This is a genomic window from Roseateles albus, assembly GCF_028595345.1.
GTDB lineage: Bacteria > Pseudomonadota > Gammaproteobacteria > Burkholderiales > Burkholderiaceae_C > Paucibacter_A > Paucibacter_A albus.
This window is the reverse complement of record NZ_JAQQXT010000001.1, coordinates 230,687-345,778: the sequence shown is the minus strand read 5'-3', so window position 1 is coordinate 345,778 and position 115,092 is coordinate 230,687. Positions and strand designations below refer to the sequence as shown.

Genomic DNA, 115,092 nt, shown 5'->3' with positions numbered 1-115,092 from the left:
CCGACCGGCACGCGGTGCGCGTTGAACATCAAAATATCGGCCGCCATCAGGATGGGATAGCTGTACAAGCCCATGGTGATGCCGGCATCCGGGTCCTCGCCGGCGGCCACATTGGCGTCCACCGCGCCTTTGTAAGCATGGGCGCGATTCATCTGACCCTTGGACGTGACGCAGGTCAGCAGCCAGGTCAACTCGGGGATCTCGGGGATGTCGCTCTGGCGATAGAAGGTCACGCGCGAAGTGTCCAGTCCGGCGGCCAGCCAGACGGCGGCAATTTCCAGGCGCGAGCGGTTGATGCGCTCGGGGTCATCGCATTTGATCAACGCGTGATAGTCGGCCATGAAGAAAAAACTCTCCACACCGGCCTCCTGGCTGGCGGCGATCGCGGGGCGCACTGCGCCGACATAGTTGCCCAAATGCAGGGTGCCGGTGGTGGTGATACCGGTCAGTACGCGTTGAAGGGCGGGAGAATTTGTGCTTTGAGTCATGGTCGGATCAACTGGCAAATCAATGAGCAGCCCGGCCTGCGGGTGACGCAGCGCGAGGGCGAAACAGGTCCGACATTGTCACAGCATGACGTTGCGCCGCTCACTCACGCAATTATTGGCGTGCCAAGCCTGCCATGAACGGCTAGCATCAAGCCTCATCAGCAATTGAGCGAAGGCCGGACAAACCGCTAGCCGTCATGACCTTGCTACTCCTGATCAGCGCCGGCCTCAACGTGATGTTCGGCATCGCCCTGCTGCTGCTATGGCAGCAAGATCGGCGCTTCGCCTATGTGCGCTGGTGGGGCTTCAGCTGGATTCTCTTAGGCTGCGGCCTTAGCTTGGGCCCGGTCTTGCATGGCGTCATTGCAGCCGGCCCGGCCCAGGACATTCAGTCCCTGCTCGCCTCGATGGCTTTGATGGCCTCGCAACTGCTCCAGGTCGCGGGCGCCTTCGACTACCGGGGCCGAACGCTGCGCTGGGGTCGGGCGCTGCCGCTGTTTGCAACGACCATGCTGGTTTTGGCCGTCCTGGGCTCGCGTGACTTTCGCAGTGCGCTGCTCTTCGGCGCCACCGTGATGGCCTTGGGTTGCATGACCAGTGCTTTTTTGCTGTGGCGGCGCGGTCGACGCTCCGAGCGCTGGGTGAGCCTGGGCTTTTTGGCATTGGCGCTGGTTCATTTCAGCGCACCTTGGCTAGAGCCGCAAGCCAGGTCCATGATCACCTATGTCAGCGGCCTGCTGGTGCAAACCACGCTCTCCCTCGGCCTGATCCTGCTCTCCGTCGCCCGTGCGCACGCCGAAACCCGGCGCCAAACCGAGCGCTTCAGCAAGCTCGCCGAGCATTCGCTGCAAGGCCTGGTGGTGCTGCAAAACCACCAGGTGGTCTACGCCAACCCGGCCGCGAGAGATATTTTTGGCTTTGCCCCCGGCAGCAGCGAGCAGCCCGAAGACTTGGTCAACGCCTTGGTGCCGCAGGAACTGCGTAACGCCGCACGGGAGCGGCACCAGCGCGCCCTGAGCAACCCCGAAGCGCGCATCGAATGGGAGGCGACCCGCCTCGATATGCAAGGCCGCCCTTTGCTCATCCGTGGGCTTTCAAGCCATTTGGAGTGGGACGGTGCACCCGCCGAATTGATGGTCATGGTGGACGACAGCTCACGCCAACGCGCTGTGGATGCCTTGCGCCGCCAGGCCTTGCACGATGAATTGACCGACCTGCCGAATCGAAATTTCGCGCTCGAACGCCTGCGCGAAATGACCTATCTGGGCGCACCGCCGTTCGCGCTGATCTCCGCCGATCTGGACCGCTTTCAGCTGGTCAATGAGAGCCTGGGGCACGCGGTGGGCGATGCCTTGCTGAAAGCAGTCGCGCGGCGCCTGTGCAACCGTCTGCCGCCGCAGGCACAGCTGACCCGACTCGGCGAGGATCAGTTTCTGGTCTTGCTTGAAGGCGAGGCCGACAGCGCCAGCGTGCAGGTGCTGGCCAAGCAAATGCTCGCCTTGCTGGACACACCCTTTGCCGTCGAAGGGGCCGAGCTGTTTGTGCATATGTCGCTGGGCGCGGCGCTGTTCCCGCAAGACGGCGGCGATGGTGCCAGCTTGTTGCGCGCGGCCGACTCGGCCATGCACCGGGCCAAGGGCAGCGCCGGCGCATCGTTTATGTTCTTTGACATCGCGATGAACGGCGCCTCGCGTGCCCGACTTGATGCCGAGCAGTCCTTGGGCAAAGCGATCACCGAGCGCGAGTTCTTGCTCGAGTACCAACCCAAGTTCCGCGCCGGCAGCCGCCAGCTCTGCGGCTTCGAAGCGCTGGTGCGCTGGGAGCGGCCTGGCAAGGGCCGGGTCAGCCCGGCCGATTTTGTGCCGGCGGCCGAGCGCACCGGTCAGATCAAGGCGCTGGGCGAGCTGATCCTGGACATCGCCACCGCCCAGCTGCGCGCATGGCTGGACGCCGAGGGTCAGGTCTTGCCGGTGGCCGTCAATGTGTCACCGCTGCAGTTCGACGACGCCGGCTTCACCAGCCGGCTGCTCGCATTGCTAGACGAGCGCCACCTGCCGCATGACGCGCTGGAGGTGGAAATCACCGAAACCGCCGCGATCGGCCATGTGGACCGAGTGCTACCGCAGCTGCACCGGCTGCGCAAGGCCGGCGTGCTGTGCTCGCTGGACGACTTCGGCACCGGTCAATCGTCGCTGACGATGCTGCGCAATCTGCCTATCAGCACGATGAAGCTGGACCGCAGCATGATTGACCCGCTGCCCGAGGCGCAAGCCAGCGCCGTGGTCAGGGCGACCTGCGTGCTCGGCCACTCCTTGCAGCTGGAGATCGTGGCCGAGGGCGTCGAGACCGAGGTGCAGGCGCAGGCTGCCGAGGCGCTGGGGTGCACGCAGTTGCAGGGTTATCACCTTGGTCGGCCCTTGTCTGCAGCAGCTGCAGGCGTCTTGCTGGCCGCCGCCCTCGGCGTTCAGCTGCGTACCGACTCGATGCCCACCCAGCCGCCCTCGGTATAGCGCTCACCGGCCACCGCGCCGGCCGCGAACAAGGCATCCAAAGCGGCCACTTGCACGGCGTTCAAGGCGATTTGTCCGGCCGACCAGTTGCTGCCCAGATGGGTCTGCCGACGCGTACCCGGAATCACCAACACATGCGGATGCTTGTTCAAGATCCAGGCCAAGGCCAATTGCGAGGGCGGCATGCCCCAAGCGGCGGCCAGCTCAGCAAGACGCGCCACCAAAGCCCGGTTGTGCGCACCGGCTGCGCCGTTAAAGCGCGGCAGCATGCGGCGAAAATCATCCGGGGCCAGGTCTTGCGTGGCCGGCATCGTCGCGCTCAGCAGCGCCCGACCGAGCGGGCTGTAAGCCACAAAAGCCACGCCCAGCGCGGCACATGTCGGCAGCATCTCTTGCTCGGCTGCGCGCTCCCAGAGCGAATACTCGCTCTGCAAGGCCGCCACCGGATGCACCGCATGGGCACGCCGCAAAGTCTGGGCACTGACCTCGGACAGGCCGATCGCCGCAATCTTGCCCTCAGCCTTCAGCGCCACCAAGCTGTCCATCACCGCCTCGATAGGCCTGGCCGGGTCGCGCCGGTGGACGTAATAAAGGCCAAGCTGTTCCACCCCGAGCCGCTTGAGCGAGTCCTCGCAGGCGGCGCGGATGTAGGCGGGCGAGTTGTCGATATGGCGCTCGTAAGGAAGCGCCGGGCCGTCCCAAGCTTCCTTGCTCCCCCTTGGGGGGCTGGACGCCGCGATGCGGCGGCCCTGGGGGCCGGCATGACTACCGGGCGGGCGATTGATGCCGAACTTGGTCGCAATCAGCAACTCTGCACGCTGCGCGGGCTTGAGCTCGGCCACAAAACGCCCCAGCAATTGCTCGTTATGACCGGCGCCGTAGGTGTCGGCGGTGTCGAGATGGCGCACCCCGAGCTCGAAGGCAGCATGCAAGGTAGCCAGCGACTCGCCGTCATCATGCGCGCCGTAAAACTCGCTCATGCCCATCAAGCCCAGGCCTATGGCGGGAACATCCTGTCCGGCAAGGCGGCGGATGGACTGCGTCATGGCAACACTCTCGCCGTCCCGGAGACCCGGATGGAGCTGCCAGCCGCCGCGGGTATCTCGGCGCGCAACAAGGAGCGCAAGCCCATGTCTTCGCCTTGCACGAGGTCGATCACGCCGCCATGCGGCCATCCCAAGTCGCGCAAATAGCCAGCCAGCGCAGCGGTAGCCGCGCCGGTGGCCGGGTCCTCCAGCACACCGCCGCAGGCAAAGGCATTGCGGGTGTGAAACAGCTGCGGCCCCTCAATATAGGCCAGCAGGATGGTAGTCAGGCCTGCAGCCAACATCAGCTTGCGACCCTCGTCCAACTCGTAGTTCATGGCGGCCAGCGTGGCACGCGACTTCAAGGCCAGCACCAGATGGTCAGCCCCGCCATGGGCCAGCCCCGGCGGCAAACGGGGGTCGAGATCGTCCGCCTGCAGGCCGAAGAGCGCCAGCGCCGCCGTCAGCAAGGCCGGCTCGGCAGGCGCACTGCGCGTTGGTGGTGACTGCAGCGCGGCAGCAAACAGCGCGCCCGCGCGCCGCCCTTCCACGCTGATCTTGGCATTGTTCAGGATCAGTTCGAACTTGCCTTCACCTTGCTGCTGAGCCAGCGCAGCACCCAAAGCGATGGTGGCATGGCCGCAAAACGGCACTTCGTTTTCGGGCGAGAAGTAGCGCACACGCCAGGCCTCGCCCTGAGGCTGAGCAAACACCGTCTCAGAAAATCCCAGGTCGGCAGCAATGCGCTGCATCTCGGCGTCAGCAGGCAGCTGCGGCGCGATGAGAACGCCAGCCGGGTTGCCGCCGGCTTGACCGTCGGAGAAGGCAGAAATCTTTAGAAGAACATTTGGGTGCATATCAAGAGCCGCTTGGGATGGAATAGCTGCGTATCTTGCGCGCTTGGGGCCGGGTCCGCCAGCCTCGCCGGCATGCACGGCCCGTGCAGCCGCACTGAACAATGCAATGCCGCCGACAATATCGCCACCATGGCCGAGCCCGACTTCCAGCATCTTCGTATCTTCCTCGCCGTTGCCGAGGCCCGTAGCTTTCGCGCCGCTGCGCTGAATCTGGGGCTTAGCCCCTCGGCTGTCAGCCAAGCGATGCGGCGACTGGAGCAAGAGATCGGCGTCACGCTTTTGGCACGCAGCACCCGCAGTGTGGCGCTGACTGCGGCCGGCCAACAATTGCTGACGCAGGCCGAGCCGGCACTGCGGAGCCTGAGGCTGTCCTATGCAGATCTGAGCCAGCTAGGCGGCGAGATCAAGGGCTGCTTGCGCTTGTCGGTGCCGCGCAGCGCGGCGCGGCTTGTGTTGGCACCACTCGTGGCGCGCTTTTTGGCCGAGCATCCGGCAGTGGAGGTGGAACTGCACACACAGGACGTGATGGTCGACATCGTCGCCCTGGGCTTCGACGCTGGTGTGCGCTTTGCCGAGCGCCTGCCGCTGGACATGGTGGCGATTCCGCTGGGTGGTGCGCAGCGCTTCATCGTCGTCGGCGCGCCGGCCTTGCTAGCGCGTACGCTGGCGCCGGCTCATCCCCGCGACCTACTGCAAGCGCCTTGCGTGCGCCAACGCTTCGCCAGTGGTGCGATGTTTCGCTGGGAGTTTGAATGTGGGGCCGAACAGCTAACCCTGGATGTCAGCGGCCCCTTGCTGGTGGACGACCAAAGCGTGGCCTTGGCGGCGGCGCTGGAGGGAGCAGGTTTTGCCTATGTCTACGAGTGCGCGGCACGCGAGCACCTGCTGGCCGGCCGCTTGGTTCAGGTCTTGAGTGACTGGTGCCCAGCGGGTACCGGCTTTTCGCTCTACTACCCCGGCCGCAGCCAAGCCAGCCCAGCGCTGCGGGCGTTTATTGCAATGCTAAAGGCGCAGGCGACGGTCTGATTCCGATGGCATTCAAGGGCTCCAGTGTGACCAGCACCGACATTCGATTCCCAAACCCTCGGCGCCCAAGTCCGCAACCTCCACTTGCGATGCCTACGAATGATGGCGTCATGCAATCAATCGGCAATGCCGTGACCGGCGTCACGGATCGCCGGCCACCCCCCTCGATTCGCGGGGATGTGGGCAAGCCAGTGGGTCGGAATAATTCATTCCATCGAATCGCAATCCAGCGACTCACCAAGAGACTCCAGGACCCACCCATGAAAAAGCTTCTCATCGCCGCACTGATCGCCGCACCTGCACTGGCCTTCGCGGATACGAACCTGATCAAAAACGGCAGCTTCGAAGCCAACGTACTGGCTACGGGCTCCTGGAATATCTATCAGAACCTGGACAACTGGACCGGTGCCCCCTACAGTGGTTCGCCGCGAAGCGGAATTGAACTGCGTAACCAAGTGGCAGGAAACACAATCTTCGGTTCACAGTACGTTGAACTCGATACCGATAAGAACAGCTGGATGACCCAGACGTTCGACACCACGGCCAACAAGACCTATGAGCTGAGTTTCTGGGTCGCTCAGCGTGATGGCCAAAAGGGTCTGGCCAGCAATGGTTTGAGCTGGAGCGTCAACGGCTTGAACTTCACTGAAGTGGCCAAGGACGAGAACAAGGAATGGCAGAAGGTCACCGGCAGCTTCGTCGCAACCGCAGGCACCACCACACTGACGATCAAGGCCATCGGTAATAGTGACAGCTACGGCACATCCCTCGACCTGGTGTCAGTCACCGCCGCCGTGCCGGAACCAGAAACCTATGCCCTGATGCTAGCCGGTCTGGGTGCGATTGGCTTTGTGGCCCGTCGCCGCAGCAAGCAGCAGTAAGCAAAAGGCTTCGGCCTTCACAAGAGAACCGGCTGATGTGGCCGGTTTTTTCGCTTGTAGAGTGTTTCTTGCATGTCGTCTTCGTGGTGCCAATTCCGTGCGACTGCTTCGGGCACTGAAAGGTTTTTACACAAGGTTTTACCCTCATATCGACCATCAAGTTTTCAGCGCTCCTTCAGCACTCTCAGCGATTCGCCATCGCCTCACCCAGCTGCACCGCACTACCCGGCCGCCCCAGGTCTTCGCCAAGCCAAGCCGGGTTAAAGCTCCACGGCCCCTTGGGGAACAACATCACGACAGTGGAGCCAAGCAGGAAGCGGCCCATTTCTTCGCCCTTTTTCAGCTGAATTTGCTGGTCGCGATAATCCCACTCGACCACTTTGCCGGGGCGCGGCGGGTTGACGACACCATGCCAAGTCGTGGCCATGCTGCCGACGATGGTGGCGCCCACCAGCACCAGCACCCAAGGGCCATGGATGCCCTCGAACACGCAGACCACGCGCTCGTTACGTGCAAACAGACCGGGCACGCCGCGCGCGGTGACAGGGTTGACCGAAAACAGATCGCCCGGCACATAAATCATGCGAACCAAACGCCCGGCCGCCGGCATGTGGATGCGGTGATAGTCACGCGGGCTCAGGTAGATATTGGCGAAGATGCCATCGTCGAATTGAGCGGCCAGCGTCGCATCGCCGCCGACCAAAGCCGTGCTTGAGAACTCATGACCCTTGGCTTGAAAGATCTGCTTGCCCTTGATGGTGCCAACCTGGCTGATGCGCCCATCCACCGGGCACAGCAGCGTCGCGTCGGCCAGCGGCCTAGCACCGGCTTTCAGCGCACGGGTGAAAAACTCATTGAAGCTCGGATAGGCGGCAATATCCGGCTCGGCCGCCTCCGCCATATTGACGTCGTAGCGTGCGACAAAGCGCCGAATGATGGCTGTCGTGATCGCGCCCATGCGCGCTCCGGCGACCAGGCCGCCAAAGCGGGTGATGGCCTGTTTAGGCAACAGGTATTGCAGCAGCACGGCGGAGCGATCGGACACGGATTTATTCCCTTGGAACCAAGGCTGCGGATTGTAACGAGGGGGCAGAGCCGGCCTTGATTCTGCTGATGTCACGCAGTCCGGCAGGCACCTAAGCGAGCAAGCTTGGCTGGCCAATGTTCGCCATCGCACAGACCGAGAACCAAAGTCAATAGATGCTTGCGCCACGCTCATCCGCCGCTAACCTCAAGACTGGACCAAGGCTATTTATGAACAGCAAGCACCATGGATTTATCCCTTTTCTCTTCACCACCGCCTTCACCGTCTCAACGATGCTGGTGGGCGGCTGCAGCAAGCCGGCCGAAGTAGCGCCAACAGCGCCGCCTACGCCAGCTGCTGTTGCACAAGCAGCTTCAGCGGCGCCGGGCAATGTGGCGGATGCCGATGTGAGCGAGCATGTCGCGACGGTGCTGAATCAGAGCGACTCGCTCAAGACCTTTGACATCAAGGTTGTCACCCTCAAAGGCGATGTGCGTCTGATCGGGATACTCGACACCCAAGCCCAGATTGACACGGCACTCAAGCTCGCGCGCGAAGCGGAAGGTACCCACACCATTCACAACGAGCTCACTCTCAAGCAATAGCTGGCCCGCTAGGCAGGCTGCAGGCCGCGCGAGCGCAACTCCCGCAGCAGCGGCAGCAAGTCATCCGCCGGGCGCGCCGCCAGCTTGCGGTACTCGCGCCCGCCGTCGCTGCGCGCCAGCAACTTCATATTGACCAACTCGCGCCGCAAGGTGCAATGGTCGCCAAAGCCATGCTGCGCTTTCAGCACCTCATTGACTTCTGCCTCGGTGTAAACACGCCGGCTGTCAAAGTGCAACCACAAGCCCCAGATGGCATAACGCTGAACCTGATGGCGGCTGGGCCAACGCATCAAGCGGCCCTGTGCATCGAATTGGCGCAGGGCTCGGTCAGCCAATTCGCTCAATTCCGGATGACGCGGCCCGCGCGCCGGCGGGGCGTTATGCATTGTGAGCTTGCTGGGCAGCGCGCTTGCTGCCGCTGTTGACACAACACCGGCCCGCAAGGCCTGCAGATTGCGATGCCCGGCCGCGCGGGCCAGCATATTCAACAAGCTCAAATGACTGGGTGGCTCACGCGGATCCTCGCTTTGCGAGAGATGCTCGGCGAGTTGCTGGAGCAAGGACTTGGCGAAGGCCGAGATATCGTCGGCGTGCAGGGCAATAGATTCACGAGGCATGATTGAGAGATCTCCACATCACGCGTGTTGCTCATAGCCGCCACAGGAGGCGGTGCTGGTGCTTGCCGGCTTCCAGCTGGGCACACGCGAAACGGGGCTCAGCCTGGTGAAAACGAAAATCTCTTCTCTTTACCTGGCAGGTTTAGCTCATGGTCAAACGCTTCAACGGTCTGCCATGCGGCAAGGCCTGGGTGTTCTGCCGACCCTCGCAGCAGTATAGATGATGGGTGCAGCGGGTACGATCGACACTTCGGCCAAACAAGCCCGACCCCGCATCTACACATATCAGCCAGCCACGAGCGGCCACCGCCATGGAAATCTATCTCGACGCCAATGCCACCACGCCGGTGCTGCCGCAGGCCAAGGCCGCGGCCATCCAGGCGATGGTGGAGGACTACGGCAACCCCAGCAGCGTGCACAGCACCGGCCTGAAGGCCAAGGCGCTGATCGACGGCGTTAGGGCGCGCGCCCAGCGCCTGCTCGACACCGGCGACGGCGCCTCGCTGCTCTTCACCAGCGGCGCCACCGAGGGGATTCAAACCGCCGTCTTGTCGGCGCTGAACTCATTGCGCGGCAATTTGAAGATTGACTTGCTGCTCTATGGCGCGACCGAGCACAAGGCAGTGCCCGAGGCGCTCAAGCATTGGAATGAGGTGCTGGGGCTGAGGCTGCAGATCCTGGCGATCCCGGTTGACACCCAAGGCCGGCATGACCTCGCCTTTTTGCGTCAACACAGCGCCCGCGCGGGCCTGGTCTGCACCATGGCAGCCAATAACGAGACCGGCGTCATCAGCGATCTGGACGGCATCGAGGCGGCGCTGGCCGGCAGCCCGGCGCTGTGGCTGGTGGACGGCGTGCAGGCGCTGGGCAAGCTGCCGCTGCGCTTGCAGGCCCGCCGCATCGACTACGCTCCGTTTTCTGGTCACAAGCTCTATGCGCCCAAGGGCATAGGCCTGCTTTATGTGCGAGCAGGTGCGCCGTTCACGCCGCTGATGGCGGGCGGCGGGCAAGAAGGCTCGCTGCGTTCTGGCACCGAGAATATGTCGGGCATCGCTGCCTTGGGCGCCGTGTTGGCGGCGCTGGACGATGGCCAGACGCTGCGAGACGCGGCCACCATGCAGGGCTTTCGAGCGCGCCTGGGTGAAGCCCTGGTCGAAGCCTTCCCCGGACTGGTCTTCAATGCACCGCTGGACCTGAGCTTGCCGACGACCTTGAACTTTGCCGTGCCGGGTTTGAGCTCGCGCTTGTTGCAAGACCTGTTCGACGCGGCCGATGTGCGCGTCAGCGGTGGCTCTGCCTGCAGCGCCGCCAAGGCAGCACCGAGCTTTGTCTTGCAGGCGATGGGTTTGCCGGACTGGCAGGCGGCCGGCGCGGTGCGGCTGTCGATAGGCCCGGCCGTGGACGAGGCCTTTATCGATGAAGCCTGCGCGCGTATCCGCGCCTGCGGCGAGTCGCTGCGCCGGCATTGTTTGAGTCCCGCCAACAATTTCCCGACCATCGGCGACGGCATCACCCGCTTCATGCAAGACGGCGCTTGCTGCTATTTGCTGGCCGACTCGGTCAGCAAATCCTGTGTCTTGATCGACGCCCGCCCGGAGCAAGTTTGCCGGCTTGCACAGGCGCTGACTTGCCAGGCTTACCCGCTGCTGGCGGTCTTGAGCACGACCGGCGAAGCCGAGCATGCCCAAGCACGCGAGTTGCTTGCTGAGACCATTCCCGAGCTGATGCCCAACAAGCCCGCTGACGCCCTGGGATGGCCTTTAGGCCAGGCGGCTATTGCGCTCGGCGCGCAAGAGCTAACAAGAAAAATAGACGGTCAGGGTCAGGTTTTACTAATCGGAAAGCTTGAATCGGCCACGCCAGAGTTGGCTTTCATCGGCCTGAACGACGCTGAAAGCCTGAGCGCTTGGGTAGGCTCCGAGACCTTGCTGGCGCCGGCCCGGGACGAGGCGCAGCAACTGGCTCTTTTCCTGAAAAATGAACGGCAAGCAGAAGAAGAAGCTGCGGTCCAGCAGGTGCAAGGTGCGCAGCTGAAGGCGTTCATGAGCTACCACCCCGACGCGCTGCTGATCGATGTGCGCGAGCCCTACGAGCAGTTCCTCAGCCACACGCCCGAACTGCCGACGGCGCAGATGGAGGCGCTGCCCCTGTCGCGGATGCTCAACGCGATGCAAGCCTGGTTGTCCGAGCAGCCGCAGCGCCCTTTGCTATTCTTCTGCCGCACCGGCAACCGCAGCCGCCAAGCCGCAATGGCATTGACACGCCTCGGCCACGCCCAAGCCTGGACGCTGGCCGGCGGCTTGGCACTCTTGCCTTCAACGGCCCGCCCCACGCATCAACCCGACCCCGCTCTGTATGTCTGACCTCGACCCCACCCAAGCTCATATTCACTCGTCTTTCTACCGCTTTGTCGCTTTGGCCGAACCGGAAAGCGTGGCCGCGCGGCTGCGCGAACTGAGCCAACCGACGACCGGCATCGGCGGAAATATCCTGGTGGCGCCCGAAGGCATCAGCGCGGCGATCGCCGGCCCGGCCGGCGCACTCGCCGCCTTCGAGCAAGCCTTGCAGGACGACCCCTTGTTCGGCGGCGCCTTTGTCGGCATGGTGTTCAAGCACAGCGCTTGCACGACCAAGCCCTTCACGCTGATCAAGGTGCACACCAAGCCGGAGATCGTTGCCTTTGGCGTGCCGGGTGTTTCCGGCTTGCCGGATGCGAGCAAGCCCGACACGCATGTCTCGCCGGCGCGCTGGCGCGAGCTGATCAAGGAACCCGACGTGCTGGTGCTGGACAACCGCAACAGCTTCGAGTTCAAGCTCGGGCATTTCGAGGGCGCGGTGGACCCCAAGGTCGCGCATTTCCGCGACTTCCCCGCCTATGTGGCCGAGCATGCCGATGAGTGGAAGGCCAAGGGCCAACGCATCGCCATGTATTGCACCGGCGGCATACGCTGCGAGAAAACCAGCGCCTGGATGCAGGACCAGGGCCTGGATGTCTACCAGCTCGACGGCGGCATCGTCAGCTATTTCGAGGCCTTGCCCGATGCTGCGGCCGACTGGAAGGGCGAATGCTTTGTGTTCGACAAGCGCATCGCCATCGACACGCATCTGCAAGAAACAACCACAACTGCAGAGGACGTCTATGCGGGCGAGCCGGACGAAGCCTGGCGGCTGGCTAGAGCGCGCCGGCTTGATCCGAGCGGAAAGTAAGTTACCAAATCTTGCAGCGCTTCGCGTCGGGCTTGACCATCGCCTGACCCGGCTTGCAAGCAAAGGCCTTTTCGAACTCCGGCATATTCACGGCCACACCGTTGATGCGGTAGCGGCCCGGTGAATGCGGGTTGGTCAAGGCCTGCACGCGCAGCGCCTCGGGGCGCGCGTTATTGCAGTCCCATTGCGCAAAGCCGACGAAGAAGCGCTGCTCCGGCGTCAAGCCGTCGATGGGCTGCAGGTTCTGCCCGGCCACATGTTGCTTCCACGCGGTCAGCGCCAGCACCAGGCCGCCGAGGTCGGCCAGGTCTTCACCCAGAGTCAGCTGGCTGTTGATCTTGATGTTGTCGACGATGGTGTAGCCGGCATATTGCTGCGACACACAGGCGGCGCGCTGCTCAAAAGCCTTGCCGTCTTTCTTCGTCCACCAGTCTTTCAAATTGCCTTTGGCGTCGAACTTGCGGCCTTCGTCATCAAAGCCATGCACCAGCTCGTGGCCAATGGTGCCGCCGGTGTTGCCGTAGTTAGGCGCGGCATCCATCTTGGGGTCATAGAGCGGCGGCTGAAGCACGGCAGCGGGGAAGTTGATGTCGTTCATCTGCGCGTCGTAATAGGCGTTGACGGTTTGCGGCGTCATGCCCCATTCACCCCGGTCCAGAGGCTGGCCAATCTTGGCCAGTTGACGCTTGAACTCGAAGCTATGGCCGCGCTGCACATTGGCAATAAAGTTGCCCCGCTCAAGCGCCATGGCGCTGTAATCGCGCCAGCGTTCCGGGTAGCCGACCTTGTTGACGATGCTGCCAAGCTTGGCCAGCGCCTGCGTCTTGGTGGCCTCGCTCATCCAAGGCAAGGACTTGATGGAATCGGCCATCGCGACTTCGATCTCGGCCGTCATCTGCTGCGCTTGCTGCTTCAGCTCGGGGCTGAAGCTGCGCTGCACAAACTCCTCGCCGAGCGCCTCGCCGAGTTGTGCGTCGACCAGCTCGACACAGCGCTTCCAGCGCGGCTTGATCTGCGGCGTGCCCTGCAAGGTCTGGCCGAAGAAATCAAAATTGGCCTGCACCATCTCGGGCGCCAGATAGGCGGCGTGGCTGCTCAGCGCAGCCCAGCGCAGATAGGTCTTCAGCTCGGCCAGGCTGAGCGCTTGCAAGCGTTTGTCCATGGCCTTGAAGAAGCCCGGCTCGGTGACGTTATAGCTGGCCAGCGACTCCGGCAGACCCAGGCCGGCACGGTAAGCCGACCAGTCGAAATGCGGCGTTAGCGCTTGCAGCGCCTTGGCGTCAACCTTGTTGTAAGTCTTGTAGGGGTCGCGGCGCTGCACCTGCGTCAGCGTGGCTTGGGCCAGCGCGGTCTCGGTCGCCACAACGCTGCGAGCGGCCTTGGCTGCGGCTTGGGGCGTGTCGCCGGCCAGCTCGAAGATGCGCGCCACATGGGCCTCGAACTTCTTCAGCATGGCGCGCGATTTGGCGTCCTTGTTGACGTAGAAATCGCGGTCCGGCAGGCTCAGGCCCGCAGCCATCGCGAAGGCGATCACCTGGGTCGCGTCGCCGAAGTCTTGGCCCGAGCCGAAACGGAACAAAAAGCGCTCGTTATTGGTGGCCAGATGCAAAGCGGCCAGCAGCGCGGGCAACTGGCGCTTGTCGCTCAAGGCATCGATCTGCGCCAACAGCGGCTGCAGCGCTGCCAGGCCTTGGCTGCGGGCGGCGTCTTCGTTCATGCAGGCGGCGAAGTAGTCACCCATCTGCGCCTGCTTGGCGTTCAAAGCGGAGCGGTCCGGCGCGGTAGCCAGCTTGTCCAGAATGCCCCAGAGAAAGCGCTGATTCTCGTTCGCCATCTTGGCGTAAACCGACCAGCGCGACTGATCGGCGGGAATCGGGTTGTTCTTGATCCAGCCGCCGCAAGCGTATTGGTAAAAGTCCTCGCAAGGGTCGACGGCGGGGTCCATCGACGGCCGGTCCAGACTCGGCGTGTAGGGCAGCGCGCTGAGGGGCTGCTCGGTCGACTGCCCAGCCAATTGATCAACAGGGCTGGCTTGTGCCAGCGCGGCGGCAGCGCTGAGCAGCATCACAGCCGGGGCCAGGGCCAGGCCTTGGCCAAGATTCAAAAGGGTCGCTGAAGGCTTGCGCATGGGATGTCTCTCTCTCGTGAAGAGTCGGCATTCTCGCCCATGGGCAGCTTGGCAAATCAAATCAAGCTGCCCCCATTAAAAAGGGCTTCAGCTGGGCAGTTTCTGCATCGACAGCTTGAGCGCTTCGAAGCAGCGCGGGTCAATCGCACTGCCGACCGTCTTGGCCATCATGGCCAGCGTCTGGTCTATGGGTACCGCGCCGCGATAGGGGCGTTCGGCGGTGATGGCGTCGAAGATGTCGGCGGTCGTGATGATGCGGGTTTCCATCGCGATATCGGCTGCCTTCAAGCCGCGCGGATAACCGCCGCCGTCCAGCCGCTCGTGATGCGCGCCGGCGACCTTGGCCAACTCGGTGAAGGCACCGATACGCCCCAGGATCTGCTCGGTCAGCATCGCATGCTGCTGCACCGCCTGCCACTCAAGGGCATCCAGCTTGCCCGCCTTGTCGAGCACCGCATTGCTCACGCCGAGCTTGCCCACATCGTGCAGCAAGGCGCCGCGCTTGAGCCAACGCCGCCGTGCCGCGTCCAGCCCCATGGACTCGGCAATCAGGTCGGTGTAGAGCGCCACGCGGGAGCTATGGCCGCTGGTGTAGGGGCTTTTCGAGTCGACCACCTGGCCAAAAGCAGCGGCGATCGCGTCGAGGTAGTCTTCATCCAGCGGGACCTCAAAACTGCCCGGCTCCAGCGCCATCACATCGCGCTCGATGCTGGGCGAATTCAGCGTCGCCCAAAACTGCGGCCGCAGCGCCAGCGCCTCCAACGCCGCCACATGAGTGGGATCAAACCATTGTCCGGAGCGGCCACGCACCTCGGCCAGCGCAGCTTGCATGCCTTCGGCGGTATGAAACACATCGACCACCTGAGCCAGCAGCGCAATGCGCGCAAACACCGGGATGGCCTCGCCGCTCAAGCCAGCCGGCTTGCCCTGCCCGTTCCAATGTTCATCGAGGCTGTAGATGCCTTCCGCCACGGTCTCTGAAAAACGCAAAAGACGGGCAATTTCGGCACCGCGCTGGCAGCGCGTTTGGATCAACTCCTGGGCGATCTCGCTGCCGTCGCGAAAAATGTGCAGGACGCTGCGAAAGCGCTCGGCCAAGCCGGCTTTCAAGCCGGTGTGCTGCAAGACAAAGCGCACCACCTGGGGCAGGCTGTCACCTACGCGCTTGAAATCGCGCTTGAACTGCAGGTCATCGGTCAGGTAGAGCTCGCAGATGCGCGCCGCATTGCTGCTGCAGCCCAGATCCTTCAGCAGCAAACAGTAATAAAGCTCCCACAGCTGCGCGTCCGGCAGGCCAAGCTCGCGCCCGATGTGCATGCCAATCCAGCAGCAGCGCACGCAATGGCCTTCGGGCTGGCCTTCGGTGATGTCCAGCGCATGGCTGAGTGCGCCCATCAGCTCAGACAATTTCAAGCCTGCGCTCAGAGGTTTGGGATCTAGTTTCATGAAACGTCCAGGCGGGCAGAGCCAGAGGGAAAATACCCCGCTCCGCCCGAGTATCTCCGCTACAAGGGCAAACCCGCAGTCAGCCTTGTCGGCCTAGGCCCTAAAGCAACCATCGGCCACAACTAATTCACGAAACCAGCGCCGCCTCACCGGGCATGGCGCTCAGGGCTAACTCAAGCCAGCTCAGGCGCTGACAGCCAGCTCCGGCTCGGGCAAGCTGACCTGGTTGTCGGTGCTGAACTGATAGTCCTTGAATACATGTTCGGCGCTGAGCAACTGGTAGCTGCCGTCGGGGTTGCGGTGCGTGGTGTCTTTCAGGCGCCAGGTCAGCTGGCCGCAGGTCCAGATGTCGAAGTTGCGCATATGCGTGCACAAACAAGTCTTGTCTGCGACCGAGACGCGGCGCTCGCCCGGATGCGCGGCCACCTCGCGGTTGTAAGAGGTGATGTACGCGCATTTGCCATTGGCGTCGAGCAGATAACCATAGGCCTCACAGTTAGGCCGAATGCCGTCGCCGATGCCGGGGCTGGCCTTGATCATGCGCATCGGGTAGCCGGTCGGTGAGATCTCGTTGACCTCGATATCGGCCTCGCTAGCCTTGAAATATTCCTGCTTGATGTCGTCCGGCAGGCCGCATTCGCGCGTGACGGTGAAGCGCGTCGCCACCTGCACGCCCGAGGCGCCCAGCTCCAGAAAACGCACCGCATCGCTGCCGGTGAAGATGCCGCCGGCGGCGATCAGCGGGATGTCCAGCTTCTCGGTCAGCAGATATTGGTGAATCTCGGTGACGATCTTTTCCAGGTCGTACTCGGCCCAGTCCATGCCGAAGCCCAGGTGGCCGCCGGCCAGCGGGCCTTCGATCACCACATAGTCGGGCAGACGGTTCAGGCGGCTGTTCTTCTTCAGGAACAGCTGCAGTGCACGCAACGAGGACACGATGATGCCCAGCTTGGCTTCGCGAAAACGCGGGTGCTCGGCGATCAATGCGAAGGAGCCGAGGTGCAAACCCGCTGCCAGCGTGATGCCGTCGATACCGGCATCCAGCGCCGCGTTCATGCGTACGCTGAGCGTTTCCTTGGGGCCGTTCATCGTCAACTTTTCCATGCAGTTGATGAAGATCAGGCCATTGCCCTGCTTGCGCGCCATGGTCGTTTCGACGTGCAGTTTTGTCGCCTCGGCCAGGTGCTCAAGGTTGAACTTGACCTCGCTCTTGTCCTCGGAGGCCACGTTGTACTGGAACTGCGCTTGCTTGGCCTTGGTGTATTTGGTCTTGTAGCGGCGATCGGTCAGGGTGTTGACCATCGCGTCCGAGATATGGCCGACGCCGCCTAAGCGCGCAGCTTCCAGCGCCAGATCGGAGGAGGAAATATCAACTCCCATGCCGCCGATCACGATAGGCACCAACTCATGCCGCCCTAGGCGCAGTCGGAAATCATCCAGACGTTTCATTTTTCTATCTACTTTCGAAGTTTGGACTCGGCCACCAACGCCGAGGCTGGCAGCCCTGCCGCCAGATCAATTGCCGCGTGCGAGTGTGCCAAAAAATGACGCCCATTGTCTTGTCTTGTGACAAGACTTGGACACGCGCTTGTCTCTGGACGCAAGTATCGCCGCCAATGCGTCAGCGGGTGGCGTCGCCCGCATGGATCTCCCTAAAACCGAGTGGCCTGTCTTGCCCAACTTGTTGACATGATCAAGCGCCTCTTTGAATGGGGTCAGGTTCATTTGTTTTCTGAAGCGGCGAGCCCAAAACCACCGCCGCCCGGTGTGCGGATCAAAAACATATCGCCCGCCTGCATCTCGGCTTGGCCGATATGGGGCAGCGGCTCGACGCGGCCATCCGCCCGCTCGACCCAGTTGCTGCCCGGCATGCCGGCGCTGCCACCGGCCATGCCGAAAGCCCCTTGGGTGCGGCCGTTGCTCAGAATTGATGCCGTCATAGGCTCCAGAAAACGCAGGCGCCGCTCGCCGCCATTGCCGCCCTGCCATTGCCCTTGACCACCGGTTTCAGGAGCGATCTCGTAGGACTCTAGCCGCACCGGGAAGCGGAACTCCAAGACCTCGGGGTCGGTCATGCGCGAGTTGGTCATATGGGTTTGCACGACGCTGGTGCCATCAAATCCAGGCCCAGCACCGGAGCCGCCGGAGATGGTTTCGTAATACTGATGACTGGCATTGCCAAAAGTGAAATTGTTCATCGTGCATTGACTGGCGGCCATCACACCCAAAGCACCGTAGAGCGCATTGGTGACGCAGCTCGACGTCTCCACATTGCCTGCCACCACGGCCGCGGGATAGCGCGGATTGAGCATGCAGCCCTCGGGCGCGATCACCTGCAGCGGCTTCAGGCAACCCGCATTGAGCGGGATCGCGTCGTCGACCAGCGTTCGAAACACATACAGAACTGCCGCCATCGTGATGGAGCGCGGTGCGTTGAAGTTATTACTTAGCTGAGCGCTGCTGCCGCTGAAGTCGATCACGGCGCTGCGCTCGGCCGCGTTGACGCGCACAGCCACTTGGATCTGTGCGCCGTTGTCCAGCGGCAAGGTGAAGGCGCCGTCTTTCAAGCGCGTGATGACGCGGCGCACCGACTCTTCGGCGTTGTCTTGCACATGCTGCATATGGGCGGCGACGGTTGCGCCGCCATACTGCGCCACCATCGCCCGCAACTCTTGTGCGCCCTTTTCATTCGCCGCGATCTGAGCACGCAGATCGGCCAGGTTCTGGGTCGGGTTGCGCGAGGGGTAGGGGCCGCTGTTCAGCAGCGCCAACATTTCCGCTTCGCGCAGCTGGCCGCCCTGGACCAGCAAGAAGTTGTCGATCAACACGCCCTCTTGCTCGATCGAACTGGAGAAGGGCGGCATCGAGCCCGGCGTGATGCCGCCGATATCGGCATGGTGGCCGCGGGACGCGACAAAGAAGCTGGGCTTGCTGGTGATCAAGTCATCCAAAAACACGGGCGTAACGACGGTGATATCGGGCAGATGCGTACCGCCGTGATAGGGGTCATTCAGCACATAGACATCACCCGGTGCCATCTGTGGGTTGCGTGCGATCACCGTGTGAATCGACTCGCTCATCGAGCCCAGATGCACGGGGATATGCGGCGCATTGGCGATCAAATCACCGGCGGCGCTGAACAGCGCGCAAGAGAAGTCCAACCGCTCCTTGATATTGACCGAGTGCGCGGTGTTCTGCAGGCGCAGGCCCATCTGCTCGGCGATGTTCATAAAGAGATTGTTGAAGATCTCCAACATCACCGGATCGGCCTGCGTGCCGATGGCAAAGGCCTGCGCACGCGGCAGCACACGGCAAATTTCAAGCCGGCCATCGGCCATCAGGCGCGCCTGCCAGCCGGGGTCGATGACGGTGGTGGCATTGCGTTCGGCCAGAATGGCCGGGCCATCCAGCTGAGCGCCGGCTTGCAAACGCTCGCGCACAAACAGCGGCGCGGCGCGCCAGCCGGCTGACTTGTCGTCAGCGGGGCAATACATGCTCAACTCGGCAGCGGGCTGAGGCAGGTGCAGCTCGGGCTCGACCGGGCTCTCGGCCTGCGCCAGCGCCTCACCGGCCGCAATGCACTCGACGGTGACGGCTTCGATGACAAGCTCGCGGCCCGGCATCAAATAAGCAAAACGCTGGCGGTAGGCTGCCTCAAATGCCGCGCGCAGCTCGCTCGTGCTGCTGCGTTCAAGCAAGTCGCAACTCAGCGCGGTGTCGGTGCCTTGATAGCGCAGATGCAAGCGCGTGGCGCTGCGCAGCGAAGCCAGGGCCGCGCCCTGCGCCAGCAGCTCGGCCCTGCCTGACTCGGCCAATACACTTGCCTGTGCCCGCGCTGCAGCGAGGCCGGCCGCATCAAGGCTCAGCTCGACCGAGGCTTCGCGCATCGCCATGCGATCGGCCAAGCCCATACCGTAGGCGCTCAAGACGCCGGCGAAGGGATGAACGAGTACGCGGCTCATGCCCAGCGCATCGGCGACCAGGCAAGCGGCCTGACCGCCGGCGCCGCCAAAGCATTGCAAGGTGTACGCCGTAACGTCAAGCCCGCGCGCCACCGAGATGCGCTTGACCGCATTGGCCATGCTGCCCACCGAGATCTGCAAGGCGCCGCTGGCGACCTCTTCGGGCGAGACGGCTCGGCCATAGGCGCGCGACATGTCGGCCGCCATGGCTGCGAAGCGCTGCGCAACGGCACTACGGTCCAGCGGCTGGTCCGCCTGCGGTCCGAACAACTTGGGAAAAAAGTCCGGCTGTATGCGACCCAACATGACGTTGGCATCGGTCGTCGCCAAGGGGCCGCCACGTCGATAACTGGCCGGCCCGGGATTGGCGCCGGCCGACTCAGGCCCAACGCGCAAGCGCGCACCGTCGAAGCTGATCACGCTGCCGCCGCCTGCTGCCACCGTGTGAATACTCAGCATCGGTGCGCGCATGCGCACACCGGCGACTTCGGTGTCCAAGGTCTGCTCGAACTCGCCATTGAAATGGCTGACGTCGGTTGACGTGCCGCCCATATCAAAGCCGATCAGCTTGCTGTGGCCGGCCGCCAAGCCGGTGCGCACCATGCCCACGATGCCGCCAGCCGGCCCCGACAGAATGGCGTCCTTGCCTTGAAAATGATGCGCCTCGGTCAAGCCGCCCGAGCTTTGCATAAAGAGCAGGCTGACGCCTGGCATCTGCGCGGCGACCTGCTCGACATAACGCCTCAAAATAGGTGACAGATACGCATCAACGACGGTGGTGTCGCCGCGCGGCACCAGCTTCATCAAAGGGCTGACCCGGTGCGAGACCGAAATCTGCGTGAAGCCGATCTGCTGCGCCAAGGCTTCGGCCCGCAATTCATGAGTGGGGTAGCGATAGGCATGCATGAAGACAATGGCACAGGCGCGCAGGCCGTCCTCAAACGCGCGCTGCAGTTCCAGGCGCAGCGCGCCTTCGTCCAGCGGCTGCACGATGTCGCCCTGGGCGCCGTAGCGCTCCTGCGCCTCGATCACACGGCCGTAGAGCAGCTCCGGCAGCACGATTTGCCGCGCAAACAGCTGCGGCCGCGCCTGCGTGGCGATGCGCAGCGCGTCACGAAAACCGCGTGTAGTGACCAAGAGCGTCGGGTCGCCCTTGCGCTCCAGCAAAGCGTTGGTCGCGACCGTCGTGCCCATCTTGACGCAGTCCACCAGGTCCGGCGTGATGGCCTCGCCCGGCTTGAGCCCCAACAAGCGGCGAATGCCCTCGACCGCCGCGTCCTTGTACTGCTCCGGGTTCTCGGACAGCAGCTTCAGCGTATGCAGCACCCCACCCGGCGCGCGGCCCACCAAGTCGGTAAACGTGCCGCCCCGGTCGATCCAAAACTGCCAACGATCGGAGCTGCTGGGCGCGACTTGAGGCTTCATCATCTACAAACTCGAACTGGGGTCAGGTTCATTTAATTCGAAAGCGGCGCGCGGTGCGCCGCCTTGGTCGGTCAACCTCGGTCAAACGGCGGCGAGGCGCCACAGCGAGGTCAGCTCGGCCGAGCGAGCTTTGAAGAGCGGGTCTTGCTTGTCGCTGGCGCGTGCATGTTGAGGCTTGACGTCGCTGCGGTCGACGACGCGCAAGCCGGCGGCTGCTATCCAGCCCAACATCTCCTCGCGCGTGCGCAGCCCCAAATGCTCGGCCAGGTCGGACATGATCAACCAGCCCTCGCCTCCCGGCAGCAGTCGGCTCGCCAGCCCATTCAGAAAGCCCCGCAACATGCGGCTGTCGGGGTCGTACACGGCATGCTCAAGTGGCGAGTTAGGCCGCCAAGGCAGCCAAGGTGGGTTGCAGACGATCAAATGGGCTTGGCGCTGATCTTGAGGATACAAATCGACCTGCTGCAACTCGACCCGTGCGACCACGCCCAGCGCTTCGAGATTGTCGCGCGCACAAGCCAGGGCGCGGGGGTCTTGGTCGGTCGCCACGACATGGTTGACGCCGCGTTTGGCCAGGATCGCCGCCAGCACGCCGGTGCCGGTGCCGATATCAAAGGCGACGCCGGCCTTGCCGCTGCTCTTCAAGCTGGCCGGCAGCGCTGCGTGTGCGACCAGGTCCAGGTACTCGCCGCGCAGCGGGGAGAAGACGCCGTAATGCGGCGTGATGGCGGCCCTCAACGCGCCCACATGCACGCCCTTCTTGCGCCACTCATGCGCGCCGATCAGGCCTTGCAGCTCGCGCAAGGAAGCGACGTAATGCTCGGCCACCTCCCCACGCGCCTGCGCGCCGGCCTCACGCACATCGGGCGCGCGGCGCAGCGGCACGCCATGGTCGGCATCAAAAGGCAGCAAAAGCATATTGAGCACACGCGAGCGCAAGGCCTGGGCTTTGCGTTGGGCGACGAACACATCATGCGCCGAGGCGGCAGGCTGGCCGGGCTTGGCCAATTTGGCTGCCTTGGCTGCAGCGCGTTCGGCCTTGGACTCAACCCGGCGCTCCATCGCTTGCATCAGCAAGCGCGCGTTCTGAAAGTCACCGCACCACAGCAGGCCTATGCCTTCGCAAGCCCATTTGTAAGCGGTGTCAGCGTCGACGGTGTCGTCCACCACATAGACTCGCTTGGGAGCTGGCAGATCTGCCATGGAGCGCCAGCAGGCACTGAGGGCCTGGCCCTCGTTACCTATCCAGCTGATTTGGTTTGCGTCGTCTTGTGTATGCATGCCGTATTCTCGGTCGGATTGCTCACGGCGGGATCTGTTCTGCCAGCGATGCCTTCATCAACATGCCCAAACCAAGCCACAAAGACGAGCGCACTCAAATCACGCTGGCGCCTATATTGATCAGCAACGCCAACACCAGGGTGTTGAACAAATAGGCCAGGATGCAGTGCAAGGTGCCGAGTCGGCGCATGGACTTGGACACAAAAGCGACGTCGGCGGTTTGCCCTGAGGTGCCGATCACGGCGGCGAAGTAGAAGAAATCGAAGTAGTCGGGTGGCTCATCGCCCGGAAACTGCAGGCCCGGCGGCTGGGCGCTTGCTTCGCCACGCGCCAAATTGCCGTAATAGCCATGCGCATAGTGCAGCGTGAACATGACTTGAACGAAAGCCCAGGACGACAGCACCGTCAGCCCCGCCAAAGCGATGTGCGCCGCTTTCAAAAAGCCATGCAACTCCTTCACCAAAGCCAGGTCGCCGGCAATGGCCGCCAAGCTGGCCACGGTGGACACCACCACGAAAGTGAGGATCACCGCCTGGCCTTCGTCCTGCTGCTGCGCACGCCGGCGCATGCTGTGCGGGGTGGAGCGCGCCATCATCACGGCCGCCAAAAACACATACAAGAGCGCGCCGCAGTTCCAGGCCAGCAGCCAGCGGGTGATCGCGTGATTTGCGCCGACGGCGGGCGCCAACAGGCCCACCGCAAGAGCTACACAGATGGCGATCAGCAACCTCGCCTTCGAGCGGAGGATGCGCAGCACAGCTGTTTGTGTCGAAGCCATCAGCTACTTCTTTCTATGCGCCGGCGCTTAGCAAGCGTCGCCGTCATTGTGCGATCGGGCACTTGTCGAGTGCCGATCAGCCCGCGTCTGTACAGCCACGAACGAAACGCTGGGCGAGAAAAAAAACAAAGCCCACCTCCTCTCGGAGACGGGCTTTGTATGAACAAAAACCAGGGAACTAGGTTTTAGAAAGGAATATCGTCGTCCATATCATCGAAGCCCGTGGCCGATCGTGGTGCCGGTGCCGCAGCGCGAGGTGCAGGCGCTGGCGCACGCGGAGCCGGTGCGCGAGCCGCAGGGGCACGAGCGGGCTCGCCGTATTCATCGCCGCCGCCGTAGCCACCGCCGCCGCCAGCACCACCACGGGCTTGTCCGCCACCGTAGCCACCGCCGCCGCCTTCGTCGCCGCCACTGTCACGGCCGCCGAGCAATTGCATTTCGTTGGCAATGATCTCGGTCGTGTAAACGTCCTTGCCTTCTTTGTCGGTCCACTTGCGGGTGCGCAGGCGCCCCTCTACATAGAGCGGCTTGCCCTTCTTGCAGTACTGGCCGACGATTTCGGCCAACTTGTCATTGAAGACCACCCGATGCCATTCGGTCTCTTCCTGCTTCTCGCCCGACTCGCGGTTCTTCCAGCTGCGCGTGGTGGCCAAGCTGATCGTGCAGAAGGCTACGCCGCTGGGGTTGTAGCGCAACTCGGGGTCTTTGCCCAGGTTGCCGATGATGATGACTTTATTGACCGAGGCCATGATGGGCTTTCTTTCTTGCTAGCACTTGCGGATGTCCAGAGCGGGGATTATGCCGCTGCCGCCAAGTCTCGACCAAGGCTTATCCCCAAGCGCCTCCACGCCAGCGGATATGCCGCCAACACCGGCGCGCCGCAAACCAAACCCCGGTTCTTGCATCTGATCGCCCGCCCGGGCGCAAAGCCGGGTCGCCTGCCTAAGATGGCGCCATGGACACACTCATCAACAAGCCCAAAATCAGCGCCGGCAGCGAACGGCGCCGCTTTTGGCTGGCCTATGCAGGCATCTGCCTGGTGAGCTGGCTGCTCTTTGTCTTGGCAGGCACCGACTACAAAAAAGGCGCCTGGGAGGTTTGGTCAGCCGTTTACGAGGCCAGCCTGACTTTGTGGGCGCCGATGCTGCTGGGCGTGGCGGTGCTCCCTTGGGTGCGGCATCTGCACCGTGCGCAGCGCGGTCTGCTGGCCTTGCTGGGCCTGCATGCGCTGGCCGCCCTGCTTTTCAGCGCGCTCTGGCTGGCAGCTGATTTTGTTCTTGCCAGCCTGCTGTTCGGCCCTGAGCATGCCCATGCCATGCTGATGCAAGCGGCGCTGTGGCGCGGCATCAGCGGCGTGTTCGTCTATGTGCCGCTGGCCACCGGCTTCACGGCGGTGTTGAGCTCGGCCCAGGCGCGGGCCAGCGCGCTGGCCGCGGCGCAGGCCGAGAGCGCCTTGGCGCGGGCCGAGTTGGCGGCCATCAGCGGCAAGCTCAACCCACATTTTTTGTTCAACACCTTGAACTCGCTGATCGCACTGACACGCAAGGACGCCAAGGCCGCAGAGAGTGCGCTGATGCATTTCTCGGACATGTTGCGTTATGTGCTGGACAGCAAACGCGACGCGGCAGATCGCGTCTGCCTGCGCGAGGAGCTGGATTTTGTGCGCGACTACCTGGCGCTGGAAAGCTTGCGTTTGGGCGCCCGCCTGCGCCAAACCTGGGACATCGACCCCGCCACCCTGGACGACGACATCCCGCCCCTGACGCTGCAGCCCCTGGTGGAGAACTGCATCGTGCATGGCATCGCGCCCAAGGTCGGCGGCGGCACCATCAGCATCAGTGCGCGCCGCGACGCGCTGACCCATGGCCTGGCACTCACGGTGCAAGACGACGGCGCCGGCTGCGAGCTCGCATTGCTGCATCCGAGCCCCGCCGACAGCCCGCGCCAGGGCATTGGCCTGGGCGCGCTGCGCCGCCGCTTCGCCCTTGATTACGAGGGCCGCGCCCGGCTGCAAACACACACCGCTCCCGGCGCGGGCTTTCGCGTCGATATCTGGATACCCCCAATATGAGTACACGTATCACCACTTTGATTGCAGAAGACGAGCCGCTCGCCAGCGAGGCGCTGGCCGAATGGGTGGCGCAGCTGCCGCATTTGGAGCTGGTCAGCAGCTGTGCCGATGGCCTCAGCGCTTTGGCCGAGATCCGCCGCCTGCAGCCCGCACTGATCTTCATGGACATCAATATGCCCGGCATGACGGGTTTGCAGGTCCTGCGCACGCTGGCCGAGAACCAGGACGGCAACCAGGCCCGCGTGATCTTCACCACCGCCTATGACGAACATGCCTTGGCCGCTTTCGAGCTGCACGCGGCCGACTATTTGCTCAAGCCCTTCACGCAAGAGCGCTTCAATGAGGCGGTTGAACATGCGCTTCGCTCCGTCGTTAGCAGCGATTCAAACAGCAGCACGGTGGAGGCCGCAGCGGCCGCAGCCGCCGAAGACAACAGCCCCTTGACCCGCATCCTGGTGCGCGACCAAGGCAAGATATTTCCGCTGCAGGTGGACGCGATCGAGTACCTGCGCTCCGACATCAAATACACGGCCGTGGCCAGTGCCGGCAAGCAATATCTGGTGCGCCTGCCCATCACTTCTTTCGAGCAGCGCCTGGACCCTCAGCGCTTCTTGAAACTGCAGCGCAGCTGCATCGTCAATCTCGATTTTGTCGTCTCGATGACGCCGGACGAGAACTCGCAATTGATCGTACAGATGCAAGATGGCTCCCGCTTCACCGCCAACCGGGATGTCTCCAAAAAACTTCGGGAGCAATCGATATGAGCAAACTTCAAATGACCATCGCCTGTATGGCCCTTATGGCCATGACGGCAGGCAGCGCTTGCGCGCAAACGAGCTCCAAGCCTGCCCTCAGGCAAGGCCTAGAGGGCCGGGTCTATGCGCCGGGGCCGTTCGAGCGCATCGAGCTGGCCGGCTCGGCCAATGTGCGCTTGCTGCAGGGCGAAACAGACGAGGTCTTTATCGCCGGCGATGGTCAAGAGCAAGAAGGCGTGTCGGTCACGCTGAACCAAGGGAAGCTGGATTTCCGCAGCAACACGGGCTGGAAGATGTGGCCCGGCAAGCGTCTGCAGATCGAGGTGACGATGCGGCAATTGCAAGAGTTGGTGCTGTCCGGGGCCAGCGACCTGCACGCGCCCGCCAGGTTCTCGGCCGGCCCTTTGAACATCAAGCTTTCCGGCGCAGGCTCGGCTCGCTTTGATGATTTGCACGCCGAGCGGCTGGACTTCAGCATCTCCGGCGCCGGCGAAGGCTTCTTGCGCGGCCAAGTCAATCTGCTGGATTTGAAGATTTCGGGCAAAGGCAGGCTGGCGGCCGAAGACCTGCGCGCGCACGCCGCCAACGTCAAGATCAGCGGTGTCGGCAACGCCGACCTGTGGGTCAGCGAGAAGCTGAATCTGGATGTTTCGGGCGTCGGGCAAATTGCCTACTGGGGCCAGCCCAATGTCACGCGCACCACCTCGGGCATTGCCAAGGTGTTGTCGCGCGGGGACCGGCGTGCGCCACCCGTGCCGCCCGCTCCACCTGCTGCGCCGGCGACTCCTGCCGTGCCCGCGCTGCCGGCTTTGCCTCAGCGCTCGCCGTCCCAGTAATCCAGCGTGTTGTCGCGCCGCTGTATGAAGGCGGGGCCTTTGGAGAAGACCGCGATCTTGCCGGAGTCAGGGTACTCGCAGACCTCGGGGCGGTCTTGCGTGCTGATGGACAAATACTTCAGCTCGGCGTCCGAGGTATTGATGATGTGATGCGGGAACTCGGGCCCGCAAGGGATGCAGATCACGTCGCCGGCCTTGATGGGCAGCATTTCGCCGGCCACCCGCAAGGTGCCCGAGCCCTCCAGCACGATGAACATTTCTTCTTGGCTGTGGTGGAAGTGATAGGGGCAGCTCTGCTTGCCGGGCGGCACGGTGTCGACGCCGCAGCCGAGCTTGCGCGCGACGGTGCCCTCGGTCACCCCGCCGACCATGCTGTCATAGACCGGCTCACGTAAAAAGCGCTCGCGCGGGATCTCCAAGAAGTTGCGAATCAGTTTTTGGCGCAGCTCGGCGGATTTGTCCGCGCTGCTTGCGGGTGACTCTTCAATCGGCGTGCTCATTCGGTTTCTCCTCGACAATGGGGCGACTCATGAGCCAGCTTACGCAAAAATCCCCACCCCTGAACATCTTGCAAGAGGTGTTTGGCTACCCAGTTTTCCGCGGGGCCCAAGAACAGATCGTCAATCACGTCTGCGCCAGCGGTGACGCGCTGGTCCTGATGCCCACCGGCGGCGGCAAAAGCCTGTGCTATCAGATCCCGGCCATCGCCCGCCACCACGCAGGCCAAGGCGTCAGCATCGTTGTCAGCCCCTTGATCGCGCTGATGCATGACCAGGTCGGCGCGCTAGAAGAAGCGGGCGTACACGCGGCCTTTCTGAACTCGACGCTATCGGGTGAGCAGGCCGCCCATGTCGAGCGCGAGATGATGAGTGGGCGCCTGGTGATGCTGTATGCCGCGCCCGAACGCATCACCAACCCGCGTTTCTTGGCCCAGCTGGACTCGCTCTATGAGCGCGGCTTGCTGAGCTTGTTCGCCATCGACGAGGCCCATTGCGTCAGCCAATGGGGCCATGATTTCCGCAGCGAATACCTGGCACTGAGCCTGCTGCACGAGCGTTACCCCGAGGTTCCGCGCATTGCCTTGACGGCGACGGCCGATGACCTGACCCGCGCCGACATCATCGAGCGGCTGCGCCTGGAAGAAGCGCAGATCTTCATCTCCTCGTTTGACCGCCCCAACATCCGCTACGCCATCGTCGAAAAAGACAAGCCACGCGAACAGTTGCTGCGCTTCATCCGCGATGAGCATGAAGATGATGCGGGCATCGTCTATTGCCAGAGCCGCAAAAAGGTTGAAGAAACCGCTGCCTGGCTGGAGAGCGAAGGCCTGAAGGCGCTGCCGTATCACGCAGGCTTGGATGCGGCGGTGCGCCTGCGCCACCAGGACCGCTTCCTGCGCGAAGACAGCGTCGTGATGGTGGCGACGATCGCTTTCGGCATGGGCATTGACAAGCCCGATGTGCGCTTTGTTGCCCATCTGGATCTGCCCAAAAACATCGAGAGCTATTACCAGGAGACCGGCCGCGCGGGCCGCGACGGTGCGCCGGCCGAGGCCTGGATGGCCTACGGCCTGGCCGATGTGGTGAATCAGCGCCGCATGATCGACGAAAGCCCGGCCGGCGAGGAATTCAAAAAAGGCCAGCGCGGCAAGCTCGATGCGCTGCTGGCGCTAGCCGAAGCGACCGACTGCCGGCGCGTGCGGCTGCTGAGTTACTTCGGCGAAGCCAGTACCGCGTGCGGCAACTGTGACAACTGTTTAAACCCACCGGCGACATGGGACGGCACCGACGCTTCACGCAAACTGCTCAGCTGCATCTACCGCTTTCACCAGAACGGCGGCCAGCGTTTCGGCGCCGGCCATTTGATCGATGTGCTGCGCGGCAAGGTGACGGACAAGGTCACGCAATATGGCCACCAGACGCTCAGTACCTGGGCGGTCGGCGCCGACCTGCCCGAGCAGCAATGGCGCGCCGTGCTGCGTCAGCTGATCTCGCTGGGCCATGTGGTGGCCGAGGGCGAGTACATGACGCTGGCCCTGGCCGACAGCGCCCGCGCAGTCTTGAAGGGCGAGGTGCAGTTACTTCTGCGCGTGCCGACGGTGGCGCCGAAGAAAGGCCGATTGGCTCGCGGCAGCGGCAAGCCAGCAACCTCAAACCGTAGCGCAGCGCCGATCGAGTTGGATGAGGACGCTCAACTCCGCTTCGATCAACTCAAGGCCTGGCGTGCCGAAGTCGCCAAGGAGCACAGCTTGCCCGCCTATGTGATCTTCCAGAACGTGACGCTGGCCGAAATGGCCAAGCAGCATCCACAAACCCTGGATGAGTTGGCACAAATCAGCGGCGTCGGCGCGAAGAAGCTGGAAGCCTATGGCGAGCAGATTCTTCGCGTGCTGGAGTAGGTTCAAGCCATAAAGCCCAGGTCCCGCTTGGCCGCGTCGAAGTTCTTCAGGTTCGGAAAGATGTCGGCCAAATTTCCGTCACTGACACCCATCCAGCGGCCCAGCGTCGCGCCGAGCTGTTCGACCGAAGTCTCGGGCAGCAGCGCGCCATTGCCGAGCTGATTGGGGCTGCTGTCGAAGTCATTGTTTTTGGCGTTCTTGGCGCCGACGACCGGGAACTTGCCGTAGAACTCGCGCCCCTTGACCGCGCCGCCCATGACGAAATGGTGGCTGCCCCAGCCGTGGTCGGTGCCGTCGCCATTGCTGGTGAAGGTGCGGCCGAAGTCGCTGGCGGTGAAGGTGGTGACGTTGTTGCGCAAGCCCATGGCACCCAGCGTGTTGTCAAAATAGCTCAGCGCGTGTGAGAGCTTGGCCATCAAGTCGGCTTGGGCGCGGTTCTGTCCATCATGGGTATCAAAGCCACCCAGGCTGACGAAGAAAACTTGCCGCCCGGCACCCAAGGCGCTGCGTGCGCCCATGGTGCGCGCCACGACTTGCAGCTGCTGGGCTAATGAGTTAGTTGACTTGGTCCCAGTCAAGGGGTTGTCATATTGCAGAAGCGGATCGGCCGCACCATTGGCCAGACCGGCCGTGCCATAGGGTGCACTATTGGCGGGCGGCAAGGCGCTGCCTATCAAGGCCTCGGCCGCCAGCGAGCGATTGACCACGGTCGCATGATCACGTGCTATCAGGTCGTTGCTGCGGCCGCCGCGCATCACGGTGCGCATGCGCTCCAGCGCCGCAGTGGAGCCAAACAGACTGGTGTCGCTGCCGCCGATGCGGATGGCACCTCGTGTGCTGATCTGGTACTGCAGCGCCTGCTTGCCGCTCAAGAACACCGCATTGCCGCCGGCCGAGACGGCACTGAAGAGGGGCTGGCTATTGCCCGCCATCAAGAGGTCGGCAAAGCGACCGCCCCAACCCACCGTCGCGCCTTCGGGCGTCAGTGACTGCCAGGTCGATTGCTGGTCGTTGTGCGAATACAAGCCGGCTGGCCGCGCGAAAGTGACGAGCTTTAAATCTGCCTTGCTGGTGGGGCGCACCAGCGGGCCGATATTGGGCAGCACCGCCAGCCGGCCGGCGGCGAACAAATCACGCACACCGCTCATGCTGGGATGCAGGGCAAACGTGCGGCCTTGTGACGTGATGGGGTTGATCGCCAGCACGCCGCCGAGCCGTTCGGGCGAACCTGCGCCGGCACCCATTTGCGCCGGGGTACCCGGCGCCAACAGCGCAATCGACTCGGGCGCTTGATTGCGCACCTGGCTGTAGGCGGCCCAGGATTCGGTATCGGTCGGCAAGACCATATTGAAGGCATCATTGCCGCCGAATAGAAAGACGCAAACCAGCGCCTTGTAGTCACCGGCGGTCTGCGCGCTGGCATTGCCAAAGGCAGCCAAATTCATCGCCATGGGCGCAGCGGCGCCCAGGCCGGCAAAACGAGCCGCTTGGGCCAGGAAGGCGCGGCGGGAGGCGGGGGAGTTGAAGTTGGTTTTCATAAGTGCCTTAGTCAGTTGGGGTCAGAGCATGGCGCTGCGCGCCAAGGTCTTACCCGCAAGTCATTATTTTTGAACCAGGTACTCAGGCGACACCAGCGCCAGATAGACGCCCAATTTGGCGCGGTTCAACAACTGGTCATCGACGGTTTTTTTGTTGCTGGCGTCGGCCTTCAGCGCATCGAGCTTGACCGATTCGACCGCTGCCACCATCTCGGCCTTGAGCGCTGCATTGCTGCGGCCCCCAAGCAGTTGCTTGCTGACTTGCTCAACCAGATCGGCGGGCTTGGCGGCCAAGGCGATCAAGGCCGTCAGATCGAATTGCACGTCATTGCGGGCGGCCTTCCAGTCCAGGCCGCGTTGCCCAAAGCCGCCGGCCACGCCGCCTTTGATGAAGTTGGCGTAACCGGCCACCGAGGTCTCCTGCACCAATTGCAACTCGGGCATGGTCAGCTTGGCGGCGCCGCTTTCACTGCCCGGCGCAATGAAACCGGGACGGTAAAAATTGAACACCGAGGGTGAGCGCAACGGTGATTGACCGAGCTGGGTGGCTGGGTCGTCGGTAGCGCCGATCAACCACGCACCGCTGTCACTGCTGGCGCCGAGTGCGCGCAGTGCCGCCGTTAGTCGTAACACCGGCTCTTGCAGCTTGCCGTAGCTTGGCTGCGCGGCCAAGCCGGCGTCACGGGCTTCGCTGTCCAGCAAGATGGCCTTAACCATCGCCTTCATATCGCCGGCGCCGAAGGCCTTGGACACCCGCGCCACATAGTCCGGGCTGGGGTTGCTGGTGACCAGGCGCTGAATCATCTGACGGCCGATGAAGGGGCCGACATTGGCGTGCAAGGCCAAGGCATCAAGGCCGGCCTTCAAGCTCGCGGCGGGGTCGGCCTTGACCTGCGCGGCCACGACCTTGCCCAGAAACTTCTTCTCGCTGAGCGAATGGAACTGGCTATAGCCCTGCATGGGTTTGAACGCGCGATCGGCCTCGCAATAGTCGGGGCACCAGCCCCAGAAGCGCCCGTCGGCGGTATCGGGGCCATCCCAACTCAGGCCGGTGAAAACCTTGGCCATGCCGGCGATATCGTCGGCCGTGTAGCTGGGCTTGGGCGCACCGGCTTCGAGCTTGGGCGAGCCGTCGGCGTTCAGCTCGATCAGGCCGATCGAGAACAACTGCATCACCTCGCGGGCGAAGTTCTCATCCGGCACCCGGCCGGTCTTGGCGTCTTCTTTCTGGTTCTTCAGATGCGACAGGTACAAGCCCATGGCCGGGTGCGTGGCCACCTGTTCAAGCAGCACGCGGTAGTTGCCGAAGGCATTGGCGGACAAGGTATCCAGATACGAAGCCACGGCGCGCGGCTGGTTGCCGACATTGTCTTGCGCCATCGACACCACCATGATTTGGGACAGCGCGTAAGCGACGCGCTGTCGCAATTGGTCATCGCCGGTGATGGCCACCTTGTAGAAGGAGTCCAGCACTTCGCGGCTGCCGGCCGAGTCGGTGGCTTTCAGAGCTTTCACGGCTGCATCGGACGCATCCCAATTCAGCCGGTGCATGCTGGCAGGCTTGGCGAGTTGCTCATCCAGCCAAGGCTCATAACCTTTATCCATGACGGCAGCGATGCTGGCCTCGGTCGGACCGAAGCTGGCCTGCATCAGGAAGCGCATCGCCTCCTCGCGGCTGCCTGGTTTGGCGACCGTAGGCGCAGGGCTTGAGGGGCTGGCAGGGTTGGAACTTGGGCCGGCGGTGTCACCGGCCGCACCGCCCGAGCCGCCGCAGGCGCTCAAGCCCGCCACCAAGGCCAACGCCGCCAGCCAAGCCAGACTGCGGCCCGCCATCGCGGGCCTTGCCAAACACAAAGGAAAATCGCGCATACATCAAGCTCCAAACTGCGAGCGCAGGCCGAAGGGCTGCGCGATGGAGCGAACTGTAGGGAGCGGACGGCGTCTCAGGTCTGCGAGAAACGCAAGAGATGTAAGTGCGTGTTGCCAGGAGGGCCGCCACCAGCACGGGCCAGGCCTTGGCGTGAAAAACTACCGCTCTAGGTCTTTTTGTCTAGCCGCCTACCGGCAAGGCCGTGCGGCTGACCACCTGCTGCAGCACAAAGCTCGAGTGCACGCCGGTGACGCCTTGAATGCGCGTGAGCTTGCCGAGCAGCAGGCTCTGGAAATGATCCATATCGCGCACCACCAGCTTGAGCTGATAGTCGGCCGCCTGACCGGTGATCAGCAAGCATTCCAGCACCTCGGGCAAGACCTGCACCGCGGCTTCGAAGTTGGCGAAGCGCTCCGGCGTGTGCAGGTCCATCGAGATATGCACCAGGGCCATCAGGCTCAGGCCCAATTTTTTAGCATCCAGTTGCGCCCGGTAGCCGGTGATCAGGCCGCTGTCTTCCAAGGCGCGCACACGGCGCAAGCAGGGCGAGGGCGACAGGCCGACACGCTCGGCCAACTCCTGGTTATTGATGCGGCCGTCTTGCTGCAAGAGCTCCAGAATCTGGCGATCAATACGGTCTAATTCCATGACTCACGCCTTGCTTAGCTTCGATGGCGCAATTTTCTGCCAATTCGCAAGAAAATCTGGCCATCTTCGCAATTTTCTGCCGGCAGCTCTTGCCTACACTGAATGCATTGGTTCTACAGACCAATGCAACACAGGCAGGCCACACCGCCTTGTCCTTCAGCCCCGGCAATCAGCAAAGCCCCAGGCACCACAAGTGCCTGGGGCTTCGGCTTTAGGGCTAAGCGGCGGCATCGGGCAGCACGCCTTTCAGGCTGTCCGCCTTGTGTATATGCAACTCGCGCTGCGGCAGCGGCACGACGATATTGGCCTCGGCAAAGGCGTCGCGGATGCGCATGGCAAAGGCGCTGCGCACCGCCACCCAGTCGGCCTGCTGGGTGGTCCAGGCGCGCACATTGAAGGTCAGGGCGCCCGGCGTCAGCCCGGTCAACAAGGCCGAAGGCGGCGGGAAGGAGGCGACGCCGTCCAGGTCTTGCGCAATGCCGATCAGCATCGCAATCGTCTGCTGCGGGCTGACCTCATAGCCGGTGCTGACGTCGATATTGATGCGCCGGCTGTTGCCGGTCAGCGTCCAGTTGACCAGCTTGTCCGCCAGAATCATGCCGTTGGGTAAAACGACATCGGCGCCTTCGAATGTCGTCAAGGTGGTGGCGCGCAAACCGATATCGCGCACCGTGGCGGTCAGGCCAGCCACGTCCACCACATCGCCGGGCCGGATCGGCCGTTCGAACATCAAAATCAAGCCGGCGACAAAGTTGCGCACCACATCTTGCAGGCCCAAGCCGATACCGATGCCGAGCGCGCCGAACACAATCGCCAGCTCACCGACCTTGAAGCCGGCGGCCGCCAGCGCGGTCAGCAAACCAAAGATCAGCACGCAGTAGTAGCTGATCGTCGAGACACTCTGCCCCACGCCAAGCGGCAGTTTGAGCGCCGGCAGCACATCCTCGGCCAGCAGCGTGCGCAGCGTACGCGCCACCCAGAACGAGGCCCAGGTGGCGACCACAAAGGCCACCACACTGCCCAGACTGAGCGTCAATCCGCCCAGTGCCACCTGAAAGGTCAGCGCCGCCATCAGCATGTCGTACAAAGGCCGGTAGATGCGGAAGTCCTGCAAGGCATAAACCACCCAGCCCAGCAGCAAGAGGATGCGCCCCAAGCGCACGACCACAGGCACCAAGGTACCCGCATGACGCTTGCTCAGCTGTGCCAGCTTGGGCCGCGCCAACAAGACTTGCAACAAAGCCACCAGCACCGATGCACCGGCGTACAAGGCCAGCGCCGCATAACTGCTGTCCAGCACGGCGCCGGTCAACATGGTGGTCAAGGAGATATTGCCCAGCACATTGGACAGGGCGGAGGCCAAGAGCACAGCACAAGCCAAAAGCAAGAGCCCGGCCGGCAGCCATTTGGGGACCTGATTGGCCGGCTGCACGGCGCTCGCCCCGGAATTGAGCGAGCCTTCGTCCGCCGGCTCGCCTTGCGCCACGGCGGGCTCGCGCAGCGCCCGCCAACCCAAGATCCCCAGCGTCAACAGCATCAACAGATTCAAGGCCAGCAAACCGAAGCGGTAGACCAGCAAGCTGCCGACAAACAGCGAGGCCACGACATTGAAGAAATAGAACACCGCGCTCAGATAAGCCCAGGGGCCCACGGCCGGCGGGATGCGCCGCTGCAACAACACCAGCACCGGCACCCAAGCCAGCAGCATCACCATCTGCTGCCGCATGATGGGGCCATGCAGGTCGTAGACCATTGCGCCCAAGGCCACCAAGACCAGCCAAGCCGCCAAAGGCCGAGACAGGATCTGCATGGACAGCTCCGAGGCCTGCCCGTCCCTGACCATCTGCCGGGCGCGGCGCTTGAGCCAAAACATCATGGGCAGCAGCGCCAGCGCCGACAAGACCAGGACCGGCAGCAGCTTGGCGCTGCTGGCATCGTGATCGCGGGCGAAGCCGCGCTCGATCTCCAAGCTGCTGCGCAGGCCGACACTGACCGGCTCGGCCACCTCGTCGGAGGCGGCCGCCTGCCACAGAGGCGGCGCATCGATCACCAGCAAGCGGCGGTCGAGATCCTCGATACGGGTCTGCACCGCATTGACCATATTGTGGACATGGGTCGCCAAGGCACTAGCGGTGCGGCCTCGCTCCAAGAGCTTGGCCAAGGGGCCGGCCAGATCGACCTCGCCCTGCTGTGCCAACGCGATCAATTCGTCCACGCGCTGCACCAAGGCGGGCGCCGAGTCGGCCGCGCTGACCCGGGTGGCTTGCCAGATATTGCGCCGCGCGGCCAGATCGGCTGCGTCTTCGGAGCGGCTTTGCAGAACGCGAGCCAACTCGGCCCGGCTGCGGGCAATCTCCCGCTCATGTAACTGCCAATGTCGGTGCAAGCTCTCGAGCCGGCGCACCGACAGCAAGGCCAGCGCGCTGCTGCTGGATTTGTCGGTCAGCTGCTTGATGGACTCGGCCCGTTCGGCCAGCGACTGCTCCAACCGGCGCCCCGCATCGGCGCTGTTGGCGCGCCGCACCACGGTGACGATCAGCTGCTCATCGGCATCGGCGCGCGCCGGAATATCCGCCGGCGCAATCACCTCGTGGCGGCTCTCGGCGGCGGCCGCAGTACCGGCGGGCGGCGCCTGCGCGAAGCCGGGCGAGATGGCGCCCAATGCCAGCAGCAAACTCAGGCCCAGCAGCCAGCCGTAAGGCCCCGGCCGCTTGAACCAAGCCCTCCTAGATTCGATCTTCTTGATCATGCAACATCCATTGGCGCCACCCCGGCGCAGCTGCATTGTGCCGTCAGCCGGCCACCCTGCAATAGGACTCGACATAGGCCTGATGGGCCGGCAGCTGCACGACGGTTTGATCGACCTGCTGGCGAATGCTGTTCAGGAAGCGCGCCAGCTCGGCGTCGCCCATCAGATCAGCCACTTGGTGATGCTGTTGCGGCAAGATGCCCTGGCCCAACATCACCTGTATCCAGGAGTTCTCGGCGAATAGCTCGTTAGGCACACGGAATACTCTTGCGGTCTCGCGGAACAAATCAATCCGGTGGCGAAGCGAGGCCGGAATGCTCATCTCGCGGCAGTGGCGCCAAAAGGCGCTGTCCTGGCGCTGGGTGACGTGATAGTGAAGCACGATGAAGTCGCGAATATGCTCGATCTCGTTGCGGCTTTGCTGGTTGTATTCAGCAATGTCCGCAGGGCAGATGCCCTTAGACGGAAACATCTGCAACAGGCGCGTGATGCCGCGCTGAATCAGGTGGATGCTGGTGGACTCCAGAGGCTCCAAAAAGCCACTGGACAAGCCGATGGCGACGCAGTTCGCGCGCCAGGTTTGATGGCGCTGACCGGGCTGAAAGCGCAGCACGCGCGGCTGCGTCAAAGCCTCGCCCTCCACGTTTGCCAGCAGCGCCTGCTTGGCCTGCTCATCGTCAATGTGTTTGCTGGCATAGACCAGCCCATTGCCGACCCGGTGCTGCAGCGGAATGCGCCACTGCCAACCGGCGGCATGTGCGATAGAGCGTGTGTAGGGCAAAGCCGGGCCGGTCGAAACGGTCTGCAGTGCCACCGCGCTGTCGCAGGCCAGCCAATGCGACCAGTCTTCATAGCCCACGCCCAAGGCCTCGCCGATCAAGAGACCGCGAAAGCCGGTGCAGTCGATGAACAAATCGCCCTCGATCAAGGCGCCGGAATCCAACCGCAGCGCGGCGATGTTCTCGCCCGCCAGCGCCACTTCGGTGATCTTGCCCTCGATGCGCTGCACGCCAAACCCCTCGCTGAACTTGCGCAGATACTTGGCGTACAGCGTCGCGTCCAGATGGAAGGCGTAGTTCATGCCGGCGCGCGGCAAATGCGCGAACTTGCTTTGCTGCGCCGCCTTCAGCTCCAGACAATAGTCGCCATACTCGCCGGCCAATCCGCGCTCGCGGCCTTTGAGCCAGAAATGCTGAAAGCCAGCCGTCCAATGGTCTTTGCCGGTCAAGCCAAAGGAGTGGATGTAGTCCTGCCCCCGGTCGCGCCAGTTTTCAAAGCTGATGCCGAGCTTGAAGGTCGCCTGGGTGGCGGCCATGAATTCCTGCTCATTGATCTCCAGCAGGCTGTGAAAGGTCAGCAAGGTCGGAATCGTCGCCTCGCCGACACCGACGGTGCCGATCTCATCGGACTCGATCAGCTTGATGTCGAGCAACTTCCCCAAGGTCTTGGACAAGGCGGCCGCCACCATCCAGCCGGCCGTGCCGCCGCCGGCGATGACGATGCGTTTGATCGGTTTGCGTTCGCTGCTCATACTTGGTTCTGCCGGTCAATCAATGTGCGCAGCTGCGACAGCGACGCCACCGCCATATAGATCGCCTGCAGATGGCCGGCGCGCGCCAAAGCCTCCAGCGCGCTGCCGGGCAAACCGGCCAGACGCTCCTCGTTGATTGTGTAAAAGCCGGCCAGACGATTTTGTGAGCCGTCGTTCAGCTCGACATCCAGCACAAAGGATTCCAGCAGCTCATGCGCCTGCAGCGCCTGGATGAAGGCGGGCGTGGCGTCCAAGCCTTGATGCAGGGCCAGCAAGACCGAGTTGATGCGCTGCAGGTAGTCACTGCTGCCACCATGCGGCAAGAACAGCGCCTCGCCTTCGCTGCGGCTCAGGCGCGGGCTGTCCAGATCGATATGCACCAGCAATTCCTGGCCCGAGCGGCCAATCAAAAAGGGCTGGCGCTCTAGCGAGAGCGGCAAATAGGCCGCATCCCAGCGTCCGTCGCGCAAGAACAAGTTCTGGCCGGCTTGCAGCCCCAGCAAGGCAATCGGCTCGAAGCCTGTGCCCTCGGCCGTCTTGCGAAACACGATCGGGTAATGCGCCTGGATGCTGCGAAACTCATCCGGGAAGGTCAGCGCGAACATCTGCCCATCGCCTAACTCGGCAGCACGACGGTTGATGACGCGAAGGTCTTGGTGGTCGACGTTATTCAGTAAAACAGAATTGGCCATGAGGATTGACTCGGGAAGAGGGGTTCAGATGCTGTGCAAGCCATGCTGCTGGATATGGGCTATCAGCGCCCGGTTGCTGGGTAGAGCCCCCAGCATCCGGCGCGTCAATTGGGCGGTTTCGGAAAAGAAGCCGGCGGCCTTTTGCGCATTGGCCGCATCTTCGCTGCGCCGCGCGCCAGCGCTTGGCAAGGGCCGAAAGCCCATGCCGTAGAGCACGTATTGATAACTGGCCGAGGGGAACATTTCCTCGATGCGGTGGAAGTCGTGCCGCGAGGGCGGGCGGTGCTGCCATTGCGCCAGCAGCTCTTGCAGCCGCGGCGGCGTGCTCGCGGCCTGTTCGCGCCAATAAGCGCTGTCGCGGCGCTGGCTCAAGACGTAATGCAGTTTCAGAAAATCGATCACCCGCTCCCAGCGGTAAGTAAAGGCATCGTTGAAGCGCTGGGCAGCAATGTCCATCAGCGTCCGGTTAGCCGGCATTTCTTCACTCACCAACGTGGCCGACAACTCAACCAGCGCCAGCGCAGAAGCCTCCAGCGGCTCGATAAAGCCGGCTGAAAGACCAATGGCAACACAGTTCTTGTGCCAGAAGCGGGCCCGGTAGCCGGGCTTGAAACTCAGTTTGCGGGCGGTCAAAGCTTCGGCGGCTCCGCCGGTCTTGGTCACATAGGCGCGCAGCTCGATTTCAGCCGCCTCGTCCGAGCTGTGCGTGCTCGAATAGACATAGCCAATGCCGCGCCGCGTCTGCAGGCCGATGTCCCAGATCCAGCCGCAGCTTTGCGCCGTCGAAATGGTCTGCGAGGCAATCGCACTATCGGGCCGGGGGTAAGGCACTTGCAGCGCCAGCGCGCTGTCATTGAACAAGACATCTTGCTGCGACAGCAAGGGCACACCGAAGTGCTGGCCGAGCAGCAGCGAAGCCATGCCGCTGCAGTCAATGAACAAATCAGCGCTCAGTGCTCCATGCACCTGGGTCTGCAGCGAAGCGATATCGCCATTGGCGTGTGAGTTGACGCCGACCATGTGGTCTTGCACATGTTTGACGCCAAGCTTTTCCAGGCAATGTCGGCGCAGAAGGTGACCGAATTTGACCGCGTCGAAGTGATAGCCATAGTTGGCCACTGCCGCGAACTCCGGCGTGGCCGCCTGCTTGGGCGCCAGACCGGCCGCGCAAAGATGGGGCTGAAAGCTCATCAGTTCCGCAAACGGTACATTCGCGTGCTGCTGCAGCCAGGCCGCCACCAGATTCGCTTCGGTATAGCCCTGCGGCAGTACAAAGGGATGAGCGTATTGATCGTCGGCACGGCCATTGACCCAGCCGACGAATTTGGAGCCTTGCTTGAACGTAGCCTCGCACTCGCGCACCAAGTCGGTCTCGCTGATGCCGATTTTGTGCAAGGTGTCGCGCATGGTTGGCCAAGTGCCCTCGCCGACGCCAATGGCCGGCACATCGGGCGACTCCAGCAGCGTCACCTGCAGGCCCTCCCCATGTTCGGCCGCGATCAAGGCGGCGCTCAGCCAACCGGCCGAGCCCCCGCCCAAAATCACGATCTGCTTGATCACCTCGGTCATCTCGCCCTATCAAAAGGTGTAGCGCGCTCCGAACATATATCGTGGCCCTGTCTGTGTGGCGTACAGCAGCTGATCCTTGTTGCGGCCGTGCAAACGCTGTACGCCGTCATTGAGGTTGATCACCTCGGCCTGCAGGCTCAGTTTCTCGGTCAGCTTGTAGCCAATATTGACGTCAACCTGACCATAGGCATCGGTATAGACCGGGTTGGGCAAGCCGGTGCCGTCGAAACGCGAGGTCAGGAATTCATCCCGCCAGTTATAGGCCACACGCACCGACCATTTGTCGTTCTCGTAGAAACCGACCAAGTTGGCCGAGTCGCTCAAGCCCTCCAAGGCGAACTGCTCGCCTCGGTTCTTGTTGTCGTACTTGAGCCCCGAGGTGACATAGGTGTAGTTGGCCGAGACGCCGAAGCCACTCTTGCCGAACATATGCTGGACGTTGAACTCCAGGCCGTTGAGGCTGTCTTTGCGCTGGTTGGCTGGTGTGGTGATGGCGAAGGTGGCGATCGGATCGCTGGCCTGGCCGGGGATCACGCCGGTCTGGTTGCCGTTGGCATCATCCTTGCCTCGCACCACCCCGCCCTGGCCGTTCTTGTTCAGGAAGATGTAGTTGCGGATACAGGTGATGTCGGACGTGACGCAGCCCTTGGCGATCGCCTCCTTGAAGAAGGCACCGCCGGCCGGCGTGCGCAGATTGAAAGGCGTGCCCTGCGTCGTCGTGGTGCCGATGAAGTTCTCGATGTTCTTCTTGAAGTAGCCCAGCGACAAGAAGCTGGCCTTGCCGTAGTACCACTCGCCGGACAAATCGAAGTTCTTGGACTTCAAGGGCTTCAGCGCCGGGTTGCCCTGCGCGCCGGTGCCGCCGTCGATACGGGCCAGCTGGTTCAGCGTCTGCCCGCCCTGGATGTCACCCCAGCCGGGACGGCCAATGGTTTCGCTATAGCTGGCGCGTGCCTTGACGTCGCGGGTCACGTCCACGTCCACGTCCACGCTGGGCAGGAAGTATTTGTAGCTGCCTTCCAGCGTGGTGTAGCCAGGGGCACCAAACTGCACCGAGAACTCGTTATTGGCCACCCAATTGATACCGGTGGCGGTGGGCACCAGAGCGGTGGCCGTCACATCGGTTTTCTCGTAACGCACACCGAAAGCGGCATTGACCGGCAGGCCTAACTCCCAGCTGGTGCTGTACTGCAAAAAGCCGCTCTGGGTCTTTTCCTGCACCTTGCGGTCGGTCGTGAACTGGTTGGAGGCGCGGTAGAGCGAATCGTCGCCAGCAGCCTTGGCGGCCAGGGCGCGCACCGTCTCGAAGTCGAAGGTGAAGAACTGGTTGAACAGCGCCGGGCTGTCATGGCCGCTCATTTGCTTGAAATAGGGGCTGATGCTGTCGGCGCGCCAGACATTGTCCGGATAGTCGGCGGCATTGGTGGCGCCACCCCAAGTGTCGCGCTGCACATTGGAGAAGGCCGAGCGGTTGTCGACCTTGTTCAGGCTCATGCCGAAGTCCAGACGCGATTCGTCCGAGAGCTTGTAGTTGCCGGTCAGTTGGCCTTGGTCGATCGACGACTTCATATAGCTGTTGCGGAACGATGAGCCGGTCACCATCATCTTGGATGCGTCGATATTGCCGCCGGCCACGCTCAGGACCGGGAACTTCTGGGTGAAGTCCACGGCCGTGGTGCCGCGCGTGAAGCTGGCCGTGCCCAGGCTGGAGTTGGAGCCGTAAGGGCTGTCGGCACCGGATGTCGCCGTCGAATGGTGGGCATCAAACTCCAAGGTGAGCTTGTTGCTCGCCTTCCAGGCCAGGTTGAAGCCGGTGGAGTTGTTCTCGTTCTTGGTTGCGTATTGCGCGCCGCCCATGGACAAATCGCTGGTGGCCGGAACGATAGTTTCCGAATAGATCTTGGGGCTGCTGACCGGGCCGCTGTTCCAGCTGCTGGACGAGGGGCCGAAGTTGAACCAGACCGACAACTCGTTGCGCTTGGTCTGGATCTTGTTCTGGGAGTAGGTGTAGTCCAGCGTGGCCGTTAGGTCATTGATGGGCTTGTATTGCAGCGTCACCTGGCCGTTCGTGCGTTGGCGCTGAATGCCGTTGACCGAATAGGCAAAGTTCTGCGGCACCGAATAGATATCGGTGGGGCCAGGGCGATTGATGATGTTCTCGGAGCCTGGCGTGCCGGGCTGGGGGATGGTGCCCCAGTTGTTCTCATCGCCGGCAAAGGGCCGCCAGCCATTGGCCACCGCCGCCTGGTTGTAGCCCAGATTGCGTTCCTGATAGCTGCCGCTGATGGCGATGCCGAACTTGCCATCGGCGAAGGTGTTGCTGTAGATGCCCGAGACTTCGGGCGTGACTTCGCTGCCTTGCAGCGGGTCGGGCAGGCGACCGTTGGAGGTGTCGTGCACGCCCTTGACGCCGAGGCTGGCGCGCAGGCCGGGGTTGTCCAGCGGCCTGGCGGTCTTGATATTGATGGTGGCGCCGATGCCGCCGGCCGGCGACGCGGCACGGCTGGTCTTGAAGACCTCGATGCCGGCGATCGACTCCGAGGCCAGGTTGGCGAAGTCAAAGGCCCGCGAGTTCGAGGCCGAGGTGTCGGCGATGCTGGAGGCGGGCATTTGCCGGCCGTTCAAGAGCACCAAGTTGAAGTCGGGGCCGACGCCGCGCACGGTGACCTTGGAGCCTTCGCCGATCGAGCGGTCGATCGACACGCCACTGATGCGCTGCAAGGACTCGGCCAGATTGGTGTCGGGGAACTTGCCGATGTCTTCGGCCACGATACCGTCGACCACGCCCTGCGCATTGCGCTTGAGGTTCATCGACGAGCCCAAGCTGCCGCGAATGCCGGTAACGACCACGGCCTCCAGCACATTCGCGGCTGCCGGCTGTTCGCTCGCTGGCGGCGTTGCTTGTTGTGCATGGGCGCTGCCCATGCCGGCCACGCAAAGCCCGCAGGCCAGGGCCAGCTTGCTCATTTGAAACACAGGGCCGACAGCTTGGCTGGCCCGCTGGACTGGGGAATTGATCATGTTTGTCTCCGTTCGTAGTTTTCTAAGGGCCACATTCATTCGATGGGCCTATCGGCAAGCTGGGCTCGCCCACTTTTCTGAATCGTCATTTTCAGGACGTTTTGAAAGCGCTTTCACAACCATACTGATTTTTGCCTTTGGGTGAATCTAGGGAACTCCCTTGCTTTGTTGTTTTTCCGAGCTTTGGGCTTGCAGCGCTCAGCCGAGCGCTGCCGCATCCAAGGCGCGCGAGGCGCCGATCAAGGCGGGCGACACCGCCGCGTCGATGACAAAGGTAGGCACGGCCGCGAGGTAGTTGGCGAAGCGCCCTTTGGCCTCAAAGCGCTCTCGAAAGCGTGAGGCCGCCAGTTCCGGCAACAAGCGCGGCACGACGCCGCCGCCGACATAGACGCCGCCACGGGCACCGTAGGTCAGCGCCAGATTGCCGGCAAAGCTGCCCAAGAAACGAAAAAACAAATCCAGCGCAGCCAAGCAATCCGGATCGCGCTGCTCGCGTGCGGCGGCAATCAGCGCTTGGGGGCTGGTCAGGGGCGCGGGCCGGCCGGCCAATTGCGCCGCGGCCTGGTAGAGATTGAGCAGGCCCGGCCCGGACAAAGCCCGCTCCGCCGAAGCGTGACCGAAGCGCTGGCGCAAGCAGTTGACGACGGCCGCCTCTTGCTCATCGATAGCCGCCAGGCTGGCGTGGCCGCCCTCGCCGCTGATTGGCGCGTAATTTCCGCTGCCGCCCTGGCTGGCACTGCCAGCACTGCCTGCACCTCCAGCACTTCCAACCGGCAAAAGCCCCGCCACACCCAAGCCGGTGCCTGCGCCCAAGACCGCCATAGCCTCGCCCGCCACCGCGCTGCCACCGCCAATTTGGCGCAATTGCGAGGGCCGCAGTGCCGGCAAGGAAAGCGCCAGCGCGGTGAAGTCGTTCAGCACCGCCAGGCGCTGCACGCCCAAGCTTTGCTTGAGCTGGGCAATCGAGAAGGACCAATGGTGATTGGTCATGCGCACCGTGTCGCCGACGATGGGGTTGGCGATGCCGATCGCGCAGGCACGCGGGCGCGGCTTGCCCTGCTCCGCCAGGTATCTGGCGATCGCCTCTTGCAGCGAGGCCTGCTCCGCGCACTTGTAACTGACGATGTCTGCGACCGCGCCGCCGGCATCCTCGCCCCAGGCGAAGCGGGCATGAGTGCCTCCCACATCGCCAAGCAGACGCGGATACAAAGACGCGGAGGCATTCAGGCTCATGAGATCCTTTGCGAAGCAAACTTCGGAACACTTGACGGCAGCCGCCGCAATGCCACAATCGTAATGAAAGCGCTTTCATGAAGCAAGCACTGGTTTTCCCTGGTGTGCAAAAACAGCGCCCACATGTCTCGGCCCCTCTTCATCTTTCCTCTCTCCTTTCCTCTCACCTCAAAACACCCAGCGCCATGCTCGCATCCAAACCAGGCCTTTCAAACTCCTTGTCAGAACCCTTGCAGCTGCGCCGCGTGCTGAGCACGGCCGACGGCCAACACCGGCTCGCCGAACAAGCGCCGCTGTTGCTGCAAAGCCCAGCCGGCGCCAATTCGGCGCACAGCGACTTGCCCAGCGTGATGGTCCACAGCGGGCGGCGCTTTCAAACCCTGCTGGGCTTTGGCGGCGCCTTCACCGAAGCCGCGGCCGTCACCTGGGGCGCGCTGCCCGAAGCCGAGCGCGCCGCGCTGCTGCGCCAATACTTTGATGCCGACAGCGGCCACGGCTACACGCTGTGCCGGCTGCATATGAACAGCTGCGACTTCGCGCTGGGCAACTACGCCCATGCGGCGGTGGCCGGTGATGTGCTGCTGGAGCATTTCAATATCGAGCGCGATCGCAAGGCGCTACTGCCCATGATCAAGGCGGCACAGGCGGTAGCGCAGCAAGCGGGGTCGACATCTATCCGCTTGCTGGCCTCGCCCTGGAGCCCGCCGTCCTGGATGAAGAGCAACGGGCAGATGAACCAGGGCGGTGAGTTGCTGCCCGAATATGCCGCCGTCTGGGCTCAATGTTATGTTCGCTTCATCCAGGCCTATGCGGCAGAGGGGGTGCCGATCTGGGGTCTGACGGTACAGAACGAACCGGCCGCCACGCAACGCTGGGATTCCTGCATTTACAGCGCCGAGCAGGAGCGCGATTTTGTACGCGACCATCTCGGGCCCGCCTTGGCAGCAGCGGGCATGGGCCACGTCAAGATCATCGTCTGGGACCATAACCGCGACCTGATGGTGGAGCGCGCGGCAGCCGTCTACAGCGACCCCAAGGCTGCCCAATATGTGTGGGGCTGCGGCTTCCACTGGTATGGCGAAGACCATTTCGAGCATGTTCAGCTGCTGCACGACGCTTGGCCTGACAAGGCGCTGCTCTTCACCGAAGGCTGCCAGGAAGGCGGGCCACACCTCGGCTCCGCCGCTTTGGGGGAACGTTATGCCCGCAACATCATCAACGATCTGAATCGCTGGACGGTCGGCTGGATTGACTGGAACCTGCTGCTGGATGAAACCGGCGGCCCGAACCATGTCGGCAATTTGTGCAGCGCGCCCATCATGGCCAATCGGCAGACCGGCGAGTTGATGCCGCAAAGCTCCTATGACTATCTCGGCCATTTCGCCCGCTTCATCAAGCCGGGCGCGCAGCGGCTGCTGTGCGCGGCCAGCAAGCAAGACCTGGAGGTCACGGCCTTCATCAACCCTGACGGCAGCAAGGTGCTGGTCGTACTCAACCGCAGCGAGGCCGCTATTCCCTACACGCTCAAAATAGACGCTAGGCAATGCCAGGCGCTGGCGCCGGCGCGCTCGATCAGCAGCTTTGTGGCGAGCTAGGGGCGTCGCTCTTTCAGCGCTTGCTCAAAACGCGCCGCCGTTGGGCCAATCAGCGGCCGGTAAAGCAGTCGCAGCAGCCAGTTCGGCAGCCAGCGGCCACGCTCCTCCGCTGCCACTCGGGCGCGTGGGTGTTCCATGAAGCGATAGGCGCTGGGTCGGTAGCCGACGCTGCTACGGCGGAATTCAATGCGGTCAAGATGCTTGATGTTTTTGTAGCCGTAATGCGCCGGCGCCAGCAAACGCAGCGGCGCGCCATGGTCCAGCCCCAAGGCCTCGCCGTTCAGGCAGTCGGCAAGCAGCACATCCTCGGCCAGCAGATCCTGCAGCGACATGCAGCTGCGCGCTCCGTCCTGGCCGCGCAAGATCACAAAGTCGGCGCCGCTCACGGGCCCGGCTTTGGGCAAAACCAATTGCTGATAAAAGTCGCGAAAGCGCACGCCGCCCCAGCGCAGGCCTTTGTGGGTCCAGGTTGTGACGCAATGAAAGTCGGCGACCAGCTCAATGCGCGGCAAGCCTTGCAGCTCCGCCAAACCGATCTCGATAGGCGCTCGGACCTCGCCCAGGATCTGCAGCCTGATGGTGTCGACCTGCGCCGGAAAGCGGGTCGCGAATTGCGTCAAGCCAAAGCGCGGAAAGCTGTCGCGCTCGCGCTGGCCCGGGGGCAGATCGGCATTGCTGCTGTTCATGGCTTCGCTCGGTGAGTTCGTTTGCTCAGCCAATGAAAGTCGGCCGGCTGCTCGCAAATTCATGGACCGACGCTTTTCAGCGTCTGCACAAAATGATCGATGATCATCTGCTTGATCTCGGGCGCGGTTTCTTTGCTGAAGCCATGCCCGGTTGGATAGGATTTGTGGATCGCCGAGTACTTGAAATCATGTGCTTTCAAGTAGGCCATGATGTCTTGCGTCATCGGCGTGCCGGGCCAGATTTGATCGTTTTCGGCCGAGATCAGCAGCATGGGCCCGCCGATTTTTTCAAACGCAAAAGTGGCTTGTCTGACCTTCTCGCTGTCTTGCAGCGCCTTCTCGAAGCGCTGGATTTGCGTGGCGTTTTCCAAGTCCGGCAAATCCATGGACGGAATATCCTTGCCTTGATAGGTCCAGGCCGATTGAGAAGTCGTCATGCCCGACCAGGCCACCTTGCTCGGCGTCGTGATGGCGACGGATTTGATGCGCGGGTCCAAGATCGCCAACAAGAAGCCGGCTTCCGAGCCGCGTGAACCACTGACAACGCCGATGCGCGTGGCGTCGATTTCCTTGACCGTTTCGGCGTAGTCAATCGCGCTGATGAAATACTCCATCGGTATATGGTCCAGCGTCGCCGGCAAGCCCGGCTCGGTCTTGAAGTAAACGAGGCCGATCACCGCAATGCCGTTGGAGGCCATCATCTGCCCATTGGCTTCGGCAAAACCCCAGCTCGGGTCCGAGCCACCGAAGCCAATCACGGCCGGCACCTTCTCGGTGGTTTTCGGCAAATACAGCCGGGCGGCCAGATTCTTGTAGTTGACGGTTTTGACTTCGTACTCAAAAGCACCGGCAAAGCAGTTGCCGGCCACCAGCGTGAGGCCGGCCAAAAGCAGGAGGAAACGAGAAGACATAGGAGTTGGTCCTTAGATGGAATCGATGGCGCGAACGCTTGAGCGCCTCAGCATTGCGAAGCCAGCCGGCAGCGCCAGCCAGAAGCCCGAACTCGGCATCAGCACCAGGCCCAGCAAGCTGAGCAGCAACACGCCCCAGCCCAGGCGGCGCAAGGAGCGAGCGTCGCCACTGCGCTCCAAGGGAGTGATCGCCAAGGCCAGCAAGGCCAGCAGCGCGCCGAACAGCACAAACCAGACGGTCGCCGCCGTCAGCGGGTCTTGCCCCACGGTGTTGAAGAAGCCGCGCTGCAGGATGTTTACCAGCGGGCGCTGGAAGACGAAGAGCGCGAACAAGGTATGCAGCGCGGCCACGGCCATCAGCCAATGACCGATCCAGGTTCGCTGAGTTGGCGGGGGCGTGAGGTGTGTGTTGTTCATGGTTTATTCGGCATGTGCGGCGGCCACACGCGTTTGCCAGAGCACAAACAGCGGCGCGCCAATGATTTCAAGAGCGGTGAAAGCGACAAAGGGCAGCGGCGGCCAGCCGGCATAAAGCAGCGACAGCAGCCGCCCGACGCCACCCAAAAAAATCATGCCCCAGAGGGCGCGGAACAAGGTGGTCTGGGTGTCGATGCGGGGCACCATCCAAAGCACCGCGACGCCCAGCCCGCACCAGACCCCGCTGAGAAAGCGCAGATTGCTGTCCAGCAGGCTGTTGGCAGGCAGGCCCGCTGCGGCGTAGAGCGGGTCGGCAAGACCGGCCATGCCGAGCAGGCCGGTGAGCAAGGGGACCAGACCCAGCAAGGCGGTGGCGATTTGCAGGTTTCGTTTACTCATGGCGTCGGTGCTGTAGTGCTTGGGCCTATCCACTGGTTGCTGGTGCGCACGCGCGCGCCGAGTGACTTGAGCATCAACACCAGGCCGAGGTAGGCGCGGTCAAAGTAAGGCAACTCGGGTGTTACCGCTTGGAGAAAATTCACCGCCAGGCGTTGCTGCGCCGGGTCGGGCCTGGGCATCACCGGATGCTGGCCGAAGTCATAGACGGCCACAGCAAAGGGCGCGGTCTGCCAGGCCAGGGTCTCTGCCAGCGCCGGCATCAGCTGTTCGCGGAAATCGGCCTTGCTCAAGCTGGCTGCGATCAAGCCCAGTTCCAAATAGATCTGTTGCAGCCTATCCAAGTCGCAGGGCTGACACAGCATGGCCGACCAGGCCCCGCTGATACCGACACAGAATTTCTCGCTGAGCTGCTTGGTACAGCCAAAGTCCAGCAGCCCCAGCCGGCCCTCGGCCATGAAGAGATAGTTGCCCGGATGCGGGTCCGCCTGTAGGCGACGCAGCTCGAACAGGCTGAACAAGAAGGTGTCGAACAGCAATTGGCCGAAATGGTCGCGCTCGGCTTGGCTGGGCTCTGTCGCTAACCATTCATTCAGATGCATGCCGAGCAGGCGCTGCATCGTCAGCACCCGTTTGCTGCTCAGGTGCGCGAAGGTCCGCGGCAGCACCAGCCCAGGTCGCCCGGCCAGGGCCTGCGCGAACCATTGCAATTGCTCGGCTTCGCGGTGATAGTCCAGCTCTTCGGCCAGCTTGGCTTCGATGTCGACCAGCACACGCTCGACGATGTCGGCCTTGGGCAAGCTGTCCGAGCCGCGCGCAAAAGTCTGCAGCAAGGTACGCAGCATCGCCATATCGCTGCCGATGGAGGCAGCCATGCCAGGATATTGCAGCTTGACGGCGACCGCCTCGCCGCTCGCCAAGGTCGCGCCGTGCACTTGCCCCAAGCTGGCGGCGGCAAAGGCGCTCGGCTCGAACTGAGCGAATAAATCATCCGGCCCTTGGCCAAACTCCTGGCGCAGCAGCTTGATCACCAAGGCCCGGTTCAGCGGCGTGACCTGGTAATGCGCTTTGGCCAGTTCCTCACGCATACCCTCGGGCAGCAAGCCCAGCTCCAGACTCAGCAGCTGCGAGGCCTTCAAGGCCGTGCCCTTGAGTTGATTCAAGGCGGCAAACAGGATGCGGCCGAGCTTGGCCTGATGGGCGAGCCGGGCTTGTTCGGTCTGTTCTGCCTGTTCTGGGCTACGGGTCAGCGCCTGCACATGGTGGCTCAGCTGAGCCGCACCGGCGCGGGCCACTGCCAGCCCGGCAATCGCGCCGCGGGCCAGGCGGCCGGTACGCGGTGCTTTAGTGGACATGGCCGAGCCGCCTCAACATCATCGGCACGATCAAGCCATGCACCGGGCCAACGACGCTCATGTAAACGCGGCCGAGCCGGTTGTGGATGTGCACGACGGTGCTGATCTGCAATTCATCCTGCCCCAACCTGAACAGCGAGACCTGCACATGCAGATGCTTGTCGCGGTCCTCCAGAATGACTTCGTTGAAGTCCGCGAATTGCAGCGTGAAGATGCCGACCCGGTCACCGGGCAAGTAGCTGGAGGCCAGTTTGTGCGGGTCACCGACGGCCATCGCGCCGAGGTTCTTCAGCCCGACCCAGCGCACCGCCTGGTTGCGCAGCGCCATCAAAAAGTCCATCCAGGCCGGCGTGCGTGCGCTCAGCGCGAGAAACTGCGCCAAGACACTGGCTTCGGGCTCGATGCTGGCGAAGCGATAGCTGTCCGAGAAATCCGCGCCCGGCTCGGCCCGCAAGATGCGGCTGCCGGCGGGCAAGGGGCATAGGGCGACCATGCTCATAGTCGGCCCCAGACCTGGATCAGGCCAATCAGGTGAACTAGGCCGAAAACGCCGCAGATCAAGGAGCTCCAAATCCAGAATGGCGTCACTTGCGCAGGCGCCAGCAGCCACAGCGGCAAGGGCGCCAAGCCGCGCAGCAGGTAGACGCCGGTGATGGCAATCAGCGCCGCCTTGATCCACGGCAGCCCAGCCGCCAAAGCCCAACCGGCGCCGGCCAGCGCGTAGGCGCTCCAAACCGAAAGCAGCAAGGCAATGCCGGTGGTGACGAGGGCCGGATAGCTGCGGCCCGCCTCGGCCATCCGAGCCATTGCCTCGCCGGCACCAAAAAAACGGTACCAGTCGCCGCCACCGAAGATGATGGCCACATGCAGCAAGGCCGCGATGGCGCTCAGGCCGGCACCCAGCAGCAGCCAGTGGTTGTGGCCGGCCACGCTGTTCATGCCGCGCCCCTGGCCAAACCGCTGCGCGCCAGCTTGAGCAAGTCGAGCAAGCCATTGCCATCGCGCAGCAAGCGCGTCAACTGGCTGCGCAGCAAGAAGCCGCCCAGATCCAAAGCCTTGTTGACAATGCCACTGTGCAAGGCCAGCACCAGCAGATCCAGACTCAGATCGACCATCTGCGTGGTGTTGGCAAACTCGTCGGAGTCGTCGCGCAGCCAATAGGCGGTGATGGCATAGACGCTGTCGGCCAGCAAGGCCGCCAAACTCGGCTTGAAGCCGCAAGCCGCGATTTCGCCCTTCTCCTCGGCCTGCTCCAGCATGTCCGCAAAGGCCTGCTTGAGCAGCGTTTTGCCGGGCAGGTCTTCACCCATCAGCAGCAAAGGCGCGCCCGCCACCAACTTGTGGGCCAAGGCCACGAACTCGCGATCGGCCAAAAACTGCTCCAGCAAGGCGTCGATCAGCAACTGCATGCGCTCTTGCAAGCTGAAGGAGGCCAAACCCTTGGTTTTGCCGATCTGCACCAAGGCATCCGCGACAGCCTGCTCGAAGTAGGCCAGCACCAGCTTCTCCTTGCTGGGGAAGTATTTGTAAATCGTCGCATCGCCCAAGTCGGCAGCGCGAGCGATCTGCTTCATCGTCGTGCCCTCGAAGCCCTGGCTCGTCATCAGGTCCACCGCAGTCTGAATGACTTGCCGGCGGTTCTTCTCGGTTTGGGACTTGGTGATGCGCATATGTTTACCAACTATCGTTTAATAGATTATTTTTCACATCTATTGAATAGTCAATATCTTTTTAAAGAGCAAAGCGAGGTCACATGACACCCGCACGTCACCCCCATTGGCGAGACGGCCGCGGGTTAATGCTGATGATGATGGGGGTGCAAAAGCGGGCTCAAAAGCGCTTGAAGCGGCTTGGCCTTCACTACACTGCAGCCGAGCCGGCGTGAATACGCCACATGCGGCCGCCGCGCCGCTGGACAGTGAATCAAGTCGGTCGCCACGATGTCGATAGCAAGGGCAATGAGCAGCGTCAACTCCGCAGGCAAACAAGCGGCACGGTCACCCGTGGGCCGGCGGCTGGGCCCTGCATATTGCGCGCACCGGCTTTTGATCTGCTGCCTGAGCTTGGCGCTGCTGGGTCTGGGCTTGAGCGCTTGCAAACCCGAGCCCTTGGTCGAGCCGGCGCCTGCCAGCTCGGCCGCACCAGCTGCCGACATAGACAGAGCCCCCGCCACCGGCGCAAGCGACGCGAGCGTGATGAAAGAGCTGGAGCGCATCGAACGCGCCGGGCCGGTCAAGCCGGTCGAGAGCGAAAGATATCTGCTCGCCTTGCAAGCCCGCGTCAAGCCGGGCAGCGCGGAGCTGCTGGAGCTGCTGATACTGCGCAGCAACCTGGCCATCAATCGGCGCGACACGGCGAGCGCCGAATCCCACATGAAGCTCATGCGCGAGTGGCCAAATCCGCGCCTCGCGGCGGAAGCCAAGCTGGCGCAGCATGTGCTGCGTGCGCGCTTGTTGGCCCAATCGGGTCAGCTGGAGTTGGCCAAAAAGGAGCTGTCCGATCTGAACAGCTACTCGGCCGGCCCGACCTCGGCGCTGCGGCGCGCCTACAGTCTGCTGGGCGCCCTGCAATCGGACACCGGCAACGCCGACGCGGCCTTGCTGAACCTGCACCAGGCACTCAAGCTGGCCGAGAAAACCGGCGAGGCCTGGCGCCGGGTGGATCTGCTCGGCAGCCTGGCCAACACCTATGTAGAGGCCCAACAGCTGGAGCGTGCCGAGCAAACCATCAACGAGGCCTTGCTGGAAGCCGAACGTGACCCCGACACTTACATGCTGCTCAATGTGCAGACCATGCGCGGCATCATCTACGCCGAGCTGGGCAAGCACGCTTTGGCCCAGCGCGCCAAGCAAGAAGCCCTGGCTCATGCGCGGCGCTCCGGCGTCGAGGACTTGCTCTCACTGGCCCTGGCCAATTACGCCGATTACCACCTCAAGCAGGGCAATTACACCGAGGCCTTGCGCTTGGCCGAGGAAGCCTTGCCGCTGGCAATGAAGACCCAGGACCTGTCCTCTCAAGCCGTGGCGCTGGCCAATATGGGCCTGGCCAAAATTGCGCTCAAGCGCGTTGAAGAAGGCAAGCGTGACGCCTTGGCAGGCATCGCCATCGACGCAAAGCGCGGCGCCAACAGCGGCGCCTCGATTGGTTGGCAAGAGCTGGGTGCCTATCTGGAAAAAGCCGGTGATCTGCCCGGGGCCGCCGATGCGTATCACCGCTACCGCAAGCTGATCGATCAGGCGCTACGCGCCGACACCCGCAAGGCCGTGCTTGAGGCGCAGGCCCGCTACGACGACGAACGCCGCGCCCAAGAGCTGGAACTCCTGAACCGCGATATGAACTTGAAGTCAGAGCAGTTGCGCGAGCGCGATCTGCGCCTCAAGTTGTGGGCGGCGCTGGGCGGCTGCGTGCTCTTGTCCGGCGTGCTGCTGGGCCTGGCCTATCAGCGCATTCGCAAAACCAATCTTGCACTGGCCAGCAGCAACGCCGCGCTGCGCGTGCAGGGTGAGCGCGACCCGCTGACCGGTCTGTCGAACCGGCGTCACTTCCAGGCCGCCATCAAACGCCTGGCCGACCAAGGCCGGCTCAGCGGCACGGTATTCCTGATCGACATCGACCACTTCAAGCGCATCAATGACGGCTACGGCCATGCCGCCGGTGACAGCGTCTTGATCGAAATTGCCAAGCGCCTGCGCAGCACACTCAGGGACGAGGACTTGGTCGTACGTTGGGGCGGCGAGGAATTCTTGATCGTGGTCGACACCCGGGACGCCGCCTATGCCGGCACTTTGGCGCAGCGCCTGCTGGACCATATCGGCAGCGAGCCCGTCAGCCACGGCGGACAAAGCATTCCCATCACCGCCTCGATCGGCTTCGCCAGCTTCCCCATCGCACCGCAAGGCCTGGCGCTGAGTTGGGAGCGCGCCATCGATTTGGTCGACACCGTGATGTATATGGCCAAGGCTCATGGCCGCAACAAGGCCTATGGCATCCAATCCATCGCCGCCGAGGACGAAGCCAGCCTGCTGCTGCTGGCGGCCCGCATGGAGGCGGCCTGGCATGAGGGCAGCGTGCAACTGCTCGCCTTGCAAGGCCCCGAACCGGTGTCGCCGCCGACATGACAGCGCTGCGTCTCTACAGCGCCAAACGCTGGATTTACACGGGCTTGTGGCTGATCTGCACGCTCGCTGGCAGCGCCCATGCCCTTGAAGGCGCCGCTGGCAGCAATGCAGGGGGCGTAGCGGCCTTCAATCCCGCCCTGGACAATCAACTCGCCCGCTTGCAACGCATCGCCTACGACAAGCCGGCCCTGGCCCTGCAAATCTTGCAGAAATTGCGGCTGGATCCGGCCCACGCGGCCCACAGCCAGCAACTGCTGCTGGCCGAAGGTCGCATGCAAGCTGCGGCCGGCAATGACACCGCCGTCGAAGCCATCGCCAGCAATTTGAGCCAGTATCCAAACAGCCAGGCCCAGGTCAGTCTCTTGCGCGCATTGCACGCCGACCAAGGTGGCCGCAGCCTGCAAGCCGCCGAACATGCCGAAAAAGCGCTGGCCGGCCTGGAGCCGGCATGCCGGCTGGGCCAGGGGGGGGCCAATCGCATGCCGAGCATGCCCAAAGACTGCGACTTCCGCAGCGCTTGGGCGGCCTTGCGTGTGTTGGTCCGCAAGCAGCAAAACGAAGGCGTTTTGAGTCTGGCCGAGGCCTCCGCCCGGCAAGCCCTTGCTCTGGCAGAGGCGGGCAAGGACAACTATTTACGCGCGTTGAGCATGGGGCACTTGGCCATGCTCAGCCACTATTTGGGCCAAGTAGACGAAACAAATCGCTGGCTGGCGCAGGGCCAGAAAACGGCCGAGGGCGATGTGCTGGCCATGGCGCATATGAAGAGTTTTGAATCGGCGCTGGCCTCGCGCTCGGGTCGTCCGGCCGATCAATTGCGCGCCCTGGAGGAGGGCTTGGCCTTAGCCACCCAAGCCGACGCACCGCGCTTGATGGCCCAGATGCAGATTGGCTTGTCCGACGTCTATGTGCAGTTGCAACAGCCCCAAAAAGCCGCCACGGCGGCCGAGCTGGCCTTGCCGCAGCTGCATGCACTGGGAGATCAGCGACTGGAACGGGCGGCCCGCCACAACCTCGCCCTGGCCCTGATCCAAGCGCGTCAATTTGAGCGCGCCCGCCGCGAGCTGACGCTCTTGGCTGAGATGCGCCAGGACTGGAGCGACCACGCCGTCTTGATCGAAGAGCTGCGTGAAGAAGGCGAAGCCTGGGCCGCAGCCGGCCAGGCCAAAGAGGCTTTGGCCAACTTCCATGCCGAACGCAGCCTGAGCGCGGAGCTGGTCGCCCTGAACCGCGAAGCGTCGCTGAAACAGTTGAAAGTCAAATACGACAGCGAACGCAAGCAGGCCGATCTGGATCTGCTGATCCGAGACAAAACCCTGGTCGACAAGCAGCTCGCTAACCGCCATCTTGCACAGCAGGTCGGCCTGGCCGTGGCGGCCTTGCTCGCGCTGTCGATCGGCCTGGCGGCGGTGATGGTCAAGCGGGTGCGCGAGGCCAACCGGCTGCTGAAAGCCAACGAGGCCTTGCTGCGCGCGCAAAGCGAGCGCGACCCGCTGACCGACCTGGCCAACCGCCGCCATTTCCTAGCAGTGATGGCCCAGCAAGCGCCGGCCGAGTTCAATGGCGCGCTCTTGATGATAGACATCGATCACTTCAAACATGTCAACGACCAGCATGGCCACGGCATCGGCGATGTCGTGATCTGCGAGGTGGCGCGTCGCCTCAGCCATGCGGTGCGGGCCGAAGATCTGGTGGTGCGCTGGGGCGGCGAGGAGTTTTTGGTCTTTGCCCCCGGCGTCAGCCTGGCCGATCTTTCTCACCTGGCCGAGCGCATTCTGCGCGGCGTCGGCGGCCAGCCCATCAACACCGACAGCGGCCCGCTGCGGGTGACGGTGTCTATCGGTTTTGCGCATTTCCCCTTGCCTCCGTCCAAGCTTGCCCTGCAGTGGGAGCAGGCCGTCAACTGGGCCGATATGGCGCTCTACACCGCCAAGTCGCGTGGCCGCAACCGCGCGATGGGCATCGCCACCGTGGACGCGCGCGACAGCGATGCCTTGATGCAGATCGAGGCCGATTTCGACGCGGCCTGCTCCTCCGAGCGGGTCAGCCTCCTGCAGGTCTTGGGGCCACCGGCCTGACGCACAAGGCGATGAAGTTTTCCTTTCATTACGGTCGCGAACTTGCGCAGGCCGACATCTTGGCCGCTTTGGTGGTCGCGGTCCTGCTGATCCCGCAATGCCTGGCCTATGCGATGTTGGCGGGGCTGCCGCCACAGATCGGCCTTTATGCCAGCTTGTTGCCGCTGCTGGCTTATGCCGCCTTAGGCTCAAGCCCGGTGCTGGGCGTGGGCCCGGTGGCGGTGCTGGCGCTGATGATTGCGCAAGCGCTGGGCGGCTTGCCCGCCGGCGTCAGCCCCAGCGGTGGGGCACTGGTCTTGGCGGCCGAAGTCGGCTTGATTTTGGCGCTGGCGGCTTTTTTGCGCCTGGACGCACTGGCCTCGCTGCTGTCGGTGCCGGTGTTGCATGGCTTCGAGACCGGCGCAACCTTGGCGATTGCGCTGAGCCAATTGCCGGTCTTGCTGGGCAGCACGGCCAAGGGCTTTGACTTGCCGGCCGTGCTCATCAGCCTCCTGCAAGGCGCGCGACCCTGGCATGGCGCGACCGCCTTGCTGGGTGGCCTGAGCGTCGCCCTGCTGCTGACCGGGCGGCGCGTCTTGAGCCCGGTGCTGGCCCGCTTGGCCCCGCTTTTGCTGCTGCTGGCTGCGATGGCTTTGGCCTATTGGAGCCAGGCGCAGACCCATGGCGTGGCCTTGCTGGGCCAGCTGCCGCCCTTGGCGCTGCCGCTGGGCGCCCCGCCGCTGGACGCCCAGCTGTGGGCCTTGATGCTGCCACATGCGCTGCTCTTGGCCTTGATGGCCTATGTCTCAAGCCTGGTGGTGGCCGAGTCGCTGGGGCGGCGGCGCGTCACCTTGGGCGGCGCTCGCGTCAACCCGGCGGCCGAGTTGCGCGGCCTGGCCGGCGCCAACCTGGTGGCAGCCTTCAGCGGCGGCATGCCGGTGGCCGGCAGCTTTTCGCGCAGCGTGCTCACGCATGAGGCGGGCGGACGTACCCGCATGACCGGTGTCTACATCGCTGCGCTGATGGGCTTAGCGCTGCTGCTGCTGGCCGAGCCGCTGGCCTGGCTACCCAAATCGGTGCTGGCCGCCACCATCATGGTGGCCGTGCTCTCGGGGCTGAAGTGGCAACCCTATGTGGAAGCTTGGGCCTATGCGCGCAGCGAGGCCGTGCTGATGTGCGCGGTGACGCTGATCGTGCTGTGCTGGAGTGTGGCGGCCGGCTTAGGCCTGGGCGTGTTGGGCGCTATCGCCCTCTTGCTCAAGCGCAGCGCGCGGCCTCATGTGGCCTTGCTCGGGCGCGTACCGGGCACTGAGCATTACCGCAATGTCGAGCGCTATGCGGTCGAATGCCAGTCTGATGTGATGGGTTTGCGCATCGACGAGAGCCTCTTGTTTACCAACGCACGCAGCCTGGCCGATGTGGTGCAAGGGCATTTGAGCAAGTTCCCCGATGTGCGGCGGGTGGTGATCATGATGTCGCCGGTCAACAGCATTGACTTCAGCGGCCTAGAAGCTCTGCGCGAACTGCACGCCAGCCTCAAGCGCCAGGGGCTGCGCCTGGATCTGTCCGAGGTCAAAGGCCCGGTATTGGACCTGCTCAAGGCCAGCGACTGGACGCGCTGGTTCGACGGGCAGCTATTCCTGAGCCATCATCAAGGCATGATGAGTAGCGAGGACTGGGTCAGCCCCTGAGCAGTTTTTCCTCGGCCAAGGCCAAAGCCTCGGGCACGCCGGACAACACCAGGGTGTCACCGGCATTCAGCAAGAGCTGATCGTCCGCCGCCACCACCGCGCCGTTGGCGCGCCGCACCGACACCACCGACACATCGCCCGCATGCAGGGCCAGCAAGCCCAGCGCTTGATGCACATAGGCGCTGCTGGCGGGCAGCGTGACGGTGCGCAGACGCGCGTGATGGCGCTCCTCGGCAGTATCGTCGTCCGCGCCGTGAAAGTAGCCGCGCAGCAAGCCGTAACGGGCATCCCGCGCGTCACGCGTGAGGCGGATCACCCGCCGCATCGGCACGCCGACCAGCGCCAGCGCGTGGCTGGCCAGCATCAGCGAACCTTCGATCGCCTCGGGCACCACCTCGGTAGCACCGGCCGCGCGCAGGCGCTCCAGGTCACGGTCGTCGATCGTGCGCACGATCACCGGCACCTGCGGCGCGTGTTGCTGCACCAGGTGCAAGATTTTCAGCGCCGAGGGCGTGTCGGGGTAGCTGATCACCACCGCGCTAGAACGCGCCAGACCCGCCGCCATCAGGCTTTGCAGGCGCGCCGCGTCGCCGAATACAACGCTCTGGCCGGCGGCGGCCGCTTGGCGCACACGGTCGGGGTCGAGGTCCAGCGCCATATAGGGGATGTTCTCGCCCTCCAGCAGCCGCGCCAGATTCTGGCCGCTGCGGCCGTAGCCGCAGATGATCACATGACTCTCGGCCTTAAAGGCTTTCTTGGCAATCGTCGTCAGTTGCAGCGACTGCATCATCCAGTCGCTGCTGGACAGCTTCATCACGATGCGGTTGCTATACATGATCAGGAATGGCGAGGCCAGCATCGACAGCACCATGCCGGCCAAGACCGGGCTGATGTATTGCGGCGCCACCAGCTGATGCTGGGCGCCCAGCGTCAAGATCACAAAGCCAAACTCACCCGCCTGCGCCAAATAAATACCGGTGCGCAGCGCCACACCGGTGGGCGCCTTGAAAAGCCAGGCCAGGCCCGCGATCAGGCCGAACTTGACCAGCACCGGCAAGACGCTCAGCAGCAGCACCAACCACCATTGATCGACCAAGATGTGCCAGTCCAGCTTCATACCTATGGTGATGAAAAACAGACCCAGCAAGACATCGTGAAAGGGCCGGATATCGGTTTCCACCTGGTGCTTGTATTCGGTCTCGGCGATCAGCATGCCCGCCACAAAAGCACCCAGCGCCAGCGACAAGCCCATATGCTCGGTCAACCAGGCCAGGCCCAGCGTGACCAGCAGCAGATTGAGCATGAACAGCTCATCGCTCTTGTGACTGGCGACCCGGGTCAGCCACCAGCGCATCACTTTTTGCCCGCCGACCAACAAAATCGTCAGCAGCAGCACCGCCTTGAAAGTAGCCCAGATCAGAGATTCGGCCATTTCGGCGCCGCCGCTGTTCAGCGCCGGGATCATCACCAGCAAGGGCACGACGGCCAAATCCTGGAAGATCAGCACCCCGATCACGCGCCGGCCATGCTCGCTCTCCAGTTCCAGTCGCTCGGCCATCAGCTTGGCCACGATGGCCGTGCTGCTCATCGCCATCGCTGCGCCCAGCACCAGCGCGCCCTTCCAGTCCAGGCCCAAGCTGCCGCCCAGCGCGCTAAAGGCCCAGGTCAACAAACCCTGCAGGCCGACTGTGCCCACGATGCTGATGACGACTTGCCACAGGCCCAGACCGAACACCAGCCTCCTCATGCTGTAGAGCTTGGGCAGATTGAACTCCAGCCCGATCACGAACATCAAGAAGACCACGCCGAATTCGGCCAGATAGCGGATGCTGGCGGTGTCGCCGGCCAGCGCCAGCGCGTTCGGCCCGACCAGCACGCCGACGACCAAATAGCCCAGCATCGGCGGCAATTTCAGCTGGCGACAGACCACCACGCCCAGCACCGAGGCGACGAGGTAGAGCAGGGCAAGATCGAGCGATGTGAGCATGACCCCGATGTTAAGCGGCGGGGCAGGTTTACTTGGGTGCCAAGCCCAGATCGTCGAGTCGTAACAACAACTCGGTACGGCGCTCACGCGCCACCTCACGCCAATCGAGATCGTCTTGCGCGCCGATCAGCGCGTAGAGCAGATTCATGCTGGCGCCCGGCCATTGGCGCTTGAGCCGGGCGTAGAGCTCGATGGCATCCTGCGCGCGCAACTCACTCAGGCTGTGCACACCCAGGGCCGCCAGTTGCGCCCGGCTCTTGGGGCCAAGACCGCGCATTGGCGATGGCTTAGGCTTCACTGGTTCATGCCATCGCCGTGCAAAGCTCCACCAGCGTGCCGTCCGGGCAGCGCACATAGGCGACCGTCTGACCCCAGGGTTTGGTCAGCGGGGGCGTCAAAGCTTGCGCGCCGGCCTTGACGGCACGCTCGAAAGCGGCCGCGACGTCGTCGGTGACCAAGCCTATCTCCATCCCCAAGGGCAGCTTGCTCGCACCAGCGGCGATGTAGTCGCCGCCCATGCTGTCGCGCGCCGTCGCGTGGTCCACAAAGGCCAAGGCCGTGGCGCCGGTCTCAAGCTCGCCATAGCTGCCCGACTCATGCAAAAAGCGCGTAGGCAGAGCAAACGCAACCTCGAAAAAAGCCAAGGACGCCGCTACATCAGCGACATAAACAATCGTGTATGCGAATTTCATCAAGCACTCCGGTTCGGCAAGGCCACGAGTTTGCCAGCCGCCTGCTGACAGCGGCATGTCAGCAGCGCAGATATGCTTGCCAGCATGAAAGTAGTTTTGCAATGAAGGGCCCGATTTCTTGGCCACGCCGGCGCCTGCTGCTGGCCGGGGCCGGCATGGCCGCGTTCCATAGCATGGGCGCACCGGCGAGCCCGGTGCAGCTTGCCCCACTGACCCTGCGGCGGCGCGTCCTGGCCAATGGCCTGGAGTTCATCGCCCTGCCGAATGCGGGTACCGGTACCGGCGCCACGGTCAGCGTGCAGGTCTGGTACCGGGTCGGCTCCAAGGATGATCCGGTCGGCCGCAGCGGCTTTGCGCATCTGTTTGAGCACATGATGTTCAAAAGCACCCGCCATATGGCTAACGAGCAATTCGACCGCATGACGGAGGATGTCGGCGGCAGCAACAATGCCTTCACCACCGAGGACTCGACCGCCTACCACTGCGTCGTGCCGGCCAATCACCTCGAACCCGTTTTGTGGGCCGAGGCCGAGCGCATGTCCAACCTTACCGTGGATCAGGCCAACTTTGACAGCGAGCGTGCCGTCGTCAAAGAGGAATACCGGCAAAACGTGCTGAGTGAGCCCTACGGCCAACTCTTCAATGCGGTGCCCAGCTTTGGCTACCAGACACATCCCTACCGGCGCCCTGTCAGCGGCAATATCGAGGAGTTGGACGCCGCCACTCTGGCCGATGTGAGCGAATTCCACGCCAACTACTACCGCCCGGACAATGCCGTCTTGCTTGTTGCCGGGGCCTTCGATGCGCGCCAGCTTGACGAGGCTGTAAACCATTATTTCGGCAGCATCCCCAGGCCCAGCCGGCCAATCCCGCGCAACAACGTTGTTGAAGCGCGCCGGGTGCTTGATCAAACCTACCGGCTGCCGGCCAGCCAAGCACCGCAGCCGGCCGCCCTATTGATTTGGCAAGGGCCGCGCGCCGACAGCCCGGACGCCATCGTCTGGCAGGTCGCTCAAGCGCTACTGTCGCAGGGAGAGTCGGCGCGTTTGAGCAAGGGGCTGGTCTACAACGGGCAAGTGGCGCAGAGCGTGGGCTTCGAGGCCCAGCTCAATGCCGAAGCCGGCTTATTGGTCGCCCATGCGGTGGCGGCAGGAGGCACAAGCGCCGCCGCACTGGTGGCGCCACTGGCGCGTGAGGTGCAGCGCCTGGCCGAGGAGCCGGTTTCAGCGCGCGAGTTGAACAAGGTCAAGACGCAGTTGATGACCGCCGCCCTGATCAAGCGCCAGACCGCGCAGGGGCTGGCCGAGCTGGCGGGCATGGCGGCGATGCTGCGCGCGGATGCTGCTGCAGCCGAACGCGACTTGGCCGCCTTGCAGGCCGTCAGCGCCGCCGATGTGCAGCGGGTGGTGCGGCGCGACGTGCAACAAGCGGCACGCGTCACACTGCTGTATGGGCCGCCAGCGAGCAGCAAACCGGCGCTCAAGCCAACGCGGGGGCGGGCATGAGTCGGCGCTCTTGGCCACTGATGCGCTTGTTGATGCGATTGTTGATGCGGTTGTTTTGGCCCTTGCTGTTTTTGGCGCTATGCCGGCCGCTGCTCGCACAGGAGGCCGGGTTCGACCGCGCCCCCGAGCCGACGCCAGCGCTGCCCCTGCAACTGCCGGTGTTTGAACAGGCCGCGCTGCCCAACGGCATGCGCTTGGTGGTGATCGAGCGCCGCGGCCTACCCTTGGTGACGGCGATGTTGAGCGTGCAGGCCGGCAGCCTCGCCGACCCGCCGGGCAAAAGCGGTCTGGCGGAGTTGAGCTTTGGCGTGCTCGGCAAAGGGGCCCGGCGCGGCGGCGTCAAGGCCGACGCCACGGCGCTGGCCGATGCGGCCGATGCCCTGGGCAGCGGTCTGGAGATCAGCACCGGCGCGCAGGCCAGCCGCCTGAGCATGACGGTGATGAGCATGCACCTGAACGAAAGCCTGAGCTTGCTGGCCGATGTGCTGCGTGCACCGACCCTGCCGGCGCAGGAAGTCAACAGCAGCCGCCTGCAGTTGCAGCAGGCCATCAAGCAAGAGGCATCCGACCCGATGGCCCTGGCGACCCAGCTGGCTTGGCGGCTTTACTGGGGCGACAGCCCGCCCGGGCGCCTCAGCAGCACGCAGTCACTGGCGCGCATCAAGCGCGAGGATGTGCTGACTTTTTGCCGTGAAAAGTTGCGCCCGGAGCGCACGACGCTGGTGTTGGCGGGCGATGTCGATCTGGCCCAAGGCTTGGCGCTGGCCGAGCGCTACTTTGGCAGTTGGGGCCTGCAACATCCACCTGCGGCGGCCCATCTGCCGCCGCAAGGCAGCCACCCAAGCAGACCCGCGCCAGACGGCGCTCCGGCTCCGCTCGGCCCGCCGATCTTGCTGGTCGACCTGCCGGGCAGCGGCCAGAGCGCGGTCTTGCTGTTTGCGCCCTTCCCAGCCCAGCGCAGCCGCGACAGCGAGCCCGCCCGCGCGCGCATCGCCGCGCTGGCCAGCGCGGTGCTGGGCAGCGGCTATTCCTCACGCGCCAATCAACAGGTGCGGATCAAACGTGGCCTGAGCTACGGCGCCTATAGCAGCGCCGAATCGCTGCCGGCCGGCGGCATGCTGCTGCTGAGCACCCAGACCAAGCACATCAACGCGGCCGAGGCCGCGCAACTGCTGCACAGTGAGTTGTTGGGGCTGGCCCATGAGGCGGTGCCCGCGGATGAATTGCTGGCGCGCCAAAACGGGCTGCTCGGCGACTTTGCTCGCCAGCTGGAAACCACCCAGTCGCTCGCCAGCTTGGCCGCCGAACAGCTCGAGCGCGGCGAGACGCTGGCCGAGCTGGCCGACTACGCCGACCAACTCAAACGCGTCAGCGCAGCGCAGGTGCAGGCCTTCGCGCAGCACTACTGGCCCGCGTCGGCCCTGCGCCTGGTGATCGTGGCGGACCTCAAACAGGCCGGTGCCGGCCTGCGCCAGCAGTACCGGCAGGCCTGGCTGATTCCGGCCGCCGAGCTGGATCTGGGCACGCAGAAGCTGCGCCGCCCGCCGACTCGGCTAAAATGAAGAAGTCATTGGGGAGTAGCCGCAGCACTTTGTGCCGGCCCGCGTCAACATACTTGATCCTTATGATCATGGCGCCGGCAGTAAAAACCTTACCTGGCAAGACCTTTGACCACCTGCACCTGCTTTGCGGCCGGCGTTTGGGTGGTCAATGGTTCATCAAAGCCGGCCGCTAAGGAAACACTTTGGAAGCATTTCTCATCTCCACCGGCGTTGTCGCCCTGGCCGAAATCGGTGACAAGACCCAGTTGCTGGCCTTTTTGCTGGCCGCCCGCTTCCGAAAACCGCTGCCGATCTGCCTGGGCATTTTGGTCGCCACCGTTGCCAACCACGCCTTTGCCGGCGCTTTAGGCGCCTGGATCACGTCTCAGGTCAGCCCCATGACGATGCGCTGGGTCTTGGGCCTGGGCTTTCTGGCGATGGCGGTCTGGACGCTGATTCCCGACAAGATTGACGAAGAGGTCGAAGGCGGAGGCAAGCTCAAGCTGGGTGTCTTCGGCACGACCGTGGTGGCCTTTTTCATGGCCGAGATGGGCGACAAAACGCAGATCGCCACGGTGGCCCTGGCCGCTCAGTTCAATGCCTTCATCGCCGTGGTCGCGGGCACGACCTTGGGCATGATGATCGCGAATGTGCCGGCAGTATTCCTGGGCGACAAAATGGCCGGGCGCATCCCAGTGCGCTTGGTGCACGGCGTCGCCGCGCTGATCTTTGCCGCCATCGGCGTGGCCACCTTGGCCGGCCTGGGCCAAGGACTGGGCTTCTGAGTTTGTTGTCAATCATCGCTATGCGGCAGCGCCAATTGCTGTTTCAATCCCTCTGAACCCGTCGGCGCGCAGCCCTCAAGTTTTGCGCGCCGCGGTCGATGTCCTGAGAGCTTGCATCGCCAGCGCGGGCTACTCGCTAAGTGAATTGTTCAGTCGGCAAGGGGAACTAAAAGATGTCAGAGACTTCACGCGTGCTGCTCGTCGACGATGACGAACTGACCCTGCAAATGCTCGAAGCCACGCTGGAGGACGATTACCAGATCAGCAGCGTCACCAGTGGCGCCGAGGCGCTGGCCCGTTGTGCGGCCGAAACCTTTGATTTGATCGTGCTCGATGTCGACATGCCGGGGCTGGATGGCTACGAAACCTGCCGCCAGCTCAAGGCCAATCCGGACAGCGCCGAGATCCCGGTGATTTTTCATTCGGCCCGCACCAGCATTGATGAGCGCCTGCAGGGTTATGCAGCTGGCGGTGCCGACTATCTGCCCAAGCCCTTCGATGCGGGTGAGTTGATCGCCAAGATTGGCTTGGTACTGGGCAACCGCGCCAAGCAGCGTGAATTGAGCGGGCAACTGGAGGAGACCATGAACGCGGTCTTGTCCACCGCCGACATGATGGGCGAGGCCGGTGTGGTGCTGGAGTTCCAGCGCCAGCTCGGCACCTGCGCCTCTTATCCCGACGTGGCGCAGGCGATATTCGAGGCCCTGCAACGCTACGGCCTCGAAGGCTGCGTGCGCATACAAGGCCGGGCCGAGCTGTTTGCCAGCAACGGCCGCGGACCCTGCAGCGCCTTGGAGAACTCCATCCTCGACCATTTGATCAGTCAAAAGGAAGGCCAACGGATTCGCCCCTTGGGCCCGCATACCGGTTTCGCCTATGGCTCGGTGGTGCTGTTCGTACGCAATCTGCGCATGGACCGTGGCGACAGCACGATGGAACGCAGCGAGTCGGAGCGCATGGGGCGCGCAATCGACAATGTGGCGATGCTGGTCGAAGGCGCGATCGTGCGCGTGGCGGCACTCGACACCGAATTGGCCAGCCGCGACTTGGCCGATGTGCGCCATCTGGTAAGCATGACGCGCGGCGCCTTGACCGACATTTCCGCGCGCAGCCAAGCCCAGCGCATGGAGATTCAGCGCGCGTTCGAGGAACTGACCGAAGAGGTGGAACTCAGCTTCGTCAAGCTGGGCCTGACCGACGATCAAGAAAACTTCCTGAGCAACATCATCAAGAAGCAAGCCGCCAAGGTGATGGGCTCCTTGGACCAGAGCCAAGAAGTCGAACAGTTTCTCGGCCGGGTGATTCACAAGCTGAATCAACACGGTTGAGGCCGCAAGCCTAGGAGGCACAGGCAATGGCCGGGCCAATTGACGAAACCGTTGAATTGCCCGACGGCCTGCCCGTCGATCAACGCTTTCGGAGTCTGGGTGATCTGAACAGCAAGTTAGTCGAGCAGATCTCGCGCAGCGCCTATGCGCTTTTGGGGATGATGATGGCGGCCGCCACGCTGCATCTGCTGGCCAGCGCCCTGCAGACGGACCAAAGCTGGTCGGAGCGCTGGGTCAATATGCGTACCGCCGGCAGTATTTGGGCGCTGTCGCTTGTTGCCTTCGGCCTGGCGCGCCTGTTCGGCATCCGCACGGCGGCAGCGTTTTTCAGCTGGTCCACGATGCTGGTCTTGTTCGGATCGGCCACGCTGTCGGGTTTGGGACTGCAAGCACCGGGCTTGGTCGGCGTGATGGCCTTGCTGGTTGTCATGGGCCTGTTGGTCGGCACCGGCTCCGCAAAATTGGCCACGGCCTTGGCCGTACTCGGCTACCTGGCCCTTTGGCAACTCGAGGCACAGGGCTGGATCACGGGCGCTGCGGCCGAGCCTTCCGGCATGATGCCCTCCTCCGCCAGCCACGCGGTGGTCTACATCGCCACCAGCATCATTCTGGGCTGGTTGGTGGCGCGTTACAGCGCCCTGTTTTGGGACGTCACCTCTTCCCTTGAAGGCTCACGCCGCTTGCTGGCCGAGACCGTGCGCGCGCAACAGCTGGCCGCGCAAGACCTGCGTGACAGCGAGGAACGCCTGCGCATCCTGCTCGACAGCTCGCTCACCTGCATACAGATTCTCGAAGGCGACAGCGGCGCGCTGCGCTTCGCTAACGCGCAGACGCTGCGGGCCTATGGTTGCGCAAGAGTGCTGGAACTGGACTTCAGTCTGATTTGCCCCGGCGAGCCCTATTCCAAAGACCGGCTGATGCAACGCGTGCGCCGCGCGGTGGATGAGGGGGCTCAATACTTCGAATGGCAGTCCAAGCGGCTCGATGGCGCGCCGGTCTGGTGGGACATCAAGATGGAGCGCCTGCTGCTGGGCGAAGAGTCCTGTGTGGTGGTCTTCGGCCATGACATCACCGCCCGGGTGCGCGCCGAGGCTGAGCTGCGCATCAGCCGCACCCGCTTGGAAGACGAGGTGCGCGAGCGCACGACCGAACTGGTGACCGAGAAGCTGTTGATCCAAAGCATTCTCGAAGCGCTGCCCATCACGCTCAGCATTCGCGACCTGCAGGGCCGCTACACGCTCGTCAACCGCAGCTTCGAGCGCGCCACTGGCATGCAAAGGCAAGCGGTCTTGGGCAATACAGCGCGCGACATCTTCCCCGCCGCGATTGCCGCCGAGATCGCCGACACCGACGCCCGCCTGATGGCCGGAGCAGGCAGTTTGACCGTCGAGCGGCAGATGGGCGAGGCCAAGGTCGGCGGCAATGACTACTTGATCACCACCGTGCCGCTGCTGGACGCGCAGGAGCGACCGATCGCGGTGCTCAATCTTGGCACCGAGATCAGCTCCTTGAAACGCCTGCAACGCGAGCTCAGCCTGGCCAAAGACGAGGCGGAGCGCCTGGCGCTGGCCAAGAGTGACTTCTTGGCCAATATGAGCCACGAAATCCGCACCCCCTTGAACGCGGTTCTGGGTCTGGCCCAGCTGGGCATCGGGCGCAGCGCCGACCCGGTGGCGGCGCGCAGCGGCTTTGAGCGCATCGTGCGTTCGGGCCGGCATTTGCTCGGCGTCATCAACGACATTCTGGACTACTCCAAGGTCGAAAGCGGCAAGCTCGATATCGAGAACCTGCCCTGCAATCTCAGCCATTTGGTCAAAGAAGTGCTGGAGTTGGTGTCCGAGCGCGCCGACGCCAAGAACCTGCGCCTGCGCGTCGAGTACAAGGCGACCCAGGACTGGGTGATGCTGGACACCTTGCGGGCGACCCAGATTCTTGTCAACTTGCTGTCTAACGCGATCAAGTTCACCGACAAAGGCCGCGTGGTGCTGAGCGTCGAGCAAGGCGAGGGGCGCTTGCTGTTCGCCGTCACCGACACCGGCGTTGGGCTCTCGCCCGAGCAGCAATCCCGCGTCTTCACCGCGTTCGAGCAGGCTGATTCCTCCACCACGCGCAAATTCGGTGGCACCGGCCTAGGTCTGAGCATCAGCAGCCAGCTGGCAACGGCCATGGGCGGCAGCATCACGGTGAGCAGCGAGTTGGGCGTCGGATCTTGCTTCACGCTGGACCTGCCCTGTGTACATGCCAAGCCCGAGCCGGCCGCAGCCGCGCCCGAGCCCACGACGACACCAGAGTCAGGGCCCGGGCCTACGGACCCTGGCGCCAGCATCAGTTTCAGCACCAGCACCGACTCACGCGCCGAGATTGACGCCGGCAAAGCAATGCCGCTGCGCGGCTTGCGTCTCTTGATCACCGATGATGTGGACATCAATCGTGAGATTTTGCAAGACATGCTGAGCGCCTTGGGCGCCGACGTGGTGAGCGCCGACGGTGGCGCGCAGGCGCTGCTGCATCTGCGGGAGGTCGGCCCTGGCGGCTTTGATTTGGTGCTGATGGACGTGCAGATGCCTGACATGGACGGCTATGAAGCAACCCGACTGATTCACCAGCTAGCACCCAAACTCAAGGTGCTGGCGCTGACGGCGCACGCCCTGCCCGAGGAGCGGCGGCGCTGCCTGGCCGCCGGCATGGTCGCCCATGTGACCAAGCCGATCGACCAGGCCGAGTTGCTGCGGGTGCTGTTGGCGCAGTCAGATGGCCTGCCCAGACGCGCCGCTGATGATGCGCAAGTGCATTCGCCAATTACGGCCACAATTACGCCACCAATTTCGGCGCCCATCGCTGCCCCCCCGCCGACAAACAGTCGCGCCACCCCATGGCCCGAGCTTGCAGGCACCGACTTTGCCGCCGCGCTGACCCGTTGTGCCGGTCGACAGGAGCTCTTGGCCAAGCTGCTGGGCACCTTTGCCAAGCAATACGCGCAGCACCAAACCCTGTTCGAAGAAGCCCAGGCCACCGGCCTGCCGGCGCTGTGCAGTGCGGCGCACCGGCTCAAAGGTTTGGCCGGCAATTTGGGCCTGATCGGCTTGGCCGAACGGGCCACTGCCCTCGAAACCGCGAGCGGCGCTCAAGGCGACACCGGCCAAATACCGGCCGCGCTGAGGGACATGAACGCCGAACTCGTGGCCATCGTCGAGGTGATTGCCGCTTGGCATCGGCGTTATACCCAAGCGTCAGACTGACTCCGTCCAGAGCTCGGCCTACGCTCGAGCCGGCCTGCCCGCCAGAAATCTGGCCTAGGGAGCAGTGCCCAAAGTCACCGACTTCATCCAAGTTCGATGCGAAAAGGCAACTCGAAGGGTTTGTACCGGTGCTCAGTGCTTGGAGCCGGCTGAAGAATGCACGCACCGCACTTTACGGTCCGGACCCAAGCACCGCTTGGCCCACAGAGGCCATCGGCAACGCACTAACACCATCTATAAACAGGAGTGCTCGATGTTAAAAACAACCCGACTTAGCGCCGCCCTCGCATTGATATATGCAGGCGGATTGGCCATCACCGGCTCAGCCGCGATGGCTCAGGAAAGCCTTGAACGCGTCTCGGTGACCGGCTCGTCGATCAAGCGACTGGACGCCGAAACCGCGCTGCCGGTGACCGTGATCACCCGCGCGCAAATCGAAGCCTCGGGCGCCACCAATACCGAAGACCTGCTGCGCCGCGTGTCGGCCAATTCGGCAATGGTCTCCGACACCGGTCAAGGTACTGGCTACGGCACCTCGAACGCCAATTTGCGCGGCCTGGGCCCGAATTCGACCTTGGTTCTGCTGAACGGCCGGCGTCTGGCCAATCACCCCTTCGGCAATATCGGCGGCGCAGCCTCGGTCGACCTGAACAGCATCCCCTTCGCCGCGATCGAGCGGATTGAAGTTCTGCGCGATGGCGCATCGGCCGTGTACGGTAGCGACGCGGTCGCCGGCGTGATCAACTTCATCACCCGCAAGGACTATCGCAATGGCGAAGTGTCGGTGCGCTACGGCAATACCGAAGCTGGCATCGGCGGCACCGAAAAGGGTGCCACCGTGGCGGTCGGTTTTGGCGATATGGCCAGCGATGGTTTCAACATTTTGCTGACCGGCAATGTGCAGAAAAACAGCCGCATCAAGTCGATTGACCAGGGCTTCTACAACCGCGGCGTGACGCAAATTCCAGGCTCGGATCCACCATCGTCGAGCGCACCTTTCCCGGGCTATATCGAAGGCCTGATCGGGCCCGGCGCTTACCCCGAGTATCCCGATCCACGCTTTACCCAGTGCGGAGAGCCAACCTCCTTTGTCGTGGTGCGCAGCCCATCGCCTAACGGCCTAGAGCGCCGGACCTGCCGCTTTATTTACGCGGCCACTCTGGACAATATGCCCGATCAGGACAAGTACGACGCCTTCGGTCGCCTGACTTACAACCTGAGCAAGGATCACCAGCTCTTTGTTGAGGGCTCCTACGCCTCCAACCACGGCATCGGCCGAGTTGCCCCGACGCCGATTCGCGAGGGCTTTGGTCCCTTCAACGCCGAGAAGTTTGCGTTTGAACCGGTCTTGATGCCGGTCACCAGCAAGTACTACCCGCGTGATATTTTGACCAAGCTGGGCTACACCGTGCCCGCAACCGGCATGGAAGGCATCGCGCTGCGCGCCATCCCCGCCGGCAACCGCATCAGCGACAACACCAACACGCAAGCTCGTTTTGTGATTGGCTCCAGCGGCGTGCTGGGCGGCTGGGACTATGACACCGGCTTCAACTATGCCCAAGCCAAGGGCCTGCTCGACTACAAGGGCTATATCAACGAAGACCGCTTCTTGAAGGCGCTGGCGACCGGCAACCTGAACCCCTTCGGCCCAGGCGACGCTGCCAGCGACGCGCTGTGGAAGTCGGCCGCGATGGAAGGCAAGATGCGTGAGTCCAAGAGCACCGTCACCGCCTTTGACTTCAAGGTCAGCAAGGAATTGATGGCAATGGCAGGCGGCAATATGGGCCTGGCCACCGGATTTGACGTGCGCCGCGAAGAGGCTGACGACAAGCCGCTGAACGCCGAATACGCAGCCGGCAAGCATATCGGCGGCGAGGGCACAGTGCCCCACACCACGGCATCGCGCGATTTGGCCGCTGTGTTTGCCGAGTTGAACATGCCGTTTGCCAAGGGTTGGGAAGCCGGTCTGGCAGCCCGTTATGACCATTACAGCGACTTCGGCTCAACCTTCAACCCGCGCGCTTCCTTGCGCTTCCAGCCGACCAAGGCCTTGATGCTGCGTACCGCTTACGGCACCGGTTTCCGCGCGCCAACGCTGTGGGACGTCAACTCGCCACCGTCGTTCTCGAACACCGCCGACTCGGTGACCGATCCAGCTTGTCCGGATCCAGCCGAATTGGGTGGACGCTGCAATACGCAGGTGCCGACCAAGTCTTCCGCTTCCTCAAGCCTGAAGCCAGAAACCAGCAAGCAGTTCACTGCCGGTTTGGTGTTCGAGCCGGCCAAGGAAGTATCTTTGACGCTGGACTACTGGAACATCAACAAGAAGGACACCATCGGCGTGATCGCCGCCGACACCTTGCTGACGACACCCGATTTGCTGAAGAAATTCGGCAGCCGCGTCAAACGCAATGCAGCCGGCTTCATCTTGTTTGTTGAGACCCCGGTGGACAATCTGGGTGACTTGAAGATGTCGGGCTTCGACGTTGATGTGCGTGGCCGTATCGCCTTGAGCGAAGGCAGCGGTCGCATCAACCTGGGTCTTGCCGGCTCCTATGTCGCCAACTACGACGCGCAAAAGTACACGGGCGGGGCAACCGGCAAGTTTGCCGGCACCGGCGGCGACAGCACGATTGCTCCAGTCCCGCGCTGGCAGCACACGCTGAGCGCCGAATGGCAGTACAGCGCCTTCAGTTTCATGGTGGAGAACGTCTACACCCGCGGCTGGACCGAGTCGGCTGCTTCGGTGGGCGCCAATGTGGGGGTTGAAGTAGCACACCGTGTCAGCAATAGCGACCGCTTCAATATGTCGGCGGCCTACAAGGGCATCAAAAACGTGACCGCTCGTCTGGGCATTCGCAATGTGTTTGATTCCGAGCCGCCTTACACGGCCTCTTCGTCCTATGGTTCGCACGCAGCGGGCTACGCGGCTTCGTTCACCGACCCACGTGGACGTTTCTGGTACGGCAGCCTGGCCTATCAGTTCAAGTAATCGGTATTTAGCTTGACCCCCAAGCCCCGGCGGATTGCTCCGCCGGGGCTTTTTTTGCGTTTGCGCTTCAAGTCGCGCAAGCCTGCCTGACCGCGCGCTCCCAGTTCGCCATCAATTCTTGAGCGCGTTCGCGTGGCAGGGTCGGACGGAACACCCGCTCGGCCTGCCAATGGCCCTCGAGTTCCTTCAAGTCCCGGTAAACACCGCAGCTCAGCCCGGCCAGATAGGCGGCGCCCAATGCGGTGGTCTCGATCACACGCGGGCGTACGACCGGAATACCAAGCAAATCGGCTTGAAATTGCATCAAGAGGTTGTTGACGCAGGCGCCACCGTCAACGCGCAACTCGCTCACCGCAGCACCGCCCCCCGCCACCGCATCCAGGCTCATGGCCTGCAGCAGGGCCGCGCTCTGGAAGGCAATGCTTTCCAGCGCAGCACGCGCAATATGAGCCAGCGTCGAGCCCCTGGTCAGGCCAACGATGGCGCCGCGTGCCGCAGCGTTCCAATAGGGTGCGCCCAGGCCGGTGAAGGCAGGCACAAACATCACGCCTCCGGCATCGGGCACGCTCTCGGCCAAGCTCTGCACCTCGCCACTGCCTTTAATCGCCTGCAAGCCGTCGCGCAGCCATTGCACCACCGCGCCACCGATGAAGACGCTACCCTCTAGCGCGAACTCCGGTGTAGTGCCGATCTGCGCCGCGCTGGTCGTGATCAAACCATTGGCCGAGGTTTGGAACTGCCCTCCGCTGTGCATCAGCATGAAGCAGCCAGTGCCATAGGTGTTCTTGGCCATACCGGCCTTGAAGCAGGCCTGGCCAAATAGCGCCGCCTGCTGATCACCAGCGATGCCGCCGATGAGGATCTCGCCGCCCAGATGTTCGGCGGCCACGACGCCAAACTGATGCGAAGACGGATGCACTTCGGGCAGCACCGAGGGCGGGATATCCAGCGCTGCCAGTAACTCCTCATCCCAGCGGTTTGTGCGAACATTGAACAGCATGGTGCGCGAGGCATTGCTGACGTCGGTGGCGTGTACCGCGCCATTCGTCAGCTGCCAGACCAACCAACAATCGATGGTGCCAAAGGCCAGTTCGCCGCGCTCGGCCTGGGCGCGCGCGCCCGGCACATGATCAAGCAGCCATTTCAATTTGCTCGCTGAGAAATAGGCGTCAATCACCAAACCGGTCTTGCGCTGCACCAGCGGGGTCAGGCCTTGCTCGCGCAGCGCGGCGCAGGTCGGCTCGGCGCGGCGGTCTTGCCAGACCAAGGCGTGATGGATAGGCAGGCCGGTTTTGCGGTTCCACAGCACCGTGGTTTCACGTTGGTTGGTGATGCCCAGCGCCTTGATGTCGGCGGCGCGCAGGCCAGCCTTGGCGAGCGCCTCGCGAGCAGTGGCGAGCTGACCCTGCCAAATTTCCATCGCGTCGTGCTCGACCTGACCCGGCTGCGGGAATATCTGCCGCAACTCGCGCTGCGCCATCGCAACGATCTGGCCCTTGCCGTCAAAGACGATGGCGCGTGAACTGGAGGTACCTTGGTCGAGCGCGAGCAGATAAGTCATCGATGTTGCCTTAGAGTAGGGCGATGGAAGAACATTTTGACGTATTGGTGGTCGGTGGCGGCATCAACGGCGCCGGCATCGCACGCGACCTGGCCGGGCGTGGCTGGAAGGTCATGCTGGCCGAAGCCTCGGACTTTGCCGCCCATACCTCGTCGAGCAGCACCAAGCTGATTCACGGTGGCCTGCGCTACCTGGAGTATTACGAGTTCTCGCTGGTGCGCAAGGCGCTGCAAGAACGTGAGGTCTTGCTCAAGAGTGCGCCGCACATCATCTGGCCGCTGCGCTTTGTGATGCCGCATGACGCCGCCATGCGGCCGGCCTGGATGGTGCGCCTCGGGCTCTTCCTCTACGACCACCTGGCCCGCCGCGAGGTGCTGCCCGGCTCTTGCGGTGTCAATCTGCGCAGCTCCAAGCTGGGCGAGCCCTTGAAGGCGCAGTACAAGCGCGGCTTCATCTACTCGGATGGCTGGGTCGATGACGCGCGGCTGGTGCTGCTGAATGCGCTGGATGCGCGCGACAAAGGCGCGAAGTTGCTGACACGCAGCCCGGTTACTTCGGTGCAGCGCGACGCGCAAGGCTGGACCGCCCAGATTGCCACGCCTGAGGGCGGGCGCCAGGTGCGCGCCCGCGCCTTGGTCAATGCCGCCGGCCCCTGGGCCGAGAGCTTTCTGCGCCAGGTAGCCAAGCCGGCGCAGGGCGAGGCCTTGGCGACCAAGCATCTACGCCTGGTCAAAGGCAGCCACATCATCGTCAAGCGCTGCTTCGAGCATGACCATGCCTATATTTTTCAGAACCCGGACAAGCGCATCGTCTTTGCCATCCCCTATGAAGGCGATTACACGCTGATCGGAACCACCGATGTAGAGCTGGCACCCACCGCGCTGGACGGCTTCGCCAAGGCCAGCATAGATGCCAACGAAACGGCCTATCTGTGTGAACAAGCGAGCCGCTACTTCACGCGGCCAGTGACGCCGTCCGATGTGGTGTGGAGTTATGCGGGTGTGCGTCCGCTGCTGGATGATGCCTCGGGCGACCCTTCGGCGGTCACGCGCGACTATCTGCTGGAGACGAATACCGAAGCCGCGCCACTGCTGAGTGTCTGGGGCGGAAAGATCACCACCTTTCGTAAGCTGGCCGAGGATGCGGCCGACTTGATCGGCCAGATGCTGGGAGACAAACGCGCGCCCTGGACTGAAAAGAGCTATTTGCCCGGCGGCGATCTGCGCGAATGGATAGGCGCGCCTATTCGACCGGACAGCGACTTTGAGCGCTTTGTTGCCGTCGTCGAGCAACGTTACGACTTTCTCGGCCACAAGCTGGCGCGGCGCTTGGCCCGGGCCTATGGCTCCAGGCTTAACCGTGTGCTGGGCACGGCGGCCCGCCTCAGTGACTTGGGGCAAGAGCTGGCGCCGGGCCTGTACGCGATAGAGCTGCGCTATCTACAGCGCGAAGAATGGGCGATGAGCGCGGACGATGTGCTGTGGCGCCGCTCCAAGCTGGGCCTGCATTACAGCGAGGCCGAGCGGGCTGCGGTGGCCGCCTGGTTCAAGCACAACCCAATCTAGTTCTGTTCGGCAACACCGCCGGCGCAGCCGGCGTCCAGCGAAAAACAGCGCTTAGCGCCCATCAAACGCTACTCGGAGTAGCGTTTTTCGACACTCCCTCGCCTGGCGCCCAAAGTACCCCTAACCCAGGCAGACTGCGGCAACTTTTGAGTTCTTGAGGGAATCTATGTACAGCCGCAGCAGTTCGCAACACCAGCACAGGGCCGGCCTTCGCGCCGCGCCGCGCCGCCAATATCTGCCCCTGGCCATCTGGGCCATCTGGGGCAGCATCCTCGCCCCCTTAGGCTCGGCCCACGCGAGCGAAGAAGGTGCCAAGAAAGATGAGACTGAGCAGTTGGCGCCGGTGATCGTTCAATCCAACCGGGTGCCGGTCAGCAAGACGGTCATGAGCGGCGAAGAGCTGGGCCGGGTGGCCGGCACCAGCGGCGACCCCATGCGCGCATTGCAAAGCTTGCCCGGCGTGGTGGCCACCAGCGACAGCAATGCCGCGCCGGCCATTCGCGGCTCGCGCCCCGGCGACAACGCCTACTACATAGACTTTCTGCCGGTCGGCTATGTCTACCATTTAGGCGGTTATTTGAGTACCGTGCATCCGGAGCTGGTCAAGCAGTTTGAGCTCTACACCGGCGCCTTTGGGCCAGAGTTCGACGATGTGCATGGTGGCATCGTCGACATCAGCTTGCGCCAACCGCGCAATGACCGCCTGGGCGGGCAGATCCGCGTCGGTGCGTTGGGGGCGGATGTCTTGGTCGAAGGCCCGGTGACCGAGAACCAGAGCTTCTACTTCGCCGCCAAAAAGAGCTATATCGACCTGCTGATACGCGGCAAGCAGACCGACAAAGACAGCGGTGTGATCTACACCATGCCCAAGTTTCAGGACTACCAGGGCAAGTACAGCTGGCGCCTCAACGAGAGCAATACGCTGAGCTTTCACGCCACCGGCGCGCAAGACCAGATCAAATTCACGGTGCCGGCCGATACCGATATGGCCATCCAGGACCCGGCCCTGGCCGGTGACTCCAAGTCCAAGGAGTCCAGCAACACACAGGCGGTGGTGTGGGACAACAAACTGAATGCGCGCGTCAGCAACAAGCTGGCCGTCGGCCATATGGATTCGCACAGCAAAGGCAAGTTTGGCTCTGCAGCGGATGCCGACGTCAAGGTCGATAACTTCTTCGTACGCGACCAGCTGCGCCTGCGCCTGGGCGAAGACCACGATGTGGCCTTGGGCACGATTTTGTTCGCGCAGAAATACAAGCTCGACCTTGATCTGCTCGACGCGCGCTGCACCGAATTCGATCCGGCTTGTGACTTGACCAGTGCCGAGCGCAAAAAGTTCAAAGACGAGCTGAAGGTCAATTACGCGATTTTCTATGCCAAGGACCGCTGGCAGCTCACGCCGGAGTTGGCCGCCACCGCCGGCCTGCATTTCACGCGCGATGGCTATTTGAACCGCAACTACACCGAGCCGCGCCTGGGCCTGGAATGGCGAGCCTTCAAGAACACCACCTTCAATATGGGCTGGGGAAAACATAACCAGTTCCCCGATGGCCTGCAGGTCTTGCAGAACTTCGGCAACCCCAAGCTCGGCCATATGCAGGCCACCCATTCGGTGCTGGGCGTCAGCCAGGCCTTGGCCGATGGCTGGTCGGTCAAGACCGAGGTCTACCAGAAGAAGTTCGACAACTTCGTGATCGCCGACCCCAAGCTGAACTACGTCAACGGCGGCAGCGGCGACGCCAGCGGGGTCGAGCTGTTCATCAAGAAAGATGCCCTCGCCAACGCCAAGCTGTCGGGCTGGCTCTCGGTCAGCCTGGCCAAGGCACGCCGCCAGAACGACGTGACCGGCCATGAGTTCAAGTTCGAATATGACCAGCCGGTCGTAGTCAATCTGGTGGGCAATTACAAGTACTCGGACAAATGGCAGTTTGGCGCCAAGTGGAGCTATCACAGCGGCAACTTATTCACCCCGGTGGTCGGCACCGGGACTCATCCGGATGGGCGCGTCAAGCCCATTTATGGCGAGCTGAACTCCGAGCGCCTGCCCAACTATCACCGCCTGGATCTGCGCGTCGACCAAGTCGTCTCACCGACCTTGAGCTTCTACTACGAGCTGCTCAATGCCTACGCGCAGAAGAACATCTCGGGCTACACCTATACGGCCGACTACAAAAAGCGCAGAGCCAATGTCGAACTCGGGATCACGCCCAATGTCGGGCTGGATTACAAGTTCTGAGCCGCCTCAATGGCCGTGATTGCAGCCCGGGCCATGCACATGCCCGGCATGGCCATGGTCGTGATCGTGTGAATGCCCATGCTGGTGCGCGATCACCTCGGGCAGCTGACTGAGCAAGGGCAGCGGGTCGAACGGCGCCTCCAGCGGCGCCAAGGCAAAGTCTTGGCGCTCCAGCCACTGCGCTAACTCCGGATCTCCCGGCAAGCGCAGATGGTCGTCGGCGGCCTCCATATGCACATGCATTTCGCCCAGTTGATGGGTCAGCCGGAACAAGTCGGCCAGGCTTTGCTTGGCCGACGCGCGCACCTCCAGCAAGGCCTCTGGCGCCGCTTCGACACGCAGGAGCGAGCCATCTTCGGCCACCAGCACATCGCCATCGCGCAAGGTCGTGCCGACGGGAAGGCGCAAACCCAGCTCGGCGCCTTGGCCGTCGCTCAAGTTGGCTTCGTGATGTTGGCGAGCGGCAAAAGGCAGCGATAACACGCCGGCACGCTTGAGCAAAACCGGCGCCAGCCCGGCGCCTTGAGGAAGCAATTTATTGATGATCAGCATAGGGATGGTTCTAAGGTTGAGGCGTGACAAGGATCTGGGGCGAGACTGTACGGCATTCGTCGGGCCAAGGCGCGCCCAGCTGAATGCTGCGGATCAAGGTCCGCAGCGCCTGCTGGTACTGCTGCGGGAACTCGCTATGCAGCCGGCTGTGCGAACCCTCAGGGAATTCAATCCAGCAGTTGCTGGCCTTGGGCGCCGCGTCACGCAGCCGCCTGCCCAGCACGACAGGCACGGTCGTATCGGCCGTGCCGTGCAGCATCAGGAGCGGCGCGTCGACGCGCCCTATCTTGGCCAGGGAGTCAAACTCCAAGCGGGTGATGGCCGCACCGATCTTGCCCAGGGTGCCGGCCTCGGCCGCCACATCCGGCAAGCGGGTGAAGGTCGATTCCAGCACCAGCGCACCATAGTCCGCGCCCTGCTGCAAGGAGCTGGCCAGCGTCACCGCCACCGCCCCGCCCATCGAATGACCAAACACCACACGTTTGCTCGGATCCGCTTGCCGCTTAAGCATTTCCGCCCAGGCCATGCGCACATCGGCATTGATGCTGGCCTCCGACGGAATGATGGGCGTGCTGTCGCCCCAGCCCCGGTAATCGACCGCAACAATGGCAAAGCCCGCGTCCCGCAATGCTTCGATCTTGGGCAGATTGCCGTAAAGACTGCGCAGCGTGCCATGCAGATAAAGCAGTGTCGGCGCAGCCAGGTCGGGGTGCGGCAACCACCAAAGTGCCAGTTGCTGCGAGCGGCCGTCCTCGGACAGCACCGGCTGCAACAAGCGCTGGTCACCGGCGCGCAAGCCGACGCCGTCCTCGGCATAGGCCGCGGGCCTGCCCGGCGAGGGACGTAGCGCCAATTCGCGCTCCTTGACGCTCCACCAGGCACATCCGCTCAGGCTGCTCATCAGTGCCAGCCCCAACAGCGGCGCGCCGAGCCTGCGCCATATGAAATCTATTTCAGCGAGAATGCGCGCCATGATTCGTCTGCCCAAAATACCCTGCTCCAAGCTCGTTGCCAATTTTGTCATCGCCGCCGGCGCCCTGATCGCGCACTTTGGCGCCCATGCCGATGATGGCATGTATGACCTCGCAGCTCCCGGACATTGGCGCCTTGCGGTTTCCCCCTACAGCTATCACTTCCACTACAGCGAAGAACACCGTTACGTCTGGGCCATCGGCGCAGAACGTCAGGCCGATAGCGGTTGGCTCTGGGGTGGATCGTATTTCAGCAACTCCTTCGGCCAGCCCAGCGGCTATGTCTATATTGGCAAGCGCTACCCCGGCCTCTTCAACACGCCGCAGCTGTTTGCGCAATGGTCGGCCGGTTTGCTTTACGGCTACAAGGGGCAATTCCAGCACAAGGTGCCCTTGAACTACCGCGGTTACTCGCCCGGCGCTCTGTTCTCGCTCGGTTGGGCCTTCAATAAGGAAACGGCAGCGCAGGTCAATCTGCTGGGCAACTCCGGCCTGATGCTGCAGTTCTCCTACGATTTCCACTGATCCGAATCGGCCTGCCATTTCAACCAAGCCGCACGCACCTGCTCAAACGCAGGCAGTAGCTGGCCCCAAGCCTGTTCGTCGAAGCCCGGCGGGCGGCGCAACAGCGAGCCGCGCAGGCGCGACATTGCGGCACCCCGGCAGGCCAGGACAATGCAGTTGCCGCTGGCCTCCAGCCCGACCCGCAGCAACTGAGGCCCAAAGCACTGTCGCAGGCGCGCCAGATGCAAGGCGTAATCGATGTGGCCGCTGTGCAGATTGAGGACCAGCACGCCCTGCTCTTGCAAGGCGTCAAAGCAATCCTCGTAAAACCGCTGTGAGCACAAGGCCGGTGGCGTGCCGCCCAGATCGAAACCGTCCACCATCAACAGATCCAGTTGCCCCTGCACTTGCTGCACATAGTGCGCGCCATCAGCGCAGTGAACCTGAAAGCGCTCGCCGTCTGCCGGCACCTGGAAGCGCTCACGCAGCACGATCACATGCGGATTGATCTCGGCCACCTCGATGCGGCTGGCCGGCAAATGGCGAAAGCAGAATTTCGCCAAGGAACCACCGCCCAGGCCCACCATGCCGATGCGCTGAGGCGCCGGCAGAAACAGCAGAAAACCCATCATCAAGGCGGTGTAGTCGAGCTCCAGCGCGTCCGGCCGGCTCGCATCCATGCGACTCTGGATCGAGGCGAAGGAAAAATGCAGGCTGGTCGACACGGGCGTCTCCAGCACAAAGGGTTGGCAATGATCGGCGGGCGTATCTGGCATGGCGCTAGCGTAAAGCATTGACGGCATGCCGATGCGGCACAGGGCTTAGGCTGTTTGCGGGCCCCCCTCGATATACTTCGAGCCATGACGCAAGCCCCTCCTTTCGACCCGTCCCGCGCCGTTGACATCGCCCGCAAGGCCTTGTTGATCGAATCTCGGGCCTTGCAAGACTTGGCGCCGCGCTTGGGCGATGCCTTCGCAATGGCTGTGCAAGCGATGCTGAACTGCAGCGGCCGCGTCGCCGTGATGGGCATGGGCAAGAGCGGCCATGTCGGGCGCAAGATCGTCGCCACCTTGGCTTCAACCGGCACACCGGCGCTATTCGTTCACCCGGCCGAAGCCAGCCACGGCGATCTCGGCATGGTGGCACCCCATGATGTCGTGCTGGCGCTGTCGAACTCGGGCGAGAGCGATGAGTTGAACGTCGTCTTGCCGGTGCTCAAGCGGCTCGGCGTGACGATTGTGGCGATGACGGGCAAGGCCGAGTCCAGCTTGGCGCGCCACGCCAACATCGTGCTGGACAGCGCCGTCGCTGAGGAAGCCTGCCCACTCAACCTCGCCCCCACCGCCAGCACCACCGCGCAAATGGCCTTGGGCGATGCGCTTGCGGTGGCCTTGCTGGATGCACGCGGCTTCAAGGCCGAGGACTTCGCCCGCTCGCACCCGGGCGGCGCGCTGGGCCGCAAGCTGCTGACCCATGTTCGCGACCTGATGCGGGTGGGCACAGATTTGCCGCGCGTAGCAGCCGGCACGCAATTCACCGACCTGATGCGCGAGATGTCGGCCAAGGCCTTGGGTGTGGCCATCATGGTGGACGCCGACGCGCGGGTACAAGGCATCTTCACCGACGGGGACCTGCGCCGCCTGGTTGAAAAGGGTCAGGACTTGCGCGGCCTGACCGCCGCCGACGTCTGCTCAAAGAACCCACGCACGGTCGCAGCGGAAGCCTTGGCGGTCGATGCGGCCGACCTGATGGAAGCCGCACGCATCACCGTGGTCTTGGTGGTCGACGCCGAGCAGCGCTTGCAAGGTGCCATCACCATCAATGATTTGATGCGCGCAAAGGTGATCTGATGATATTGAATGCGGCTTTGAAATTTGCCCCGGAGCTTTTGCTCTTGGCCCAAGGCACGGGCTTAGGTCTGAAGGCTGCGATCTTCGATGTGGACGGCGTGCTGACCGATGGCCGCATCTATATCGGAGAGCAGGGGGAGAGCTTCAAGGCTTTCTCGACGCTGGACGGCCATGGCCTGAAGTTGCTGGCGCAGGCCGGCATCACGCCCATCATCATCACCGGGCGCGATTCCCCCGCCGTGCGTCGCCGCGTCGCCGATCTGGGCCTGCAATATGCAGCTTATGGCGCCAAGGACAAATACGCGGTGGCGCAGCCCATCCTCGACCAACTCGGTTTGCAATGGGCCGAGGTGGCGGCGATGGGCGACGATTGGCCGGATCTGCCGCTCATGACCCGGGTCGGCTTTGCCTGCGCGCCGGCGCAAGCTCATGCCGAGGTCAAGGCGGTCGCGCATTACGTCACTCAAGCCGCAGGCGGCCATGGCGCGGCGCGCGAGTGCTGTGACTTGATGCTGCAAGCCTGTGGGCGCTACCAGCTATTGCTGAACAGTCAGTTGGACACGCTGGATGGGGGCATGAGCTGATGCCGGGAGGCTCACCCCTCTTGCCTGGATCGACGCCTGTATCGGCGCCTGTTGCGGCGCCTCGCCTGGCACCGCCGCTGGCTTCCAGCCGGCCGCGCTTGGCCAAGACCTGGGTGTGGCGCTTGCAATCCTTTTTGGCCAATTTTTTGCCGCTCTTGCTGATGGCCGCGCTGGCCAGCGGCACTTGGTGGCTGCTCAAAAACACGCCCTCGCCGGACGGCGTGGATGTGCTGCCGCCGCCTCGCCACGAGCCGGATTACCAGATGATGAATTTCGATCTGCAAAGAGTCGGCCCCGACGGACTGATGCGCGTGCGCATCGAGGGGCGAGAGCTGCGTCACTACCCCGATACCGACACGCTGGAGATTGACGGCATCAGCCTGCGCAGCTTCGACAGCAATGGCGGTCTGACGCTTGCGACCGCGAATCGCGCCATCAGCAATAGCGATGGCAGCGAGGTGCAGCTGCTCGGCGGCGTGCATGTGCAGCGTTTCGATCCGGTGTCGGCGGACAAATCGGCCAGCGGACCCAAACTAGAGGTGCGCGGCGAATTTTTACAGGCTTTTGCTAACACCGAAATTCTGCGCTCCCATCTGCCCGTGCAGCTGAACTATGCCGGTGCGGAGATCAAGGCGCAGAGTTTCGAGTTCGAGTATTTGACCAGCCGCCTGAGTTTTGGCGGCCGCACGCAAGCCCGCTTTGAAGCGGCCGATTCCAGCAAGGCAGGCAAAAAGGCGAAAACTCCATGACGGGCTTGGTCTACATCACCGGTGCGTCCAGCGGCATTGGCCAGGCGCTTGCGCTGCAGTATTACCGTGCCGGTTGGCGCTTGGCCCTGGTGGCCCGGCGCACGACGGAGTTGCAAGCTTGGGCGCAGGCGCAAGAACTGAGCACTGACCGTTTTGCGATCTACGGTGCCGATGTTTGCGATATCGCCGCCATCACCGGAGCGGGCCAGGCCTGCATCACGGCCCAGGGTTTGCCGGACGTGGTGATCGCCAACGCCGGCATCAGCGTCGGCATCGACAGCGCCATCCTTGACGATATCGAGGTGATGCGGCGCGTCTATGCGACCAACAATATCGGCCTGGCCGCGACCTTTCAGCCCTTCATCGCGCCGATGCTGCAACGCCGCAGCGGGGCGCTGGTCGGCATCGCCAGCGTGGCCGGCATCCGCGGCCTGCCCGGCCATGCCGCCTATTGCTCCAGCAAGGCAGCGGTGATCAGCTATTGCGAAAGCCTGCGCGGCGAATGCCGGCCTCACGGCGTCAAAGTGGTGACGATTGCACCGGGCTATATCGACACGCCGCTGACCCGCGAGAACCGCTACAGCATGCCCTTCCTGATGCAGCCGCAAGACTTCGCGGAGCGCGCATTTCAAGCCATCAGCGAAGGCGCTAGCCTGCGCTTCATTCCCTGGCAGATGGGCGTGGTGGCACGGATTCTGCGTCTGCTGCCTAATGCAGTATTTGATCGGCTGCTGGCGGGTCGGCCCCGCAAGCATAGGCAGGGCGAATAAAGTTCTAAGGCCTCGGCGCCAAAAGCCCTTACACTGCGCCCCGACAAGCACGCTGCAAGCCGCGTGCGAGCAAGGATGCATCATGTTGAAAGTTCTACACCCCTGTTAGTGACCCGGCCCGGCTCGTGCATCTGCTGACGCACGCCTAGCCCGCCCGCAACTGACGACGGTGCCGCGCAATTCGCAGCACCTGTGTTGAACCCGTCTTGTCTCATCATGAAAAATTTCATCCTTGGCGTGGCCCTGGCCGCCCTCGGCTTGTCTGCGCAAGCCTCCGGCGGGATTGCGGCCCTGCGTTTGACAGCGGCTGAGCCCGTCACCCAGATCGACGGCCGTCTCGACGAAGCCGCTTGGCAGCGCGCGCCCTTGTTCGACCAGTTTGTGCAGTTCCTGCCGCAAGACAAACAACCCGCCCGCTGGCGCACCACCGTACAGGTATTGCTGAGCGACGATGCGCTTGTTTTTGGCATCAGAGCCTATGACCCGGCACCCGAACTGATTCGCGCACCCCTCTCAAGGCGCGACAAGGTCAAGCGCGATCAAGACTTTGTATCTGTCGTGCTGGACCCGGTGGGCCAACGCCGCTCGGCCCAGTTCGCCCGCGTCAGCGCTGCGGGCGTGATCGCCGACGGGCTTTTCAGCGCCGACGACGACGCCGAAGACTTCGCGCCCGACTTCGATCTGCAAGCAGCCGTCCAGTTGCTGCCCGACGGCTATAGCGTTGAGTTGCGCTGGCCACTCGCCGCCTTGCGCTTCCCCTATGCCGACGGCGCACCCTGGTTGCTGATGGTGACGCGCAGCACTCCGCGCGAGAGCAGCCGCCTGGACGTGAGCGCGCCCTTGAGCAAGGACTCCCTCAGCTTCATTGCAGAGCTGCAGCCGCTGGGCGGGTTGGGTGATTTGGTCGAAGAAGTACGGGAGCGCAGCTTTTTGAACATTCGCCCCGAGTTGACGGCGCGCCGGGAACGCGCGTCCGACACCAGCGGCCGCCACGATCATGGCAGCTTGTCGCTGGGCGCCGAGCTGAAATGGCGCCCCAGGGCAGATTGGGTGATTGATGCGACCCTGAACCCCGACTTCTCGCAGGTCGAACTGGACACCCCGCAGCTGGCCGGCAACACCCGCTTTGCGCTGAGCGTGCAAGAAAAACGCAGCTTTTTTCTGGAGAGCACCGATGTGGTCGGCCAAAGCCAGTCCGAAGGCGATCACGCGCAGCAAAGCTTAGCGGCCTTTTACTCGCGCGCAATCAGCGACCCGAACTGGGGCTTGCGCGCCACCTGGCGCGGCGCCATGGCCGAAGCAACACTGCTGAGCCTGCAAGATGCCGGCGGCGGGGAGATCCGCCGGGCCAACGCCTATGGCACGCAGAGCTACGCGCAAAGCCTCGCCTCGCGCGCCAGCTTTGCCCGCACAAGGCTGCAGCTCACGGCCGGCGCTCAAACCCTGAGCCTGGGTCTCTTGGCTTCGCAGCGGGACTACGGCCAAGGTGCCAGCAATGCGGTACTGGGCAGCGACTTTTCCGCGCCGGTCGGCGACACTGACCTGCTGCGGGGCCATCTCTTGGCCTCCAGCACCAGCGCAGGCTTTGATGCTAACGGGCAACTGACGCGCATCAAGTCGGAAAGCGGGCACAAGCTATGGACCGAATGGCGCCGGCGTAACTCGGACTGGAACAACAGCGCGCAGTACGAGCAAAGCAGCCCACGCTTTGCTAATGACAACGGCTTTGTCAGCCAAACCGGCTTTCGTCGCGTCACCGCGCATCTGAACCGCCGCCTGCCCGAGCAGACCTTGGCCTTGCCGGCGCTGGGCGATTGGGCCGCATTTGAGGCGCATGAGTTAGAGCTGCAACTCAAGCTGATGCAGTCGCAAACGCTGGATGACGCGCAACGCAGCATCAAGGCCGGCGAAGTGATTGAGCGCCAAGTGCAGCCGGGCTTCTGGTTGGCCGCAGCACGTAATACCGGGGTATGGGGGCACCTGGGGCTGGATCAGCAGCGCGCACGTGCCGGCGGCACCTTGCATGCGCCGCGCACATTGAATCTGGGCTTTGAGTCGAACCCGACTTCCTGGCTGACCTTGCTAGGCGCGGACCTCAGCTGGGGCCGCCAACTTGACGTCGAGGCCGATCGCTTGGGGCGCGGCCTCAGCCTGATGCTGCAGGCCAAGTTGCGCAGCCCCCTGCCTTGGGGCGCTTGGCTGGAACTCGAACAACAACTCGGCCAAAGCCATGTGCGTAACCCATTAGGTCAGCGCAGCTTCACGGAGAACAACGCCCAGACCTTGGCGGTGTTGCATTTGAGTGCTTTTGATTCTCTGCGTGCGATTGCGCAGCAGACCCGCTATCAACGCGCGCCCGAGACCGGTTTGCTGGGCTCGGATGAGCGCTCGCGCCATTTGTCGCTGGTCTACCAGCACCGCATGGGCTTATCCCGGGTACTGAGCCTGGGTCTGGTCTCGGCCCATGACAGGCCCGCGCAAGAGCGCCATACCGAGCTGTTCGCGAAGGCGACCTTCGGCTTCCAGCCCTGATCGCAGGAACAAATTGCCATAACGCCATAACGCCATAGAAAAAGGCGCCCTAGGGCGCCTTTTCGATTGCCGAGTTACAGGGCTAATTAATAGCCGCCGCCACCCGAACGGCCACCGCCGCCGCCGTAGCCGCCGCCACCGCCGGAACGGCCACCGCCGCCACCGCCGTAGCCGCCGCCACCGGAACGGCCACCGCCGCCACCAGCGCCGCCGCCGTAGCCGCCGCCACCACCGTAGCCGCCGCCACCGCCGCCGCCACCGTAACCGCCGCCACCGGAACGGCCACCGCCGCCACCGAAGCCGCCGCCACCGGAACGGCCACCGCCGCCGAAGCCGCCTGGACGCTCTTCACGAGGACGTGCCTCGTTGACAACGATGGCACGGCCGTCGATGTCTTGACCGTTCATGCCGTTGATGGCGGTTTGCGCCTCGGCATCAGAGCCCATTTCCACAAAGCCGAAGCCCTTGGAACGGCCAGTGTCACGGTCCATCATGACTTTTGCAGATGTCACTTGACCAAATTGCGAGAATGCCTCTTGCAGTGTCTCGTCGCGCACGCTGTAGGCAAGATTGCCAACGTAAAGCTTGTTTCCCATGGGGAAGCCCTTTCAAATACCAAAAAAACCATGCGGAGCTTCAACCCATCCTGAACCATTCAAGCGAAGGTGCGGCTTCCATACACAGGTAAATGATTATGGGCGAAGGGTCTAGCTACGCACACCCTCAGCAGGGTAATTGTTGTTTTTTAGCTGATAGAAAAAACCCTAGCCTCTTTGCCGTGCGAATGGCGGACTAAGGGGCGCGCCGAGGCGACAACAGAGGCCGATAACTCGCTGGATATGATGACCGCCATGACCCAAAAACTCTCGCTCCATGCCTTGAACCGGGTGCTCGCCAGCATCGACGCGCCGCGCAATGGCCGCGCGCTCTATGCCTTGTTGAGTGCGTTTTGTCTGGCCGGTTTGATGTTGGCCTCGGCCGAATCGGCGCTGGCCAAGACCGACACCACCTGGGGCGTGATTTGGGCGGGCCTGGGTTTGGTGACGGCATTTTTGGGCGTCAACACCACCGGCCTGCTCTTGATGGATCAGGCGCGCGGCCGGCCGGTGCGCGATGTTGTGGACGCTTTTCATGATGCGCTGCGCGTCGCCCCCAAGGTGCTGCTGAGCCTGTTGATGATGCTTTCCTTGATGGCGCTGGCGCTGGGCGCCCTGGTGGCGCTGCTCTGGGCCGTCAAGCTGCCATGGATAGGCACACCCTTGTTTGCGCTCATGGTGCCGCTGGGTGTGGCCTTGCTGGGCGTGATGGCCTTCAGCGGTGCTGTCATTGTCGGCCCCTTGACGGGGCCGTCGATGTGGAGCGGCCGCAGCGCGCTCGGCACCGCCCGTCTTTTGCTGAAGCAATTGCGCCACGGCGCGCTGGAGGCAGGCGCCTTGATGATGGCCGTGCTCTTGACCACTGGCCTGGTCAGCGCGGCAGTCAGCTTTGTCGTCGTCAGCGGTGGCCGGGCCTTGGCGTTTTTGATGGTCTGGCTGATCGGCATTGATGTGCCGGCCCAACAATTGATGGCAGGCCTGTTTGGCTACGGCCTGCGCAGCCTGGGCGCCACCGGTGCGCCGGTCGCTGCCACGCCGCTGGGCATGGCGACCTTGATCGGCGGCGGTGTTGTATTTGCCATCGCGCTGGTCTTGCCCACCTTGGTCTATCTGCGCGGCTGCTGCGCAGTCTTCTTGGCCTTGCAAGACGCACCGGCAGACGACGCAGCACTATGACGAGGACTTTGCGCATCGCCAGCCTGGTGCCCAGCATCACCGAGTTGCTGGTGGAACTGGGTCTGCGCCCCTACCTGGTCGCGCGCACCGGCTTTTGCATTCACCCGCAGGCCGCCTTGGCTGACGTAGCCAAGGTCGGCGGCACCAAGGATGTCAACCTGACCAAGCTGCGCCAATTGGCGCCCAGCCATGTGATCGTCAATGTCGACGAAAACCGCCTGGAGTTAGTCGAAGCCTTGCGCGAGTTTGTACCGCATATCGTGGTCACGCATCCGCAAGCGCCGGTGGACAACCTGAGCCTGTTGGCGCAAATGCAAGAGCACTTCGGCAGCGTGCAGGGCGTCAAGGAGCGCTGCGCGATGCTGGCTGCCGAGCTGAATCTGGCATTGCAGCGTTGCCGCCATCAAAGCTGGCCACTGCAGCGCGTGCTCTACCTGATCTGGCGCGAGCCTTGGATGACGGTCGCGCGTGACACCTATATCGCCCGCATGTTGGCCGAAGTCGGCTGGCAAAGCTGGCCGGCGGTACAAGGCGGCGAGTCCGGCGCGCCGCGTTACCCCGCCTTGCAGGGGGATGAGGTCTGGCTGGCGCAAATCGACCGCGTGCTGCTCAGCTCCGAGCCCTATCGCTTCGATGCCGGCCACCTGGCCTTGGCTCAGGCCTTGTGCCCGCAAGCCAAGGTGCAGCTGATTGATGGCGAGCTGCTCAGCTGGTATGGCCCGCGCGCCGCACAGGGGCTGGACTATTTGCGCGATTTGGCGACTCAGTAACAACCCCTTGCTTAGGGCAGCGGTCCTGCCCACACAATCCAGCCATGGACATCTACAAACCTCTGGTCGCCCTGCTCGCCATCGTCAACCCGGTCGGGGTCGTGCCCTTCTTCATTCACTTCACCAGCCATCTGACACGCGAACAGCGCAAGAAAACGATTCTGGTCAGCTCCTTCACCGCCTTTTTGGTGATTTCGATCAGCGCCCTCGTAGGGCTGAGAGTGATCGAGTTCTTCGGCATCTCGCTGGCGTCCTTCCAGGTCGGCGGCGGCACCCTGCTCTTGATCAGCTCGATCCAGATGCTCAACGCGCAGCCGGCCGAAAGCCGCAAGGACGACCTGACCGAAGGTGCGGACAAGGCCGACAGCGGCTCCAGCATTGCGGTTGTGCCCTTGGCCATCCCGCTGCTGACCGGCCCGGCGACGATCTCGACCATGGTCATTTACGCCGACCGAACCCGTCATTGGTGGGAGTTAGCGGTGCTGGTGGGTTATGGCGTGGTGGTGGGCCTGCTCACCTATTTGGTGTTCTCGGCTTCGGGGCGCATTGCGCGCGCCTTGGGCCAAACCGGCATCAACATCATGACCCGCTTGATGGGGCTGATTCTGGCGGCGCTGGCGGTGGAGCTGTTGGCCGATGGGCTGATCAAGCTCTTCCCGGTCCTGGCCTCACATATTTCTGGCTAAGCCGGGATGTTTGACTTCATCATCGTCGGTGCCGGCACCGCCGGCTGCCTCTTGGCCAATCGTTTGTCGGCCGACCCCGAAAAACGCGTGCTGCTGCTGGAGGCCGGCGGCAAGGACGATTACCACTGGATCCACATCCCGGTCGGTTATCTGCATTGCATCGGCAATCCGCGCACCGACTGGCTCTACCAGACCGAGCCCGAGCCGGGCCTCAACGGGCGCGCCTTGCGCTACCCGCGCGGCAAGGTGCTGGGCGGCTGCTCCAGCATCAACGGCATGATCTATATGCGCGGCCAAAGCCGTGACTATGAGGGCTGGGCCGCAGCCACCGGTGACCCGGCTTGGCGCTGGGACGCTTGTCTGCCCTTCTTCAAACAACATGAGAACCATTGGCGGCTCGACCAAGCAGCGGGCGCATCCACCCAAGCCACGGCGGCTTTCAAGGCTGCGCACGGCCATGGTGGCGAATGGCGGATCGAGCGCCAACGCCTGCGCTGGGACGTGCTGGACGCCTTTGCCCAAGCGGCCGTGCAGGCTGGCATCCCCGCGACCGAAGATTTCAATGCCGGCAACAACGAAGGCGTGGGCTATTTCGAGGTCAATCAACGCAAAGGCCTGCGCTGGAACACCGCCAAGGCCTTTTTACGCCCAATCTGCTACGCCCGCCCGAATTTCGAGTTATGGACCGGCAGCACCGTGCAGCGTCTGCGGCTGGAGCGAATCGACGGCGCTCTGCATTGCCTGGGCGCCGAGGTGCACACACCGCGCGGCATAGAAAGCGTCAGCCTCAATCCCGGCGGCGAGTTGCTGTTGGCGGCCGGCGCCATCGGCTCGCCGCAGATCTTGCAGCTGTCCGGTATCGGCCCAGCCGCCCTGCTGCAGGGCCTGGGTATCGAGGTGCAGCAAGACCTGCCCGGCGTTGGCTCTAACTTGCAAGATCATCTGCAAATTCGCAGCGTCTTCAAGGTCGAGGGCACGGCCACGCTGAACACCCAGTCGGCCAGCCTTTGGGGCAAGGCCAAGATCGCGGCCGAGTACGCTTTCAAGCGCAGCGGGCCTATGAGCATGGCGCCCTCGCAGCTCGGCGCCTTCACGCGCAGCAGTCCCGACAAGACCTGGCCCGACCTGGAATATCACGTCCAGCCGCTGTCCTTGGAGGCCTTCGGTGAGCCGCTTCATCGCTTCAATGCCATCACCGCCAGCGTTTGCAATCTGAACCCGAGCAGTCGTGGCACGGTGCAAATCCGCTCGGACGACCCGCTGCAAGCCCCCGCGATTGCACCCAACTACCTCAGCACCGACGAAGACCGTCGCGTCGCTGCCGCCAGCCTGAGGCTAACGCGCAAGATCATCGCGCAGCCGGCCTTCGCGGCTTACCGACCCGATGAGTACAAGCCGGGCCCGCAGTACCAAAGCGACGAAGAACTGATCGCTCAAGCCGGCCAGATCGCCAGCACCATCTTCCACCCGGTTGGTACCTGCAAGATGGGCTGCGAAGATGACGCGCTGGCCGTCGTCGACAGTCGCTTGCGGGTGCGCGGTTCCAACGGAGTGATTAAGGGCTTGCGAGTCGTTGATGCCAGCGTGATGCCGGCCATCACCAGCGGCAACACCAACTCGCCGACCTTGATGATTGCGGAGAAGGCGGCGGCCTGGGTTCTTGCGGGCGAATGAGGGATGGCAAGTCGATCGGCTGTCGGGTCAAAAGCTCAGTACGAACGCCGCTCCTCCACTGACCGGCTTGACGTAGCGCACACCGCCGCCCATGCCATGCACTAGGTTGCGTACCACCGCCAAGCCAATGCCCTGACCGCCAGCGGCAAGTCCCGGCTGGGCCAAGGGCTTGGTGCTGAAGAAGGGCAAAAAGATATCGGTCTCCATCCCGGCAGGCACACCGGGGCCGTTGTCGCGCACCTCGATGCTGAGGCGCCCACCCCGCACCAGGCGGGCACGCACGCTCAAATGCGGTTTGGCCTGCTCGCCCGTGGCCTGCGCCGCGTTCTTGATCAGGTTCAGCAGCGCCTGCTCCAATTGGCCTGCGTCGGCCATCAGCGTCAGGCTGGCCGGCTCTACCGCAAAAACGGCCGCGCCGCCGCGCGCCGCCCAATCGGCGCCGGCCAGCTTTTCCAAGCGGGCAAATAGCTCGTTCAAGCGCACCGGTTCAAGCTTGGGCTCGGGCAGCTCGCTGACACGGCGATAGTTGCCGACAAAACTGGCCAGCGAATCGGCCCGCCTTGCGATCGTGTCCATCGCCAGTGTCAGGTCTTGCCTGTCCTCTTGATGGGCCGCACCCTGCTCCGCCAGCAACTCCCGCGCGGTGCGCGACAAAGACGAGATCGGCGTCAACGAGTTCATGATTTCGTGCGTCAGCACATGAACCAGCTGGCGCCAGGCCTTGAGCGTCTCGGCCTCCAACTCGGATTCGATCGGCATCAGCGCCAGCAGGCGCTCGGGTGACTGGCTGAGCACCAGGTCGCGGCTGGCCAGCAGGCAGCGCTCGCTGCCGCGCTCGCTTTCAAAGCTGAACAGACTATGGCCTGCACTCTGCTCGCGCGGCTGCGCCAGGCGCGCGAACAGATCGGCACTGTCGGTCGCCCCACCGGGTGCGACCAATCGGCGCGCGGCGTTGTTGAGTGGCAAGACCTGACCCTTTGCGGATTGATGCCACAGAGCCACCGGCGCATGTTCCAGCAAGGCCTCATTGAGCAGCATGCGCTGCTGCGTCAGCTCGGCCGCGCGTGCCGAGTCGGGCGCTGCCCGCAGCGGCTCGGCCAAACCCGCCTCGGCCAGCTGCAGCAAGCGTTTCATTTGACACAGCGCACCGTACAAGCCCACCAGCATCAGCAGCAGCGCCAACACCAGCGGCCGAGGCGCGTCATGCTGCCAGCCCGCCAAGGCCGCGCCCAGGCACATCAAGGTGGCCCACAGCAGCAGCGGCCAGATTCTGAACGCGCGCCTAGAGTCCATATTTTTCTAAACGGCGGTACAGTGCCGCCCGGCTCAGACCCAGCAGCTTGGCGGCCTGGCTGATATTGCCTTGCACCGATTGCATCGCATCCACCAAGGCGGTGCGCTCCAGCTGACTCAAAAGCAAGGGTGAAGGAGTAGTCGGCTCCATTGCCTCCATCGTTTGCAGCGGTCTAAGGGGCTCGATCGACGCATTGCCCGGCGCCTGCAAAGCAAAATCAGCCGCCTCGAACTGCGAGCCCTGCGCCAAGATAACGGCACGTTCACAGGCATGGCGCAGTGCCCTCACATTGCCATGCCAGTCATGCGCTTGGCAGGCCGCTAGCGCCGCCTCGCTGCAGGCCCGAGCTGGCTTGCCGTATTGCTCGGCGTAATGATCCAGATAATGCTTGAGCAGCAAGGGCACATCGTCGCGCCGCTCGCGCAAGGGCGGCACACGCAAGACGATGGTATTGAGCCGATACAGCAGGTCGGGCCTGAAGCGCTGCGCGTCAAACAGCGAGGTCTCGTCCAGATTGGTCGCGCTGACGATGCGCACATTGACCGGCTGCGCGCTGTCGGCGCCCAGCGGTGTGACCTCACGCCGCTCCAGCACAGTCAGCAGCTTGGCCTGGCCGGCCAAGGGCAGATTGGCGACTTCATCCAGAAACAGCGTGCCGCCCTCGGCCGCCTGAAAGCGCCCCGGCCGCTCCTGGCGCGCATCGGTGAAGCTGCCCCGCTTGTGACCGAACAGCTCGCTTTCCAGCGTCGTCTCGCTTAGCGCGCCCAAATCGACGGCCAAAAAGGTCTGGCCGGCACGCTTGGACAGCGCATGAATTTCGCGCGCCACCAGCTCCTTGCCCGAGCCCATCTCGCCCAGCACCAAGACATTCGCCTCGGTCGGCGCTACGCTTTGAATCAAGGCGCGCAACTCGCGCATCGCGCGCGATTCACCCAGCAAACTCGTGGTCACAGGGGCAGTGGTTTGCCGACTGGCCAACGCCGCCGCCACGGTGGCTGTTAACTTCTGGTTGTCCCAGGGCTTGGTGATGAAGTCAAAGGCACCGGCCTTCAAGGACGCCACCGCCAGGCTGACCTCGGCATAAGCAGTCATCACGATGACGGGCGGCGCCTTGGGACCTAACTTCAAAACCTCGCGCAGCACAGCCTGACCCTGCGCGCCATCGGTTTGGCCGGGCTGAAAGTTCATATCGAGCAAGAGCAGCTCGACCGGCTCGGCAGCCAGGGCGGCGGCCAGCTCGGCCGGGCGCTGCAGCAGGCGCACCGGGCCAAAGCGGCGCTGCAGCAGCAGCCTGGCAGCGATGCCCACATCGGGGTCGTCGTCGAGTATCAGGATGGACATAGGCGATAGATTAGCAGCGCGCCGCCGCTGTAGCTGTCCGCATCCGAACAGCGGCAGGCAAACCGACTGTCCGGAATCGGACACTTGGCCGCAGAACCTGCCCGAGCGCGGGCGAAAACCGCTGGCACGGCGCTTGCAATGACTCAGGTATGAATGCAAACCTTCACTCGCTGCGACCCACACCGCCCGTCAGTGGCGCCGCCATGGACCGCGCCCTGCCCAAGAACAAATACGCCAAGCCCTTGCGCTGGGCCGCGGTAGCCGCCGCCGTCGCCATCGCCGGCGCGGCGCTTTACTTCAGCGTGCCGCGCGGCTTGAGCGTGCCCATGAGTGACCTGACCCTGGCGACGGTGGCCGACGGCCAATTCCTCGACGAGTTGGTGCTGCGCGCCCAGGTCGTGCCGGCTCACCAGGTGCTGCTGGACGCGACCGAGAGCGGCCGGGTCGATGAAGTGCTGGTACGCGATGGCGACATGCTCAAGGAAGGCGCGCTGCTGTACCGCTTGTCCAACCCGCAGCGCGAGCAAGAAATCTTGCAACGCTCGGCCGAGGTGGCCCAGCAGCAGGCCAATCTGGCCATGCAGCGCACAGCGTTTGCTAACGCGCAGGCGATGCAGCGCCGTGACGTCAGCAATCTCACTCATGAATTGACCAAGGCCGAGAACGACCTCAGGCGCCAGCAGGGTTTGGCCGCCCAAGGCTTCGTCTCGAACGCGGCACTTGAAGATGCCAAGCTCAAGCTCGCGCAACAACAGCGTCTGCTCGACCAAGCCAAGGAAGACGGCACCGCCGAGCTGCGCACCCGCGAGCAGGCCGTCGCCGAGATGGAGCGCGCCGTCAAGGGCTTGAGCGAAGGCCTGGCCGTGGTTCGCAAGGCCGCCAGCGGCCTGTCGGCGCGCGCGCCGCGCGACGGTCAGCTGAGCGGCTTCACGCTGCAGGTCGGCAGCTCGGTCAAGCCGGGCGACCGACTCGGCCGCATCGACGACATCGCCAGCTTCAAGCTCAGCGGCAATGTCGATGAGTTCTATCTGTCGCGTGTGCAGACCGGCTTAGCTGCCAGCCTGGAGGCCGGGGGCAAGACCTGGCCCCTGACGGTGTCGCAGCGCCTGCCGCAGGTCAAAGATGGCCGCTTCGGCGTCGAGATGGAATTCGCCAAGGACATGCCGCCCGGCATGCAGGCCGGCCAAAGCCTGGACGCCCGCATCCGCTTGGGCTCGCCCGCACAAGCGCGGCTGCTGGCCGACGGCGCCTTCTACGCCGACAGCGGCGGCGCCTGGGTTTATGTGCTGAGCGCCGACAGCAAGACCGCCGAGCGCCGCACGGTGCGGCTGGGCCGGCGCGCCGCCGGCCGCATCGAGGTGCTGGACGGCTTGGCGGCCGGAGAGCGCGTGATCACGTCCAAGGTGCGCCAGTACGGCGACGCCAAGTTGTTGAATCTGAAGTCCTGATTGAATCTTCCCAAAAATCCTAGGAGCAAAAAATGATCAAGCTGAAAAACCTGAGCAAGCTGCATCGCAATAGCGACATCGAAACCACCGCGCTGAACCAGATCGACCTGCACATCGAGGCGGGCGAGTATCTGTCCATCACCGGCCCCTCGGGCTGCGGCAAGTCCAGCCTCTTGAGCATCCTGGGCCTGCTCGACGCGCCGAGCAGCGGCGAATATTGGTTTGACGGCCAGAACGTCACTGGCTGGAACGAGCGCCAATTGAGCAAGCTGCGGCGCGGCCGCATCGGCTTTGTGTTCCAGAGCTTCAACCTGATCGACGATCTGAGTGTCCGCGAGAACATCGAGTTAGCGTTGGAGTACGGCGATGTGCCGGTGGCCGAGCATGCCGGCCGCGTGGGCGCCGCAATGCAGCGCTTGGGCATCGATCACCGCGCCAATCACCGGCCCTCACAACTCTCCGGCGGCCAGCAGCAGCGTGTGGCAATTGCCCGCGCCATCGTGTCGCGCCCGGCCCTGTTGTTGGCCGACGAACCAACCGGCAACCTCGACAGCGCCCAGGGCGACGAGGTGATGCGCATCCTGCGCGAGCTCAATAACGAAGGCACGACCTTGGTGATGGTGACCCATTCGCCGGCCCATGCGGCGCAAGCCAATCGCTGCCTGCGCCTGCTGGATGGCCGCATCCTCGTTGACGCGCTCGCAGCCTAAGTGAGCCCCCAAGGCCGACTCGCGTCGTCCGCCCCCCCGAGGGGGAGGAGAAACGCTTGGGGCGGCCCTGCGCTTGTTTCTCATCAGGACTAGAAAATGAAACTCAAAGATTTACGCGTCAGCTGGCGCCAGCTGCTGAATGAGCCCGCCTACTCGGTGGTGGTGATTCTGGGCCTGGCCATCGCCATCGCCGCCACCTATCTGATCGCCCTGCTCTTGAACGACCGCTGGCTGCCCGACCCGGCCGTGCCGGCGCCAGAACGGGTCGCCCGCATGGAGTTCAAGGGCAATATCCCCGGCCGCAACGATGACTGGTTCCAGGGCTCGCCCTTTGTCTTTCGCAATGCCTTGTTGGAAAACAAAGCACCCGTCACGCAGTCGGCGCGCGTCTTGGATGCCGAGTTGAGCCTGCGCGCCGGCGAGCGCCTGAGCAAGAACCAGGTGCTGTTTGCCGACGCCGACCTAGCGCCGATGTTCGGCCTCAAGGCGCTCAAGGGCGATGTGAGCGCGGCACTGCAAAAGCCCGACACGCTGGTGCTGACCACGCTGGCCGCTGAGCGCCTGTTCGGCGCCGGCCAAGAAGCCTTGGGCCAGCGCGTGCGCATGAGCGGCCAGGAGATGACGGTGGCGGCCATCGTGCCGGTGCAAGCCTCGAACAGCGAATTGCAATTCGATGCCTTGGCGAGTTTCGAGTCGCCGGCCTCGGGCGTCATGGCCCAGGGCATGGACAAGGCCTGGTACATGATTGCCGGCCGCGTCTTTGTGCGCATGGCCGATGGCAGCAGCACCGAGCAGTTGGGCCAGCTGATGCAGAGCATCTTTGACCGCAGCCCCGGCACCTTGGAAGTACCGCCGGAATGGCGTGCCGGCGGTCGCAAAGCGGCCTTCACTCGCGCCGTGGCGCTGACCCGATTGCCTTTCGACGGTGCCTACAGCGCCAGCCGCTTGATGCTTTACAGCGCTTTAAGCGCCGCTAGCGCAATGATGCTGGCCCTGGCCGCGATCAACTATGTCAACCTGAGCAGCGTGCGCACCTTGCGCCGCCAGCGCGAGATCGCCATCCTCAAAAGCCTGGGCGCCAGCCCCACGCGCATCGCCGCACAGTTCATATTCGAGTCCAGCCTGGTCGCCTTGCTGGCTGGTGCGATGGGTCTGCTGCTGGCCTGGCTCCTGGCGCCCGGCTTGGCCGACCTGCTCGATGTGAAATTCGCGTCCAAGCTGTTCGCGCCCATGCAGTTGCTGAGCCTGGTGCTGGGCTGCTTGGCGCTGGGCGCTTTGACCGGCCTCTACCCGGCACGCGTTGCCTTGGGCGTGCATTGCGCGCCCGCCTTGCAGGGCCGCAAGCAAAGCGAAGGCAAGAGCGGGCGCATTCTGCGCCGCGCAATGACCGTGCTGCAGTTCAGCGCCGCCCTGTGCTTGTCGGGTGCCGCCGTGATGGTGGTCTGGCAGAGCGAATATGTGGCGCGCCTGGACCTGGGCTTCAAGACCCAAGGTCTGCTGGCACTGGATCTGCCGGAAGGCCTGAAACCTGAGCAAACCGATGGCCTCTTTGAGGCCCTGAAGCGTCACCCTTCGGTGCAGGCCTTGAGCTGGAGCGAGGACGTGCCCGGCCGCAACGCGGTCGGCCAGGTCGATACGCTGGACAATGGTCCAACCCGTGCCGGCGTGCGCACCGCTCGCTACGATCTGGGCTTCTTCAAGGTCTACCAGATCCCGCTGCTGGCGGGCAGCTTGGAGGGCATCGTCTTGCCGGAGAAGACCGAGCCAGGCGTTGACCGGCCGCTCGCGATCGACCTGACGGCGGTGCAGGCCCTGGGCTTTGCTTCGCCGCAGGCGGCGATTGGTGCACAGGTCAAAGTGGGCAATGATGGTTGGCGCATCAAGGCCGTGGTCGGTGCGATCAAGCAGGAGTCGGCGCGCAATATCGCCCAGCCACAGGTCTTCCGGCTGTCCAAGAAAGTTCGCAATGTGCTGACCTTGAAGGGCACAGACATGGCCGCGCTGCGGGCTGCGGTTGCCGAGGTCTGGCCGCGCTACTTGCCCGACACCGTGGTGGAGATGAACGGCGTCGAGGAGCAGCTCGCACAGCGCTACCGGCTCGACCGCAATATCGGCCTGCTGATCGCCGCCACCAGCCTGATCGCTTTGCTGCTGGCGGGCTTTGGCGTCTACGCGCTGGCCGCCTACACGGTGCGCCGCGCCGCGCTGGAAATCGTGATGCGCAAACTGCACGGTGCCGATCATCGCCATATTGCCGGCTTGCTGGTCAAGGAATTTGCGCCCTTGCTCGGCATCGCAGCGGCGATCAGCCTGCCGCTGATATGGTGGGCGGGCCGGCAGTATCTGGGTGGCTTTGTCGAACATGCCGATATGGGTGGCTGGCCGCTGCTGGCAGCAACGCTGGGTACGCTGTTGATGACGACGCTGGCGGGCCTGCGCCACGGTCTGGCGGCGATGGCGATGCGGCCGATCTTGGCATTGCGCGACTAAGAGAAGGAGCCGGCCTGGATGAGACTGCTCGACCTGCGCGTGGCCGCGCGCCAATTGCGGGCCGAACCGCTGAACGCGGCGGTATTGATTGGCGGCCTGGCCTTGGCGCTGGCGACCTGCTATTTGCTGGCCGTGCTCTTGGGCGAGCGGCTCAGCCCCGACCCGGCGCTACAAGAGCCCGAGCGGATCGTGCTGATCGACTTCCACGGCAATATGCCGGATCGCCAAGAAGATTGGTTTCTGGGCGCGCCCTTTATCTTCAAGCAGGCCTTGCAAGAAGCCCAAGCCCCGCTCAGCTTGCTAACCCGCATTGCCGACGACACACTGACGCTGCGCCAAGGCGAGCGCCAGCTGCGCGCCAATGTATCTGCGGCCGACGCCAGCCTGGTGGAGCTGTTCAATCTGCGTCCGCTGCAAGGCAACTTGAAAGACGCGCTGAGCCGCCCCGACACCATTGCTTTGACCGAGGCCTTGGCTAAGCGGCTGTTCGGCAGCGATGCGGCGCTGGGTCGCGTGCTTGACGTCGGCGCGCACCGGCTCACTGTCGCCGCGATCCTGCCGCAGCCCAGCTCACTGAGCTTGTTGCGCGCCGAGGCTTTCGTCAGCTTCGACTCGCCGGCGGCGGGCATTGACGAAGAAACTCGCACCGCCTGGTTCCAGATCAACGGTCAGGTCTTCGGCCGCCTCGCGCATGGCGCCAGCGCGGCGCAGGTTGGCGCACTGGCGCAGACCTTGCTTGACCGCAGCCCGGTGATACAGCAATTGCCCGCCGACTGGACCGCCGGCGGGCGCAAGGCCGCTTTCATGCGCGCGCTGCCGATCACCCAAATGCCGTTCGAAGGGCGCGCCGGCCAGCAGCGTCTGACGGTACTGCTCGCCTTGGGCGCGGTCGCTGCGCTGCTGCTCGGATTGGCGCTGCTCAACACCGTCAACCTCAGCAGCGTGCGTACGCTGCAGCGCCAGCGCGAGATCGCGGTGCGCAAGGCGCTGGGCATCAGCCCGGCACGCTTGCTCTTGCAGTTCGCCGTCGAAGCGCAGCTGAGCATCGCCCTGGCGGCCGGCGTCGGCCTGCTGCTGGCCTGGTTGCTGCTGCCTTGGGTGGCCCAGGCGCTGCAGGTGCCGCTGCCCGACAGCTTGTTGCAGCCGCTGCCGCTGGCCGGTCTGGGCCTGGCCTGTGCGCTGCTGGCCCTGCTGGTCTGCCTCTACCCCGCCTGGCTGGCTTGGCATATGCAAGCCGCCCCGGCGCTGCAAGGCCGGCAGGCCAGCGAGGGCGAAGGCGGCCGCTGGCTGCGCCGCGTCTTGACGACGCTGCAATTCGGCATCGCGCTATTGGCCACCACCCTGGCCTTGCTGCTCGGCGCCCAAAATCGCCATGTGCTTGCCCGCGATCTGGGCTTCCAGCCCGGCGGCGTACTGACGCTGCGCATGCCCGCCGGCGCCACCGCGCAGCAGGCCGAGGATCTGCATCAAGCGCTGCGCCAACGGCCCGAAGTTGAAGCCTTAGGCTGGAGCGAGAGCGTGCCGGGCAATGTCTTCATGGACCGCAACGCCACCTTCACGCATCAGCAGCGCGAAGCGAAACTGCGCATCAGCAATGTCGATGCTGATTTCTTCGGTCTCTACAAAATACCCGTGCTAGCAGGCCAAATAGACGGCATGCACCAAGGCGGCCTGGTGCTGGACGAGCCGGCTACACGGGCCTTGGGCTGGGCCAGGCCGGAGCAGGCTCTGGGCCAGACCCTCAACTTTGTGATGACCGGGCTGAACCAGTCTCAAACGTCTTGGCAGGTGGTCGCCGTCGTGCCCAAACAATTGCTGGAAAGCACCCGCCAAGCGGCGCGCCCGCATGCCTTTTTGCTGCAGACCAGCGCCCAGGCCTTGAGCGGCGGGCGGAGTTTCTGGGTGCTCAATCTGCGCTTGCGGCCGGGCAGCCAGGCCGAACGAGCCGAGCAATGGTTGGAACCCTTGTGGAAGCGCTTCTTTCCGGGCGAGCCCTTCGCGGTCGAGCCGGCCGAGCAGACCTTGCTGGCCGCCTACCAAGCTGACCTGCGCATCGCGCAATTGGTCAGTGCCTGCGGCTTGCTGGCCTTGGCGCTGGCCGGCTTCGGCGTCTACGCCTTGGCGGCATATCTGGTGCACCGCCATGCCAAGGAGATCGTTCTGCGCAAACTGCACGGCGCCTCCGGCCTGCAGGCGATCAAGCAGCCGCTGCGCGAATTCGCCGCCTTGCTGGCCTTTGCCGCGACGCTGGCCTTGCCGCTGACTTGGTATCTGGGTGAGCGCTACCTCACGCAGTTTGCCGACCGCGTGCAGCTCGGCGCCTGGCCGCAACTGCTGGCCTTGGCGGGCCTCTTGGCCGTGACGCTGCTGGCGAGCCTGCGCCACGGTTTGGCCGCGCTGGCGATGCGGCCAATTTTGGCGCTGCGGGACTAGCGCCGCCTGTATCCTAGACCCGATGTAGGCTAGACCTGCTGCGCCCTGAAGCTTACGCCCAGGCTTGCCCCTGAGCCTGGGCCTGGGCCGATCTCGAGCTCGCCGCCCAACTTCCGGGCCAAATCGGCAGCGAGTAGCAGGCCCAAAGAGGTTTTCCGCCTAACTTCAAAATCAGCCGGCAATCCAACACCGGTGTCGCTGACTTGCATGCGCCAAAGTCCGGCCTCGCCCAACAGCTGCAAGGTGACTCATACCTCTCCCTGGCTGCCCGGCGCAAACCCATGTTTCAGACAATTGGAAATCAGCTCATTGACCAAGAGCCCGCAGGGCATCGCCTGGTCCATATTCATTTGCAGCGGCGTCAAGTCCAGCACCAAGCGCACCAAGCCTCCTTCTGGGGCCTGGGCGCGGAAGGCCTCGCCAGCCAACTGGCGCAGATATCTAGCCAAGTCGACGGCCGCGAAAATGCCACTCCGATAGAGCGACTCATGCAGCAGCGACATCGAGCGGATGCGCGCCTGCATTTCCTACAACACCGTCTTGACACCGGGCACGGCGCTGCGCCTGCCCTCCATGCGCAGCAAGCTGGTGATCACCTGCAGATTGTTTTTGACCCGGTGATGCACCTCGTTGAGCAGAGCGACCTTTTCATTCAAAGAGGTCTGCAAGGTTTGTTGCGCCAGCTTTTGGGCCGTGACATCTTGATCGATGCACCAGACATGCAAGACCTGACCCACGGCGTCGGCGACTGACACCCATTTTGAGGCGATATAGCGCAGTTCCCCCGAGTCCTGAGCGTAGATGCGAAAGTCGATATTGAGTTGCTGTGCTGACGCGCGCGCTCTCTCTATGATTTGGCCCATGCGCTGGCTGTCATCAGGGTGAATCGCGTCCCGCCAAGCATCGACCTTGGGCATCCCATTGGCCCGATCGAGTCCGTAAATTTCGTACATCTGATCGGACCAAACCGGCTCGCCCGAGCTCACCGGCCAGACCCAGCTACCGATGCCGGCGAGCTCCTCGGCCATGCGCAAGCGGCTCTCGTTGAGTTGCAGAGCCAGGGCGATCTTCTGCCGCGGCGTGATGTCACGGAACACGCACAAACGCCCACGCGGCTCGCCATTGATCGTCAGCGGAACAAAGTCGCGCAAGAGGACACGCTGCCTGGTGCAATGCACTTCTTCATCGTGCACCGCAATGCCCTGGGCCATCAGTTCATCGACTCGTGCCAAACCGGCCACAGGGTTGGCCTGGCCGTGGTGCGTAAGGCCGCCTCGGGTCTGTCGGCCCGTGCGCCACGCGACGGTCAGCTGAGCGGCTTCACGCTGCAGGTCGGCAGCTCGGTCAAACCGGGCGATCGGCTCGGCCGCATCGACAACATCGCCAGCTTCAAGCTCAGCGGCAATGTCGATGAGTTCTATCTGTCTCGTGTGCAGACCGGTTTGCAAGCCAGCCTGGAAGCGGGGGCAAGACCGCCGAGCGCCGCACGGTGCGGCTGCGCCGGCGCGCCGCCGGCCGCATCGAGGTACTGACGGCCTGGCTGCAGGCGAGCGCGTGATCACGTCCAAGTCGCGTCGCCTTGGGTGTGCACTGCGCACCCGCCTTACAGGGCCGCAAGCAGAGCGAAGGCAAGAGCGGGCGCAATCTGCGCCGCGCGATGACCGTGCTGCAATTCAGCGCCGCGCTGAGCCTGTCGGGTGCGGCCGTGATGGTGGTCTGGCAGAGCGAATATGTGGCGCGCCTGGATCTGGGCTTCAAGACCCAGGGTCTGCTGGCGCTGGATCTGCCGGAAGGCCTGAAACCGGAACAGACCGACGGCCTCTTTGAGGCCTTGAAGCGTCACCCTGCGGTGCAGGCCTTGAGCTGGAGCGAGGATGTGCCCGGCCGCAATGGAGTCGGGCAGGTTGACACCATGGACAACGGCCAGACCCGCGCCGGCGTGCGCACCGGTCGCTACGATCTAGGCTTCTTCAATGTCTACCAGATCCCGCTGCTGGCGGGCAGCCTGGAAGGCATCGTGCTGCCGGAGAAGACCGAGCCGGGCGTCGACCGGCCACTCGCCATCGACCTGATGGCGGTAAAGGCCTTGGGCTTTGCTTCGCCGCAGGCGGCAATTGGCGCACAGCTCAAAGTGGGCAATGATGGTTGGCGCATAAAGGCCGTGGTCGGCGCGATCAAGCAGGAATCGGCGCGCAATATCGCCCAGCCTCAGGTCTTCCGCCTGTCCAAAAAGGTTCGCAATGTGCTTACCTTGAAGGGCTCGGGTTCGGGCTCAGACTTGGCTGCGCTGCGCGCCGCCGTGTCCGAGGTCTGGCCGCGCTATATGCCCGACACCGTGGTGGAGATGAACGGCGTCGAGGAGCAACTCGCGCAGCGCTACCGGCTCGACCGCAATATCGGCCTACTGATCGCCGCCACCAGCCTGATCGCTTTGCTGCTGGCCGGCTTCGGCGTCTACGCGCTGGCCGCCTACACCGTGCGCCGCGCCGCGACGCGCTGGAAATCGTGATGCGCAAATTGCACGGTGCCGATCATCGGCACATCGCCGGCTTGCTGGTCAAGGAGTTCGCGCCTTTGCTCGGCATAGCCGCGGCCATCAGCCTGCCGCTGATCTGGTGGGCGGGCCAGCAGTATCTGGGTGGCTTTGTCGAGCGCGCCGATATGGGTGGCTGGCCGCACTGTTGGGCACGCTGTTGATGACGGCCCTGGCGGGCTTGCGCCATGGCCTGGCGGCGATGGCGATGCGGCCGATCTTGGCGCTGCGCGACTGAGCGGCGATCTGCCGCTTGCTTGGTTTCAGCGAGCGGCAGATCGCCGGCCGCAAGGAGGGGCCGCGAAGCTGCTGCGTGGGCTCTTGTTGACGGCTAGCTGAATATGCGTCTTGTGCGAAACCTTTGGGTCGCCCATGCCATCCGCGGCGGGCGCTGGCCTCGCCTCCCGAAGAGGCTTTGTGTTGCGGGATCGCCCTTGTCGCTCGTATGGCGGCGTGGCGATCCTTCGATCAGGCTTTTCAAGCCCCGAAGCGCTGCTCCAGATAGGCCAGCAAGGTGCGAATCGTCTGCGCCTCGCCGCCAATCGGGCGGCCCTGCCTGGGCCGCGCTGCGTCGCGCGACGGCACCGGCATTGCAGGGCCACAATGCCAGCGAAGGTCCCTGGGGCCGCCGCCTGCGCCAAACCTTGTTGAGCTTGCAGTTGGGTGGCTCCATCTTGCTGTTGGGCCTGGCCGGCGTATTGGCCTTGCAACAACAGCATCTGCTGCAGTTGGATCGCGGCTTTGCGACCCATGGCCGCTTGTGGCTGGGCCTGATGGTCAACCCCGAGGCCGTACCTAACCTGAAGCCTTTGACTGCTGCGCTGGCTCAGCATCCGGCCATCAAGCACTGGGCCTTCAGCAATATGCGGCCGGCGCGTGACACCATGGGCGAGCGCGATCCGCATGTCTGCGCCAGCCGCCACAAGTAGACGCTGCGGGTCAGTCGCGTCTCGGCCAGCTTTTTCGACACCTATGGCATGACCGTGCTGGCGCAGGCCTTTTTGGTCAGCGAAGCGGCGCAATACGACATCAGCGTCTATGGCGCCGCGCATTGGATGACATCTGGTCCGCGCATGGCCCGGCGATCGGGCCTGAGATTCAGTCCGCCGACGAGCAGTTGGCCGAGGTCAATCAACAAGAGCAACAGATCAGCGCGCTGCTGGCCGGCATCGCCCTGCTGGCCGTGGGTGTAGCCATGCTGGGCGCCTACGCGCTGGGCCTGCCGCTCGCTGCTTATCTCGGCTGGCACTATCTGAGCGGCTTCGAGGCAAGGGTGGACCTCGCGTCCGGTCTGGTTTTGCCGCTTGTGCTGGCCTGTGCGATCACGCTGATCGTCACCGTGCTGGCCGCGCTGCGGCATCTGCGCCAAGCATTGAGCTTGCAGCCGATCGAGGCCTTGCGCTGAGGCTTGCGCGAGGTGGACGCCCCGGCTTGAAGACAAGCCGATGCCGCTCAAGCGATCAAGGCAGCTTGAAGGTGTCGACGATGTCCGCCAGCTTGATGGCCTGATCCTTCATGCTTTCGGCGGCCGCAGCGGACTGCTCCACCAAGGCGGCATTTTGCTGGGTCATCTGGTCGAGCTTGACGACCGAGCCATTGACGAGGTCCAGCCCTCTGGACTGCTCGGCCGCAGCGGTTGAAATCTCGCCGATGATGGCCGAGACGCGCTCAACGCTGCCGACGATTTCGCCCATGGTCTGGCCGGCGTCGGCCACCAGTTTGCTGCCGCCCTCGACCTTCTCGACCGAGGCCCCGATCAAACCCTTGATCTCGCGCGCCGCTTGCGCGCTGCGCTGCGCCAATGAGCGCACCTCGCCGGCCACCACCGCGAAGCCGCGCCCCTGCTCGCCGGCGCGCGCAGCCTCAACCGCAGCGTTCAGCGCCAAGATATTGGTTTGAAAGGCGATGCTGTCGATGACGCCGATGATGTCGCCGATCTTGCGTGAGCTGATGTTGATGTCTTCCATGGTGCTGACCACCTGGGCCACCACCCGGCCACCGCGCGCCGCCACTTCGGCCGCCGTCCCTGCCAGGCGATTGGCTTCCAAGGCCGATGTGGCCGACTGCCGGACCGTGCTGGTCAACTCATCCATCGACGAAGCAGCCTGTTGCAGGCTGCTGGCGGTCTGCTCGGTGCGCTCGCTCAAGTCCATATTGCCGCTGGCAATTTCGGCGCTGGCGGTGCGGATCGAGGCCGAGGCGTTCAGCACCGCCTGCATGGAGCCGCCGAGTTGCGCCGTCATGCGACCCAAGGCTCGCACCAGATCACCGACCTCATCGACGCGCTCGCTGCGGGCGTCCACCGCCAAGTTGCCGGCCGCGACTTCACCGGCAATCTCGGTGGCGCGTTGCAATTCATTCGTCAACTTGCGCTGCATCAGCCATGACAAATAGACCGCCGCCGTCGCCAGCAAAAGGCCCAGGGCAGACAAGAGCCATTTGCTGCGAGAGGCCTGCTGGTTGGCCGCCGCTACCGCCTCGGCAGAAGCGGTCTCGACGCGCGTGATCATGGCCCGCATGGTCTGCGTCAAGCCCTTGAAGCTCTCGTCGGCACCTTGCAGCGCCGCTATGCCTGTATTGGGGTCGACCGAAGACAGATCAATCGCTTCGTCGGCCTGCTTTTGGTATTTGGCGATCAGCGGCGCCAACTGGCCGGCGCTTTGGCGCAGCTCGGCATCATCCGCATGGGCGTCGCCGATGCCGGCCGCCACCCGCTGCACACCCGCCAGCTGCCGCACCAAATCGGCCCGGGCCGATTTGATCTTGGGCTCGTCAAGTGAGCCAATCAAGGCCACGGTGCGATAGACGCCGGTGTGGATCTGCGCCAGCTGCTCCTGCGCGTTGCTGAGGGTGCGGTAATCCTCCAGCTGGACATTCATGGTGGTGAGATTGTTGTCCGCTACCCGGCTCAACAACAGCACATTGATTTGTCCCGCACCGAAGACCACCAGCGCCGTCAACAGCGGCGCTGCAAGCAATTTGCCAGCTAGTTTCATTTCCACTCCCTGTTAACGAGTAACGCGGGCTCTGCGGCCCATGGAAAGAACTGATTACTTGTAGATGCCGCCGCAGATGGCCATGTCTTCGAACTTCTCGCAGTACATGCGCTTGGGCTCGATCTTTTTGTTCTCGGGATTGGTGAACTTGTAGTCCTGCCAGAACGTGCCTTTGCTGGCGGCCATCTCGACCCGCTCCTTGACGAAGGCCTTGCCGTCTACATCCTTCAAGTCGATCAGGTTCTTACCGACCATTTTGATATTGGCGCCGTGAGCACGCACAGTGCCGTCGAGGCCATAGGCGACCAGATAGAGATCTTGGTGAGTGAACTGCCCACCCTTGGTGGAAATCTCGGCAAAACCCTTCTCATGGCCATTGGCCTTGATGAAGGCGACGCCCTTTTTGACCATGGCCACCGCTTGCTCCTCGGTGGCGCCGCCGTCGGCGGCCAAGCACAGCAGCGGTGCGCTGGCAGCCAGACCGGCGATCAAGCTGGCGATGGAAAAGAAACGGGAGACAGGCTGATGCATCTCAAACTCCTTCGGGTGAGCCGGGCCGGCTGTATGGATAAGGCAGTAGAAACCCTTTGATCGGCTTCCACCTGATGCCTATCGGCTCAAGCCCGCCCAGCTTGAGGAATTTGTCACACCCAGCCCACGCAGCTCAGGCGAAACGCTGCTCCAGATAGGCCAGCAAGGTACGAATCGTCTGCGCCTCGCCACCGACCGGCCGGCCCGGCCGCGCCACATCGTTCCATGCGAACAGGTCGATATGCAGCCAGTCTTGGTTCTCGGGCACAAAGTATTCGAGGAACAGCGCCGCATTGATCGCGCCGCCCAATGCGTTGCGACCGGTGTTGACGATATCGCCGATGCTGCTTTCGATGCCGGCCTTGTAAGGCGCCCACAGCGGCATATGCCACATCGGGTCTTCCAGCTTCAGGCCCAGGTCGACCAGGTCACGCGCGCTGTCGAAATGCTTGCTGAACAGCGCGGGCAGCTGCGCGCCCAGGGCCACGCGAGCTGCGCCGGTCAGCGTGGCCAGGTCGATGATCAGCTCGGGCTTGCCTTCCGAGGCGTAGGCCAGCGCGTCGCTGAGCACCACGCGGCCTTCGGCATCGGTATTGCCAATTTCGATGTGCAGGCCCTTGCGGGTCTTGATCACGTCGCCGGGGCGGTAGGCGTTGCCGGCGATCGAGTTCTCCACCGCCGGGATCAGCACCTGCAGGCGCACCGGCAACTTGAAGGCCATCACCAGCGCGGCCAGGCCCAGCGCATTGGCGGCGCCGCCCATGTCCTTCTTCATCTGGCGCATGCCGTCGGCGCCCTTGATGTCGAGGCCGCCGGTGTCAAAGCACACACCTTTGCCGACGATGCAAAGCAAAGGCGCGTCTGCGGCACCCCAATTCAGCTCGATCAAGCGCGGCGCGCGGGTCGAGGCCCGGCCGACGGCATGGATGGCCGGGAAGTTCTGCTTCAGCAAGTCATCGCCGACGATTTGCTTGAACTTGGCGCCATGTTGCTTGGCGATCATCTGCGCGGCTTTGGCCAGCTCCTCGGGGCCCATATGCTCGGCGGGGGTATTGACCAGATCGCGGGTGGCGGCCATCGCCGTGGCAAAGGCCAGGCCGCGCTGCGCGTCGGCACTGGGCACCAGCTGCAACTCGGCCGGCGCACGCCGGCGCGGCTTGTACAGATCAAATTGATAGCCGCCCAGCTCCCAAGACAAGGCCGCCTGCTCGGGTTGCAGGTTCAGGCCTTGGTCCGACAAAAAGTAGCGGCCTTCGGGCAGGGCATTGGGCAGCGCAGCCAAGGCGAAAGGATCGGCCACATGGTTGATGCCGGCGAACACTTGACCGAGCTTGCCGTCGGGGCCGGGCACTAGCGCGAAGCTGTCGGGCGCACCGGTAAAGCCGAGCGCAGCCAGCCAATGGCGAGTCGGTGCGGGCAAGGTGGCGGCCAGCGTCTTGAAACTGCTGCGGTCGCCCAGGGTAATGGCGATGGCGCCCGATGAGGCGGATGTCTTGAGTTGGACGGTCATGGTGCGGTTGGCTCCGTTGCGGCTCTTGTGGAAACGCGATTGTCCACTGCCGGGAAGCACATTTCAGGACCGCGTACTTGGGGCGTCAAGACCAGCGAGTGTTGCTGGCTCACTGGCTTGATGACGATTCCAAAATGAATCGATGAGAAAGTGGCTCTTGGATTTGCAGCTCAAGTTCAAATTGAAGATCCCTCTGTCGCACTTGCATTGCGCTGCTGCCTCGATGCCGGGAGTTCGCCCCGGCGGGCGACTCACTTTTCTTGCCGTCGCCAAGAAAAGTAAGCAAAAGAAGGCGACCCTGCCGCATGGCCCTGCGGGTCCGCTCAGTGCTCGAATTCGCCGGGCCGCGCCCAACTCACTGCGCTACGCTGCGCTCAAACAAGGGGCGCGAAGCCTGTCCTTGAAGTCGCTGCGCGACGCCCGCCAAATTCTCCGCTCCTCGCCCATGCAGAAGGGGATGAACTCCAAAGAACACGGCTCGCTACGCGTCGCCTCGATGGGTGCTGCGCTGCGCGTACGCACCTCGCATGTCGAAGCCGAGAGGGGTCAGACCATGTTCTTCGAAATCCTCAGGCGGGTTTCTGCAAGATGGGAGACCTGACCCTTGGCTTTTGACTTACGGCGTGTTGCGCCCAGGCCAGTCATTTGATGTGAATATCGAACCGCAAAGACTTGCAATTCAAGACGGTATCTGACCCCGCCGTTGGTGCACCTTGCTCGCCCCGGTTGCTAGCTCTAGAAAAAACTGTCTACTTAGCGAGACGTTAAGGGCTGAGTCAACGAATCAATTATTGCCTCAAACACATCTGAGGCTCGACGCCCACTAACCGCTCGACACACTACATCAAGCTCTCGAACCCAAAAATCACCTGTACGAGGATTTAATAGCCCAATTTTCGAAAAACTAAGTTTGCCAGCCGAGTACTCCAGTGCGCTATATATTAATAGTTGCCGGAGGTCAGTTATGCGAAATGTTCTATCGCCCGCCTTTACTTCGAAAAGCGTGTGCTCAGTAAGAACATCGCCTTCGCAGTCACCAATCATTCCACATCCATGGAATTTCGGTCGCACCTTGAAGCTAGTTCCAACCAGAAAATCAGACCGAAAAAACCTTAACTGAGTTAACGCAAGCGTGGCAGCCTCCTCCAGGGATTTATTAGACGACTTTATATTTATTCCTGGCGCTTCAATTGTAAATCTCCGGGTATAAGAAGCAGCCGTATCCGCGAATTTCAACGCCAATTCCAGCGCCCTTTCAAACTTTGGATTTTCAGCTTCTTTACTCAAACTACAGAAAACCATGAAGGCGAGCTCATTTATCGTCCCTCTGATTTCCTTCTCACCCTGCTTTCCGAATGGACTCGTGAATTTTTCAAGAAATAAATTCTGGCTTCTCCAATACCTATCACCCATCGGCATTATATCTCGCCAAACTGATGTGAATTGGCTGGAAAACTTGTGTTCAGATATCATAGTGGAACCTTCCAGTTAACTCCTTTGGTCGATTTGGACGTTCCTGCCCAGCTAAGAACAAGTTTATCAAATTGAGACAACTCTCTCTTGATCTTTGTGCGCCAGTGGCTACCCTCATCAGAAAGAATATACGAACAAATCAAAAGTGCTCTCTTTTCCCAGTCGGTGACGGTAGAGAACTTCTTCCGACAATCGGATATCCAATGATCGGCACCTCTATACCCCATCATCAAGATGATGTCTCTTTTTATATTCATAGGCAGGGGCTGCTTGTACATTTGAGATAAAAGAGACTCCATCTCCTCGGAAGGATCCGCTGCTAGTACTCGTAGTGCGTACGCCAAGTTAGTTGGAACCTGCGTAATATAAGAACCTGACTTTATCAGCTCGCGTAAGGTAGCAAAAAGTTGATCTTTCACGTCTTGGGACAAATCGCCAATCATTCCCTTGCACAAAATCATGACTGACGGAAATACTGGGTACAAGAGATCAAGACTATTTTGAAGCGTCTGGATAGCTTGATTAACTGCAGTGTTTGGCAACAGTCGTATCGCAGCAAGTAGTCGCCGAGTTAGGCCTTCATCAAGCCGGCTTTTAGCCAACTCCCGACCCAGCATGCCTACGACATCAAACCTGCTTACTTCGGCCACCAACTCCAAGTACTCAGACTCCGCAGTAGGTGAATATGGATCATAGTGAATTCGTAGTTTGGAAAAGTTTCTAGCCGCAATTCCCTCTGGCGAATCTGCAACATTCTCAATTGCGAAATCAGACGTCGACAAAAATTCTGCTGACGTCATTATTTTCGTCTTGATTTTCTGGAGAGAAAGTCCTTCATTCGACAATAAAAGTTGATTCAAAGTTATCAAGTGCTGATACGCCTCTTCTCTCGTGGCAGCAAAAATATTAAAATCATCAACAAATCGACAATACCTTATGCCTTCATTCGCAAGCAAGCGATCGACTCTATTAAGCAATAATTCGCTTAATAGCCGCGCCGCAGGCCCCCCAACTGGCAGCCCATACGATACGCCCTCTGAGATATCCATTAATATGGACATAATTCTCTTTACCACCTCTTGATTTTCTGTTGCCTTTTTCAAAGCATTTTCCAGGCGATGGTGGTATATGCGAGGGTAAAAATCAGATATGTCACATCTCAAAACGTACTGATTTTCTCTAGCCATTTCAACTGATTTATTTTGAAATGAAGTCCAACCGACAGACCGATCAAATAGCGTATGCGACTCCAAGTTCGGCAGATAGCGATAAGAAAATACAACTTCCTTGGAAACGCGCTTTGATTCAATGTCTACCCCAATTGTGGCAACCAACGCCAGCAAATAGGCATTCCAGATCGAATCTATTTGCGTCCCATACCTGAAACCATGGTAGCCAACAGCTGAGAGATTTTTAACGGCCAAAATAGGATTGGTTGCTTTTGCCTCATCAAAATTGGAATCCAAATATCGCAAAACATCTAGCACTCCAGCCTTATCGTCGTTAAAAATCAAATTATCGACAGGGAATGGGAAAATATCCGTATCACCATGATTTGCAATATTACTTATTGCCAACTCCAAGAATTTATTCGAAACTATTGCCATAATGTCTATCCCTGATTGAAGTCGGTCCGCAAGAAATTCACCATTGAATGGATTAAAAATTCCACGCCACTGCGACGGATCCTAACGCATAAACAGTACGTCGTTCGAGCCTGGATTTATCAAAGCCGGGGTCAGTTCTTAAATATGAAGGCAAGACCTGACCCCAGAAACGCCGGTATGAACGATGCTTGCGCGAAGCGCAGCACCCATCGAGGCGACGCGCAGCGAGCCGTGTTCTTTGGAGTTCAACCCCTTCTGCATGGGTGAGGAGCGCAGAATTTGCCGGGCGTCGCGCAGCGACTTCAAGATCTGGTTTCGCGCCCCTTGTTTGAACGCAGCGTAGCGCAGTGAGTTGGGCGCGGCCCGGCAAATTTGAGCACTGAACGGACCCGCAGGGCCATGCGGCAGGGTCGCCTTCTCTTGCCCCCTTCTCTTGGCGAGACAAGAGAAGGGGGTCGCCCGCCGGGGCGAACTCCCGGCATCGTGCGGGGCAAGCAAATGAGCCGAAGCTCGCCCATTCCTTCTGGAGGCCGTGGCAAACAAGCCGGGGTAAAAAAAGCCAAAGAAAAAACGGGGTCGCGTTCGATTTGCCAACTCAATTTTCGCTAAGCGCGGAAACGGACTAACAGACGGCTGCCCGAATTTTCAACTCACCCCTAGCAGCTACTCTGCAGTCGCACCAACAAGGCCTGCGCAGCCGGGCTGGCAGCAGCGGCCGGCATTTCAGCAGCCGAAGCCAGCAAGCGCTGAGCGGTGGCCAAATGCGGCGTGACCGGCCCGATAAAACGCAATTGCTCGCCGACACCGATCAGCAAGGTCGGGAAGGTCTCGACCTCCAGGTCGCCGACCAACTCCTCGTCATCCTCGATATCAACCCAGACAAAGCGGAAATCGGGATACTGCTGGCGCAAGGCGGCAATCACCTCGTGATAAGCGTCGCAGGTGCGGCACCAAGCGGCGCAAAGACAGGCCACCAAGGTGGTCTGCGCGCAGCGGTCATGGGCATCGGTGGCAATCATCATGGTGCTAAGCATAGCCATGCTGGCCGGCCCTGCCGCAAGGCACGGGGTCTGCGTTGCAAACTGGCGACGCCCGGCCGGGTAAAGACCCCGATGGAAAAACTTCAACAAAATGGTGCACAGCTGTCAACCGCACCTATTTAGCTCGCGTTGTGCCCTCAGACGGAGCGAGATTGTTGGAATCTCACCCGCAGTAGCAAAGGCAGTAGCCATGAAAACGCAACAACATTCGTCCGAACCACAGCCCCGCCGCATGCCTTGCCCCGAGCTTCAAGCCGGTCAGGCCGAGTACAAGGGCCGCAAGCACGAGGCTTTTGAAGCCGGCAACTTCGGCAGCGACCGCCGCAGCTTGGCCCGGGCGATCCGCTTCGACCGCAAGCGTTAAGGCTTTTGGCTGCACCAAACCGGTGCGGCCAAGCACCGCTCAGCTGCTCAGCGGTGCCATCAGCAGTTCCAAATCCTGCGCAGTGAACTTGGCGCCCTCCGCCTCGTCACTGCCCAGCACCCCTTCCGCCAGCGCCAATTTGCGCGCTTGCAGCTCCAGCATCCGCTCCTCGATGCTGCCCGCCACCACCAGTTTGTAAACGAACACCGGCTTGTCCTGGCCGATGCGGTGCGCGCGTGCGCTCGCCTGCGCTTCAACGGCCGGATTCCACCAGGGGTCGACATGGATGACCGTGTCGGCCGCCGTCAGATTCAGGCCGACGCCGCCGGCCTTCAGGCTGATCAGCATCAGGGGCAGCTCCTGCGCTTGAAAGCGCCGCACGATCTCGCCGCGCGCGGTCACCGGCGTGGCGCCGGTCAGCGTCAGATAGGGCAGCGCCAAGCGGTCCAGCTCCTCGGCGATCAGCGCCAGCATTTCGGCAAACTGCGAAAACACCAGCACGCGTCGGCCCTCTGCCAGCAGCTCGGGCAGCATCTCGCTCAACAGCTCCAGCTTGGCCCGCTCCATCTCGCAAGGAAGTGAAGGGCCGCCCCGAGCTTGCTTGACCCCCTCGGGGGGCAGCCGGCGCGCGGCGGCGGCCTGGGGGCGTTCGTTCACCATGGCCAAGCCTTTGACGAGGTAGGGATCACAGCAAACCTGCCGCAGCTTGAGCAGCGCGTCCAACACCGAGATCTGCGCGCCGGCAAAACCGCGCCGCGCCAACACCCGCCGCACCTGCTTGTCGGCCGCCACCCGCACGCTTTCGTACAAATCGCGCTGCTGGCCATAGAGCTGCACGCGCCGCGTCACGGTCGTCAGCGGCGGCAACTCGGTCGCCACGTCCTCCTTGCGCCGCCGCAGGATGAAGGGCCGCACCCGCTGCGCCAAGAGCCGCGCACGCAAGGTCTCGCCATTGGTTTCGATCGGCTTGCGCCAAAGTCGGGCAAAGCTGCGCGCGTCGCCCAAAAAGCCCGGCATCAAAAAGTCAAACTGCGCCCAAAGCTCGCCCAGATGGTTCTCCAGCGGTGTGCCGGTCAGGCACAGGCGATGCCGGGCCTTCAATTTCCGCACGGCCGCCGCCGCGCGGCTGCTGGCGTTCTTGACCGTCTGCGCCTCGTCCAGAATCAAGACATGCCAAGGCTGGGCGCTCAGCGCGGCGGCGTCGCGCCAGAGCAGCGGATAGGTGCTGAGCACCAGGTCATAGTCAGTCAAATGAGGGAAATGCAGTGCGCGCTGCGGCCCCTGCAAGGACAGCACACGCAGCTGCGGCGCGACCCGCGCAGCCTCGGCCAGCCAATTGAACAGCAGCGAGGTCGGCAGCACGGCCAAGGCTGGGCGGTCGAGCCGGCCGGCTTGTTTTTCCAGCAACAAATGAGCCAAGGCCTGCGCGGTTTTGCCCAGGCCCATATCGTCGGCCAGGATGCCGGCCAAGCCCTGTTCGCGCAGGTATTGCAGCCAGGCCAAGCCGCTCAGCTGATAGGGCCGCAGCGTCAGACCCAAACCAAGCGGCGGCGCCACCAAGCGCGGCTCGCCGGCGGCCAGCAGTTTTTGGGCCATCAAACGCAGGTCGGCGTCGCCGTGGATCTGCCAGCCCGCGCGCTGATCCAAATCCATCACGCCCATCAAGCGGGCGGCGTCCCAGTCGCTCAAGGGCAGCGGCCCTTCGCGGCGACGCGGGTCGGTCAGCAGGTCCACCATCGCCGCCACAATGGGCTTCAACACGGCGGCCGGCGCCTCGATGCGGCGCCCGCCCGGGGCATGCAGCAAGATGATGGCGTCGTCGTCGATGGCGACGATGGCCTCGGCGTCCAGCCAGCGTGCATCACGCTTGAGAAGGTCGGCAATCATGGGTGCCAGATCGAGCATTTCGCCCTCGATCTCGACCCCCAAGGTCAGCAGCCAAGAGCCTTCGCGAGCCGGCAGGCCGAGACGTTTGATGTCTAACTTCCAGGCTTGCGGGGCGACCGGCCGGTGCGCAAAACCGGGCTGCACGACGATGGCCCAGCCCTTGGCCTCCAGTTCGGGCACGCGCTCCAGCCAGAACTCGGCGAAAAAGTCTTCTTGCGTCAGCGTCCACAAAGGCCCCAAGCCGGCCGCGTTATCGCTGTGCCGCCATTGCAGCAGCTCGCCGTCCAACGGGATCAGGCCGCAGCTCCAGAGCTGATCGCGCGCCTCGGCCTCGGCCAATAAATCGCGCGCCAGCAGACGTTGGCCCAAGACCTGGGTCGGCGGCGGCCGGCTGTTCAAGAGCGAGCGCGGCGCCGGCGTGTCCCAAAGCAAGCCGCGGGCGTCCGCATAGGTCCAGTCGACCTGCGCGACGGTCACTGCATCGCCGCGCGGGCCCAGCTTGCCGCCCGGCGCCAAGCCCAGCAGCCCGTCGCCTCGGCTGAGCGTGCGCAGGTTCAGGCGCGGGCGAAAACGGGCCGGCTCGCCTTTCGGCGCAGGCGCGGGTGCGGGTGCGGGTGCGGGCGCAAGGGTCGGCGCTGGCGCGGCTGGCGCCTGGTCGCTCAGCAGCATATCCATCAACTTGGCGGCATCGGCCTCGGGCAGGCGGGGCAGTGTTTTGAGCTCATCGCGCCCGGCCTTGCGGCGCAATGCGGCAACCCAGGTCTGCAGCAAGGCGGCGCGCTGCGGCGCGTCGGCCGCAATCTGTAGCTTCACCATCACGGCGGCCGCATGTTCGCAAAAATGTCTGACCCGGCAACTGCACTGGGCGCTGTAATGCGGCCGGCCATCGGCGCCCGCCAAGCCTTGCAGCGCCAGCTCATAAACCTGCTCGCCGCTGCCCGCCACCCGCGCGCTGGCACCAGACTCGTCTTGCTGCAGCGCCAGAATCTGCGCCTGCAAGCTGCGCCCGCGCTGGAGGCGATGGCGTTCGAACAATCGGGCCAGCTCGGCTTCGGTGGGCGGCCAGATGCGCGGGGCAAGGTCGAAATCGGAGGCAATGGACATGGCCGTCATTGTCTGTCCTTGCTTTGCTGGCAGACTGCTGCCCATGCGATTTGTATCGATCCGAAGAATTCTGCTCGGCCTTGGCCTGGGCC

Annotated in this window: 91 protein-coding genes, 1 pseudogene and 1 riboswitch (2 of these 93 only partly in view); of the genes and pseudogenes, 44 read left to right on the top strand and 48 right to left on the bottom strand. The window is 63.1% G+C overall.

The window, feature by feature from the left end:
- On the bottom strand, positions 1-488 hold the start of the coding sequence (locus PRZ03_RS01410) for a tryptophan--tRNA ligase (protein WP_273598684.1). The gene continues 844 nt to the left of window position 1, outside the view; 488 of the gene's 1,332 nt are visible here — the first part of the coding sequence; it begins with the start codon at positions 486-488; the stop codon falls past the left edge of the window.
- A 197-nt stretch (positions 489-685) separates the two neighbouring features.
- On the opposite strand from PRZ03_RS01410, the gene PRZ03_RS01405 reads away from it, so the two are divergent.
- Positions 686-2,998, top strand: a complete 2,313-nt coding sequence (locus PRZ03_RS01405) for a putative bifunctional diguanylate cyclase/phosphodiesterase (RefSeq protein ID WP_273598683.1) — start codon at positions 686-688, stop codon at positions 2,996-2,998.
- Here PRZ03_RS01405 and PRZ03_RS01400 read toward each other — a convergent pair.
- Both PRZ03_RS01400 and PRZ03_RS01395 read right to left on the bottom strand, forming a co-directional pair.
- Positions 2,953-4,044: an aldo/keto reductase gene (locus tag PRZ03_RS01400; RefSeq protein ID WP_273598682.1), complete on the bottom strand. Its 1,092-nt coding sequence runs from the start codon at positions 4,042-4,044 to the stop codon at positions 2,953-2,955. The two genes, PRZ03_RS01405 and PRZ03_RS01400, sit on opposite strands and share 46 nt — an antisense overlap.
- On the bottom strand, positions 4,041-4,880 hold the full coding sequence (locus PRZ03_RS01395) for a PhzF family phenazine biosynthesis protein (protein ID WP_273598681.1): 840 nt from the start codon (positions 4,878-4,880) through the stop codon (positions 4,041-4,043). Before PRZ03_RS01395 ends, PRZ03_RS01400 begins: the two co-directional genes overlap by 4 nt.
- Positions 4,881-4,952: 72 nt before the next feature.
- Between PRZ03_RS01395 and PRZ03_RS01390 the strand changes: the two genes are divergently transcribed.
- A complete protein-coding gene (locus tag PRZ03_RS01390; RefSeq protein ID WP_273598680.1) occupies positions 4,953-5,906 on the top strand; it encodes a LysR family transcriptional regulator in 954 nt (317 codons plus the stop codon).
- A gap of 260 nt (positions 5,907-6,166) precedes the next feature.
- Positions 6,167-6,787, top strand: coding sequence for an FxDxF family PEP-CTERM protein (locus PRZ03_RS01385; RefSeq protein WP_273598679.1), 621 nt, complete (start codon positions 6,167-6,169; stop codon positions 6,785-6,787).
- A 184-nt stretch (positions 6,788-6,971) separates the two neighbouring features.
- On the opposite strand, the gene asd is transcribed toward PRZ03_RS01385, so the two are convergent.
- Positions 6,972-7,832: an archaetidylserine decarboxylase gene (gene asd / locus PRZ03_RS01380; protein WP_273598678.1), complete on the bottom strand. Its 861-nt coding sequence runs from the start codon at positions 7,830-7,832 to the stop codon at positions 6,972-6,974.
- A gap of 209 nt (positions 7,833-8,041) precedes the next feature.
- Here asd and PRZ03_RS01375 point away from each other — a divergent pair, with 209 nt between their 5' ends.
- The gene (locus PRZ03_RS01375) at positions 8,042-8,416 is read left to right on the top strand and encodes a BON domain-containing protein (protein WP_263534990.1); all 375 of its coding nucleotides are present in this window, start codon (positions 8,042-8,044) and stop codon (positions 8,414-8,416) included.
- A gap of 8 nt (positions 8,417-8,424) precedes the next feature.
- Here the strand turns inward: PRZ03_RS01375 and PRZ03_RS01370 are convergent, their stop codons facing one another.
- Complete coding sequence (locus PRZ03_RS01370; RefSeq protein ID WP_273598677.1) at positions 8,425-9,033, bottom strand: DUF2087 domain-containing protein; 609 nt, start codon at positions 9,031-9,033, stop codon at positions 8,425-8,427.
- Between the two features lie 311 nt (positions 9,034-9,344).
- Here PRZ03_RS01370 and PRZ03_RS01365 point away from each other — a divergent pair, with 311 nt between their 5' ends.
- Both PRZ03_RS01365 and trhO read left to right on the top strand, forming a co-directional pair.
- The gene (locus tag PRZ03_RS01365) at positions 9,345-11,396 is read left to right on the top strand and encodes an aminotransferase class V-fold PLP-dependent enzyme (RefSeq protein ID WP_273598676.1); all 2,052 of its coding nucleotides are present in this window, start codon (positions 9,345-9,347) and stop codon (positions 11,394-11,396) included.
- Complete coding sequence (gene trhO / locus PRZ03_RS01360; RefSeq protein ID WP_273598675.1) at positions 11,389-12,240, top strand: oxygen-dependent tRNA uridine(34) hydroxylase TrhO; 852 nt, start codon at positions 11,389-11,391, stop codon at positions 12,238-12,240. The genes PRZ03_RS01365 and trhO overlap by 8 nt, the downstream gene beginning before the upstream one ends.
- Position 12,241: 1 nt before the next feature.
- Here trhO and PRZ03_RS01355 read toward each other — a convergent pair whose 3' ends face one another.
- The 7 genes from PRZ03_RS01355 to PRZ03_RS01325 all read right to left on the bottom strand — a co-directional run bounded on the left by PRZ03_RS01355 (position 12,242) and on the right by PRZ03_RS01325 (position 24,009).
- Positions 12,242-14,368, bottom strand: a complete 2,127-nt coding sequence (locus PRZ03_RS01355; protein ID WP_273598674.1) for a M13 family metallopeptidase — start codon at positions 14,366-14,368, stop codon at positions 12,242-12,244.
- Between the two features lie 87 nt (positions 14,369-14,455).
- Positions 14,456-15,814: an HD-GYP domain-containing protein gene (locus PRZ03_RS01350; protein WP_273598673.1), complete on the bottom strand. Its 1,359-nt coding sequence runs from the start codon at positions 15,812-15,814 to the stop codon at positions 14,456-14,458.
- 183 nt (positions 15,815-15,997) lie between these two features.
- On the bottom strand, positions 15,998-17,263 hold the full coding sequence (locus tag PRZ03_RS01345) for a nitronate monooxygenase (RefSeq protein ID WP_263534996.1): 1,266 nt from the start codon (positions 17,261-17,263) through the stop codon (positions 15,998-16,000).
- 272 nt (positions 17,264-17,535) lie between these two features.
- Positions 17,536-21,204, bottom strand: coding sequence for a hydantoinase B/oxoprolinase family protein (locus tag PRZ03_RS01340; protein WP_273598672.1), 3,669 nt, complete (start codon positions 21,202-21,204; stop codon positions 17,536-17,538).
- Positions 21,205-21,282: 78 nt separating this feature from the next.
- Positions 21,283-22,482, bottom strand: a complete 1,200-nt coding sequence (locus PRZ03_RS01335; RefSeq protein WP_273598671.1) for a class I SAM-dependent methyltransferase — start codon at positions 22,480-22,482, stop codon at positions 21,283-21,285.
- Positions 22,483-22,576: 94 nt separating this feature from the next.
- Positions 22,577-23,260: a DUF1345 domain-containing protein gene (locus tag PRZ03_RS01330; RefSeq protein ID WP_273598670.1), complete on the bottom strand. Its 684-nt coding sequence runs from the start codon at positions 23,258-23,260 to the stop codon at positions 22,577-22,579.
- Positions 23,261-23,445: 185 nt separating this feature from the next.
- The gene (locus PRZ03_RS01325) at positions 23,446-24,009 is read right to left on the bottom strand and encodes a single-stranded DNA-binding protein (RefSeq protein ID WP_263535000.1); all 564 of its coding nucleotides are present in this window, start codon (positions 24,007-24,009) and stop codon (positions 23,446-23,448) included.
- Positions 24,010-24,215: 206 nt separating this feature from the next.
- Here PRZ03_RS01325 and PRZ03_RS01320 point away from each other — a divergent pair, with 206 nt between their 5' ends.
- From PRZ03_RS01320 to PRZ03_RS01310, 3 genes are read left to right on the top strand one after another with little or no spacing between them, the layout of a single operon-like run.
- Positions 24,216-25,331 (top strand): sensor histidine kinase, encoded by a 1,116-nt coding sequence (locus PRZ03_RS01320; protein ID WP_273598669.1) that lies wholly within the window; start codon positions 24,216-24,218, stop codon positions 25,329-25,331.
- A complete protein-coding gene (locus PRZ03_RS01315; protein WP_263535002.1) occupies positions 25,328-26,095 on the top strand; it encodes a LytR/AlgR family response regulator transcription factor in 768 nt (255 codons plus the stop codon). Before PRZ03_RS01320 ends, PRZ03_RS01315 begins: the two co-directional genes overlap by 4 nt.
- Entirely contained in the window at positions 26,092-26,922 is an 831-nt protein-coding gene (locus PRZ03_RS01310; protein ID WP_273598668.1) for a head GIN domain-containing protein, read from the top strand. Before PRZ03_RS01315 ends, PRZ03_RS01310 begins: the two co-directional genes overlap by 4 nt.
- Here PRZ03_RS01310 and PRZ03_RS01305 read toward each other — a convergent pair.
- Entirely contained in the window at positions 26,901-27,422 is a 522-nt protein-coding gene (locus PRZ03_RS01305) for a cupin domain-containing protein (RefSeq protein WP_273598667.1), read from the bottom strand. The two genes, PRZ03_RS01310 and PRZ03_RS01305, sit on opposite strands and share 22 nt — an antisense overlap.
- Positions 27,423-27,451: 29 nt before the next feature.
- Between PRZ03_RS01305 and recQ the strand changes: the two genes are divergently transcribed.
- Positions 27,452-29,320 (top strand): DNA helicase RecQ, encoded by a 1,869-nt coding sequence (gene recQ / locus PRZ03_RS01300; RefSeq protein WP_273598666.1) that lies wholly within the window; start codon positions 27,452-27,454, stop codon positions 29,318-29,320.
- A gap of 2 nt (positions 29,321-29,322) precedes the next feature.
- Here recQ and PRZ03_RS01295 read toward each other — a convergent pair whose 3' ends face one another.
- From PRZ03_RS01295 to glk, 9 genes are all read right to left on the bottom strand, one after another.
- A complete protein-coding gene (locus tag PRZ03_RS01295; protein ID WP_273598665.1) occupies positions 29,323-30,858 on the bottom strand; it encodes a DUF1501 domain-containing protein in 1,536 nt (511 codons plus the stop codon).
- A gap of 63 nt (positions 30,859-30,921) precedes the next feature.
- Complete coding sequence (locus tag PRZ03_RS01290; RefSeq protein WP_273598664.1) at positions 30,922-32,727, bottom strand: DUF1800 domain-containing protein; 1,806 nt, start codon at positions 32,725-32,727, stop codon at positions 30,922-30,924.
- Positions 32,728-32,908: 181 nt separating this feature from the next.
- On the bottom strand, positions 32,909-33,376 hold the full coding sequence (locus PRZ03_RS01285) for an Lrp/AsnC family transcriptional regulator (protein WP_263535008.1): 468 nt from the start codon (positions 33,374-33,376) through the stop codon (positions 32,909-32,911).
- 217 nt (positions 33,377-33,593) lie between these two features.
- The gene (locus tag PRZ03_RS01280) at positions 33,594-36,125 is read right to left on the bottom strand and encodes a mechanosensitive ion channel family protein (protein WP_273598663.1); all 2,532 of its coding nucleotides are present in this window, start codon (positions 36,123-36,125) and stop codon (positions 33,594-33,596) included.
- 43 nt (positions 36,126-36,168) lie between these two features.
- Complete coding sequence (locus PRZ03_RS01275) at positions 36,169-37,656, bottom strand: tryptophan halogenase family protein (RefSeq protein WP_273598662.1); 1,488 nt, start codon at positions 37,654-37,656, stop codon at positions 36,169-36,171.
- Positions 37,653-38,348 (bottom strand): SapC family protein, encoded by a 696-nt coding sequence (locus PRZ03_RS01270; RefSeq protein ID WP_263535011.1) that lies wholly within the window; start codon positions 38,346-38,348, stop codon positions 37,653-37,655. Before PRZ03_RS01270 ends, PRZ03_RS01275 begins: the two co-directional genes overlap by 4 nt.
- Positions 38,349-38,372: 24 nt before the next feature.
- Complete coding sequence (locus tag PRZ03_RS01265; RefSeq protein WP_273598661.1) at positions 38,373-39,917, bottom strand: tryptophan halogenase family protein; 1,545 nt, start codon at positions 39,915-39,917, stop codon at positions 38,373-38,375.
- A 9-nt stretch (positions 39,918-39,926) separates the two neighbouring features.
- Positions 39,927-42,938, bottom strand: a complete 3,012-nt coding sequence (locus tag PRZ03_RS01260) for a TonB-dependent receptor (RefSeq protein ID WP_273598659.1) — start codon at positions 42,936-42,938, stop codon at positions 39,927-39,929.
- 198 nt (positions 42,939-43,136) lie between these two features.
- Positions 43,137-44,171, bottom strand: coding sequence for a glucokinase (gene glk / locus PRZ03_RS01255; protein WP_273598658.1), 1,035 nt, complete (start codon positions 44,169-44,171; stop codon positions 43,137-43,139).
- Between the two features lie 185 nt (positions 44,172-44,356).
- Between glk and PRZ03_RS01250 the strand changes: the two genes are divergently transcribed.
- The gene (locus tag PRZ03_RS01250; RefSeq protein WP_273598657.1) at positions 44,357-45,766 is read left to right on the top strand and encodes a glycoside hydrolase family 30 protein; all 1,410 of its coding nucleotides are present in this window, start codon (positions 44,357-44,359) and stop codon (positions 45,764-45,766) included.
- Here PRZ03_RS01250 and PRZ03_RS01245 read toward each other — a convergent pair.
- From PRZ03_RS01245 to PRZ03_RS01210, 8 genes are read right to left on the bottom strand one after another with little or no spacing between them, the layout of a single operon-like run.
- The gene (locus tag PRZ03_RS01245) at positions 45,763-46,452 is read right to left on the bottom strand and encodes a molybdopterin-dependent oxidoreductase (RefSeq protein WP_273598656.1); all 690 of its coding nucleotides are present in this window, start codon (positions 46,450-46,452) and stop codon (positions 45,763-45,765) included. The genes PRZ03_RS01250 and PRZ03_RS01245 overlap by 4 nt on opposite strands.
- A 59-nt stretch (positions 46,453-46,511) precedes the next feature.
- Positions 46,512-47,363, bottom strand: a complete 852-nt coding sequence (locus PRZ03_RS01240; RefSeq protein ID WP_273598655.1) for an alpha/beta hydrolase family protein — start codon at positions 47,361-47,363, stop codon at positions 46,512-46,514.
- 12 nt (positions 47,364-47,375) lie between these two features.
- Positions 47,376-47,780, bottom strand: coding sequence for a DUF6463 family protein (locus PRZ03_RS01235; RefSeq protein ID WP_273598654.1), 405 nt, complete (start codon positions 47,778-47,780; stop codon positions 47,376-47,378).
- Between the two features lie 3 nt (positions 47,781-47,783).
- Complete coding sequence (locus PRZ03_RS01230) at positions 47,784-48,179, bottom strand: DUF4345 domain-containing protein (protein ID WP_273598653.1); 396 nt, start codon at positions 48,177-48,179, stop codon at positions 47,784-47,786.
- The gene (locus tag PRZ03_RS01225; protein WP_273598652.1) at positions 48,176-49,531 is read right to left on the bottom strand and encodes an ABC1 kinase family protein; all 1,356 of its coding nucleotides are present in this window, start codon (positions 49,529-49,531) and stop codon (positions 48,176-48,178) included. The genes PRZ03_RS01230 and PRZ03_RS01225 overlap by 4 nt, the downstream gene beginning before the upstream one ends.
- Positions 49,521-50,030 (bottom strand): DUF2867 domain-containing protein, encoded by a 510-nt coding sequence (locus tag PRZ03_RS01220; RefSeq protein WP_273598651.1) that lies wholly within the window; start codon positions 50,028-50,030, stop codon positions 49,521-49,523. Before PRZ03_RS01220 ends, PRZ03_RS01225 begins: the two co-directional genes overlap by 11 nt.
- Positions 50,027-50,470 carry a hypothetical protein gene (locus tag PRZ03_RS01215; protein WP_273598650.1) on the bottom strand — a complete coding sequence of 148 codons (444 nt, stop codon included), beginning with the start codon at positions 50,468-50,470 and terminating at the stop codon, positions 50,027-50,029. The genes PRZ03_RS01220 and PRZ03_RS01215 overlap by 4 nt, the downstream gene beginning before the upstream one ends.
- A complete protein-coding gene (locus PRZ03_RS01210) occupies positions 50,467-51,201 on the bottom strand; it encodes a TetR/AcrR family transcriptional regulator (RefSeq protein WP_273598649.1) in 735 nt (244 codons plus the stop codon). Before PRZ03_RS01210 ends, PRZ03_RS01215 begins: the two co-directional genes overlap by 4 nt.
- A gap of 288 nt (positions 51,202-51,489) precedes the next feature.
- Here PRZ03_RS01210 and PRZ03_RS01205 point away from each other — a divergent pair, with 288 nt between their 5' ends.
- The 3 genes from PRZ03_RS01205 to PRZ03_RS01195 are packed head-to-tail and all read left to right on the top strand — an operon-like array spanning position 51,490 to position 57,394.
- Positions 51,490-53,649 carry a tetratricopeptide repeat-containing diguanylate cyclase gene (locus PRZ03_RS01205; protein WP_273598648.1) on the top strand — a complete coding sequence of 720 codons (2,160 nt, stop codon included), beginning with the start codon at positions 51,490-51,492 and terminating at the stop codon, positions 53,647-53,649.
- Complete coding sequence (locus PRZ03_RS01200; RefSeq protein ID WP_273598647.1) at positions 53,646-55,724, top strand: diguanylate cyclase; 2,079 nt, start codon at positions 53,646-53,648, stop codon at positions 55,722-55,724. The genes PRZ03_RS01205 and PRZ03_RS01200 overlap by 4 nt, the downstream gene beginning before the upstream one ends.
- Before the next feature lie 11 nt (positions 55,725-55,735).
- Complete coding sequence (locus tag PRZ03_RS01195) at positions 55,736-57,394, top strand: SulP family inorganic anion transporter (RefSeq protein ID WP_273598646.1); 1,659 nt, start codon at positions 55,736-55,738, stop codon at positions 57,392-57,394.
- On the opposite strand, the gene PRZ03_RS01190 is transcribed toward PRZ03_RS01195, so the two are convergent.
- Genes PRZ03_RS01190 through PRZ03_RS01180 form a run of 3 tightly spaced genes read right to left on the bottom strand, consistent with a single transcriptional unit; the run spans position 57,384 to position 60,073 of the window.
- Positions 57,384-59,381: a cation:proton antiporter domain-containing protein gene (locus PRZ03_RS01190; protein ID WP_273598645.1), complete on the bottom strand. Its 1,998-nt coding sequence runs from the start codon at positions 59,379-59,381 to the stop codon at positions 57,384-57,386. The two genes, PRZ03_RS01195 and PRZ03_RS01190, sit on opposite strands and share 11 nt — an antisense overlap.
- 28 nt (positions 59,382-59,409) lie before the next feature.
- Positions 59,410-59,658, bottom strand: coding sequence for a TfoX/Sxy family DNA transformation protein (locus PRZ03_RS01185; protein WP_273598644.1), 249 nt, complete (start codon positions 59,656-59,658; stop codon positions 59,410-59,412).
- Between the two features lie 25 nt (positions 59,659-59,683).
- The gene (locus tag PRZ03_RS01180) at positions 59,684-60,073 is read right to left on the bottom strand and encodes a VOC family protein (RefSeq protein WP_273598643.1); all 390 of its coding nucleotides are present in this window, start codon (positions 60,071-60,073) and stop codon (positions 59,684-59,686) included.
- Between the two features lie 101 nt (positions 60,074-60,174).
- Between PRZ03_RS01180 and PRZ03_RS01175 the strand changes: the two genes are divergently transcribed.
- The 6 genes from PRZ03_RS01175 to PRZ03_RS01150 all read left to right on the top strand — a co-directional run bounded on the left by PRZ03_RS01175 (position 60,175) and on the right by PRZ03_RS01150 (position 71,463).
- On the top strand, positions 60,175-61,578 hold the full coding sequence (locus PRZ03_RS01175) for a M16 family metallopeptidase (protein WP_273598642.1): 1,404 nt from the start codon (positions 60,175-60,177) through the stop codon (positions 61,576-61,578).
- Between the two features lie 44 nt (positions 61,579-61,622).
- Positions 61,623-63,140: a M16 family metallopeptidase gene (locus tag PRZ03_RS01170; protein WP_273598641.1), complete on the top strand. Its 1,518-nt coding sequence runs from the start codon at positions 61,623-61,625 to the stop codon at positions 63,138-63,140.
- Positions 63,139-63,308, top strand: a riboswitch (yybP-ykoY riboswitch). Its footprint overlaps the gene before it by 2 nt.
- Positions 63,309-63,322: 14 nt before the next feature.
- A complete protein-coding gene (locus tag PRZ03_RS01165) occupies positions 63,323-63,904 on the top strand; it encodes a TMEM165/GDT1 family protein (protein ID WP_273598640.1) in 582 nt (193 codons plus the stop codon).
- A 173-nt stretch (positions 63,905-64,077) separates the two neighbouring features.
- The gene (locus PRZ03_RS01160) at positions 64,078-65,232 is read left to right on the top strand and encodes a response regulator (protein ID WP_263535033.1); all 1,155 of its coding nucleotides are present in this window, start codon (positions 64,078-64,080) and stop codon (positions 65,230-65,232) included.
- Between the two features lie 26 nt (positions 65,233-65,258).
- Positions 65,259-68,471, top strand: a complete 3,213-nt coding sequence (locus PRZ03_RS01155; protein WP_273598639.1) for an ATP-binding protein — start codon at positions 65,259-65,261, stop codon at positions 68,469-68,471.
- Positions 68,472-68,724: 253 nt separating this feature from the next.
- Positions 68,725-71,463, top strand: coding sequence for a TonB-dependent receptor (locus PRZ03_RS01150; RefSeq protein ID WP_273598638.1), 2,739 nt, complete (start codon positions 68,725-68,727; stop codon positions 71,461-71,463).
- 67 nt (positions 71,464-71,530) lie between these two features.
- Here PRZ03_RS01150 and glpK read toward each other — a convergent pair whose 3' ends face one another.
- On the bottom strand, positions 71,531-73,024 hold the full coding sequence (gene glpK, locus PRZ03_RS01145) for a glycerol kinase GlpK (RefSeq protein WP_273598637.1): 1,494 nt from the start codon (positions 73,022-73,024) through the stop codon (positions 71,531-71,533).
- 23 nt (positions 73,025-73,047) lie between these two features.
- On the opposite strand from glpK, the gene glpD reads away from it, so the two are divergent.
- On the top strand, positions 73,048-74,589 hold the full coding sequence (gene glpD / locus PRZ03_RS01140) for a glycerol-3-phosphate dehydrogenase (RefSeq protein ID WP_273598636.1): 1,542 nt from the start codon (positions 73,048-73,050) through the stop codon (positions 74,587-74,589).
- 166 nt (positions 74,590-74,755) lie between these two features.
- Positions 74,756-76,825 (top strand): TonB-dependent receptor plug domain-containing protein, encoded by a 2,070-nt coding sequence (locus PRZ03_RS01135; RefSeq protein ID WP_273598635.1) that lies wholly within the window; start codon positions 74,756-74,758, stop codon positions 76,823-76,825.
- Between the two features lie 6 nt (positions 76,826-76,831).
- Here PRZ03_RS01135 and PRZ03_RS01130 read toward each other — a convergent pair whose 3' ends face one another.
- On the bottom strand, positions 76,832-77,377 hold the full coding sequence (locus tag PRZ03_RS01130; protein ID WP_273598634.1) for an urease accessory protein UreE: 546 nt from the start codon (positions 77,375-77,377) through the stop codon (positions 76,832-76,834).
- A 10-nt stretch (positions 77,378-77,387) separates the two neighbouring features.
- Complete coding sequence (locus PRZ03_RS01125) at positions 77,388-78,350, bottom strand: alpha/beta hydrolase (RefSeq protein WP_273598633.1); 963 nt, start codon at positions 78,348-78,350, stop codon at positions 77,388-77,390.
- On the opposite strand from PRZ03_RS01125, the gene PRZ03_RS01120 reads away from it, so the two are divergent.
- Positions 78,349-78,873, top strand: coding sequence for an ABC transporter ATP-binding protein (locus PRZ03_RS01120; RefSeq protein ID WP_273598632.1), 525 nt, complete (start codon positions 78,349-78,351; stop codon positions 78,871-78,873). The two genes, PRZ03_RS01125 and PRZ03_RS01120, sit on opposite strands and share 2 nt — an antisense overlap.
- Here the strand turns inward: PRZ03_RS01120 and PRZ03_RS01115 are convergent.
- On the bottom strand, positions 78,858-79,628 hold the full coding sequence (locus PRZ03_RS01115) for a spermine/spermidine synthase domain-containing protein (protein ID WP_273598631.1): 771 nt from the start codon (positions 79,626-79,628) through the stop codon (positions 78,858-78,860). The genes PRZ03_RS01120 and PRZ03_RS01115 overlap by 16 nt on opposite strands.
- 84 nt (positions 79,629-79,712) lie before the next feature.
- On the opposite strand from PRZ03_RS01115, the gene PRZ03_RS01110 reads away from it, so the two are divergent.
- The 5 genes from PRZ03_RS01110 to PRZ03_RS01090 all read left to right on the top strand — a co-directional run bounded on the left by PRZ03_RS01110 (position 79,713) and on the right by PRZ03_RS01090 (position 85,337).
- Positions 79,713-80,702 carry a KpsF/GutQ family sugar-phosphate isomerase gene (locus PRZ03_RS01110; protein ID WP_273598630.1) on the top strand — a complete coding sequence of 330 codons (990 nt, stop codon included), beginning with the start codon at positions 79,713-79,715 and terminating at the stop codon, positions 80,700-80,702.
- The gene (locus PRZ03_RS01105; protein ID WP_273598629.1) at positions 80,702-81,286 is read left to right on the top strand and encodes a KdsC family phosphatase; all 585 of its coding nucleotides are present in this window, start codon (positions 80,702-80,704) and stop codon (positions 81,284-81,286) included. Before PRZ03_RS01110 ends, PRZ03_RS01105 begins: the two co-directional genes overlap by 1 nt.
- A 20-nt stretch (positions 81,287-81,306) precedes the next feature.
- Entirely contained in the window at positions 81,307-82,035 is a 729-nt protein-coding gene (lptC, locus tag PRZ03_RS01100; RefSeq protein WP_273598628.1) for an LPS export ABC transporter periplasmic protein LptC, read from the top strand.
- Positions 82,032-82,805, top strand: a complete 774-nt coding sequence (locus PRZ03_RS01095) for an SDR family oxidoreductase (RefSeq protein WP_273598627.1) — start codon at positions 82,032-82,034, stop codon at positions 82,803-82,805. Before lptC ends, PRZ03_RS01095 begins: the two co-directional genes overlap by 4 nt.
- Positions 82,806-83,021: 216 nt before the next feature.
- Positions 83,022-85,337: a carbohydrate binding family 9 domain-containing protein gene (locus tag PRZ03_RS01090; protein WP_273598626.1), complete on the top strand. Its 2,316-nt coding sequence runs from the start codon at positions 83,022-83,024 to the stop codon at positions 85,335-85,337.
- Between the two features lie 86 nt (positions 85,338-85,423).
- On the opposite strand, the gene PRZ03_RS01085 is transcribed toward PRZ03_RS01090, so the two are convergent.
- Entirely contained in the window at positions 85,424-85,933 is a 510-nt protein-coding gene (locus PRZ03_RS01085; protein ID WP_273598625.1) for an RNA recognition motif domain-containing protein, read from the bottom strand.
- Between the two features lie 255 nt (positions 85,934-86,188).
- On the opposite strand from PRZ03_RS01085, the gene PRZ03_RS01080 reads away from it, so the two are divergent.
- The 4 genes from PRZ03_RS01080 to PRZ03_RS01065 are packed head-to-tail and all read left to right on the top strand — an operon-like array spanning position 86,189 to position 90,239.
- Positions 86,189-87,109: a hypothetical protein gene (locus PRZ03_RS01080; protein ID WP_273598624.1), complete on the top strand. Its 921-nt coding sequence runs from the start codon at positions 86,189-86,191 to the stop codon at positions 87,107-87,109.
- A complete protein-coding gene (locus PRZ03_RS01075) occupies positions 87,106-87,879 on the top strand; it encodes a helical backbone metal receptor (RefSeq protein ID WP_273598623.1) in 774 nt (257 codons plus the stop codon). The genes PRZ03_RS01080 and PRZ03_RS01075 overlap by 4 nt, the downstream gene beginning before the upstream one ends.
- A 44-nt stretch (positions 87,880-87,923) precedes the next feature.
- A complete protein-coding gene (locus PRZ03_RS01070; protein WP_263535051.1) occupies positions 87,924-88,565 on the top strand; it encodes a MarC family protein in 642 nt (213 codons plus the stop codon).
- A 6-nt stretch (positions 88,566-88,571) separates the two neighbouring features.
- Positions 88,572-90,239, top strand: coding sequence for a GMC family oxidoreductase (locus PRZ03_RS01065; protein WP_273598622.1), 1,668 nt, complete (start codon positions 88,572-88,574; stop codon positions 90,237-90,239).
- A gap of 27 nt (positions 90,240-90,266) precedes the next feature.
- On the opposite strand, the gene PRZ03_RS01060 is transcribed toward PRZ03_RS01065, so the two are convergent.
- Positions 90,267-91,532: a sensor histidine kinase gene (locus PRZ03_RS01060; RefSeq protein WP_273598621.1), complete on the bottom strand. Its 1,266-nt coding sequence runs from the start codon at positions 91,530-91,532 to the stop codon at positions 90,267-90,269.
- Positions 91,522-92,874, bottom strand: coding sequence for a sigma-54-dependent transcriptional regulator (locus PRZ03_RS01055; RefSeq protein ID WP_273598620.1), 1,353 nt, complete (start codon positions 92,872-92,874; stop codon positions 91,522-91,524). The genes PRZ03_RS01060 and PRZ03_RS01055 overlap by 11 nt, the downstream gene beginning before the upstream one ends.
- Before the next feature lie 149 nt (positions 92,875-93,023).
- Between PRZ03_RS01055 and PRZ03_RS01050 the strand changes: the two genes are divergently transcribed.
- The 4 genes from PRZ03_RS01050 to PRZ03_RS01035 all read left to right on the top strand — a co-directional run bounded on the left by PRZ03_RS01050 (position 93,024) and on the right by PRZ03_RS01035 (position 99,955).
- A complete protein-coding gene (locus tag PRZ03_RS01050; protein ID WP_273598619.1) occupies positions 93,024-94,322 on the top strand; it encodes an efflux RND transporter periplasmic adaptor subunit in 1,299 nt (432 codons plus the stop codon).
- A gap of 32 nt (positions 94,323-94,354) precedes the next feature.
- On the top strand, positions 94,355-95,032 hold the full coding sequence (locus tag PRZ03_RS01045) for an ABC transporter ATP-binding protein (protein ID WP_273598618.1): 678 nt from the start codon (positions 94,355-94,357) through the stop codon (positions 95,030-95,032).
- A 96-nt stretch (positions 95,033-95,128) separates the two neighbouring features.
- Entirely contained in the window at positions 95,129-97,522 is a 2,394-nt protein-coding gene (locus tag PRZ03_RS01040; RefSeq protein WP_273598617.1) for an FtsX-like permease family protein, read from the top strand.
- An 18-nt stretch (positions 97,523-97,540) separates the two neighbouring features.
- Positions 97,541-99,955: an ABC transporter permease gene (locus tag PRZ03_RS01035; protein ID WP_273598616.1), complete on the top strand. Its 2,415-nt coding sequence runs from the start codon at positions 97,541-97,543 to the stop codon at positions 99,953-99,955.
- A 248-nt stretch (positions 99,956-100,203) separates the two neighbouring features.
- Here the strand turns inward: PRZ03_RS01035 and PRZ03_RS01030 are convergent.
- A pseudogene (locus PRZ03_RS01030) lies at positions 100,204-100,983 on the bottom strand (sensor histidine kinase).
- A gap of 144 nt (positions 100,984-101,127) precedes the next feature.
- Between PRZ03_RS01030 and PRZ03_RS01025 the strand changes: the two are divergent.
- The 5 genes from PRZ03_RS01025 to PRZ03_RS01005 all read left to right on the top strand — a co-directional run bounded on the left by PRZ03_RS01025 (position 101,128) and on the right by PRZ03_RS01005 (position 103,893).
- Positions 101,128-101,487 (top strand): HlyD family efflux transporter periplasmic adaptor subunit, encoded by a 360-nt coding sequence (locus tag PRZ03_RS01025; protein WP_273598615.1) that lies wholly within the window; start codon positions 101,128-101,130, stop codon positions 101,485-101,487.
- 47 nt (positions 101,488-101,534) lie between these two features.
- Positions 101,535-102,464 carry an ADOP family protein gene (locus tag PRZ03_RS01020; RefSeq protein ID WP_273598614.1) on the top strand — a complete coding sequence of 310 codons (930 nt, stop codon included), beginning with the start codon at positions 101,535-101,537 and terminating at the stop codon, positions 102,462-102,464.
- Positions 102,464-102,652 (top strand): hypothetical protein, encoded by a 189-nt coding sequence (locus PRZ03_RS01015; protein ID WP_273598613.1) that lies wholly within the window; start codon positions 102,464-102,466, stop codon positions 102,650-102,652. Before PRZ03_RS01020 ends, PRZ03_RS01015 begins: the two co-directional genes overlap by 1 nt.
- A gap of 426 nt (positions 102,653-103,078) precedes the next feature.
- A complete protein-coding gene (locus tag PRZ03_RS01010; protein WP_273598612.1) occupies positions 103,079-103,417 on the top strand; it encodes a hypothetical protein in 339 nt (112 codons plus the stop codon).
- 122 nt (positions 103,418-103,539) lie between these two features.
- On the top strand, positions 103,540-103,893 hold the full coding sequence (locus PRZ03_RS01005; RefSeq protein WP_273598611.1) for an ABC transporter permease family protein: 354 nt from the start codon (positions 103,540-103,542) through the stop codon (positions 103,891-103,893).
- 55 nt (positions 103,894-103,948) lie between these two features.
- Here PRZ03_RS01005 and PRZ03_RS01000 read toward each other — a convergent pair whose 3' ends face one another.
- The 3 genes from PRZ03_RS01000 to PRZ03_RS00990 all read right to left on the bottom strand — a co-directional run bounded on the left by PRZ03_RS01000 (position 103,949) and on the right by PRZ03_RS00990 (position 107,525).
- Positions 103,949-105,484, bottom strand: coding sequence for a methyl-accepting chemotaxis protein (locus tag PRZ03_RS01000; protein ID WP_273598610.1), 1,536 nt, complete (start codon positions 105,482-105,484; stop codon positions 103,949-103,951).
- A 54-nt stretch (positions 105,485-105,538) separates the two neighbouring features.
- Positions 105,539-106,015 carry a cache domain-containing protein gene (locus tag PRZ03_RS00995; RefSeq protein ID WP_273598609.1) on the bottom strand — a complete coding sequence of 159 codons (477 nt, stop codon included), beginning with the start codon at positions 106,013-106,015 and terminating at the stop codon, positions 105,539-105,541.
- A 133-nt stretch (positions 106,016-106,148) separates the two neighbouring features.
- Entirely contained in the window at positions 106,149-107,525 is a 1,377-nt protein-coding gene (locus tag PRZ03_RS00990) for a leucyl aminopeptidase family protein (RefSeq protein ID WP_273598608.1), read from the bottom strand.
- Between the two features lie 142 nt (positions 107,526-107,667).
- Between PRZ03_RS00990 and PRZ03_RS00985 the strand changes: the two genes are divergently transcribed.
- Entirely contained in the window at positions 107,668-108,126 is a 459-nt protein-coding gene (locus tag PRZ03_RS00985; RefSeq protein WP_273598607.1) for a hypothetical protein, read from the top strand.
- Positions 108,127-108,278: 152 nt separating this feature from the next.
- Here the strand turns inward: PRZ03_RS00985 and PRZ03_RS00980 are convergent, their stop codons facing one another.
- The 3 genes from PRZ03_RS00980 to PRZ03_RS00970 all read right to left on the bottom strand — a co-directional run bounded on the left by PRZ03_RS00980 (position 108,279) and on the right by PRZ03_RS00970 (position 111,627).
- Positions 108,279-108,998, bottom strand: a complete 720-nt coding sequence (locus tag PRZ03_RS00980; RefSeq protein WP_273598606.1) for a hypothetical protein — start codon at positions 108,996-108,998, stop codon at positions 108,279-108,281.
- The gene (locus PRZ03_RS00975) at positions 108,995-110,605 is read right to left on the bottom strand and encodes an RNA-directed DNA polymerase (RefSeq protein WP_273598605.1); all 1,611 of its coding nucleotides are present in this window, start codon (positions 110,603-110,605) and stop codon (positions 108,995-108,997) included. Before PRZ03_RS00975 ends, PRZ03_RS00980 begins: the two co-directional genes overlap by 4 nt.
- A gap of 656 nt (positions 110,606-111,261) precedes the next feature.
- Entirely contained in the window at positions 111,262-111,627 is a 366-nt protein-coding gene (locus tag PRZ03_RS00970; RefSeq protein ID WP_273598604.1) for a thioredoxin family protein, read from the bottom strand.
- Positions 111,628-111,835: 208 nt separating this feature from the next.
- Between PRZ03_RS00970 and PRZ03_RS00965 the strand changes: the two genes are divergently transcribed.
- Positions 111,836-112,009 carry a hypothetical protein gene (locus PRZ03_RS00965; protein ID WP_263535835.1) on the top strand — a complete coding sequence of 58 codons (174 nt, stop codon included), beginning with the start codon at positions 111,836-111,838 and terminating at the stop codon, positions 112,007-112,009.
- A gap of 39 nt (positions 112,010-112,048) precedes the next feature.
- Here PRZ03_RS00965 and PRZ03_RS00960 read toward each other — a convergent pair whose 3' ends face one another.
- Positions 112,049-115,009: a DEAD/DEAH box helicase gene (locus PRZ03_RS00960; protein ID WP_409993908.1), complete on the bottom strand. Its 2,961-nt coding sequence runs from the start codon at positions 115,007-115,009 to the stop codon at positions 112,049-112,051.
- A gap of 34 nt (positions 115,010-115,043) precedes the next feature.
- Between PRZ03_RS00960 and PRZ03_RS00955 the strand changes: the two genes are divergently transcribed.
- On the top strand, positions 115,044-115,092 hold the start of the coding sequence (locus PRZ03_RS00955; RefSeq protein ID WP_273598603.1) for a hypothetical protein. The gene runs 1,220 nt beyond the window's last position; the window shows 49 of its 1,269 coding nt (coding positions 1-49); it begins with the start codon at positions 115,044-115,046; its stop codon lies beyond the right edge, outside the window.

Excerpts from the sequence above, each read along its gene's own strand:
- PRZ03_RS01160 (WP_263535033.1), top strand. The coding sequence starts at position 64,078 with ATGTCAGAGACTTCACGCGTGCTGCTCGTCGACGATGACGAACTGACC.
- PRZ03_RS01395 (WP_273598681.1), bottom strand. The coding sequence starts at position 4,880 with ATGCACCCAAATGTTCTTCTAAAGATTTCTGCCTTCTCCGACGGTCAA.
- PRZ03_RS01305 (WP_273598667.1), bottom strand. The coding sequence starts at position 27,422 with ATGAGCACGCCGATTGAAGAGTCACCCGCAAGCAGCGCGGACAAATCC.
- PRZ03_RS01230 (WP_273598653.1), bottom strand. The coding sequence starts at position 48,179 with ATGAGTAAACGAAACCTGCAAATCGCCACCGCCTTGCTGGGTCTGGTC.
- PRZ03_RS01355 (WP_273598674.1), bottom strand. The coding sequence starts at position 14,368 with ATGCGCAAGCCTTCAGCGACCCTTTTGAATCTTGGCCAAGGCCTGGCC.
- PRZ03_RS01390 (WP_273598680.1), top strand. The coding sequence starts at position 4,953 with ATGCACGGCCCGTGCAGCCGCACTGAACAATGCAATGCCGCCGACAAT.
- PRZ03_RS01190 (WP_273598645.1), bottom strand. The coding sequence starts at position 59,381 with ATGCTCACATCGCTCGATCTTGCCCTGCTCTACCTCGTCGCCTCGGTG.
- PRZ03_RS01175 (WP_273598642.1), top strand. The coding sequence starts at position 60,175 with ATGAAGGGCCCGATTTCTTGGCCACGCCGGCGCCTGCTGCTGGCCGGG.
- PRZ03_RS00970 (WP_273598604.1), bottom strand. The coding sequence starts at position 111,627 with ATGATGATTGCCACCGATGCCCATGACCGCTGCGCGCAGACCACCTTG.
- PRZ03_RS01070 (WP_263535051.1), top strand. The coding sequence starts at position 87,924 with ATGGACATCTACAAACCTCTGGTCGCCCTGCTCGCCATCGTCAACCCG.
- PRZ03_RS01285 (WP_263535008.1), bottom strand. The coding sequence starts at position 33,376 with ATGGAATTAGACCGTATTGATCGCCAGATTCTGGAGCTCTTGCAGCAA.
- PRZ03_RS01235 (WP_273598654.1), bottom strand. The coding sequence starts at position 47,780 with ATGAACAACACACACCTCACGCCCCCGCCAACTCAGCGAACCTGGATC.
- PRZ03_RS01080 (WP_273598624.1), top strand. The coding sequence starts at position 86,189 with ATGACCCAAAAACTCTCGCTCCATGCCTTGAACCGGGTGCTCGCCAGC.
- glpD (WP_273598636.1), top strand. The coding sequence starts at position 73,048 with ATGGAAGAACATTTTGACGTATTGGTGGTCGGTGGCGGCATCAACGGC.
- PRZ03_RS01275 (WP_273598662.1), bottom strand. The coding sequence starts at position 37,656 with ATGAGCAGCGAACGCAAACCGATCAAACGCATCGTCATCGCCGGCGGC.
- PRZ03_RS01345 (WP_263534996.1), bottom strand. The coding sequence starts at position 17,263 with ATGAAACGTCTGGATGATTTCCGACTGCGCCTAGGGCGGCATGAGTTG.
- glk (WP_273598658.1), bottom strand. The coding sequence starts at position 44,171 with ATGAGCCTGAATGCCTCCGCGTCTTTGTATCCGCGTCTGCTTGGCGAT.
- PRZ03_RS01210 (WP_273598649.1), bottom strand. The coding sequence starts at position 51,201 with ATGCGCATCACCAAGTCCCAAACCGAGAAGAACCGCCGGCAAGTCATT.
- PRZ03_RS01220 (WP_273598651.1), bottom strand. The coding sequence starts at position 50,030 with ATGAGCATGGTCGCCCTATGCCCCTTGCCCGCCGGCAGCCGCATCTTG.
- PRZ03_RS01095 (WP_273598627.1), top strand. The coding sequence starts at position 82,032 with ATGACGGGCTTGGTCTACATCACCGGTGCGTCCAGCGGCATTGGCCAG.
- PRZ03_RS01115 (WP_273598631.1), bottom strand. The coding sequence starts at position 79,628 with ATGCCAGATACGCCCGCCGATCATTGCCAACCCTTTGTGCTGGAGACG.
- PRZ03_RS01075 (WP_273598623.1), top strand. The coding sequence starts at position 87,106 with ATGACGAGGACTTTGCGCATCGCCAGCCTGGTGCCCAGCATCACCGAG.
- PRZ03_RS01400 (WP_273598682.1), bottom strand. The coding sequence starts at position 4,044 with ATGACGCAGTCCATCCGCCGCCTTGCCGGACAGGATGTTCCCGCCATA.
- PRZ03_RS01025 (WP_273598615.1), top strand. The coding sequence starts at position 101,128 with ATGCACTTCTTCATCGTGCACCGCAATGCCCTGGGCCATCAGTTCATC.
- PRZ03_RS01000 (WP_273598610.1), bottom strand. The coding sequence starts at position 105,484 with ATGAAACTAGCTGGCAAATTGCTTGCAGCGCCGCTGTTGACGGCGCTG.
- PRZ03_RS00995 (WP_273598609.1), bottom strand. The coding sequence starts at position 106,015 with ATGCATCAGCCTGTCTCCCGTTTCTTTTCCATCGCCAGCTTGATCGCC.
- PRZ03_RS01405 (WP_273598683.1), top strand. The coding sequence starts at position 686 with ATGACCTTGCTACTCCTGATCAGCGCCGGCCTCAACGTGATGTTCGGC.
- PRZ03_RS01280 (WP_273598663.1), bottom strand. The coding sequence starts at position 36,125 with ATGATCAAGAAGATCGAATCTAGGAGGGCTTGGTTCAAGCGGCCGGGG.
- PRZ03_RS01150 (WP_273598638.1), top strand. The coding sequence starts at position 68,725 with ATGTTAAAAACAACCCGACTTAGCGCCGCCCTCGCATTGATATATGCA.
- PRZ03_RS01045 (WP_273598618.1), top strand. The coding sequence starts at position 94,355 with ATGATCAAGCTGAAAAACCTGAGCAAGCTGCATCGCAATAGCGACATC.
- PRZ03_RS01315 (WP_263535002.1), top strand. The coding sequence starts at position 25,328 with ATGAGTACACGTATCACCACTTTGATTGCAGAAGACGAGCCGCTCGCC.
- PRZ03_RS01125 (WP_273598633.1), bottom strand. The coding sequence starts at position 78,350 with ATGGCGCGCATTCTCGCTGAAATAGATTTCATATGGCGCAGGCTCGGC.
- PRZ03_RS01250 (WP_273598657.1), top strand. The coding sequence starts at position 44,357 with ATGCTCGCATCCAAACCAGGCCTTTCAAACTCCTTGTCAGAACCCTTG.
- PRZ03_RS01170 (WP_273598641.1), top strand. The coding sequence starts at position 61,623 with ATGCGGTTGTTTTGGCCCTTGCTGTTTTTGGCGCTATGCCGGCCGCTG.
- PRZ03_RS01130 (WP_273598634.1), bottom strand. The coding sequence starts at position 77,377 with ATGCTGATCATCAATAAATTGCTTCCTCAAGGCGCCGGGCTGGCGCCG.
- PRZ03_RS00965 (WP_263535835.1), top strand. The coding sequence starts at position 111,836 with ATGAAAACGCAACAACATTCGTCCGAACCACAGCCCCGCCGCATGCCT.
- PRZ03_RS01060 (WP_273598621.1), bottom strand. The coding sequence starts at position 91,532 with ATGGACTCTAGGCGCGCGTTCAGAATCTGGCCGCTGCTGCTGTGGGCC.
- PRZ03_RS01225 (WP_273598652.1), bottom strand. The coding sequence starts at position 49,531 with ATGTCCACTAAAGCACCGCGTACCGGCCGCCTGGCCCGCGGCGCGATT.
- PRZ03_RS00985 (WP_273598607.1), top strand. The coding sequence starts at position 107,668 with ATGAGAAAGTGGCTCTTGGATTTGCAGCTCAAGTTCAAATTGAAGATC.
- PRZ03_RS01245 (WP_273598656.1), bottom strand. The coding sequence starts at position 46,452 with ATGAACAGCAGCAATGCCGATCTGCCCCCGGGCCAGCGCGAGCGCGAC.
- PRZ03_RS01200 (WP_273598647.1), top strand. The coding sequence starts at position 53,646 with ATGACAGCGCTGCGTCTCTACAGCGCCAAACGCTGGATTTACACGGGC.
- PRZ03_RS01295 (WP_273598665.1), bottom strand. The coding sequence starts at position 30,858 with ATGAAAACCAACTTCAACTCCCCCGCCTCCCGCCGCGCCTTCCTGGCC.
- PRZ03_RS01050 (WP_273598619.1), top strand. The coding sequence starts at position 93,024 with ATGAATGCAAACCTTCACTCGCTGCGACCCACACCGCCCGTCAGTGGC.
- recQ (WP_273598666.1), top strand. The coding sequence starts at position 27,452 with ATGAGCCAGCTTACGCAAAAATCCCCACCCCTGAACATCTTGCAAGAG.
- PRZ03_RS01110 (WP_273598630.1), top strand. The coding sequence starts at position 79,713 with ATGACGCAAGCCCCTCCTTTCGACCCGTCCCGCGCCGTTGACATCGCC.
- PRZ03_RS01195 (WP_273598646.1), top strand. The coding sequence starts at position 55,736 with ATGAAGTTTTCCTTTCATTACGGTCGCGAACTTGCGCAGGCCGACATC.
- PRZ03_RS01090 (WP_273598626.1), top strand. The coding sequence starts at position 83,022 with ATGAAAAATTTCATCCTTGGCGTGGCCCTGGCCGCCCTCGGCTTGTCT.
- PRZ03_RS01065 (WP_273598622.1), top strand. The coding sequence starts at position 88,572 with ATGTTTGACTTCATCATCGTCGGTGCCGGCACCGCCGGCTGCCTCTTG.
- PRZ03_RS01340 (WP_273598672.1), bottom strand. The coding sequence starts at position 21,204 with ATGATGAAGCCTCAAGTCGCGCCCAGCAGCTCCGATCGTTGGCAGTTT.
- glpK (WP_273598637.1), bottom strand. The coding sequence starts at position 73,024 with ATGACTTATCTGCTCGCGCTCGACCAAGGTACCTCCAGTTCACGCGCC.
- PRZ03_RS01135 (WP_273598635.1), top strand. The coding sequence starts at position 74,756 with ATGTACAGCCGCAGCAGTTCGCAACACCAGCACAGGGCCGGCCTTCGC.
- PRZ03_RS01310 (WP_273598668.1), top strand. The coding sequence starts at position 26,092 with ATGAGCAAACTTCAAATGACCATCGCCTGTATGGCCCTTATGGCCATG.
- PRZ03_RS01325 (WP_263535000.1), bottom strand. The coding sequence starts at position 24,009 with ATGGCCTCGGTCAATAAAGTCATCATCATCGGCAACCTGGGCAAAGAC.
- PRZ03_RS01365 (WP_273598676.1), top strand. The coding sequence starts at position 9,345 with ATGGAAATCTATCTCGACGCCAATGCCACCACGCCGGTGCTGCCGCAG.
- PRZ03_RS00980 (WP_273598606.1), bottom strand. The coding sequence starts at position 108,998 with ATGATATCTGAACACAAGTTTTCCAGCCAATTCACATCAGTTTGGCGA.
- PRZ03_RS01155 (WP_273598639.1), top strand. The coding sequence starts at position 65,259 with ATGGCCGGGCCAATTGACGAAACCGTTGAATTGCCCGACGGCCTGCCC.
- trhO (WP_273598675.1), top strand. The coding sequence starts at position 11,389 with ATGTCTGACCTCGACCCCACCCAAGCTCATATTCACTCGTCTTTCTAC.
- PRZ03_RS01055 (WP_273598620.1), bottom strand. The coding sequence starts at position 92,874 with ATGTCCATCCTGATACTCGACGACGACCCCGATGTGGGCATCGCTGCC.
- PRZ03_RS01320 (WP_273598669.1), top strand. The coding sequence starts at position 24,216 with ATGGACACACTCATCAACAAGCCCAAAATCAGCGCCGGCAGCGAACGG.
- PRZ03_RS01215 (WP_273598650.1), bottom strand. The coding sequence starts at position 50,470 with ATGAACAGCGTGGCCGGCCACAACCACTGGCTGCTGCTGGGTGCCGGC.
- PRZ03_RS01330 (WP_273598670.1), bottom strand. The coding sequence starts at position 23,260 with ATGGCTTCGACACAAACAGCTGTGCTGCGCATCCTCCGCTCGAAGGCG.
- PRZ03_RS01290 (WP_273598664.1), bottom strand. The coding sequence starts at position 32,727 with ATGCGCGATTTTCCTTTGTGTTTGGCAAGGCCCGCGATGGCGGGCCGC.
- PRZ03_RS01120 (WP_273598632.1), top strand. The coding sequence starts at position 78,349 with ATGATTCGTCTGCCCAAAATACCCTGCTCCAAGCTCGTTGCCAATTTT.
- PRZ03_RS01385 (WP_273598679.1), top strand. The coding sequence starts at position 6,167 with ATGAAAAAGCTTCTCATCGCCGCACTGATCGCCGCACCTGCACTGGCC.
- PRZ03_RS01350 (WP_273598673.1), bottom strand. The coding sequence starts at position 15,814 with ATGAAACTAGATCCCAAACCTCTGAGCGCAGGCTTGAAATTGTCTGAG.
- PRZ03_RS01205 (WP_273598648.1), top strand. The coding sequence starts at position 51,490 with ATGAGCAGCGTCAACTCCGCAGGCAAACAAGCGGCACGGTCACCCGTG.
- PRZ03_RS01260 (WP_273598659.1), bottom strand. The coding sequence starts at position 42,938 with ATGATCAATTCCCCAGTCCAGCGGGCCAGCCAAGCTGTCGGCCCTGTG.
- PRZ03_RS01180 (WP_273598643.1), bottom strand. The coding sequence starts at position 60,073 with ATGAAATTCGCATACACGATTGTTTATGTCGCTGATGTAGCGGCGTCC.
- PRZ03_RS01265 (WP_273598661.1), bottom strand. The coding sequence starts at position 39,917 with ATGACCGAGGTGATCAAGCAGATCGTGATTTTGGGCGGGGGCTCGGCC.
- PRZ03_RS00960 (WP_409993908.1), bottom strand. The coding sequence starts at position 115,009 with ATGACGGCCATGTCCATTGCCTCCGATTTCGACCTTGCCCCGCGCATC.
- PRZ03_RS00990 (WP_273598608.1), bottom strand. The coding sequence starts at position 107,525 with ATGACCGTCCAACTCAAGACATCCGCCTCATCGGGCGCCATCGCCATT.
- PRZ03_RS01035 (WP_273598616.1), top strand. The coding sequence starts at position 97,541 with ATGAGACTGCTCGACCTGCGCGTGGCCGCGCGCCAATTGCGGGCCGAA.
- PRZ03_RS01270 (WP_263535011.1), bottom strand. The coding sequence starts at position 38,348 with ATGGCCAATTCTGTTTTACTGAATAACGTCGACCACCAAGACCTTCGC.
- PRZ03_RS01085 (WP_273598625.1), bottom strand. The coding sequence starts at position 85,933 with ATGGGAAACAAGCTTTACGTTGGCAATCTTGCCTACAGCGTGCGCGAC.
- PRZ03_RS01105 (WP_273598629.1), top strand. The coding sequence starts at position 80,702 with ATGATATTGAATGCGGCTTTGAAATTTGCCCCGGAGCTTTTGCTCTTG.
- PRZ03_RS01040 (WP_273598617.1), top strand. The coding sequence starts at position 95,129 with ATGAAACTCAAAGATTTACGCGTCAGCTGGCGCCAGCTGCTGAATGAG.
- PRZ03_RS01240 (WP_273598655.1), bottom strand. The coding sequence starts at position 47,363 with ATGTCTTCTCGTTTCCTCCTGCTTTTGGCCGGCCTCACGCTGGTGGCC.
- PRZ03_RS01335 (WP_273598671.1), bottom strand. The coding sequence starts at position 22,482 with ATGCATACACAAGACGACGCAAACCAAATCAGCTGGATAGGTAACGAG.
- PRZ03_RS01185 (WP_273598644.1), bottom strand. The coding sequence starts at position 59,658 with ATGCGCGGTCTTGGCCCCAAGAGCCGGGCGCAACTGGCGGCCCTGGGT.
- PRZ03_RS01375 (WP_263534990.1), top strand. The coding sequence starts at position 8,042 with ATGAACAGCAAGCACCATGGATTTATCCCTTTTCTCTTCACCACCGCC.
- PRZ03_RS00975 (WP_273598605.1), bottom strand. The coding sequence starts at position 110,605 with ATGGCAATAGTTTCGAATAAATTCTTGGAGTTGGCAATAAGTAATATT.
- PRZ03_RS01015 (WP_273598613.1), top strand. The coding sequence starts at position 102,464 with ATGCGCAAATTGCACGGTGCCGATCATCGGCACATCGCCGGCTTGCTG.
- PRZ03_RS01370 (WP_273598677.1), bottom strand. The coding sequence starts at position 9,033 with ATGCCTCGTGAATCTATTGCCCTGCACGCCGACGATATCTCGGCCTTC.